Here is an 81,965-nt window from a genome sequence, read left to right as displayed (position 1 = left end):
CTGGATTCGCTCCCATTGGTCATCGCGCAGGGCATAGCGTCGGCTTGTCATTCCGCTGAGTCTTGCTTTAAGGACTACCCTTCAACCCTAACCTAATTGATGACACGCCCTAGAGAAATCCGGATCCCTTTAAGAATCTTTACAGAATCTTTGTGGTATTCACGGATGACCTTGCTATGATTTGCCGAGTTTGACAGCGGAATGTAAGTCTTTCGACTGTTGACAGAGGCTGTTTGGCCATTCAGGGGTGATGAGAGACGTTTCTCTAGCTGGCTAGGGGAGCGTCAGTGGTGTGAAGAGTGGTCTCAGAGGGGTGGTGTGAGACGTAATCAGCGACGACTGTACCGGGGGCTGCTGTTTTGGCTAGCCCTGGTTTTAAGCTATTGCCTAAGCCATGCAGTGCCACCATCGACTGTGGCGCAGGCTCAGAGCCAAATTTTTGTCAACCAGGCTTCAGCTCAGTTTGTGGGTCCCAATGGGCCAGCTACCACTGTCTCTAACCAGACAGAGGTCAGCGCCCTGATGCTGCCAGGCCCGCCACCAGGACCGGAGCTACCGCTGCTGCAAATTACTAAAACCGCCGACCGTGCCGCTGCTGAGCCCGGCGACGTGGCGATCTATCGATTGCTGGTTACCAACCTCTCGACGACCCAGCCGGCCACGCCCCTCACCATTACTGACCAGTTGCCCCTAGGCCTGCTCTACGTGCCCGACTCGGTGCAGGCGACCCCGCAGCAGCCGACCCAGGTGGTGACCACCGACAGCAGCTTAACCCTGACCTTTGCCTCCTTAGGCCCTGGGGAGTCGGTGTCTGTAGCCTATGGAGTCTTGCTGACCCCTGATGCCGTGCGCGGCGGCGGACGCAATATTGCCCAGGCCTCGGCCCCTGGCTTTACGCCGGTAACTGCCGCCTACCAGATGACTATTCGTCCCGGCATTCTCGCCGACTGTGGCACCATTCTGGGCCGGGTGTTTGTCGACAAAAACTTTGATGGTCAGCAGCAGCCCGGTGAGGCTGGGGTGCCTAACGCCGTCATCTTCATGGACGATGGCAACCGCATTTTGACCGACCCTGATGGGTTGTTCTCACTGGCCAATGTGCTGCCAGGCTACCGGGTTGGCACGCTGGATCTCTATAGCCTACCGGGCTACACCCTAGCCCCCAACCTCTACCGCATTGAAGAAAACAGCGCCTCCCGCTTTGTGCGGCTGTCGCCGGGTGGGTTGGGCCGAATGAACTTTGCCGTTACACCAACCTTTGGGGAGGAGCAGTCATGAAACCTCTGTCTTCTCGTTCGCTGGGGTTGGGCCTGTTAACCACCCTGGCTGGATCGTTCGGTATCTTGCTGCCCAGCTATGCCGCCCCTGGGGAACTGGGTACGGCAGCCGATCTGGAACTCTCCGGTAGCCCAGGCGCAGCGGTGCAATCCGTTGTTGAACCTACGCCCACCGAATCCGCCGCCATCGAAACGCTAGAGCTACCTCTGCCAGAGTCGCCATCGACAAACGTCGAGGCCGTCGTGGCGACGACAGCTGCCCAGCCCTGGGCAGACTCAACGGCGGCGATCGCCGCCGCCACCGTCCTGCCCTCAGGCGACCTCCCTACGCCTGACACCAATGCTCTACCCGGCGACGCTGGGGTGCCCCTAGCCAACCGCAGCGAAAACTCTGATCTATTTGAGTTTCAGTTTGGCGGCGACCAGCTGCCGCTCAACCCGCCCCCCACCCAGCCGCTGCGGCCCGTGGCACCCCAGCCCGAGGTAGCCGCTTACAGCATTACCGTCCAGCCCGAGCGCGACATTCAGATACCCGCCAACGGGCGATCGGCGCTGACCCTAGTAGGGACCGTTACCGCCGCCGAGGGCGAGCCTCTAGATGACGATGTGGTGGTGACCCTGACCAGCAGCGCTGGCGAATTTATTGGAGCCGATTACGACAGCGATCGCAGTGGGTTTCAGGTGCTGGCTCGGCAGGGGCTATTTGAAGCGCGGCTGCGATCGACCCTCGATGCCCAGTCTGTTATCGTGCGGGCTATGGTCGACTCTCGCACCCTGCGCGAGCTTGACCCCACCCTGCGAGAGAGCTATCCCGCCCTAGAGGCCACCACGCAGGTGAGCTTCGTCACCGATCTGCGCCCCACCATCATTTCTGGGGTCGTCGACTTCCGCATCGGCCGGGGCGGCACCAATCTGCTGGGTAGCTTTAGAGACTTTCTCAGCACCGACTCCCTCAACCAAGATGTTGAGGTGAGCTTTACCACCGGGCTGTTTGCTACGGGCGCCCTCGGTGACTGGTCGTTTACCGGGGCTTACAACAACACCCGTGGCCTTAACGATCGCTGCGATGGCAACAGCCTCTACCGCGATGTGCAGGCCTGCAACCAAACCTACCCCGTCTACGGCGACAGCTCCACCACCGACTTTCTCACCGAGTCAATCGACAGCCTGTACCTGCGCTTTCAGCGCGATTCGCTCGCGCCCCATGCTGACCCTGACTACTTCATGTGGGGCGACTACGGCACCCAGGAGTTTGCCGGAGAGTCGCAACAGTTCACCGCTACCGTGCGCGAGCTGCATGGCTTTAAAGGCAACTACACCTTTGGCAATGGCCTCCAGTTAACCGCCATGTACGGCGACAACGTACGGCCTTTCCAGCGCGACACCATCGCCCCCGATGGCACCAGTGGCTACTACTTCCTGTCGCGGCGGCTGGTGCTGCGGGGCAGTGAGAACGTGTTCATTGAGGCCGAGGAATTTAATCGCCCCGGCACGGTGCTAGAGCGCACCCCGCTCTATCGCGGCGTCGACTACGACATCGACTACGATCGCGGCACCCTGCTCTTTCGCCAGCCGGTGCGAGCTGTCGACCTCAACCCCCTGGGTACCACTCTGGTGCGACGCATTGTGGTCACCTACCAGATTGACGATGCCTCGGTGCGGGGCAGTCTCTATGCAGGGCGCTTGCAGTACCGCCCTGAGGGCGACAACGGCGGCGTGGTGGGAGCCACCCTGCTGACCGAAAACCAGGGAGCCCAAGACTTTACCCTCTACGGATTTGACTTCCAATGGCCCCTGGGCGATCTGGCCCAGGTCACGGGCGAATATGCCCGCTCCTCCTTTAATACTGGGGCCACCAATAACCAGGGCAATGCCTATCGCGTTGAGCTGAGCGCCACCCCCTTTGAGGGCATTGCCGGCCAGGCCTACTACCGCTCTACCGACAGCGGGTTTAACAACACTGCTACCAGCAGCTTTAGCCCCGGCCAGACCCGCTGGGGGGCTCAGGTGCAGGCCCAGGTGGGAGTACAAACCCAGCTCCGGGCTCTGGTCGATCAGGAGCGTAACGTGGGCAACGCCGTAGCCGTGCAAACCACGGCTATAGGGCTGTTTCAGCCCGGCTTTAATCCGGTGAGGGGTGGGGTCGTCGACAACACCCTCACCGAAATTCGCGCCGGTGTTGTGCAGCAGATCGGCAGCGCCACCCTGGGAGTGGACTTTGTCAATCGCTCCCGCGACGATCGCCTGACCAACTTTTCTACTGACGCCAACCAGCTGGTGTCGCGGCTCAACCTACCGCTGACCGCCACACTGAGTGCCCTGGCCCAGAGTGAGATCAACCTGAGTGCCGGTGACCCCCTCTACCCGACCCGCAATACCGTTGGTCTGGAGTGGGCCGTGCAGCCCGGCGTCAGCCTGCGGCTGGCCCAGCAGTTTTTGTCAGGGGTGCAGGGGCCAAGTTCGATCACCAGCCTCGACACCATTGTTGACTACCAGCTCGACGACAACACTACCTTGACCAACCGCTACTCGCTGTTGGGGGGCTACAACGGCATTACCGGTCAGGGGGCGGTCGGATTGAACCACCGGCTGACGCTGGCCCCTGGCCTGCGAGCCACCTTTGGCTTTGAACGCATCTTTGGGGATGCCTTTAACCTGACTGGGCTCGGCCAGCAATTTGCTCAACCCTATGCGGTGGGCCAGGGGGCCTCGAGCCTCGGACTCCAAGCCTCCGCCGTTTACTCAGTGGGGCTGGAGTATACCGACAACCCCGACTGGCAGGCCAGTGGCCGCGTTGAGTATCGTGACTCGCCGGGTTCGAGCAACTTGGTACTGGGGGCTGCCGCCGCCGGGCGCATTACCGATGCGCTCACCGGTTTGGCCCGCTTTGAGATGGGCAACTTTGCTAACCAGACGATCACCGATCAACTGGGGGATTCCAGTACGCTGCGGCTAGGACTGGCCTACCGTAACCCGGTGAGCGACCAATTTAACGGCCTGCTGAGCTACGAGTTTCGCAACAATCCCAGCAGCACCCCCAACAGCATCTTGCAGGGGGTCAGCTCAGAGGCCCAAGACCACACCCTGTCGCTGGAGGGCATCTACGCCCCCAACTACCGGTGGGAGTTTTACGGCAAGTACGGCCTGCGCTACAGCACCGCCAACCTCGCCCAAGACATTGGCTTCTCGAACAGCATTCACTTAGCCCAGGCGCGGGCCACCTATCGCTTTGCCTACCGCTGGGATGTGGGGGCTGAGGTGCGCTGGTTAGGGCAACCGGTGGTCGGCTACAACGAAACCGGCTTCGCTCTGGAGGCGGGCTACTATTTGACCCCCGATGTGCGGCTGGGGCTGGGCTACAGCTTTGGTGGGGCCAGCGACGGTTCCTTTGTGGGCGGCGGTGGCTATCGGTCGGCCAGCGGCCCCTACTTTGGCATTACCGCCAAGGTGAACCAGCTGTTTAACCGCTTTGGGGCGCAGCCGGTATCGCCGCCCCAGCAACAAGAATCTTATGTGGATGAGGCGGCCCTGATCGACAGGCCCGAGGCCGACGCAACGGGCACTGCCCCAGGAGGTGAGGAATGAATCAGCGGTGGTGGATCGGATATGGTGCGATGGCCCTGGGCCTGCCAGTCGTGGGACTTGCGATCGCCCCGGCCTTGGGGCAGTCAGCCTTGGCGACCTACAGCCTACGGGTAACTAGTGCTGACGATGGACCGGTGCAGCCCGACCAAGGGCTAACCCTGCGGGAAGCAATCGAGCTAGCCAACGGCACCCTTACCCCTGAGCAGCTGAGTGAGGCAGAGCAAGCTCTGGTGCAGCCTCTACCGGCGGGGCAAGGATCGCGGATTGGCTTTGACCTACCGGCGGGGCAGGCCACGATCGCGCTAGTCGATCTATTGCCCGAGATTGTGGCTCCAGAACTGGTGATCGACGGCACCACCCAGGCGGGCTACGATGCTGAGGCCACCTATGACCCCAAGTTTCCGGCTGCGCCAGCGGTGAGCCTGACAGTTGCAGAGGGCAGCGAGGTGGCTCGCGGCCTCACCATCGCCGCCGATGGGGTGACGGTGCGAGGGCTGAGTTTGTATGGATTTCGCACCAGCGATCGCGCCACCCAGACCACGCCACCCTCCGATATTTTTATCAGCGCCCAGGCCCCCCCGGTAGACTCTAGCCCCCTCAGCCCGGCTCTGGAGTTGTTTCGTCTCGATCAGCCTGACAGGGCTCCGCGCGGAGTCGTCATCGAGCAAAACTGGCTGGGGTTGCCCCCCAGTGGCGAGTTTCCGGCAGTGCCTTCGGCCTTTGGGGTGACGGTGTTTAACGCCGTGGAGACCACGGTTCGCAACAACCGCATTCAAAACCACGACGGCAGCGCCATCATTACGGGCTTTCGGGCCGATGGCTTGCAAGTGAGCGAGAACGCCATCATCGGCAACGGTCTGGCCGGCATGCCCGACGCCATTCGCCTGGAGGGCACCATCGCCGCCAGCGCCATCACCGATAACCTGATCTGCGCCAACGACGGCAGCGGCATCTATCTATTTAAGACTGAGGGGGCCACCCAGATCTCGGGCAACGCCATTCAATACAACGGGCGGCGGTTTGAGCGAGCGGCGGTGTATCTGATGGGCAGCGACCACCAACTCAGCGATAACTTTATTGGCTATCAGCCAGGACCTGGGGTGGCAGTAACGGCCTACCCCCTCAGCCACCGCAACCAAATTCGCGGCAATCGCTACGCTGAGCTAGATGGCCTGGCCATTGACCTCAATACCCAGGGCAACACAGAGGTACAAGACTTTCAAAAGGGGGATGGGCCAAACCCGCCGCGCAACTCGCACCAGCGCCGCCGCGAGACCGGCAACGCCGCCATCAACGCCCCTCAGTTTGACGCCTATAGCTTTGCCAGTGGCGTAGCAGAAGTTACCCTCACCGGCACCGCCGACCCCGGTAGTGAAATTGACCTCTATCGAGTGGTGGAGCCAGGTTTTCCCTACAGTCCGTTGACTGAGCCCCTCGGAACTGTGACCGCCAGCTCTGAGGGCACCTTTAGCGCCAGCCTGTCGCTGCCGCCGGGGACGCGGGTGAGCGCGATCGCCACCGACCCCGAGTGGGGCACTTCTGAACCCGCCGCTGTGGCGGCCGTGCTCGCCGCCGATGGCACCCAGCCTGACTTACCTGCCACCCCAGTGGAGCCGCCGAGCTGCAATCCACCCACGCCACCGCCGGCGCCCGTTGAGCCGCCGCCGCCGCTAGAACCCCTGCGGCTTGAGATTCCGCGCAACGTTCACTTTGCCCTCGATCGCTCCAACATCAGCACCGAGAGTGCCGGGGTGCTCGACCAGATTGCCGCCGCCCTGCTGGAATATTCCTTCCTCACGGTAGAACTGCACGGCCACACCGACCCCCGCGCCAGCGCTGCCTACAACCTGGCCCTAAGCGAGCGGCGCGCCCTGTCCGCCCGCGACTACCTGATTCGCAAGGGTGTACCAATGGAGCGCATGCGGATTGTGCCCTTTGGTGAGACCCAGCGCCGCAGCGAGGGCAGCGGCCGCGTAGAATATGCCCGCGATCGCCGGGTTGAGTTTATCTTCACCGACGTGCGCGGTCTCGATATTATCTTCCTGAACCAAGAGGCCGACCTCCAGCTTGAGTAGAAACCGAGCCATGGATGACCCGCAATTGCCGTATTCGTCTTTAACCATGTTTTTCATGCCACAGTTTGCTATATCCCAGATGCAATCGAGGATCGCTGTGACGCTTTTGCCCTGGATTGTGCGCTCAGTTGGCTTGATGGCCTGGGTCGTGCTGGCCCTAGCGACTGTGTTTGGCGGGGCCGCCCCGGCCTTTGCTCAGCTTGCTCCCCCAGTCGGGGTTGATCAGCTGATCTTCACTGAACAGCCTGCTGTTAGGAGTCGCTTCCAAGGGACGCCCTACACCAGACCGTGTGATCCCAACTCCTTTAATAATTGCAACGCACAGGGGGCCGTTACTGACCTCACCTTTGGGGCTGAGAATAACGTTGTGCTGAACGCTGTAATTGCTGCTGGCACTCGATTTGAGCCTGCCACAGCTCTGCTCCCGCCAGTAGGGTTAGCCCAGCGGATCGTGTTTCGTCGCAATATTAGGGCTGGCCTACCCAACCGTCAGCTGCTCTTCTTTGAGCAAACGACCGCTACCCCCACTACGCTAACCCTAGCCCCTGGACGGGTTGGAGGCATTGAAGAGGCCATGCTGAGCAATATCATCAACCGAGGTATTGACAACGTTTTTAACAATGTGTCGGAGGTGGCAGCTGGGGGTAACGGACAGGAGACCGCCAACAACATCGAGAGAATCGACTACATCATCACGGCTCCCGGCATTTCGGTTCCCGTTGCCGATCAGGGAAATGTAGGGTTTTTGATTCTGGAGCGGGGCGGCAATGATGCCTTTAAAATTGCGGCGATCACAGCTCTAGATGGTAATGGGGATCCAGCCGCCTATGGCCCTTTAATTGATATTGGTACCGGCGCTTGGGGTGCCAGTAACGACGTTCAGGTAGCCTCGGCGGTGATGCGGTGGGATAATCTAGCCGATCCTACGCTACCGTTGTTTAGGCCGTCTCACCTAGTAGGGACTCAGGCGGTGGAGGGTATCTTTTTCCCCATCAATTCTTTGGTAACAGCCCCTGACAATGCCAACCCTATTTTTGGGTATTCGCTGTTTGCCGTTGATGTGAATGGGTTAGGCGCACAGCTGGTCAATTTCAACGACACGACCATTTTTCCTACTAACACTCCGGGAGGAAATATCGGTGGTCTCGACCTGATTGCCGGTGGCTTTGGTCTAATTCGGCGAACTGGAGGCTTCTCGCTAGTGAAGCGGGTTACCGACCTGCTAGGGCCGGCTACTCTGCCCGACTTTAGCCAAGTTTTGGGCACCGGCAGCGATATTGACCTACTGCGCAACAACAACCTGGGCCAAGGGCAAATTACCATTGCCGACCCGCCCGTGCAGACCGGCAACGGCATTGAGTACACTATTTACTTGGCTAACACCGATACTGTTAGCGTCGCCGACGTAGTGGTGTGCGACCAGATTCCGGCAGGAACGACCTTTAACCCCGATGGCTACGGGTCGGGGTTAGGCATTGAGGCGATCGCCTCTTCTAGCCCGGCGGGGCCAGCGGTTACCTACACCAGCGCCGACGACGGCGACCCTGGGACCTTCTTTCCGCCGGGAGCAGCCCTGCCTGCGGTCTGCGGTGCCAACCAAAACAACGGCGCTGTGGTAGTAACTGTGGGGCCGGTAAACGCCAACCAGGTGGGGCTAATTCGCTTTCAAACCACCGTGAACTAATCGCTCACCCACCCTATGCAGAACGGCTAACCGTATTGGTCAGCCGTTTTAGTATGAGGGCCAGGTCGTGGGCAAATACAGGACGCGTCGCCGGGGTTAGGGGTGGAATATGGACAAAGAGGGCTTGGGTCGGCCAGTGGTGCTGGGCGATCGCCCCCAGCAGCCGGTAATAAAGATGGTTGCAGACGTAGGTGCCCGCGTCGTCGCTAATGCCGCTGAGCTGGGTGTTGGCCAGCAGCTCCGCCAACGGCAGAGAACTTTCTAGCGCTATATCCTTTTCTTTGCCGTAGCGCTCTAAATGCAGGTAGCCACGGCCCTCGGCCATGCCGCAGCATACCACCACCGGAGATTGCAGTTCGACCAGCTTAGCCATGACTCGAATGGGGGCCAGCTCAAAACTGACGGGGATGTGACGCAGGACAGTGGTGCCCGAGGGAATTTGCTGCTGCTGTTGCAGGTGAGCGATCAGATCGTCGGCGGAGTTAGAAGGCTGGTGGGCGCGCCAGGGGGCGAAGGTGGTGAGGAGCATAGTGAGGCAGATGGGGGAGGTGAGGGAGAGGTAAGGAGATGTCAACGTTATCCAAAATCCAAGCTTAAAAATTCAAAATTCTCTCGGGTCCGCCAGGTAGGATAGAGTCTGAACAAACCCCAACGCCCCAGAACCACGAACAGAGCAGGAGAGCGCATGGCTAACATTGCCGTAATCGACTATGACATGGGCAATCTGCACTCGGCCTGCAAAGGACTGGCGCTGGCCGGAGCCACGCCGACCATTACCGATGTAGTAGCCGATCTGGAGGCTGCCGATGCCCTGGTGCTGCCCGGCGATGGAGCCTTTGACCCGGCTATGCGGCACCTGCGCGAGAAGGGACTGATCGAGCCAATTAAGCGAGAAATTGCGGCGGGTAAACCCTTTTTGGGCATTTGTCTGGGACTCCAGCTGTTGTTCGACGGCAGCGATGAAGGGATAGAGCCAGGGCTGGGGCTGATTGCGGGCCGCATTCGCAAGTTCAAAAAAGAGCCGACGATCGCGATTCCGCACATGGGGTGGAATCAGCTGACCCTGACCCAGCCCCAGTGCCCTCTGTGGCAGGGGGTGAGCGATGGCGATTGGGTGTACTTTGTGCACTCTTACTATGCTGAGCCTAGCGACCCGGCGGTGAATGCGGCGACAACAACCCACGGCAGCCAGACCGTGACGGCGGCGATCGCCCAGGACAACATCATGGCCATGCAGTACCACCCCGAGAAGTCGGCTCCCGCTGGCCTGGTCATGCTGGCCAACTTTGTTGCCCTGGTGAAAGCTCAAACCCCCGTGGCTGTGGCCTAACCCATGCTGCGCATCTATGGCAATCGCGCCCTCAGAACCCTACCTGGTCTAGACACTCGCCCCACTTCGGCGCGGGTGCGCGAGGCGCTGTTTAACATCTGGCAGGGTCGCATTGCCGACTGTCGCTGGCTCGACCTATGCACCGGCAGCGGCGCGATCGGGGCCGAGGCGCTGTGTCGCGGTGCGGCAGACGTAGTGGGTATCGAGAAGTCGCCCGACGCCTACGCCATTACCCGCGAAAACTGGCAAAAAGTAGCCCAGCCCGATCAAACCATCAGTCTGTTTCGCGGCGATGTGGTGAAGCAGCTGTCGCGGCTGCACGGACAACCCTTCGACTGCATTTACTTCGACCCGCCCTATGACAGCGAGCTTTACCTACCTGTTCTCGAACGGGTCGTGAGTCTTAGTTTGCTTCAGCCCACGGGCGAACTTGCTGTGGAGCATCGCCCCGACGCCTGGACTCCGATCGCCATCCCTGGGCTAGATCTAGTGCGCCAAAAGCACTACGGCACCAGTCATTTAGCCTTCTATACGCCAGCCTCGTCCGTTCCTCAGTCCTAAATCAGTCGTGATTTGGTGCTGCTGAGGGTGCTCTGGGGTTAAAAGACGTTGCCTTGTTACCAGGCGTAAAGCTTGATACGCTTTATGCGTCGCATTAAGTCAGGAAACCCTGACTAGTGATCGCTCCGATATCAGCTCTCCACGCTTTGTTCTATGGCCAAACACAATTCAGGCAATCCGGACTTTCCCCACTGGGAAGAGGCCGACCCATCGCTGCGGCTGCGGCAGCACAATCGCCTTTTTGCGCTGCTGGCGATCGCGGCGGGGCTGGTCTTCCTTCAGGGCTACATGATTGCCCCGCTGATTCCCCGTTTGGCCGAAATCTTTAATGTCTCTGCCCAAGAAATTGGGTTTATTGTGCCTGCCTACATGCTGGCCTATGCTCTGGCAGCGCTGTTCTTCGGCATTCTCTCCGATCGCTTTGGTCGCTGGCCGCTGATTCGCATTTCTCTGATCATTTTTATTATCTGCACCGCCCTCACCGCCACCGCCCAAACGGCAGGCCAGATGAGCTTTTGGCGGTTGCTTACCGGCCTTGGAGCGAGCGGGGTTATTCCTCTCACCTTTGCCTTAATTGGCGATCTGTTTCCCTACAACCAGCGGGGTGCCAAGCTAGGTTTGGTATTTGCGGCTATGGAGGGCGGCATGGCCGCCGGGTCTGCGGGGGGCGCCATTTTAGAACCCTTTGTGGGCTGGCGGGCCTTGTTTTTGGGCACGGCTACGGCGGCGGCCCTGGTGCTCTGGCGGCTGCGGCGCTACGGAGCGCTGTTTGATGAGCCTAAAATCGCCAAGCTGCCCTCCGTCGCTGCTGTCTTTGCCGGGTACCGAGCCGTATTAGCCAATTTTCGTGGCTCTCGCACCTACGCCTACGTACTGTTGAACGGGGTCTACCACTCGGGCGTTTACACCTGGCTGGGCTACTACATGACCCAGCGCTACGACATGGATGCCCTGAGCATTGGCCTGACCATTTTGGGCTACGGCATTCCGGGCCTGATTTTTAGCCCGCTGATTGGCAAGGCAGTCGATCGCTGGGGCCGCCGCTGGCTAATTCCCCCAGGGTTGGCGATGGCAGCCTTGGCTGGGCTGACGATGATTCCTTACATTCCCCCGCTAGGAACGACCGCCGCGATTCTAGTGCTCTCGTTGGGCTACGACCTGACCCAGCCACTGTTTGTGGGCATTGTCACCGACCTCGGCGACGGCAAAAGCCTGGGGCAGACCATGGGGCTCAAGGTGTTTGCGCTGTTTACGGGCTTCGGCTTGGGCAGCCTGCTGTTTGGCGAAGCCCTGCGCTGGGGGTTTACGACTGCACTGGCGCTGTTTGCGGGGTTGCAGCTGGTAGCGGCGATCGCTGCCATTCCCCTATTCTGGCCAGAAAAGCCTCAGCCAATATCTCAGCCAGCCTCAGACTGATGCTGTTCTAAACGGCGATCGCAGCTGCCTGCAGCGGTTCCCGGTGAGGCTAAAGCAATCTCAAAATCAACACTGGAAGCCTTTACTGATCAAGGGTTTCCAAAAGTCCAGCGTACAGTCTCTTGCCAATACGTCCAGTCTTTAGCAACTCAGCCAAACTGGCCTGGGCCACGGTTGAAGAAATGACTTGCTCTCGGTAAGCCTTGAGGATCTGCCCTGCCAAACCAGAAAATGTCAGACCAAGGGCTTTAGCAACCTGCCTGCCCTGCTCTTCCTCGATTAGCAGGGGTAATTGCTGCTTCCAAGCTAGTTGAATCGCTTGCCTTTCCCCGACATCCAGCAGATCGTATCCAGGGAATGTTTCCGTAGTGGTGACTTCAACGACCGAGATAAAATCGCCAAAATTGTAATGGCTCCGGTAAGCTTCCCAGTTCGAGAACATCCCCTGATACAGTTCCTGGGCAACAGCTCCTGGAATCAGAACTTGGCCATAGAGTTGCTGCATCCAACCATAACCATCCGATAGCTTTTCTAGGCTGATCATCGGCCCAGCATCACTAACGATGATATCCGACGCCATTAGGCACTTAGCTCGGTATCAAGATTGTCGTCACTGTCTACTAACGCTGAGAACCCGTAGTGGGGCAGTATCTCGTCGAAAGACCGACGCGTCATGTTCAAAATTTGGCAGGCCTGGTGGGCCGATACTTTGCCCGTCGAATACAGCACAGCCATCAAGGCTTCTTTGACATACCTTTGGTCTACATTTACCGAGTCCGGCAGTTCAAGTTGCATCTGCATAGAGAGATCCCTACCTAAGCCGTTCAACCATTATGACTGATCACCCTGCTCGACCAGGTATTAGACCCGTCCACCAGACGATGGAACGATACTTTTCGTTTTTGAAGGGCAGTCTACCTCGGCCATGTCTACCTAGCCAGCGGCAACTAACGCCTGAATCGGCTCCCCGGTCAGGCTAAAGGGGCGCACTTCGGTAATTTTGACCTGAACCAGTTCGCCTTTCAGGGCCGCAAAATCGCGCAAAGAAGGCCAGTCGGTTGCCGCGAGTGCGGCCCATCGGTGAGGCCATCAGAGCCAGTGTTTTGGGTAAGGGCGGCCCGGAATCCAACGGCTAAAGGCCACTGTGCAAAGCACTAGCAAAACCGCCCCTGTCAACACGGGAGTAAAGACAAAATCCCAAGAGGCATCGCTCATCACGCCCACTAAGGCAATAGCTCCTGCGGGGGGATGCAGGGTGTGAGTAAACTGCATCAGCTGAATCGAGGTGGCCACGGCCAGCGCCATCACCCAGGGCGCAGTGCCAAAAAGACTGACGCAGGCAACGCAAACTATCCCCCCAATCACGCATCCTCCAATCACGTTGCGGGGTTGGGCTAAAGGGCTTTCGGGCACGGCAAACACCAGCACCGCCGTAGCCCCAAAGGGGGCGACAATCAAGGGATAGCCGGTGTATGCCGTGAGGTAGGCCAGGACGGCAATACCCACAAAGCTGCACAGGTAGGAGGTGAAAATTTGCTCGTGGGTAAATCGCGGCTGATGGGGTGAAGGGCGAAATATCCTGAGGGTTCGAGGCGCAGGTCGATAGTTAAGCTGTCTCATAGTGGTGTCCGCTGTTGGCCCTTGGCCGCCTGACTGCCCGACGCAGTCGATAAGCAAAAATACTTTCAAAGTATTTTGTCACACTTTGCTGACATAGCTGCATAAATGTAGCTAAAGGCACAGAAGTTAAGGGCTTTTGGTTAGCTTGAGCTGGGCGATCGCATCCTCTACCCTTGCAATCCCAATTCGGCAAAATTGGGCTGAGGCAGCGATCGCACGACAACCCAGCGCAGCAGCCCCGCTCTGCGCTCAACAAATTATGGTGTCCTTAATTGCTCTCAGCCCAACGCTTAGCAGTGGTTAGCCTGCGATCGCGGGCACCCGCAGCGGTTCTCCGGTCAGGCTAAAGGGGCGCACTTCGGTAATTTTGACCTGAACTAGCTCGCCCTTCAGCACCGCAAAATCGCCAGCAAAGAAGGCCAGCCGGTTGCCTCGGGTGCGGCCCATCACCTGGGTGGGGTTCTTCGGGTTGGCGGCTTCGACTAGCACTTCTTCGATGCGGCCCGCGTAGCGCTGCGATCGCTCCGCCGCCTTCGTATTCACCAAATGATTGAGCCGCTGGAGGCGATCGGCCTTCACCTCTTCAGACAGCTGATTTTCCCATAGGGCGGCGGGGGTGCCGGGGCGGGGCGAATAGGCGGCTGTGTTGAGCTGGTCAAAGCCAATGTCGTTGACCAAATCCATCGTGCGCTGAAACTGTTCCTCGGTTTCGCCGGGGAAGCCGACGATCGCATCGGCACTGAGGGCGGCGTCGGGCAGGTAGCGCCGCACGGTGTCGATAATGCGGCGATATTTTTCGTGGGTGTAGCCCCGCGCCATGGCTTTCAGCACGTCGTTGTCGCCCGACTGAAAGGGAATGTGGAAGTGCTCGCACACCTTGGGCAGTTCGGCGCAGGCGCGAATCAGCCGCTCGGTAAAGTAGCGGGGGTGGCTGGTGGCAAAGCGAATGCGCTCAATGCCGGGCACATCGTGGACAAAATACAGCAGGTCGGTGAGGGTGTGTTGGTGCCGCCCCTCTAGAGTAGAGCCGGGCAGGTCGCGGCCATAGGCGTCGATGTTTTGGCCCAGCAGGGTGACTTCTTTGAAGCCCTGGCGGCCCAGTTCTTCCATCTCGGCGCGGATGGCCTCTGGGGTACGCGACTGCTCGACGCCGCGTACGCCGGGCACGACGCAGTAGGTGCAGCGCTCGTTGCAGCCATAGATCACGTTCACCCAGGCGGTAATGGTGCTGTCGCGTCGGGGCTTGGTAATGTCTTCCATAATGTCCACCTCTTCGGTGGCGACGACCTGGTTGCCGTCGAACACTTGCTCTAGCAGGTCTTGCAGGCGGTTGGCATGCTGTGGCCCCATCACCAGATCGAGTTCGGGCACCCGGCGCAGCAGGGCTTCGCCTTCTTGCTGAGCCACGCACCCGGCCACAATTAGCGTCAGGTCGGGGTTTTCGTGCTTGCGCCTGGCCTGGCGACCCAGGTAGGAGTAGACTTTTTGCTCGGCGTTGTCGCGAATGGTGCAGGTGTTGTAAAGCACCACGTCGGCTTCGTAGGGGTCGTCGGTCCAGGTGAGGCCCATGGTGTCGAGAATGCCCGCCATGCGCTCGGAGTCGGCCTTGTTCATCTGGCAGCCGAAGGTGGTGATGTGATATTGACGAGCAGAACCGGCCATAGGTCTAGGCTTTGGGTATAGCAACAACGCAGCTTCCCATTTTAGCGCTATGGCTCTGCATCTTTCGCCAGTAGGGGTGATTTGAAGAAATGAAGGCGCTTATGGTGCTTGAGCTGGATCGCCGTCAGGAGGATGCTAGCCCTTTAATTCATAGTCAGCAGGCTTTGCGGTGGAGCTTTTGTTGTGAAAGTCATCACTGCTCAGCGATAACTTTGGCGTTGAGGAGGGTGAATGGGCGATCGCCCCAATGCGACCTGCTGAACTTGCCTAGTTTCCAAAGAAAATTGAACTAACTAATACAGCTTATTTTTAATAATAAGCATTAACCACTTACCACTCGTATGGTGTTCAAACTGATGATGAGCACTGTTCACCCTATATTATTAAGCTGAACAGTTATCTGACGTTAGGGCATACCTTGCCAATAAGCATTGATAGCAGCCATTATAATTATGATGTTACTCTTCTAATCAAAGTGATCAACTTTTTAGACGCATTTTCTCAAGTGATACAAAGCGATCCACTTCTTGCTCTTTTCTTATCTGCTAGTATCGGAGGCATTCTTAGCCTCTTCATTAACGAGTGGTATCGGATTAACATTCAACCATATATTGATAATCTTTTGGGAAAAAGAAGAAAACAGAAAAGGGATAGACAGTCAGCTCAAGGAGTTAAAGTTTTTCTGGAGAACTTTGAAGTTGTTCATGCATACAAGATAGGAAAGAGAAATGCTTCACTAGACAATACCCTTCTCATTATGGATTTTATAGGAAATTGCGTTTTGGAGTGGTTTATTCTTCTTTTTCTAATGTTTTTGGTTACATTTTATCATAATTCTCTTGGGGTATACAAATGGTCAGTCTATATAGTATTAATGTTTATTCATTTCCATTCTTTATCCCGAGTTGTGGAATCTCGAAGAAAAATCGAGATCAGAAAATTTATTGATTTAAACTATGATGGTTACAAGAAAAAGTATGAAGATGATGGCTATATTTTCACTGATAACGGAATTAAAAGACTAAAGTGAAGCTATAAAAGAAACGATTTGTAGCCGCCACGATGAAACTTGCTGAGCTTGCCTAGCTTCCAAAAAAAATGGGATTAACTCAAAGCAATTGTATATGAGTAGCGATTCAACTAAAAGTTAGTGCACACAAGCTATTAGTAGACCGTGCCTCCAAGCATTTTTAGGAGGAGGTCTTTGGTATTTCAGCTACTAACTCATTCCAGATCCATTCGAAAGGATCCACGATAAAATTTCCGTGACATGTCATTCCATAATAAAGTCCTATGCCAAAAGCTTTAAAGCTAGAAGTCTCTAGAGTCGTTAGTCCACGGATAATGTCGCTATCCCGAGGCACTTGAGAGTCATTCATTACACAAATAGGATCCTCTGGAGGTATGTAACGCCATAAGCCAATACCCTTAGAACGAGCAAAATTTAAGGCACCATCATCAAATCCTTTAGGAGTGATGATGGTGCCTTTGGTACGATTTGCTCCAATTTGAGTAAGTTTAGAATGAAATTCTTCTACGTCATCAACAGGTACTTTGTGATTATAATTTTTGCACTCCCAAACCCATACAAAATAAGGATCGACAGCATCAATCATAAAAACTTCTACTGAAACATCAAAAATGATATTTTTCTCGCGATCACGTGAGTAATAGGACGGCTTATGGCTAACCTTGGCTTGGGATGGAACCAAGCCAAAACGACCACTATCTATCATTTGAGTGACCTCTTTTAGTACTTTATGCTCATAGACAAGGCCTTTGTTCATGCAATTTTTTTTTAAGAAAACGCGGTCTTCAGAACAATTTAGTTGAGAAAGATCCTAATCTCTTAAGTGATACAATCCAATATCTATTATTTCTTTAATGGCAAGGTTGACTATTTAGAGGAGTTCTGCCATCAAGGTGCTATTCTTTCTGCTCATCCTCCAAAATACATCCAAGATAGATTTTGATAAACTCTTCTGCCGCTTGAAAGTTAAGCCTCTTCAAAGCTTCTACAATTTCTACAACCGTTTCCGCTGTGGGATCGCGTTTGTCGTGGTACCAGCGGGAGACACTGCCTCGCTCTACGCCCATAGCTCCGGCAAGCTGGTTTTGGCTGATGCCGTAGGTGTCTAAAACCTGTCTCAATGCTTGGCTTGCTCTACCCATGCTCCAACTGTGTCAGAGACTCATAGGTTCGTAAACGTTGCTTAATGGATCACAAGCCTGAATTTGGTGCTATCTTGTGATCCATTAAGCAACAAGAAGGTTTCTTATGCCGCAAGCGTTTATTCCCTTAACTTTGTCCAATCCCGCTTTGCAAGTCACCATCGAACCCGCTGCCGAGCCGGGGCGCGAGGTCATCCGTATATTAGTTGTCGGCAGCACCTACGGCGTAGAGCGCATCATCCACGAACTCTATCGCCTCGGCTTTGCCGAAGTGCGCGAGTGGAGCAAGCCCCAGCCCACCGGACGCATCAACGAAATCATGCGCGTACTCACCCGCTACGTATTAGCGGAGTAGAGCGAGTGAGCTGTGGTCAGTGTTGCTCACGCCAACGCCCCTAGCTCATTTGCTCAAAGTAGCTGTCGAGAAACCCAAGGGCGTGGTTGCGCAGGTCGTAATACTCCCGCGACTCGCGCAGGGCCGTGCGATCGCGCGGGTGGTCAAAGGGCACCTTCAAAATTTCGCCGATGTTGGCATTGGGGCCATTGGTCATCATCACAATGCGATCGGCCATATAGATGGCTTCATCCACATCGTGGGTAATCATCATCACTGCCTGGGGGTTGCGCTCCCAAATGTCGAGCACCTGACGCTGAAGGTGGCCTCGGGTGAGGGCATCAAGGGCTCCAAAGGGTTCATCCATCAGCAGCATCTTGGGCCGAATCGCTAGGGCGCGGGCAATGCCGACCCGCTGCTTCATGCCGCCCGACAGCTCGTCAGGGTATTTCAAGGCTGCGTCGGTGAGGTTGACCATGGCTAGGTGCTCTTCCACCAGGTCAGTGCGATCATGGGGAGAAAGATGGTCGCACACCTCATTCACCGCCAGCCGCACATTTTCGCGCACCGTCAGCCAGGGCAGCAGCGAATAGTTTTGGAACACCATCATGCGATCGGCTCCCGGTTTTTTAATCGGTGAACCCTCCAAAAACACTCCGCCAGAGGTGGCCTGCTCTAACCCGCTGACAATTTTGAGCAGCGTCGATTTGCCGCAGCCCGAGTGGCCAATAATGGCGATAAACTCGTTGGCACCAACGGTGAGGTTGATGTTGTCAAGCACAACTGTAGGGTCACCCCCAGCGCTAGGGTAAGCCTTCACCAGATCTTGAACGACCAAAAAATCCGTTTCAAACTCAGCCTGCCGTTGCTCAGAGGGCTGAGGGTAATGACTTGATTTGACCATGGTTTTCTCCTGAATAGTGCGTCTAGAGCAAGGAAGACTGTTGGCGGGGAAATGGGCTTGGCTTAGGGTTAAAAGCTAGAAAGTTCGCTGGCCTAAAGGTGTTGACTTGCCAGTCTTTTAACCTGCTAACCCTCACCCCATATAGATTCGTTGAGGACGGTTAGCGCGAATCTCAAACCCGTTCAAATAGCCCACCGGGTCGCTGGGGTCATAGGCAACACCATCAATAAATAGCTCCCCAGGCTCTACTTTGTAATCATCCGCTGGGCATTCAATACCCATTTCTCCGGCAATTTCTCGATATAGATCGGTGCGCCAGGCCTGGTGGGCTTTGGCCTCCGCATCGGCTGGAACCTCGGCGATCTGTCCCCAACGAGCCGCTTGGGTCATCAGCCAGATCGACTGAGACGACCACAGAAAGGTGGAATGGTCTCCAGGGGGATGGGGCAGGTCCTCGGGCATTTCAAAAAAGATAGTGCTATCTGGCATTTGAACAGTGCGACTTTTGCCGTCGAAACCGCCGTAGTTGTAGTTGCCCACCAGGGCAGGCTCCGTAAATTTGGGCTTTGCCCCAGTAAACGCTCGATCCGAGATAATCTCTGCAACTTCGGTGCGATTGGCCGGGTCGTCGCAGTAGCGGCAGGCCTCGATCATCGCCTTAACGAGGGAGCGGTAGGTCTTGGGGTTTTCGTTGATAAAGTCTTCCATCACCGCCAGCACCCGGTCGGGGTGGCCTCGCCACACCTCTTTGCCATGGGCAAAGGTGAAGCCAACATCCTCGTTGCCGGAGATGGCACGGGTATTCCACGGCTCGGCCACCATGTACGCCTGCATTGCCCCAATCCTGATGTTGGAAACCATCTGCGGCGGGGGACTAATAATAATGCGAAACGCTTCTATTGGGTCGACCCCCGCTGCCGCCGAGAGGTAGCGAATGAAGTATTCGTAGATGGCTGAACTGAGCACCGTGGCCCAGACTTTTTGAGATGTGGGTATGCCATCGAAATAGCCCCGAAAATCGCGACCAAAGGCCTCCAGATCGCCCTCATATTCTCGCCAAGGGCGCAGACCAGACTCCCACATGGCGCGGTTCATGGTCATGGCGTTGCCGTGGCGGTGAATGGTCAGGGCCGCACACATGGGAGCCTGAGGAGCACCCTCAGCCCCAACGCGGGCGTTGGTCACAGCTCCAGAAACCACCGGGGACGCGTCGAGCCGCCCAAAGATGACGCCATCGCGAGAGGTGCCCCAACTGGCCTCGCGGTTGAGGGTGACCGTCAGCCCATATTTGTGGAAAAAACCTTTGGCCTGGGCGATCGCAAAGGGAGCGCAATCGTTGACGGGCACATAGCCCACTTTGATCTGAGACCGCTCCAAACTGGCCGGGTCAACAACCTGCTCGACGTTGGCGGCCTGAGCCGCTGCCCCGCCGGAAGGTGGACTGCCCGATCGCAGCGCCTGACTACAGGCCGAAGCGGCTAGCCCTGCCGTAAAACCAACCGCCCCCTGGAGGAGCGATCGCCGATTGATCCTCGTCATGGCTTTAATCCTTTTGTCTGTGAGGTGTTAGGACGTAATTGGACTGACCAGCAGCGTTTAGCAGCCTACTTAAAACCTGCCGTTTAAAGAATATTGCTCAGCAGTGAACTGGGAGGCTTTGCCAGTCAGATGGACGGTTACATAGCCTTGGCGGGGCGATGGGTTGCCCATCGCTCAATCAGGGTGATGGCGTAGTCTAAAACCAGACCGGTAAGGCCAATGACAATTACCGCCAAAAACACCGAGCTGAGGCTGAGCCGGTTCCATTCATCCCAGATAAAGAAGCCGATGCCAATACCGCCCGTGAGCATTTCGACGGCCACAATTACCAGCCAGGCAATCCCCAAACTCAGCCGTAGGCCGGTAAAAATATAGGGCAAACTTGCTGGCCAAATAATCTTGGTCATTTGCCGCCAGCGAGGCATTTCTAGCACCTGAGCCACGTCTAAATAATCTTTAGGAACGCTAGCTACGCCCAGGGCGGTATTGATCACCGTTGGCCATAATGAAGTGATGAAAATTACGAAAATAGCCGACGGGTTAGCTAAGTTAAAAATCGATAGAGCAATGGGCAACCAGGCCACAGGGGACACCGGGCGAAACAGCTGCACCAGCGGGTTGATCGCCATCATGGCGCGGGGCGAGAGGCCAATCCAAAAGCCGACGGGAATAGCAACTAAAGTTCCCAACAAAAACCCCACCAACACCCGCCGCAGACTAGCCAACAGCAGCCAGCCAATGCCCAAGTTGCCCGGCCCGCGTCGGAAAAAGGGGTTAAAAATATAGTCGAGGTTGGCGACGAATGCCTCCCACGGCGTAGGCATCAAGGTGGTGAAGAATTTGGCAACTACCCACCACACCAGCAGTACGACGAGAAACGCGATCGCCGGTAAAACAATCCGTTCCAACGGAAAGCGAAATGGCGGCTTGACAGGTTGAGACTGCCTCGAACGGGCAGCCGCACGGGTGCGCAACTTAGGCTGCATGAGACCCTCCTAGAGGCTTAATCATGGACAGCGAACAAGCCGTGTTAACACGACTTAGGACACTGAAACAGCCAAGCATTACTAAAATGCTGACGATTCAATTTCCCTCAATGCCGACGAGGTTAGCTGACGGGCTAGGACTGAGAGATGTCCTCTTCCGATTACCCTCAATTGGGTATTAAGAACTCGGAAATACGCCCCTTTACTGGTTCCCCCGCTCTGGCAGCACAGGCAATTAAAGGCATAAACCTATAAAGCACAGGGCTAGCAGACTAGGCTGACTTGTTCGATTCATTGAGTTTAAGCGTAAAAAACTGAGTCTGTCAACCAGAAACTTGGCATAATTCGACGTATCTATCTCAGGTAAAGACCTAGTTTCTTTCAATAGCTTGATTTCTCCTTATTTAGAAGTGCATGAAAATTAGCTCATAACTTATTTTGTTAACAATAGTGATTCACCAGCGCTAGGTATTTGCTATGAGTAATTACCTATTGCTTAAAGAGGCATAGACTTCAAGGGGTTTGACATGAGTAATTACCTACTAATTGGAAGGGCAAAGACTTCAGTAAACGTAGTAGTCTACCGATAACAGAAACCCGAAGCCACGATTTTGAGCAAGATTGGGCTATTCTAGCTACCGTGCAAACCGGTAAATAGTCGCTCAGGTCTTTGCCCTATGGCTCAGTCAAGCCTGCCTCCCAAAGCCATTGTGCTGCTTTCGGGTGGCCTCGATTCGGCTACGGCCGCTGCCCAGGCGATCGCCGATGGCTACGACCTAATTGCCCTTTCCTTTAACTATGGCCAGCGGCACCAGCGGGAGCTAGAGGCGGCAAAGGCGTTGGCAAAGCATTTTGCGATCGCCGACCACCACTTCATCGATGTCAATTTGGCCCAGTGGGGCGCGTCTTCCCTCACCGACCTGGCCCAGCCGCTGCCTCAAGCCGGCCCGGAAGCGGGCATTCCTTCCACCTACGTGCCGGGGCGCAATACGGTGTTTATTGCTCTCGCCCTTGCCCTGGCTGAAGCCAAGAGGGCCGCAGCGGTGTACCTCGGCATCAATGCAGTAGATTATTCCGGCTACCCCGACTGTCGGCCCGAGTATTTAGCGGCGTTTCAGCAATTGGCCCAGCTTTCGTCTAAGGCGGGGCTAGAGGGCCATGCCCCCCAACTGATTGCGCCTTTGGTGATGGATTCTAAGGCGGATATTGTGCGCCGGGCAGTGCAGTTAGGGGTGCCGATCGCGCAAACCTGGTCGTGCTACCAGGGCGGAGCTGAGCCCTGTGGGCGGTGCGATTCCTGCCGAATTCGCGATCGCGCCCTAGTAGAAGCAGGCTATCCCCAGCTCGCCACTTCTGCTGGCTAGGGACAGGTCCAGCCGCGCAGCCCAGCCAAGGGCGATCGCTGGGCGCGCCTTTGGCCTTCTCTTACCGCTAACCTTCTGACTTGGTTCCCTGGCGGGGACTCTAGGGGAATGTGGCACAGTGTAATAAGCTGCATGACAGTTGCTGCCTCAAAACTAGAGGCAACGCTCTGTTTAAACCCTTTGCACTTTCACCTATGCCCTGGCCTCGAATCATTAGTGGAATAGTTGCGATCGTGGTCGCCCTGGTCATGATTTTGCTAGGGGGTTGGTACTTCACCCTGGGCTTTGGGGTGTTGATTTTCTTGGGGCAGCTCGAAATTTTTGCTTTGGTAAAAGCTAAAGGCATCTTGCCAGCGGCCAAAACCACCCTAGTGGTGAGCCAGCTGCTGTTGATTACCGCCCATCTGTCGCCGCCCTTGGCCGACGCCCTGCTACCGCTAAGCGGCACGTTTATCTGCTTTTATCTGCTGTTTCAGCCCCAGGTGGCCACCATTGCCGATGTGGCCGCGTCTATCTTGGGCCTGTTCTACGGCGGCTATCTACCCAGCTTTTGGGTGCGCCTGCGCGACTTGGGCGACACCGGTACCACTTTGCCCCTGGGCGGGTTTTGGCCCGCCACCTGGCCCCCTGCCCTAGATACCCTACCCTACGGACTGGTCGTCACCCTGCTAGCTTTTGCCTGCATTTGGGCTTCGGATATTGGAGCCTATATCGCTGGAAAAATGATTGGTCGCACCCCGCTGTCTAACATCAGCCCGAAGAAGACGGTCGAAGGGGCGATCTTTGGCATGCTGGGCAGCATGGTGGTGGCATTAATCGGCACCCACTGGCTGCAATGGCCCCTCTGGCTTGCCACCGGAGCGGCTCTAGGCCTGATGGTGGGCACCTCCAGCCTGCTGGGCGACCTCACCGAATCGCTGATGAAAAGAGATGCCGGGGTCAAAGACTCTGGAGTCCTCATCCCCGGCCACGGCGGCATTTTAGACCGCACCGATAGCTATGTGTTCACAGGTGCGCTGGTGTACTTTTTCGTCACCCTGCTGCTGCCCCTGCTGTCGGCGAGTTAGCGGCCCCGCTGCTCCCAAAAGTTCAGCTCTTGGCGAATGCGATCGCGCTCTTCTACACTGGCAAATCGCAGCTGGTGGCGCAGCTCTCCGATCACTTGGCGGCGCTGGCTAGACGATTGCTTATCCATGACTTCCTTTCAAAAACTGTAGCTATAACTACAGTTTAAAGAATAGAATTCCAGATTCTATCTCCCATCACAAATCTTTGAATGGTCAGCCAGAGCCAATATTTGCTCACTAGCTGCCCACCACCACCGGCTCAGCAGGGGTTGAGTCGGGCAGCTGCGTCGTAATCAGCGCCGCCGCCAGCACAAACAAGCTCGATACCCACAGGCACCCCACTAGCCCAAACCACTGATAAACCAGCCCCGAGGCAATCGTCCCTAACAACCGCCCACCCGAGTTGGCCATGTAATAGAAGCCCACATTGAGGCTAACATCGCGATCTTCGGTGTAGGCCAGCACCAGATACGAGTGCACCGCCGAGTTAAACGCAAACACCACGCCAAAAACCACGAGTCCGCCGGTCACGGCAACGTCACCCCGCACCCCAGCCATCAGCGCCAGCGCAATCAGTGCTGGAATGGCCGTCAAAATGGATGTCCAAAACAGAATGGTCTTGGCCTTGGGCACCACCTTGCCGGTGCTGTCTTTGCGCAATAGCTGCGGTGCCAAAAACTGCACCATGCCGTAGCCAATTACCCAGAGAGCCATGTAGCTGCCCACCTGCATAAACCGCCAGCCCAGCACCTCATACAAAAACACCGGCAGCGCCACCACAAACCACACGTCCCGCGAGCCAAACAAAAAGAACCGCGCCGCCGACAGCACATTGATCTCTCTGCTCTTAGAAAACAGCTGCTTGAAGGGCACCTTTTTGCCGATTTTGCCCATACCCGCAGGCAGCAGCGCAAACGACAGCAAAATCACCCCCAGCGCCGCCGCCTGCATCAGCAGCGCCGAGCGAAAGCCTACCCATTCCAGCAGCGCCGCCCCGACGAAAAATCCCACCCCTTTAAGCGCGTTCTTTGACCCTGTTAGCACCGCCACCCACTTAAACAGGCGCGATGCCGCTTCCTTTGGCACCACCAGGCGAATGGCGCTCTTAGAACTCATCTTGGTGAGGTCTTTGGCAATGCCTGAGAATGCTTGGGCCGCCATCACATAGCCCACCTGCACAGGTACTCCCCAGTTGGGGTTCAAGCAGCTCAGCATTACTAGGGCAAAAATTTGCAGGGCGATGCCGCCATAAAGGGTTTGCCGAATGCCTACCTGAGAACCAATCCAGCCGCCGAAGAAGTTGGTCACCACGCCAAACATTTCGTAAAAGAGAAACAGCATGGCGATCGCAAAGGGACTGTAGCCCAGCTGGTGAAAGTGCAGTAGCACCATCATGCGCAGGGCACCGTCGGTGACGGTAAAACCCCAGTAGGCAGCGGTGATGATGGCGTAGTTGCGCAGGCTCTCAGGTTTGAAGGCGGAGGTGGTCATGGGGAGTGGAGGGGTGGGGAGTGGGAGAGTGGAGGAGCTGTAGGGTGGGCACTGCCCACCATCAAGATGCTGTCCAAAATTCACCCTAGGGCGAGAGGCTCAGAGACTTTGGGCCACCTTGCGGGCCAGTTCGGCCATGCGGCAGGAGTAGCCCCACTCGTTGTCGTACCAGGCGAGAATCTTCACCTGGGTGTCATCCACAACCATAGTGGAGAGGGCATCGATGATCGAGGAGCGAGGATCATCTTTGTAGTCAACTGAGACTAAAGGCCGGGTTTCGTAGCCCAATATCCCGTGCAGAGGGCCATCGGCGGCGGCTTTGAGGAGAGAATTGACTTCCTCAGCGGTGGTGGGGCGATCGACCTCAAACACGCAGTCGGTTAGGGAGGCATTCAGCAGCGGTACCCGTACTGCCAACCCGTTGAGCTTGCCCTTGAGTTCTGGATAGATGAGGGCGATCGCCGTTGCCGACCCCGTCGTTGTCGGAATTAGCGACATACCCGTGGCGCGGGCGCGGCGCAGATCGTTGTGGGGGGCATCCACAATGGTCTGCGTATTGGTGTGGTTGTGAATGGTGGTGATCACCCCATGGCGAATGCCCAGCCCTTCGTGGATGACTTTGACCACGGGGGCCAGGCAGTTGGTGGTGCAGGAGGCAGCGGTGAGCAGGTGGTGCTCTGCTGGGTTGTAGAGGTGATCGTTAATGCCATAGACCACGTTGAGCGCGCCCTCTTTGACCGGGGCGGCAACGATGACTTTTTTCACGCCGTTGGCGTAGTAGGGGGCGATCGCCTCCGCCGTGCGAAACTTGCCGGAGCACTCCAGTACCAGGTCTACACCGTAGTCAGCCCAGGGCACCTCGCCGGGAGAAGCACCACTGCTGAAGCTGAGGGGAATGCCGTCGATAGTGATTTTTTCAGAGCCAACGGCTTCGACCTCCGGTGCCCAGCGGCCATGTACTGAGTCGAATTTGAGCAGATGCGCTGCCGCCTCAGGGCCACCTTTGACATCGTTGATGTGCACAAACTCCAGCTCAGGAAAGGCCCAGCCCGCCCGCAACACCAGCCGCCCAATGCGACCAAATCCATTTACAGCGACCTTCACCATCTCTCAACCCTCTCTAACGCACGGCGGCATAGACGCAAGCAACTAGCTGTGGTCTTTGACCCAGCTTCATTTCAAAAAATATTGATGCTTTATTATTTCAAGAAAAGTTGATGTGTCAAGTTGTGCAGCGCACATCTCCAAAGGCCGGTGCCAGGTTCCTATGGCAAAGGCAGGGTACTGATTTCTGCGATCGGAACCTAATGCCTAGGATGGCTCATTGGGGTGGTGCGCCGTAGCCACCGCCGCCCGGTGTGGCGATCCGAATGCAGTCTCCCGCATTCAGGGCCACGGTGGCCTGCCCAGGTAAAACCCCAACTCGGCCATCGGCGCGAATTACCTGGTTTTCTCCCACCTCCCCTGGCTGCCCTCCGGCCAAACCAAAGGGTGGCACTAGCCGATGGTTTGAGAGAATGGCGACCGTCATCGGTTCGCGAAATTCCACTGTGCGCACAATGCCGTTGCCGCCAGCGTATTCTCCCGCTCCGCCGCTGCCCTGGCGGATGCAGAATTCTCTCAGCAGCACCGGAAAGCGCCATTCCAGCACCTCGGGGTCGGTCAGCCGCGAGTTGGTCATGTGGGTGTGCACCGCATCAGTGCCGGGGAAGTCTGGGCCAGCACCGGAGCCGCCGCAGATGGTTTCGTAGTATTGGTGGCGATCGCTGCCGAAAGTAAAGTTGTTCATGGTGCCCTGGGAGGCGGCGATCGCACCCAGCGCCCCATACAGCGCATCGGTCACCGCCTGAGACACTTCCACATTGCCCGCCACCACCGCCGCCGGGTACTGCGGGTTCAGCATTGACCCCTCGGGAATGACAATTTCTAGTGGTTTGAGACAGCCCGCATTGAGAGGGATGTCGTCATCCACCAGTGTTCTAAACACGTAGAGCACCGCCGCTTTGCACACCGCTGCCGGAGCGTTGAAGTTGCTGGGCCGTTGGGGAGATGTTCCAGAAAAATCAATTTTGGCGCGGCGTTCCTCACGGTTTATCGTGACCTGCACCGCAATCTGGCTGCCGTCATCCATGGGGTAGGTGAACTGTCCGTCGTGGATGCGATCGATCACCCGCCGCACGCATTCTTCAGCGTTGTCCTGCACATGCTGCATGTAGGTCTGCACTAGGGCTAAATCATAGTGATCCACCAGTTTTTGCAGCTCTTGCGTCCCCTTTTCGTTGGCCGCGATCTGGGCCTGCAAGTCAGCAATATTCTGTGTCGAGTTCCGCACGGGATAAGTGGCAGTCGTCAAAATTTTCAAAAGTTCAGCTTCCAAAAACCGCCCCTGATCCACCAGCTGCACGTTGTCAAGCAGCACTCCCTCTTCCTCAATTGAGGTGCTGTTCGACGGCATAGAGCCAGGGGTGATGCCGCCAATGTCGGCGTGGTGACCGCGAGAAGCGACGTAGAAAGCAGGAGAGGGATGTGAGTTTTGTTCGCGTAGCATCTCCGGAGGAGAAATTTTGAATTTTGAATTTTGAGTTTCGGTTTTCTCTCTTTCTTCTTCCGTTTTTCTTGCTTCCAAAAAAACCGGCGTTATCACCGTGATATCGGGCAGGTGGGTGCCGCCGTTGTAGGGGTTGTTTTGTAGGTAGACATCACCCGGTTTGAGGTCAGCGCCCTTGGCCTCGATCAAACTCCGCACGCTTTCGCCCATCGACCCCAGGTGCACAGGAATGTGGGGCGCATTGGCCACGAGCTGCCCCTGCTGGTCAAACAGCGCGCAGGAAAAATCTAGCCGCTCTTTAATGTTGACCGAGTAGCTGGTATTTTGCAGCGTGATCCCCATCTCTTCGGCTACGGCGCGGAAGAGGTTGTTGAAGATTTCAAGCAGCACGGGGTCAGGCGGGGATGGGGCGGAGCTGGTGTCCGTGGTAGAGAAACTTTGAATTTTGAATTGTGAATTTTGAGTTCCTGACTCCTGACTTTTAGCTTCCTTGTTCAATATCAAATGCCCCTTTGCTGTCAGCGTTGCCTTCCATCCGGGTTCTACAACATTGGTTCCAGTCGATTCGATGATGAGGGCGGGGCCGGCGATCGCATCCCCCGGACACAGATCGTCGCGGTGGTAGATAGGAGTGTCATACCAGGTGTTGGCAGTGTAGACAGAAATGCTGGTTTTAGGCGTAAGCGGCGTGGTGCGAGGCTTGTGAATGTCGGGTTCGTCAGGGCTATGGGTTTGGGCAATGACTTCGACGGCAGCAGTATCGACGATGAGAGTTTTATTTTCCTGGGCGAAACCGTAGCGCTGACGGTGCAGGGTGGTGAACTGCGATCGCATTGCCTCCACCCCAGCAAAATCTACCGCCAGTACAGAATCCGTCCCTTCGTACTTCAGCAACAGTCGAGGCAAAACCTGGGGCAATTTCGAGTTTTGTTCGCGTAGCGTCTCCAGAGGAGAAACTTTAAATTTTGAATCCTCTTGTCCCCCTCTAGGGGAGAGGGGCTCAAACCCCTGCTGCCGCAGTTCCTCCAATCCCTTGCCAGCTAAAGACTCCACCACCTGCTGAATCTGGGGTAGTGTCTTCTCATCCAGCGGCAGCTCGACGGATTGCTCATTCAGCGACCTGACATCGGCCAGGCCCATTCCGTAGGCCGACAGCACCCCCGCATAGGGATGCAGAAACACCTCGGTCATGCCCAGGGCATCGGCGATCAGGCAGGCGTGCTGGCCCCCGGCCCCACCAAAGCTGCACAGCACGTAGTCTGAGACATCGTATCCCCGCTGTACGGAAATCTTTTTAATAGCGTTGGCCATTTTTTCGACTGCAATGGCGAGGAATCCAGCGGCGACCTGTTCAGGGCTGCGAGCAACCCCAGTGGCAGCGTGGATTTCCTCCACCAGGGCCGCAAACTGCTCGCGCACCACCGCCGTATCCAGGGGCAGATCTCCCTTCGGCCCAAACACATGGGGGAAAAACTCGGGCTGGAGTTTGCCCACCATCACGTTGCAGTCAGTCACCGTCAGCGGCCCGCCGTGGCGATAGCCGGCCGGCCCCGGATAGGCCCCCGCCGACTCTGGCCCCACCCGGTAGCGGCTGCCGTCAAAGCTCACGATTGAGCCACCCCCTGCCGCCACGGTGTGAATTGCCATCATCGGTGCCCGCAGCCGCACCCCGGCCACCTCGGTCTCAAAAGTGCGCTCGTACTCGCCTCGATAGTGCGACACATCTGTTGAGGTACCGCCCATGTCAAAGCCGATGATGCGAGCGTACCCGGCTTGTCGGCTGGTCTGCACCGCCCCTACCACGCCCCCGGCGGGGCCAGAGAGAATGCTGTCTTTGCCCTGAAACAGCGCCGCATCCGTTAGGCCACCGTTGGATTGCATGAACATGAGGCGCGGAGGGGGTGGGGAGGATGGGGAAGGTAGGGAAAATAAGGAAGTGTTGGATTGATTGTTCTCCCCCATCTCCCCCATCTTCCCCTCTCTTAACTGCTCCGCCACCCGATCTACATACCGTCGCAGAATGGGCGACAGGTAGGCATCCACCACGGTTGTATCGCCTCGGCTGACAAGCTTGATTAACGGACTTACCTGATGAGAGAGGGAGATTTGGGTAAAGCCGACTTGGCGGGCAAGTTCCCCCAAGCGCAGCTCGTGGGCGGGATAACGATAGCTGTGCATGAGCACGATCGCACAGGCCCGAATTCCAGCATTGTAGGTTCGCTGAAGCTCCTGGATCAGCCGTGCTTCTTCCTCTGCACACAAAGGAACCAGCACCTCGCCTTGGGCGCTAAGGCGTTCGTTGACCTCGATCACCTGCTCATAGAGCATTTCGGGCAGTTCAATGTGGCGGGCAAAGATGTTGGGGCGGTTTTGATAGCCGATGCGCAGAGCATCCTTAAAGCCCTGGGTGGTGATGAGGAGGGTGCGATCGCCCTTGCGCTCCAGTAGCGCATTGGTCGCCACCGTCGTGCCCATCTTTACCGACTCGATCATCTCAGCAGGAATCATTTCCCCTGCCCTTAGCTCCAACAGATCGCGCATACCCTGGATGGGGGCGTCGGCGTAGCGATCGGGGTTTTCGGACAGCAGCTTATGGACGATAATTTGCCCATCGGGGCGGCGGGCCACAATGTCGGTAAAGGTGCCGCCGCGATCGATCCAAAATTGCCAGCGGTTGGGCAGGGACGGTAGGGTCATGGCGCAAAGGAGTGAGAAACTTGGGATGGGCCTCAGCCCCCATTGTGAACTACCGCTAAACTCGGCGAGCGGGCAGTTGTCGTTGGCAGACTCCCGATGTCAGACTCGTAGCAATGGGGATAGGCCATCTGCGTTTAGTTCTCGCGTAATTTTTATCTGAGCTCAATCCTATGGATACTCAATCTAAGATCTATGTAGCGGGTTCCCGTGGCCTGGTGGGCAGCGCCTTGGTGAGAACCCTTAAGGCTCAGGGCTATGAAAATTTAGTGCTACGCTCTAGCCAAGAGCTCGACCTGCGCAGCCAGGCAGCGGTAGATGAGTTCTTTGCCCAAGAAAAGCCCGACTATGTTTTTCTAGCGGCGGCCAAAGTGGGCGGCATTCACGCCAACAACACCTACCGAGCTGAGTTTCTCTACGACAATTTGATGATTGAGGCCAACATCATCCACAGCGCCTACCAGCACGGGGCGCAAAAACTGCTGTTCTTGGGATCATCCTGCATTTACCCCAAGCTCTGCCCTCAGCCAATGAAAGAAGACTACCTGCTGACGGGTTTTCTAGAGCCGACCAATGAGCCCTATGCGATCGCCAAAATTGCTGGCCTCAAGCTCTGCGAAAACTACTGCCGCCAGTATGGGGTGAGCTTTATCTCGGCCATGCCCACCAATCTCTACGGCCTCAACGACAACTTTGATCTGGCCAACTCCCACGTGCTGCCCGCGCTGATGCGCAAGTTCCACGAGGCCAAGGTCAACGGCGACCCGACCGTCACCGTGTGGGGCACCGGCACCCCCCTACGCGAGTTTTTGTATGTTGATGACCTGGCCGACGCCTTGGTGTTTTTGATGAACAACTACAACGACGTAGATTTCGTCAACGTTGGCACCGGGCAAGAGGTTTCGATCAAAGAACTGGCTCTCACCATGAAAGCCGTGGTCGGCTATGAAGGCGAGCTAGCATTTGATACCACAAAGCCTGACGGCACCCCGCGCAAACTGCTCGACGTCTCGCGCCTCAACGCAGCGGGCTGGCAGGCCAAAACTGACCTCAAAACCGGTATTGAGCAGACTTACGCCTGGTTTTTGCAGAGCTATGACTCGCTGCGGGGCCGAACTGCCGCCTAGGGTATGTAGTGTCTCTTTAGGCAGGCTCGCATTTGCCGCTGCGAATCAACCCCACCCGGCGGGTAATGGCTTCCTGCTGGGTGGCGTAGGGCCCCCACATGGGGCGATGCTCCTGAAGTCGCTCCCGGCTGATGCTCTCGGCAGACAGCACGTTGCAGGTGCCGTCTGCGGCCTGAATCACGTACCACCCCTCATTTCTTTCTGGCATTCACTCACTCCTAAGCATGTCATGACGCTAACCTATTAAACTCGGTTTTGCTCCAAGTGGGGGGAGAGGTTAATAACAGAAGCGTCCGTTGCCGTTTGCTTGGGTATGCCCCTCGCCTTTGCGCATGGCTCCAATCAGGGTAGAAACCACTACACAGCGGTGAGTCTGTTGGTTTCCTGACATGGCCACCGTAACGGTGCCAAGTTGGCCTTTCACATTGCCGTGCATATCAAACTTGGCATAGTGAATCGCACCTGTTTTGACCAGAGTGTTATCAATGTTGGCTAACCCCACGCCCTCCTCTAGTGGTTGCCAGACAACGACCTGGGCTGGCAGAGTTGACTCGGGATGGCTGGCCCACTCAATACGCCCGTTGTGCTCGCGAATGCTGAAGCGTCGATCGTGGCGGTGCTGCATGGCATCGGCCTGGGTAGCTCTTAGCGCGTGATAGACCATATCTCGGGTGGCGTTGATTTTGCGCTGCTGCACAAATCCAAACCATGAGGGGGCTGCGATCGCCGCCATCAGCCCCACAATCACCACCACAATCAATCCTTCAATCAGCGTAAACCCAGCAGAGTTAGCCTGTCTACAGAGCGGTCTGTGCGCCCGCCGCAAGAGTTGAGTCATATCGTAGATGCAGAAAGCATGATGCGCTCAAGATGCCCACGGCCTAAGGACCACAGCAACCGTCTAGCCTCACATCGGTCATTGTGCTGAGCTATGTCTAAGAAAGCTGACACATAGCCTAAGCGGCGCAAAGTCGGTAAGCTGACTAAGGTGTTGCAATGGCTCAGGTGAACCGGTCTCAGACCTTTGCCCAGTCAGCCAAATTGCAGATTCGTATGATATGCGTAGGTACCCAGCGACAGCCTGTAGAATTTTGCGCTTGGCACCCACGCCACCGTTTCAACTGCCCCAAAGGAGATCTCGCCCGTGGATGTTAGAGCCGCCGTTGCCCTTGGCCCTGGTCAACCCCTGACTATTGAAACCGTTCAGCTAGAGGGGCCTCGCGAGGGTGAAGTGCTAGTCGAAATCAAAGCCACTGGCATTTGCCACACCGATGCCTACACCCTCTCTGGCAAAGATCCTGAAGGGTTGTTTCCGGCTGTTCTAGGTCATGAGGGAGCTGGGGTGGTGGCCGAAGTCGGCCCTGGCGTCACCAGCCTCAAGCCCGGCGATCACGTGATTCCGCTCTATGTACCTGAGTGCCGTCAGTGCGAATACTGCCTCAGCTTTAAGACCAACCTCTGCCAGGCCATCCGCCTCACCCAGGGGCGGGGTCTCATGCCTGATGGCAGCAGCAGATTTTCCCTGGGTGGCGAGCCGCTGTTTCACTACATGGGCACCTCCACGTTCTCGAACTACACGGTGGTACCCGAGATCGCCCTGGCCAAAATTCGCTCCGATGCCCCGTTTGAGAAAGTCTGCTACATCGGCTGCGGTGTCACCACCGGTCTGGGCGCGGTGATCAACACCGCCAAGGTAGAGCCAGGGGCCAACGTGGTGGTGTTTGGTCTAGGCGGCATTGGCCTCAACGTCATTCAGGGCTGCCGTATGGTGGGGGCCAACAAAATCATCGGCGTTGACATCAACCCCAACCGTCAAGAATTGGCCACTAAGTTCGGCATGACCCACTTCGTCAACCCTAAGGAGGTTGAAGGCGACCTGGTGGCCCACCTGGTGGAACTCACGGGCGGTGGGGCCGACTATAGCTTTGAGTGCGTGGGCAATGTGAATTTGATGCGCCAGGCGTTAGAGTGCTGCCACAAGGGCTGGGGCGTCAGCGTCATTGTCGGTGTCGCCGCCGCGGGTGAAGAAATTAGTACCCGCCCCTTTCAGCTGGTGACCGGGCGGGAGTGGAAGGGCACTGCCTTTGGTGGAGCCAGGGGGCGCACTGATGTACCCAAAATTGTCGATTGGTATATGGACGGCAAGATCAACATCGACGACTTGATTACCCACGTCATACCGCTAGATGAGATCAATACCGCCTTCGACCTCATGCACCGGGGCGAGAGCATTCGCAGCGTGGTGACGTTTTAGGCCGTCTCGGAAGATCTTTTCCGTAGAAAAAGGGTCTCATACCATTGCGTATTCGGTGGTGGGCAGTGCCCACCCTACGAGTTCCTAGGTTAAACACCTCCTCGCTTGATGCGGGACAGACGCGTGGGTCGGCCTCACTCATCCACCCCCTACCCATCTACCCCCTACTTATCTCCCATGTCTTCTCTAACTCCCCATAATCAGCATTTCTGCTTTGGCGGCACGGTCGGCTACTACAGCCATCCATCGGCTGTGTGCAACTGCGAGATGCGATTCGCGGTGTTTGTGCCGCCCCAGGCGCAGACTGGTCCGGTGCCAGTGCTGTTTTACCTGTCGGGTTTAACCTGCACCGAAGACAATTTCACCTCTAAAGCTGGGGCGCAGCGCTACGCCGCTGAGCACGGGCTGATGCTGGTGGCCCCCGACACTAGCCCTCGCGGCGAAGGGATACCCGATGAGCCGGAGGCTTGGGACTTTGGTATTGGAGCTGGGTTCTACGTGGATGCCACGGCAGCGCCCTGGAGAAAAAACTACTCTATGTACAGCTATGTGGTGCAGGAACTGCCGGAACTGGTTGCCCAAGAATTTTCGGTGCGGCTCGATCGCATGGGCATTTTTGGCCACTCCATGGGGGGCCACGGGGCGCTGGTATGCGGTTTGCGCAACCCCGACCTATTCAAATCGATCTCGGCCTTTGCGCCGATCGCCGCTCCTTCCCAATGTCCCTGGGGTCAGAAGGCATTCTCAGGCTATCTGGGCTCAGACACCGATAGCTGGAAGGCTTACGATGCGACGGAGTTGGTGAAAGTTCACCCTCAGCGCGGTCGCACCATTTTGCTCGACCAGGGCACCGCCGATAATTTTTTGGCGCAAAACCAGCTGCTGCCCGACGTTTTTGCAGACGCCTGCAAAGAGGCTGGACAACCCCTAGTTTTACGCATGCAGCCGGGCTACGATCACAGCTACTTTTTTATGGCGTCCTTTATGGCTGACCATCTGCGCCATCATGCCGATGTGCTAACAAAGGGCTAGTCTAGGAAAGATTGTCCAAGCCGACTCGCGTTATCAGGAGACCCCGCTATGGTGAGATATTGTGTTGCTGCTCTACTAATAGTGCTGGCATGGCTGACCCCAGGGGCAGCTTGGGCCAGCCCATCATCCTCGCTGCTCGCCCAGGCCACTGTGGTAGAAGTGCCTGAGATTGACGCCAGTGCACCCCTTGGCGACGCCGACATTGCTACCTTTGCCAAGGTTTACCAGCAGGTGCAAACCCTACGCCTCCAGGCCGAGCGAGAGATGGCCAAAGCCGTAGAAGATGAAGGGCTGACCATTGAGCGGTTTAATGCGATCGCAGAGACTCAGCTTACCGGTGCTGCCGACGGCCCCGAAGACATGGCTAAAATTGCTGAAAAAGCCAAAATTTCTAAAAAAGACGACAAAAAGTTTAAAGCGGCTGTAGACCGCATCATCGTCATTCGTCAAAGCACCGAAGGCGATATGGAAAAAGCGATCGAGGCCGACGGGCTTTCGATTGATACTTTCAACAGCATTCTGGAGCGCTCCGCCGACGATACTGCCCTACAGCGGCAGATTAGCGATGCGATCGTAAAGCAGACCCTAGCCGCCGCTGAATCAGCCAACTAGTTTTGGTCAGAGTATTAATCAACACCCTTAAGAGTAGTTATCTCAGGTTTTATGAGGTTATGTGAACCCGGCCCCGGGCTTTGGGGGAATGGGGGCACAATGGGCCACAGAAGCCGATCTGTGCTTACTCTTGAGGGTTTTTGTAATGGTGCCTTTCTTCAAAACCGCCCCTGCGGAAACCGATACGGAGACCAAAATTCTAAAAGCGGCCCTAAAGCTGTTTGCTAAGCATGGCTACGGAGGCACAACCACCCGCGAACTGGCGCAGACCGCTGGGGTAGCCGAGGGCACTCTATTTCGTCATTTTGAGAATAAGAAGGCCATTCTTGTGGCTGTGGCCAGCCAGGGCTGGGTCGAAATTTTGACCGACTTGCTAACCGAGCTGAGCGAAATGGCTAGCTACAAGGCGATCGGTCAGGTAATGCAGCGGCGCATGCTCAACCTGCAAAAGAACTCAGCCCTGATGCGGGTGTGCTTCATGGAGGCGCAGTTCCACCCCGAGCTGCGGGAGCAAATTCAAACCGAAGTGATCGGCAAAATGATCGACGTCGCCGAAGCATTCTTTCAAACCGCGATGGATCGCGGCGTCTACCGACCGATGAACGCCCGCATGGTGGCCCGAGTATTTCTGGGCATGTTTACGGTAGCAGGCTTTAGCCAAGACACCCTCGGCGACGAAGCCGCCTCGCCCCAGGCGATGAAGGATCTGGCGGAATGTCTGACGGATATTTTCTTAAACGGCGTGCTGGCCTAGAAAGAGATGGGGAAGATGAGGGAGGTAAGGAAGATGAGGAGGTTTTTGGCTCTTCCCCATCTCCTCTATCTTTCTCTACCGTCTTCCCTGGCCAAACAGGATTGCCTTGGCCTCATCGCTCATGGTCGATTCGGCGCGCATTGACTCGGCGATCGCATAGGCCCGCTCCACCGCTGGCCGGGCTTTGATCGCCTCAAACCAGCGCTTCAGGTTGGGGAAATCCTCCAGGTTTTGCTGCTGGGTTTCGTAGGGCACAATCCAGGGGTAGCAGGCCATATCGGCGATGGAGTAATCGCCAGCGATGAAGTCTTTGCCCTCAAGCTGCCGATCTAGAACGCCGTAGAGACGCTCGGTTTCTTTGACGTAGCGGTTGATGGCGTAGGGAATTTTCTCAGGGGCGTAGCTGCCGAAGTGGTGATTTTGGCCCAGCATTGGCCCCAGCCCGCCCATTTGCCAAAAGAGCCACTGCATGACGTTGGCGCGATCGCGCAACCCCGACGGCAAAAACTGCCCGGTTTTTTCAGCTAGATACTGCAAAATTGCTCCCGACTCAAACAGGCTCAGGGGTGCGCCGCCGTCGGCTGGCTCATGGTCGACGATGGCGGGGATGCGGTTGTTGGGCGCGATCGCTAGAAAGTCGGGGTTAAACTGATCGCCCTGGCCGATGTTGATGGGCTTGATAGTGTAGTCCACATCAGCTTCTTCGAGAAAAATGGTGACCTTGTGGCCGTTGGGGGTCGTCCAGTAATAGAGGTCGATCATAGCGAGCATCCTTGGGGGCAAAGCACGGGAGCAGACCCAAATAGCCTAAACCAAGTCCTCCGCCATTGTGAAAAATTCAGTACAATTGAACTATGTAATAGCAACAGGCGCGGTGCCTAAAGCAGCAACTTAGAGCAAAGGCGCTGATGTTGGTTCAAAACCCTAACCTACAAGGCGTTGTAAGCCATGAGGCGTGCGGGACTCAACATTTCTTTCGATTTTGTTCCCATCTGAATCGCGATCTGGCCTTAGAATCAAGCGATATTTCGGACTCGCGCCCGAGCAGACCGGCCCTAAGGGCCAACCCACCGCCCCAGAGGATGACTGTTATGGCCATTATTGCCCTCAAAGCCTGGTATCTCGAAGCCTACGAGCCGGTGCGAGATTTAGAGCAGCGGCCCCATGACCTGCGACTGAGCAAAAACAGCCTGCTGAAGTCGGCACTGCGGGCCGATTTTTTAGACGACAGCGCCGATGTGAAACAGTCGGCCTGGTTTCAGCGCTATCTCGATGGCGAAACCGTGGAGTTTTACATTGAGGGCAGCGGCGGCTATGGAATCGCCAACATCGACCTGATCAGCCACGAGATCTACTTCACCAAGCTAGATGTCATGGCCCGCCTGGAGCCGATTGTCTACTTCTGCTATCAGCAGGAGTACAGCGAGTCAGCCGAGGCTCTGCACGAGGCCCTCACTGATGCGATCGCAAGCTTCAACAAAAAGTCTCGCATTGCCCTCACCCTAGAGGTATCCCAGCGGCTCAGCGACGGCCCGGCCCGGCTCAACAGCGCGCTCACCCGCAAAATTCGCAAGTCGCTGCTGTTTGTGGCCGATGGCACCCCGATCGCAGCTGTGGAGGGCAACACCACGCTGCTGGTGCCTAGCCCCCACGTGTGCGTGGAGATGGGCTATGCGCTTCAGGCCAAGCCCGCCGAGCAGATTTTGCTGGCCCAAATGGAGCGAGCCGATATTGTGGGGCAGTATCCCTTTGACCTGCCCGCCCAAAACCGGCTGACCTTTAAGACTAAGCCCGATATTGCCAAGCAGCTGCCCAAGGCCCTAGAGCAGCACTTATCTCGCTTTAATCTTTGGGCTTAGCGGCACCGCTAAGATAACACCTGTAAACGCGTGGGGGCGTAGCGATTGCCCAGGTACCAACGTCCGAGATTGTGCGGCGAATCACGGTATCGGTTGAGAGCTATGCCCTAACGTAGGAAAAAACTTAGCTCCCACGCCCTCTCTGCAGGAAGCCCCCATGCTAGATGCTCCCGATCTGCTCAGACTGCTGCACCCGTTTCTGGCCGTCACGGTAGTGATGCCGCTGATTGGCGTAGCCGTTTATTTTGCGGTGCAGACTCGCCAGCGGCGTTTAGCCGTGGCTGACAAAACCAAAATCACCATTTCCCCAGTGGTGGGCAAAGAGCATGTGCGGGTTGGGCAATGGCTGTCTGGGGCAGTGGTGAGTCTAGTGCTCTTGGGTTTAGCCCATCCGATTTTCAAGACCCTTCTACGGGAAAATGTCTGGACCGAAGACCCCTTTCGAGGGGTGTTTGTGGTGGCTATATACGCGTTCACTCTAGGGGCTTTGGTGCTGCTGTATCGCTCCAGCAGCCGTGTTTGGCGGGGTACCTTTGCAACCCTGACCGGCATGGGGCTCTGGCTATTAGGTATGCAGCCGGGGGTGTTTCGGCGCGCCTATGAATGGCAGGTGTCTCACTTTTATCTGGGCATGGCGGCGGCCATGCTGATGATCTTTGCCCTCGCCACCCTGCCCGAAATTTACAAGTCTAAGCGCTGGCGGCTGACCCACGCCGCCCTCAACACCGTAGCGGTGCTGCTGTTCATTAGCCAAGGCATTACCGGTGTGCGCGATCTGCTCGAAATTCCCCTGCAGTGGCAAGAGCCCTTTATCTACCAATGCGACTTCGAGAACAAGAGCTGTTCATAGCGCCGCAGGGCTGAGCCGCTACAATCTAGGCACTGCTGGGGTAGGTGTCGAGCTGTAGAGCCCATGATGACTAAAGCATTTGCCAAGAGTCTGCCCCGATGGGGGTGGCTGGGTCTAGGGCTGGGGCTACTAACCCTGCTCTTTTTTGATGCGATCGTCAATCTCCAGGCCGAGCGGCTGTGGTTTGAGGAGGTCAACTACCTAGAGGTGTTTTGGCTACGGCTCAGGTCGCAGCTGATCCTCGGCATTATTCCGATTTTGTGCACCCTGGGGTTTACCTGGGGCAATCTGACCCTGGCCGATCGCACCCAGCCGCTAGAGAAACCGAGCGATCGCCCCAATCAAGCTAACAGCTTAGGTCTGAGCGGGCTGTTGCTGGTTGGTATAACTCTGAGCTTTTTGATCGGCCTACAGCTACTTTACCAGGGGCAAATTGCCGGTGATTTTTGGCGGCAGACCACTACCCTTTACGACTCCACCACACCCCTGGCCCTGTGGCCAAAGCTCCAGCTCTTTAAGGTGGTTGGCCAAATTTTTATCACCCAGCCCTGGCTGCTGATTGCCCTGGGCATTAGCACTGTGGCCTTTTTGCTTTATCCCCGACAGCTGGGGCGACTGGCGGCCATGCTCATGAGCCTCGGCTATGGGCTGATTTTGGCCAAGCAGTGGCCTGCGGTGCTGCTAGCCCTCGACCCGGTGCCCTACGGTCAGACAGAGCCGATCTTTAACCGCGATATTGCCTTCTATATTTTTCGGCTACCGGTGCTGCGCCTGCTCGAATTTTGGGTGGTTGGCGGACTCTTCTTCACTCTGGTCAGCGTGTGTCTGGTTTATTTGCTTAGGGATAATACCCTCAGCCAAGGGCGCTTCTATGGCTTTTCCAGTACCCAGCGGCAGCACCTTTACAGCCTAGCCGGGCTGCTGTTTTTGGCCACCAGCATTAGTCACTGGCTAGGGCGCTACGACGTGCTTTACTCCGGCGAAGGCGTAGTGTATGGCGCTGATTACACCCACGTTAACGTGGTGCTGCCCGCCAACTGGCTGCTGTCGATCTTTACCCTGGGGTTGGGGCTGGTCTTTCTCAGTCGAGGGCTGCTGTGGGCACCGACCTATATCAACCCGATACGCAAATCTCCTCTCGCTGGCGTTGCCAAAGCTCCTCTGGGTTGGGGGGCAGGGCTGGGGCGCGCCAGCCTGCTGGTCAAAGGTATCTGCGGCTACCTGGTATTGACCCTGCTGGGCCTGGTGCTGGTGCCGACCATGGTGCAGCGGCTGGTGGTGCAACCCAACGAACTCCAGCGCGAGCGTCCCTACATTGCCAACTCCATTGCGCTCACCCGCGCCGCCTTTGATTTAGAGGCTATTGAGTCGGAACCCTTTGACCCCAGCGGTGACCTCAACGCTGAAGACTTGGAGCAAAACGATCTCACCCTCGAAAACATTCGGCTATGGGACCCAAGGCCATTGCTAGACAGCAATCGTCAGCTCCAGCAAATTCGCCTGTACTACGAGTTTAAGGATGCCGATTTCGATCGCTACAGCATCTTGAACCAGCAGCGCCGCTCTGAGCGCCGCCAGGTGATGATCTCAGCGCGGGAACTTAACTATGAGCGAGTGCCCGAGATTGCCAAAACTTGGGTCAACGAGCACCTGGTCTATACCCACGGTTACGGCTTTACCATGAGCCCGGTGAATACCGCTGGCCTTGACGGACTGCCCACCTACTTTGTCAGCGGCATTAACAATCTGCCCAGCAGTGAGGAGGTGCGCCAGAGCATCCCCATTGGGGAGCCGCGCCTGTACTTTGGCGAGCTGACCGACACCTACATCATGACCAATACCCAGGTGCCGGAACTTGACTACCCCAGCGGCAACGAGAATATCTACACTACCTACCTGGGCCGAGGCGGCATTAACCTGGAGAGCGGCTGGCGGCGGCTGTTGTTTGCCCGCTACCTGCTCGACTGGCGGATGCTGTTTACCGAAGACTTTACCGCCGATACGCGGCTGCTGTTTCGCCGCAATATTGCTGATCGCGTGCGTGCGATCGCGCCTTTTCTGCGCTTTGACACCGACCCTTACTTAGTAGCTGCTGACATCGGTAACGCCTCGCGGCAGTGGGGCACTGGTGCCGTCCACGGCAGTCGTCCGCCGAGCCGGGTCAACTTTGAAGAATTTCGCGCTCGCGACCCCAACCTCACCATCGAAAATTACGACTCTCAAGAAACCGAAAGCTACCTTTACTGGGTAATCGACGCCTACACCGTCAGTGGTCGCTACCCCTACTCTGACCCCGACGACAACGATTTTAACTACATTCGCAATTCGGTCAAGGTGGTGATCGACGCTTACAACGGGGCCATTAGTTTCTTTGTCGCTGACCCCAACGACCCCATCATTCAAACCTGGAGTCGGCTGCTGCCCGACATGTTCGAGTCATTGGAAACTATGCCCGAGAGCCTGCGCGCGCACATCCGCTACCCGCAGGATCTATTTTCGGTGCAGGCCGACTCGCTGATGACCTACCACATGACCGATCCTCAGGTGTTTTACAACCGGGAAGACCAGTGGCGCGCCCCCAGCGAAATCTACGCCAGCGAGTCGCAACAGGTCGACCCCTACTACCTGATTATGAAGCTGCCTCAGGAGGACACCGAAGAGTTTGTGCTGCTGCGGCTGTTTACTCCGGCCCAGCGCAACAACCTGATTGCCTGGCTGGCGGCAAGGTCGGACGGCGATCGCTACGGGCTGCGGCTGCTCTACCAATTTCCCAAGCAAGAGCTGGTCTTTGGCCCCGAGCAGATCGAGGCCCGCATCAACCAGGACCCCGAGATTTCCCAGCGCATCTCTCTCTGGGATACCCAGGGATCCCAAGCTCAGCAGGGCAATTTGCTGGTGATTCCTATTGAACAGTCGCTGATCTACGTAGAGCCCTTGTACCTGGTGGCTGAGCAGAATCAGCTGCCCACCCTGACCCGGGTGATTTTGGTTTACAAAAACCGCATTGCCATGGCTCCCACCCTGCAAGCGGTGCTGTCGGCGGTGTTTTTAGAGGAGCCGGAGCCAGCCGCCCCTATTTTGCGCGAGCTGGGGGCAGAGCCACCGGAAGCCGACCAGCCGCTGCAACCGCCGCCGGGCATTGACATCCCCACTGGGACTCCCGCCGAAGAAGGCCTGCTGGAAGGAGGGTAATATAGCCGCCAAGCCTGAATTTGTGGGTTGGGTGGCGCGATCGCAAAACCCAATAGCAGTGAGTCTAGATGGGTTCCACTCCGCTACGCCAACCGACCCAAAAAACCTAGTTTTTAAGTTGACGCAGCACTAGGGACGATCCAAAAACTGCGCCAGCAGCTCTTTGGCCGGTTCCACCATCGCCCAGGTGCCATCGGCCTGGCGGCGCAGGGTGGCAAAGGCCACGGTGTTGCCGCTGCCGATGGGCTCGCCCTGAGACAGATCGCCCAATTTCACCTGGCGCAGCCCGCAGAGGCGAAATAGGTAGGCCGGCACATCTGGGCTCGACAAAATAACGCACTGGTCAGCGTTGCCCTCTGCGGGCTGCACCTGACCATCAAAGGGCATGAACACTCGATTGCCCTGGATATCAACCGTGATGTCACCCAAGCCGCTCTGCACCGAGTAGCCTGCTAGGCGATCGCCGGGCTGCAGCGCCCACTTTTGGTGCAGGGTGATGTTGCGCGGGCTGGGGTCTGGGCCAGAGCGAGAGCAGGCTCCGGAGAGCAGGACGAGGGCCAGAGTCATCCCCTGCCAAGGCCTCCACCCCGAGTGATGGCCACTGTTTCTCCTCGTCCTTAGCTCTGTCTGAGCGCCCATTTACCGCCAGCCATAAATACATCTGAACTTTAGTTCATTTATACTGAATATGCCAGGATTTTTTGGGGATAGACGGAGGCATAGCCCAATCGCGTCTAGAGCAGGCCAAAGCGCTACGATATTAGGGCCATTTGGAGGCCCACCGTGTTCTTTAGCGTTGTTACCCCCACCTACAATCGCCAGCCCATTCTCGAAAAGTGCCTGCGTGCCCTTGAAAACCAGGTCTTTGACCCCGCCCTGATTACTGGCTACGAACTGGTAGTAGTCGATGATGGCTCTACCGATGGCACGATTGAGTGGCTGCAAGCCAATGCCGCCGCATTTCCCCACGTGCGGCTGGTGGAGCGCCACCACCAGGGGGCGGCGGCGGCCCGCAACTACGGGGTGCAGGTGGCCCAGGGGGATACCATTGTCTTTGTGGACAGCGATGTGATTATGCCGTCGGGCAGTCTCCAGGCCCACGCCCAGGCCCTGGCCGACTCCTGCCAGCGTTTGGGAGACGATCGCGTATTCACCGCTGGTCGCTTGGTGAACACCAGCAACTTTGAACAGCCCACCGCCGAACCCGCCAAGGTAACTGATTTCTCCAACGCGTTTTTTGATACGGCTAACCTGGCGATCGCCCGCCACTGGTTGCTGACCGCTGGCCTGTTCGACACCGAATTTAGCCAGTACGGGTGGGAAGATTTAGAGCTGGGGGTGCGGCTCAAAAATCTGGGCGTCACTATGGTCAAAGTGCCCGAAGCCGTGGGCTACCACTACCACCCCCCCTTCTCCCTCGATCAAATTCCCAAGATGATCGACCAAGAAATTCAGCGGGGCCGCATGGGGGCAATCTTCTATAAAAAGCATCCCACCCGCGAAGTGCGCATGATGATTCAGATGACGCCCCTCCACCAGGTGCTCTGGGGCGTGCTCACCGCAGGCGGACGGCTCAACGAAAAAACCATGGCCCCCCTGCTGCGCTGGCTGATTGCCCAAGGCAAGCCCCAGGTGGCTCTAGAACTGGCCCGGGTGTTTCTCAATTGGTATACGGTGCAGGGGGTGTATGCCGCCTATAGCGAACTTCAACAGGAGGGGTAGAGGGGAACCGGGATCAAGGCTTAAGATCTAACGGGTAGGCTAAACCCTAGACCCTAAACCTTGTACCCTCTACATCAACCACATTTCAGTAGCACTGGCGATCGCCATGGCCAGCATTCCAACCGCCAGGTATTGAAGTAGGGGCGGCCGAGTTTGTCGCTGTCGCTCAGTAGAGCGCAGAGCCCCATAGATGTGGGGCGCTCCGATCAGGAAAAAGAACAGTTGGAGGATGTCGACCTTCCGCCGCTCCAGCGTGAAATGGGATTGGGGGTTCATCGGAAATTCTCCTTTGAGAATGGCACTAAACGTTGGTCCGTCGTGACCAGCCAACAATGTAACACGATATTAAAAAATGTTGTGTTGTGTCGCAATGTGATATGTCAGGCTTTCACCCTATGGATAGATCTCTTGCTAAAAGAACGAAAAAAATGGAAAAAATGCCTGGTAGGCTTGAATTCTAAAGTTTTGGGCTATTATGACCCAAAATTCACCTAATATCTCATCAGTTTGCCGGTGGCTTTGAGCAGGCTCAAACACAGGGCGTCACTATGCGCAGGGTTGTCGTTTGCCGGAGCGTGCCAACGGAGCAGTCAGTCTGTAGGAATTTGGATCCAAACTGCCTGCCGCTGGGGCAGTGTTTCCTCACCACAGATCGCTTAGGGGTTCATGGGTCGGGGGCAGGGATGAACCGGGGGGGCAGCTCCAGAGTTCGAGCAGCAGCTTGGCCAGGGCTTGGCCTACCCAGTCGTTGCCCTCGGGGCTGAGGTGAATGTGATCGAAGTGGAGTCGTTCGTAGGTCGTCTGCTGAAACAGAGGCAGGCCGTCGAGATAGGGAATGCCCTCGCTCTGGGCAAAGGCGGTGAGGCGCTGGCGGGCCACCAGCTCATAGTCGCGGGGGCCGTCGGGGTCGAGTTCGCGGCGCAGGGGAGTCATGGCGATCGCCAGCCGTCCCCCTGCCGTCTGCACCACCTGGTTGAGCTGGCGCAGGGCCTCTAGGTTAACCCCCACGCGATCGCCAGCTTGGTCATGCAGCGCTTGCAGAGCCGGGCTGGGGGTATAGCCGAGCCGACGCTGGGCCACCTCCCACAGGGCCAGGGGCGGACGGCGAGTGGGGTAGGCAGGATTGCGACCCAGCTCGTAGCTGTTGGGGGCGATCGCAAACAGATCGTCAGTATTTAGCACAACCAGCACTAGCTGGGCCTCAAAAGTGCCAAACCGCAGCAGGTAGCCTAGCTCGTTGCGCGGCCCCCAGGAGTTGGCTGAGGCGTTGAGCACCTCCACCGTCTCTACCCCCGGTGGTTGTCGTTCAACGAGAGCTTGTTGCACCTTGACCGATAGCAACTCGCTCTGATCGGTCCACCAGCCGCCGTTGACAATCGAGTCGCCCACCATCAGCACCCGCAGGGCATTGGTCGGGCGCTGGGGAGCCACCGCTGGCCCCCGCATCGAATATTGGTTAATCTCAATGCGGTTGCCCCGCCGCCGCAGGCTTTGGTTAGGGGCGGGGCGGTAGCCGGTGCGGGTGTCGGCTACGTAGAGGGGCGGATTGCCCAGGCCATAGCGCACCCGCAGCAGCAGCTCGGCGATCGCGATCGCCACCACCCCAATTCCTAACGCCCAGAGCACTATTTCTACCAAGGTCGCCCCTATCGCAGCACCACATTTTAGTCACATTCCCCAGAGTTTGGTGGGGAGGGAGCGACATCGCCGAACTGGGGTGGGGATGGGGTTTAGGGGACAGGGTCTAGGGTGCCTTATGCCTTGTACCCTAGACCCTGCACCCTCACTGACTTAATGGCGCAGACCAAACCACGCCAAACCATCAACCATCAATGCTGCTCCTGCAATTCCCTGGAGCGCTGGATCAGGGGGGCCACCGGTTCAGCCTGGAGCTGGTGAGTAATGCGTTCTCGGGCCAGGGCGCGATATTCCCAGAAGTGCTCTCCGGCGGCGCACAGGCCCAGATACATGTTCAGCAGCTGGGGTTTGCGCCGCAAAATCGTCCAGAGCTGGCGCCAAAATTGACCCCGCAGCTCGGGTCGGCGCAGGCCCTGGTGCCAAACCACTTGGGCTACCAGCCGCAGCCCTCGTCCGAGAGGAAACTGCATGGTCTGCCCCCGCCCCTGCACAGTGCGAATCTTGAGGCATTGCTCCATGCAGCGTCTGAGGTAGTTGCTAGGCTCATAGAGAGTCCAGAACCCTTCGACGTATTCGCGGGCGATGTCGGTTACGGGGCGGGTGGGCACAAAGTTCATCAGCGTGTTTTGATCGCCGGTGGAGTTGTCAGTGCTATCCATCAGGCGTTCCTCTTTTTTCAGCCGCTCCCAGAGGGCGGTGTTGGGCAGCGCTTGCAGCAGCCCTAGCATGGGCTGAGGAATGCTGGTCTCTTCGATGAAAGCTTGGATGCGATCGCCCGCTCCGGCCCGCTCGCCATCGAACCCGAGAATAAACCCGGCGTAGATCAGCAGCCCAGCGTCATTGATTTTGGTGCAGGCTTCCACCAGCGGGTTGCGAGTATTTTGCACCTTGCGCGTGGTCGCTAGACTGTCCTGGTCGGGGGTTTCAATGCCTAAGAATACGGCGTAGAATCCTGCCTCGCTCATCAACTGGAGCATCTCGTCATCCTCAGCCAAGTTGACCGAGGCCTCGGTCATAAACGTAAACGGGTAGTTGTGCTCCTGCATCCAGGGGATCAGCTCCCGCAGAAATAGCTTGACGTTGCGCTGGTTGCCAATAAAGTTGTCGTCGACAATAAACAGCGAGCCGCGCCAGCCCAGGTCGTAGAGCGTTTGCAGTTCGGCCAGGGCCTGGTGGGGCGCTTTAGTGCGCGGTTTGCGGCCGTAGAGCGAAATAATGTCGCAAAACTCGCAGTTAAACGGGCACCCCCGGGAAAACTGCATCGCCATCATGAAATACTGATCCCGCTCGAGCAGGTCGTAGCGGGGCATGGGGCTGTGGGTGACGTCGGGCTTGTCAATCGAGCGAAAAACGCCTTCGGTTTCGCCGCGCTCCAGCGCCTCTAGAAACAGGGGCACAGTCATTTCCCCTTCGTCGAGCACGAGAAAATCGGCTCCAAAGGCCAGGGCATCCTGGGGCACCGAGGTGGGGTAAGGGCCGCCCACCGCCACGGGTTTCCCTAGGCGCTTGGCCGTTTGAATCAGCCCCTGAAAGTCGGGCTTTTGCACCAGCATGGCGGAGAGAATGACGATGTCACACCAGGCCCAGTCGGCCTCAGTTTCAGCAGTGACGTTGCGGTCGTAAAAGCGAATTTCCCAATCGGTAGGCAACAGCGCCGCCACGGTGATAATCCCTAGGGGGGGCAAGACGGCTTTGAGCCCAGCGATCGCCATAAAGCGATCGTAGGACCAAAACGATTGGGGAAACTTAGGGTAGAGAAGGAGTGCTTTCATAAATCCCGTCGGTAATTTAAGTTGACTCTGAATCCGTGGGAATATCTTTCCGGCCAGGATGGTGGCTAAAGCAACAAAACTAGCCATTGCCCACCGCAATGACTGGCTCAGATCCAAAGTATTCAAAGAATGCTCAGGAGTTCACCCCTCTAGGGACAGAACTAACTAGTTGTTGAGGCAAAATCAACGCCTGTAGCTGGACGATTAATTCAGACCCATGGGGATACAATGGGCTAACCAAAAATTAAAGTCATGGCTAAGTTGAGGTCTGAATCTGTAAGCGCACTAGACCTTACAGATCCTCGTAATTTGCACCTCGCGCCGCTTGCCCAAAGTACATAGTCCAGGAACTTTGAAAACTCTAGTTCGCTCCAAAGTTGGATCTGGGGAAAAATTTTTGTACCTGTATTAAGCAATAACCAAAGGAGACGCAAAACGAAAAGCCCATTACGACAATTTAGCTGGGCTGCTTTAAAGACTGGGACAATAGCATTTGAGAATCCTAAACAAGGCTGAGTAGTTTGCTTGATAAATAAAATAGTCAACAGTCGGCTGGATTCTGGGGTCAGTATAGGTCCACCTTTCGTCAATTGAAAGCGAAAAGTAAACTATTAGTTACATTTCTCATTTTTGGACAACCTTTAGCCATCGCTGAGCGATCGCCCGACAGCGGTGCTGAATGCGCCGAGATGCGCCTGCTTAGGGGGCAGTTCTGCGACCTATTCCACCAGCTCGCGGAACCAGTTGTCGCTCCAGAGTTCGTCGAAGGCGGGCTCAGTGCGGGCTTCTTCGCGGTAGTCGGGGTCGAGGCGCACTGCCTGCTGCAGCGCTTCCATGGCGTTGTCGAACTGGCGCTGGAGGGCGTAGCAAAGGGCCTTATGATAGTGGGCTTTGGGGTAGTCGGGGTCGAGGGCGATCGCCCGATCAAAGCTCTTGATCGCATCCTCATCGCGACCCAGCTTTACCAGCGCCAGCCCTCGGTTGTCCCAACCCTTGGGGGCATCGGGGTTAAAGCGGGTGGCTTTGTCGAAGCTAGCCAAGGCATCGTCGTAACGCTCTAGCTCAATCAGGGAAAGGCCCCGGTTGAGCCAGGCGATCGCATCGTTGGCCTGGTATTCCACTGCCTTGTCAAAGGAGTTGAACGCCTCCTCGTGCTGCTGCAAAATGCCGTAGGATACTCCCCGATTGACCCAGGCCTCGTGGTATTCGGGGTGAATCTCGAGGGCTTTGTCAAAGGCGGCGATCGCGTCTTCGCGGCGCTTGAGGCGGCTCAGCACCATGCCCTGGTTGAGCCAGGCCTTGGCGTCGTCGGGGGTGATTTCGGTGAGCTGGTCAAACACCCCCAGGGCGTCTTCGTGGCGGCGCAACTCTCGCAAAATCAGCCCCTTTTGTAGCAGCGCCCCGGTGTGCTTGGGCTCTAGCTCTAGGGCATGGTCGAGGGAATCGATCGCCCCCTCCAGCTGCTCTAGCGCCTGCTGGGCCGTGGCCCGGTTGAGCCATACCTGGGTATTGACCGGCTGAATGTCGAGGGCTTTGTCGTACTCGGCCACCGCCAAGGCGTAGTCGCTGTCTGCCAGGTAGCGATCGCCTCGACCAATATATTCATCGGCGGTGAGAAACAGCTGGGGCCGGTTGATCTCCAGCCGACCGATCTTATCGGTGATAGTCTCGAACTGCTGCCGCGCCTCGCTCATGAATGAGTCGGCTAGGTACTGGGGCGACACCTCGCCCAGGCGGCGCATAATGTCGTCTTTCTGGTGCTGGGCCTCGGCCTGGATGGCCTCTAGCCGCACCCGGTAGCTCTGCTGCAAATCGCCTAAACGACCCAGGGTGACCTCGCGCCCGGCCTCAATGTCGGCCTCCAGTCGGGCAAAGCGCTCCGCCATTTCGGCCATTATCCCGTCGAGCTGGGTGCGGGCCGCCGCCTCGCGCTCGGCGGTATTGCTGCCGAGGGTGGCTAAATCTTCGCTGAGGCGGGCATCGAAGGTATCGATTTTGTCGAGGACGCGATCGCGGCGGGTAAAGATGGTACCGCGCACCTGATTGAGCTGCTCGGTAAAGGCCGTTTCCATGGCCCGCAGACCGTCGAGCACCTGGAGCTGCTGCTCCCCCGCCGCTTCTTGCAGCACCCGCACCTGTTGGCGAAAGGTGTTGGCGGTGCCTTCCACATCGGCCAGCAGGGTCGATCGCTGAATTTCGGCCTCGGTAGCCATCTGGCTGAGCTGACCCTGCAATGTCTGGGCCGTGCGCTGAAAGTCGTCGAGGGTGTTTTGCTGGCGGGCATCCACCTCGGCGCGGGTGGCCGTAAAGCGTTCTAGGGCCTCGTCCGCCGCCCGGCGCAGGTCGCCTAGCAGCATGTCCTGCTGCTTCTCAATATCAATTTTTAGACCGCCAAACTGGGCCAAAAACTCGTCAGCCTGACGACGCAAGTCGGCCAAGATGCGGCTGCGCTGGCCATCGACCTCACCTCGCAGGTTGGCGAACCGTGAGGTAAATTCATCGATGGAGCGCTGAATGGTTTGCAGCGCCAGGTCGCGCTCGCCTAGGGCACTGACTTGCAAATCACTCAGCTGACGGCTGATCTCTTCGGTCTGGGTTTGCAGGCGGGTGAGGCTGCCCTGGCGCAGCGCCTCTAGGGCCTCGGCAATGGTGGCGGTCTGGCGCTCGACCTGGGCGCTGGCCTGGGCCGTGAGCTGCTGGCGCAGATCGGCTAGGGCCACCATGACGCGATCGCGCTCTTCCTGCATCGCCAGGGTCATCGTGCCCATCTGGTCGGTAAAGCTGGTTTCGGTGTTGCCGATCTTTTGCAGCACCGCATCCTGATGCACTTCTACATCGCTGCGTAATCGGTTCACATCGCGCAAAAAGCCGGTCTGGTTTTCTTCTAGCGTGCGAAACACCACGTCACGCTGAAGCTGGGTGTCTTTGCGCAGGGTGGTGATCTCGTCATCGGCGGTCGCCCGCAGCCCGGTGAGGTGGCCGACAAAGTTGGCCTCGGTCGACTCTAGCTTCACCTGCAAATCGCTCAGGGTCGACTGCCAGTCGTTGATCGTGCGGGCTTTAAACTCCGCTAGGTCATCCACCAGCCGGTTGAGCACCTGTTTTTTAGTCACCGCCTCTTCTTGGAAGCGATCGGTGCGGCTGTCTAACTCAGAAGCTCGCTCCTTGGCCTGGGCCAAAATGTAGTCGAGATCGCGGGTGGCGGTTTGAATCTTGGTCTCTAAATCGGTGATGTCGTTGATCTGGTTGCGCACCACGACCGACACTTCTTGAATCACCGATCGCCGCATCAGCCACAGCATGACTACGCCAACGCTGAGCAGCAGCAGCAGGGTGCCCAGCATGACAAAGAATAGAGTAGTGGCGCGACGAAAGGCCAGATCGGCCTCGGTGCTCAACCGCTCAAGCTCGGCGGTGGTCGCCGTCTGGGCCAGCAGCACCGGTTCTGAGGCTTGGGCAACGAGTTGAGACTCGGCCTGTTGAGAATCTTGCGCGATCGCAGGCCGCACCACCCCGCCGCCGCTCAACATCAGCGCCAGCAGCAATAGGGGTCGGGGAACATCGGCCAGGGAACGCATGGGCTGCCTCATCAGGACTTTCCTAATGGAATAGGACTAGGATACCTGATACTTCAAAGGGTTAGGGCAGGGGCCAGCAACATTTGGCTGGGGGTTTGCCGGCCTTTAGTGGCCCCTCTAACGGCCATAGTTGTAGCCGTTGGGCAAAATTGTCGTACCGTCGCAGTGGCTCTCGACCAGATCGGCCCCCGTCGCTCGAAACAGGTTGCACCGGCTGAGGTTAGCTCCCTTGAGGTCGGCCCCTTCTAACTTGGCAACGCTGAGGCTCGCCCCCTCTAGGTTGGCGGCGCTGAGGTTGGCCCTTCGCAAATCGGCCCCGCTGAGGTTGGCCCCTTCGAGGTTGGCTTTGTGCAAATTGGCCCCGCGCAAGTCGGCGCGGCTCAGGTCAGCCCTGGTCAGCAGGGCGGCTTGCAGATCGGCCCCGTAGAGGTTGACATCGCCCAAGTGAGCTTTGACGAGGCTTGCGCCCCCCAACTTTGCCCCGCTGAGGTTGCTATAGGGAATATAGCTCTCGTCTAGGCAACTGCCCTGCAAATCGATCTGGCGCAAATCTACCTCGAACAATTCAGCCCCGGTCAAATCGATCGCTGCAAAGCATCGCTGACCGTTTTGGTATGCCGCTAGCAGGGCATATTTTGTAAGTCGTTCCATCGCTGTTGCTGAAATCAGGCGGCAAGCCTGAGTATTTGTGCTCAACTAAACGCCATCCGCCAATGTAAATGTTTACGTTTCGCAACATGAGCGCGTTAAGCTTCTCTTCAGGTTTTTAGCACCCCAATTGAGCGGGCCAGTCTTGTCCTTAAATCTTTTCTCCCAAGCTGTCGTTGTTTGGCAGATCAGGACTCAGACTAGTAGTACAAACAGGCGGCAGCTGACACAGCTTTTTCCAGAAGCATGCTATGGATCACTTCGATGGTTTGCATGCTGACCAAGCACTTGACCCCTAGTCACGCAACTGGTGCTCGCAGGCAAGATGTTCGACCGGAAGAGTCAGCGGGGGAACGCTCCCCATGCTTTTCCTGTAGGCTACACTGATCACACCCGCCCGGCGCGGCCCGCGATGGCCCTTTGGGTCGGCCTTGCCCCATCGCGCTCTTTCCCCCGGCCATGCCCGACGCCCTGGTTTCTATCGCTCAGCACTACCACAGCCGTACTAAGTACGACCCCGATACTCTCAAATCGAAGGCGCGGCCCCTCGACTATAGCCGCCAGCCTACCCCCTTCAAAACCTACCGGGTGGGGACCGAGATTGACCTCAAGCCCTACATCGACGAGAGCAACCCGCCAGAGCCAGACAGTGAGCGGGTCGACTGGATGCGGCTGTCGCGGTTGCTGATCAATGCCTACGGGCTAACGGCTAAGTTTCCGACCGATGCGGGGCAGACCTTTTATCTGCGATCGGCTCCCTCGGCGGGGGGGCTGTATCCGGCGGAGATCTATATTATTTCGCGCGGTACTCGGCTGTTGCCAGCGGGGCTCTACAACTACCAGGCCCGCAGCCACAGCCTTTGGCGCTACTGGGATGACCACGGCTGGCAGAATCTACAGCGGGCCTGCTTTTGGCACCCGGCCCTAGAGTCCACCCATTTGGCCCTGGTGGTGACGGGGGTGTTTTATCGCTCTGCCTGGCGCTACCAAGACCGGGCCTACCGCCGCATTTGCCTCGATGTGGGCCACCTGCTGGGCAATCTGGAGCTGGCCAGCGCCCTGGTTGACTATCGCCCCCACCTGATCGCCAGTTTTGCCGACCAGGCTGTAGCTGAGCTGCTCTATATCGACGCTACCCAGGAGGGGGCGTTGGCGGTACTGCCCCTGGCTGATCTGCTGATGGTGGAGCAAAACCTGCCCTGTGCCCAGGTAGCCTTTGCCACGTCGCCCCAGACCCAGTTCCCACCGGTGCCCGACGGGGAACTGCTGAGTTACTTTCACCAGGCGACGGCCATCGCTTCTACGGCCGATGCACCCCCGTGGGCGATGCGCCCCGCGGGCGACACCCCCCAGCCCGTTGACACCCTCGAAGATAAGTACAACCTGCCCTTTGGGTTGCGGGTGCCCACAACCACCGCCCCGATCGCCTGGGGCCCCCATTTAGAAGACTTGGAGATCACGCTATTTAAGCGGCGATCGACCCGGCGCTATAACGGTGACTCGATTTCCCTAGAGGCGCTGAGGCTATTGCTCGACTTTACCTATCAGCCTCGCCACTACAGCAGTCAGGGGTTTGACCCCGACCCCGACTATGGCGATCGCAGCCTGGTGCACACCTTTGTCGTTGCCTGTGGGGTCGAGGGGCTCGATGACGGCTGCTACTACTACGCTCCCCGGAGCGAAGAGCTGCGCCAGGTACGCTTTAAAAACTTTCGCCGCGAGTTGCACTACCTCTGTCTGGGGCAAGAGCTGGGCCGCGATGCTGCTGCCGTGGTGTTTCACACCGCCGACTTGGCAGGGGCGGTGGCGGCCTACGGCGATCGCGTCTACCGCTACCTCCATCTAGATGCGGGGCACCTAGGCCAGCGGCTCAATCTGGCCGCCATTCGGCTGGGGCTGGGGGTGAGCGGCATCGGCGGCTTTTTCGACGACCAGGTCAACGAGGTGCTGGGCATTCCACCCGACGAAGCGGTGATTTATATTACGACTCTGGGACAGCCAGGATAGCCTGGGTAGTCTAACAGTAGGCTTTCATCCCTTAGATTGCTTGTTCCTCTGCTCAGTTGTGGCGTTGTGCTATGGCCCAGCTTCGGTCTCAAACCCCAATTACAGAAAGCCCTTTGCACCAAGAAGCGCCGCGTGACCAAGTGAGCCTGCTGCTGCTCGTTACGGACAGAGCTGAGCGTACCTGGTTTAACCCGCCTGGGGCGATCGCTCCGCTTGCCTTTACCCTGATCGAGGCCACTACACTGGCTCAAGCCCTAGACCTGTGGCGCACCGGCAGGGCAAGTTGGGCCGTCCTAGATCTGGCCTGGGCCGAAGGCAGCGGACTAGCATTTTTGAGCGCCCTGGGCAAATGCCAGCCGCGCCCGCTGCCCGTGGTCGTGCTGGTCGGGCCGGGGCAGGAGCGCGCTGCCCTAGAGGCGATGAAGCTGGGGGCCGCTGACTATCTCTTTACAGCAGACTTCACTCCTGAGGCTCTCTGGGCCAGGCTGGGTTTGAAAAACCAGGTTGAGCTAAAGGTGCAACAACCGATCGCCGATACCCCGAATAAAGCTTGCCAGCACTACCAAAATCTGGTCGAAAACTCCCCCGATATGATTGGGCGGTTTGATCGCAGTTTGCGTCATCTCTACGTCAGCCCAGCGCTACCCAAAATTTTGGGCATTGATGGGGCTGCCTTTTTGGGCAAAAGCTATCGCGACCTCGGTCTCGACGACGCCATGGTTAACGACTGGGAGGCCGCCGCCGCTGTGGTGCTGGCTACCGGAAAGAAACAGTCAATTGAATTCACCACCCCAACGGCTACCGGCGTGCGGCATTTTGAGATGGCGATCGCCCCCGAGTGGTCTGAGCTGGGGCAGATCGAGTCGCTGCTGTGCATTTCGCGCGATATCAGCGATCGCGTGGTGGCCCAGCAAACTCAGCAGCAGCTGCTCACCGCCGCCCAAGCGGCCCAGCGCGATGCCACGGCGGCGCGAGACGGGCTAGCCCGCGTGTTTGACCGCATCAACGACGGCATTATCGCCTTTGACCGCGATTCGCGCTGCGTGTACCTCAACCCCAGCGGCGAGCAAATCCTGAGGCGATCGGCGCTGCAGATCCTCGGCAACCATGTCTGGGACGAGTTTCCTGAGGCGGTGGACACCCCCATTTATGAGGTTTACCACCGCGCTATTGAGCAACAACAGCCCGAGTTCTTGGAATACTACTTTCCGCCCTTAGACAGCTGGTTTGAGATGCGGCTCTATCCCGATAGCAATGGCACCACGATTTACTTTACGGATATTAGCGATCGCAAAACCGCCGCCGCCAGCCGCCAAAAAACCGAGCAGCTGCGCCACGAGCTATCGCTGCTAGAGACCACCCTCGACTCTATTCTGGCGGGCTATTGGGATATAGACTTTGCCGCCAATACCGCTTACATGAGCCCTGGACTCAAGGCCATGTTTGGCTACGCTGACCACGAGTTGACCACCACCCCAGATACTTGGCAAACCCTAATCTTTCCAGAAGATTTGCCCCTTGCCATAGAAAGCCTGACCCACCACATTCAAAGCCACGCCGAGGTGCCCTTCTACAACGAAGTGCGCTACCGCCATAAAGATGGCTCTACGGTGTGGATCATCTGCGCTGGCCAGGTGATTGACTGGGATGCGGCAGGCCAGCCTCGGCGCATGGTAGGTTGCCATGTCGATATCACCCGACTCAAGCACACTGAAGCGCAGCTGAGAAAAAATGAAGCCCACCTGCAAGCCGCCCAGCGCATCGGCAACCTGGGCAGTTGGGAGTTTGAGTTGGCGACTCGGCACATCAACTGGTCTGACCAGGTCTATCGCATTTTTGGTCTCACCGTAGGCGAAAAAACACCCAGCTTTGAGGGGCTTCAAGGCTACTTTCACCCCGATGACCAGGCACAGCATCGGCAGATTATAGAGACCACGCTTGCCACCCATCAGCCCTACGACAGCGAGCTACGCATCGTGCGGGCTGACGGCAGTCCTGGACACATTCATGTCAAGGGCGAAGCGGTGATCAACGAGCTAGGCCAGCTCACCCACCTGACCGGTACCGTGCAGGACATCAGCGAACGTAAGCAGCACAACGCTGAGATGCAAAACCTGTCGCTGCGCCTCTCCCTGGCCCTCGAATCAGCCCGTATTGGCATTTGGGAAAGGGTCTTAAGCACCGATGAGGTGATTTGGGATCAGTGCCTGGTTGACCTGTACGGCTTTGCTCGGTTGGGGCGTCAGGCCACCTATCAAGACTGGCGGACCCAAGTCTACGCCGACGACATTGCGTGGGTTGAAGCCGCCACCCAGGCTCTCATTGACAACAACAGCCCCTACGACGTGGCCTTTCGAGTCTGGCGAGGCGATGGCAGTCTAGGCTGGATCCACTCTAGCGCTCTGGTACAGCGAGATGCCCATGGCCAGCCCGTGAGCATTGTCGGCATCAACTACGACATTACCGACCAAAGACAGGCCACCGTTGAGCTTGAGGACCTCTCAGCCCGGTTAACTCTAGCCTTAGAGTCGGGGAGCTTTGGCTGTTGGGACTGGAATGTCGTCACCAATGCCATCAACTGGGATCAGCGCCTGATCGAGCTATATGACTTTGATGAGGAACGGCCTACCACTTACCAAGACTGGCGCAATCGGGTTCACAGCGACGATGTGCAGTTGGCAGAAGCGGCCCTCCAGGCCGCCCTCGAAATCGGTACCCCCTATGACGGTGAGTTTCGCATCTGTCGCCGTGACGGCGAATTGCGTTGGATTAAAGCCAGCGCATTGGTCTATCGCACCCCCGAGGGGCAGCCCCTGAGCATGGTAGGCATCAACTACGACATTACTGAGAAGAAGCGGGCAGAGACCCAACTGCAAGAGTTGTCCCTACGGCTGTCTTTGGCCCTGGAGTCGAGCCAATTGGGCAGCTGGGAGCTGGATCTGATGACTGAACAGGTCAATTGGGATCAGCGCATGTATGCGATGTACAGCCTTACCCCTAGAGAGCCAGGGCTGACTCTTCAAGATTGGCGTTACCGCATTTATAGCGAAGATAGGAGTTGGATGGATGTCGAATTTGCCCGTATTCTTGAGGGCAATTCCCCGCCCACCTTGGAGTTTCGCATTGACCGAGGCAACGGCGAACTCCGCTGGATCAGAGCCACTGCCGTAGCCCAATACGACTCCAACGGCAGACCCGTGCGCATGATTGGGACCAACGCCGACATTACCGAGGCCAAGCAGGCTGAGCAGCATCTGCTGCGCACTACCGTCCAGCTCGAAGCCTCGAACCATGAGCTAGAGGCCTTTGCCTACTCGGTTTCCCACGATTTGCGCGCCCCGCTGCGGGCGATCGATGGGTTTAGCCGCGCCCTGGTCGAAGACTACGGCGAGCAGTTTGGGGAAGAGGGGCAAGATTATTTCAACCGCATTCGGCACAATGTCGGCCGCATGGGGCAGCTGATTGACGAGCTGCTGCGGCTGTCGCGGGTGTCGCGCCAGGCCATGACCTACGTGCCCGTTGACCTCAGCGCCCTGGTGCAGGAGCAAATCGATGAGCTGCAAAGGGTCGATGGCGCTCGCACGGCCATTGTTACCATCGCCCCCGCGCTCACCGTGACCGCCGACCCAACGCTGATGCGGGTGGCGATCGCCAACCTGGTGCAAAACGCCTGGAAATTTACGGCCCACCAGCCTAACGCCTGCATTGAGTTTGGGTTCGAAAGGCAGCGGGGTGAGCCGGTCTATTACCTGCGTGACAACGGCGCTGGGTTTGACATGGCCTACGCTGACAAGCTGTTTGGTGTGTTTCAGCGTCTGCACAACACCGACGAGTTTCCCGGCACCGGCATTGGTCTGGCGACGGTGCAGCGCTCGCTGCACCGCCAGGGGGGGCGGGTTTGGGCCGTAGCCGCCGTCGATCAGGGGGCCACTTTCTACTTCACCCTGCCTCAGGCCCCAGGGGTCGAGGTGCAGCCATGACGGCGCTGCGCCCCATTTTGCTGGTCGAAGACAACCCCGACGATGAGCGTCTGACTCTGCGCGCCCTGCGCCGGAGCAACCTGACCAACACTATCGTGGTCGCCCGCAACGGCGAAGAGGCCCTGCGGCAGGTGTTTAGCTCAACCCCACTACCCTGCGTGGTGCTGCTCGACCTCAAACTGCCCAAGGTCGATGGCCTAGAGGTGCTGCAACAGATTCGGGCCAGCGATCGCACCCGACTGCTGCCGGTCGTCATCCTCACCTCGTCTAGCGAAGACCGAGATATCATTGAAAGCTACAGCCTGGGTGCAAATAGCTATGTTCGCAAGCCTGTAAACATTGACGAGTTTACCGAAGCTGTGCGCCGGCTCGGCCTCTATTGGGCATTGATAAGTGAGCTGCCTCCCACCCTGCCATGACTGTTGCCGAACCCCTACGGGCGCTAATTGTAGAAGATTCTGACGACGATCTGCTGCTGCTGCTGCGCGAGCTGCGGCGGGCGGGGTTTGTCCCTACCTGGGTGCAGGTGCAAACGGCAGACGACTTTCGCGCGGCCCTCGCTGACGACTGGGATGTGGTGCTATCTGACTATCAGCTGCCCCAGTTCAACGCCCCCGCCGCCCTGGAGCTGCTTCAGCAAAACTCCTGTGACCTGCCGTTTATTGTCATCTCGGGCACCGTGGGGGAGGCCACTGCCGTCACCATGATGCGGGCCGGAGCTCACGACTACGTGATGAAAGATAATCTTTCTCGCCTGGCCGAGGCGGTGCGGCGCGAGGTGCGCGAGGCCCGCAGCCGCCGCGATCGCCGGGCAGCCATGACCGAGCTTGACCGCACCCGAGAGCTGCTGCACCTAGCCATCGAAGGCTCTGGCATCGGCATTTGGGATTGGCAGGTGCAAACCGGGGAAATCTGGGCCAGCGATCGCTGTGCTGCCCTCATGGGCTACAGTTCCGGCGACCTCGGCCCCGCCCGCCTTGACACCTGGCAGCGGTTTGTCCACCCCGACGACTGGAGCCGCAAAAAAAACGCCTTGCAGCGCCACTTTGAGGGTGATACCCCTACCTACGACTGCGAGTTTCGGCTGCGCCACCGCCAAGGCCACTGGGTGTGGGTGCTCGACCGGGGCAAAGTTGTCGAGTGGGATGACGCCCAGCGCCCCCTGCGCATGAGCGGCACCTATACCGACATTACCGAGCGGCGGCTGGCCGAGGCCGAGCACCGCCGCGTGGCCGATCAAATGCTGTTCAACAGCCTCCACGATGCCCTCACCCAGCTGCCCAACCGCAACTTTTTGATGCAGCGACTCGACTTAGCCATTCAGCGCTGTAAGCGCGGTAGCCAGCGCCAGTTTGCGGTCTTGTTTCTCGATTTAGACCACTTTAAGGTGATTAACGACAGCCTTGGCCACCTGATCGGGGATGAGGTGCTGGTGCTGGTGGCCCAGAAGCTGCGATCGCTGATCCGCACCAGCGACCTGGCCGCTCGCCTTGGGGGAGACGAGTTTGTGCTGCTGCTCGAAGACATTGACACCCTACATGAGCCTGTGCGCATTGCCGAACGGCTGTTGCAAGAGCTGCAAGTGCCCTTGCCGGTGGGTGGGCACAACGTATTTCTCAACGCCAGCATCGGTATTGTCATGGGGTTGGGCGACTACCACGTCCCCTCTGACCCCCTACGCGACGCCGACATTGCTATGTACCGAGCCAAGGCCCAGGGGCGCAGCCGCTATATGGTGTTCAACGAGTCGATGCACCTGCAAGCCCTACAGCGTCTCCAGCTTGAGCAGGAGCTGCGCGACGCCATCGATCGAGATCAGCTGGTGCTCTACTACCAACCCATTTTTCACCTCAAAACCAAGGAGATCTCAGGGTTTGAGGCGCTCGTGCGGTGGCAGCACCCCGATCGCGGCTTTGTTGCCCCCGACAGTTTTATCCCCATCGCTGAAGAGACCGGGCTGATCGTCCCCCTCGATCGTTGGGTTTTGGGCCAGGCCACCCAGCAGCTGGCGCTCTGGCACCAGCACTACCCCCACCACGCCAATCTAACGGTGAGCATCAACTTTTCGGTCAAAGACCTGCTGCGGACGGATCTACTCAGCGACCTCACCCGCATTTTGGAGCAGACCGGGCTCCAGGGCCACCACCTCAACCTCGAAATCACCGAAAGTACCCTGATCGAAGATATTCAGTCCATGGTGACGGTTTTGCAGCAGCTTAAACACCACGGCTTTACCGTCACCATTGACGACTTTGGCACCGGCTATTCATCCCTCAGCTACCTGCACCAGCTGCCCGTCGATGGCCTCAAGATCGATCGATCTTTTGTTATGGCCATGGAGGCCAACCGTCGCAACTCCGACATCGTGGAGACTATCATTACCCTGAGCAATCGTCTGGGGCTAGCCGCGATCGCCGAAGGGATCGAAACCCAGGCGCAGCTCCACCACCTGCAACACCTGGGCTGCGAACTGGGCCAGGGCTACTGGTTTGCCAGGCCCCTGCCCGCCGCCGAGGCGGAAACCCTGCTGCTGCCAACCCCCGCTAGCACTGTCCCCCCCCACTAGCTCTATTCTGGAAAGAAAAAGTCGGTGGGCTCTTCGTCCTCTTCGGCAGCGATATAGCTGCGGTAGTACTCCTCTAGCTCCGCCGCCCCAATCGAGCGTTCGGAGGGGTTCTCAAAAAATGTTTTTACCTTTAGGTAGCGCCTCAGCCCCTCAGCCCCGGCATCGTGCTGGGTCGCTGCTTTAAAGTCGTCGGGGAAGGTGTCGCTGATCTGTAGCCACGCCTCCTCTAAAACATCCTCGACGTCTTCGTTGGGGGCGCTCTCAATTAATGCCTCTAGCCCATCGAGAATGTCAATCAGCTTGAGAATCTCTGGAATTTTCTCCGAATCAGACATTGAGCCGTGCATGGATAGCGCTAAACAACCGCGAATGCTTAGGAAAATCTTAGTGGAGTATGGGCCCAATTGATCGACCCCAGGCGGGAGATCTACCTGCCAGCAGGTAGATCTCCCGCCTGGGGCACTGCCGTTGCCAGGGGATTGCCCCTTAAGGCATGGTCATGCCGCCTTGGGGTTCTAGGGCGGCGCGCCACTCACGCAGGCGCAGCTGGGCTTGGGCATAGGCTTCGGTTTGGGCAGGCACGGCCTCGGCCAGGGCGATCGCCCGACGGGGGTTGGTCACGGCTTCGGTTTCGGCCAGGCGCAAGATATCCCAGCTCCAGCGGGTGAGGGCCTGGGTCGCTTCGGCCCGTTGAAGACTATTCTCGGGCACCTGCTGGGCCAGGCGCACTGCATCCACCAGGGCACCCACCGTACCTAGCTGGGCCGCCTGGTAGGCCTGCTGCAACAGCTGCTGTCCCTGAAGTTGACCTCGCCAAGTTTGAATGTTGGCCTGGGCATCGCTGTGCAGAGCGCGGCCTGAGCCAATGCGCGAGGCCACGGCCACAGCTTCAGCTAATCGGCCCTGGGCGGCGAGCTGGCGGGCCTGGGCCAGCAGAGGACCGTCTTCGGCCCGTTGGAGATTGGTGCGCCACTGGTTGATCTCTGACTGAGCTTCGTCGTAGAGGGCGCGGCCAGAGCCGATCTGGCGGGCGGTGGCGATCGCCCCGGCCAGATCTCCCACCTGGGCCTGCTGCTGGGCCTGGCTGAGAATGGGGCGGTCTTCGGCGGTTTCGATCTGGCCCCGCCAGCGGCCAATTTGAGCCTCGGTGTCATCCCAGGCGGGGTTAGCGCGGGACACTTTTTGGGCCTCAATGATAGCGGCCTGAAGGTCGACGACGGTGCCGGGCAGCGCCACCTGTCGGGCCCACTCTAGCTGCGATCGCCCCTGCACTTCCTCCTGCCAGCGGCGCATGAGGCCTTGGGCCTTGCCGTAGAGGGGGCGATCGGCCCCAATGCTCTGGAGTCGCACAATCGCTCCCTCTAGCCCGCTAATGCCGCCCTGCCACGACAGCTGGGTAGCGTCGATGAAAGTGCGCATATCGGCAATCTCGGCCCCCATGTTCAGCGCCGCCGGAATCGCCTCTAGCATTTGCCCTGCCACCTCGGCATCGCGCCGCTCTAGGGCCGATTCAGCCATATCCAGCAGGTCGCGCCCAAACTGGCGAATTACCGTCTGCGCTTCAGCGTAGACCGGGCTCTTGCTATCGATGCCCTGGGCGATCTCTAGGGCCTCCTCCATGGCTTTGAGCGTGCGCTGCCGGGCCAACTCTTTGGCTTTGCCGAGCTTGTTGAGGTCTTCGCGGGCGGCAGTAATTTTGGTGGTCAGCTCGTCGTACTTAGTGGTTTTCCAGTAGGTGTTGTCCACATCCAGCAGCTGAATGGCCTTGGCAAAGGCATCCTGAAAGGCCAGCGCCTTGAGGTCAGCCTCGGCGGCCTGGTAAAGGGTTTCAGCGTCTTTCCAGATTTGGTTCCAGTCGCTGACCTGCTGGCTGACGAGCTGGGCAGCAGCGGTGTGGTTAGGAATGCGTTGGGCGATCGCGATCGCCTCAGTCAAATCGCCCGCCTGAAACGTGGTCTCGGCCAGCGCCAGAATCTCTTCAGACCAATCTTCAATGCGCAGGTCGATTTCGCCGCGCAGGGGGTGATCGGAAGGCAAAGACTCCAGTAGGGCGATCGCCTCTAAATAGCCCTCCACCGTAGCCTGCTCCGCGTAGGCTTCGGCACACTGCAATCGGGTGGTCGCTGCCGCCGTCGGCCAAAATATCGCCCGGCAGTTGGGCAGGTTAGGAATCCGAAACAGGCTGATGGCCGACATTGCCCCCACCCCAGACACCAGCACCAAGACACCCACCGACCAGACGGGCCAGGTTTTTGCTAGCCGCTGCACCAGGGTGCGACGCGGCGATCGCGGGGGGGGGACAGCAGCACCGTCATCGGCCCGCTGCCGCAGTTCGGCTAGAGGATCGTAGCGGGGCGGCCCTGGGTCACGAACAGGCAGCCCCGGAGGCAGCGGCACAGGCCGAGCAGACCCATTGGCCCGCCCTGGATAAATCGGTCGCTCAGAGGTGTCTTGGTCTGAAGCCATACCCGCTCCCCGAGATTGGCGTCGCTGCGGCTATTGTATCGGGTGGTTCAACCCGCCCAGCCGAAGGCACCGTGAAAGTCAGCCCTAGTATAGCCATGTCCTGCCCAAACGCAATGCCCTAGCCACCCACCTGGTCTTTGTACTCCTCGGCGGTAAGGGCGTCGTCGAGATCGTCGAGGTCGCTAGCCCTGATTTTAACCAACCAGCCGTCGCCGTAGGGGTCATCGCCAATCTGCTCAGGCGCTTCAATCAGCACTTCGTTGCGCTCTAGCACCTCACCAGAAACCGGCGATTTCAGCTCTTCTACCGCCTTGACCGACTCCACCGTGCCAAATTTTTCGCCCTTTTCGAGGCTGTCGCCAATCTCGGGCAATTCTAAGAAAACAATATCCCCCAGTTGGTCAATGGCAAAGGCGGTAATGCCCACGGTGACAATGCCTTCGTCGTCATCGGCGCGGGCATATTCGTGGCTGTCGAGATATTTCAGGGTTTCGGGATATTCAAATGCCATGGCGTAAACCTCACATTGCCCCAGGGAAAGTAGTTGGTCGCGCAGCTATCGTACAGAGTGGATAGAATCCAGTGCCAGTGTGCCATGAGACGGCGGTTTTGGCGCAGGGAAAGGATAGGGAAAGAGTTTTGAGTGCTTAGTTTTGTTCGCGAAGCGTCTCCCAAGGAGAAATTTTGAGTTTTTGTTGTACCCACAGCATTCAAAACTCAAAATTCAACATTCAAAACTTTATTTCGCCCGATAAAACGGCCGCTTCACCACCGTCGCCCCTTGGGGTTCACCGCGCACTTCGACCTCAAGGGCCTGCCCTACCTTGGCCAGGGGAGCGGCGACGTAGGCCAGGGCAATGGGGACATTTAGCGTGGGGGCCAGGGTGCCGCTGGTGACGGTGCCGACGCGATCGCCCTGATATAGCACCGGGTAGTCGTGGCGGGCGATGTGGCGACCATCCATAGCTAGGCCCACCAGGCGGCGGCTGACGCCCTCGGCCCGCTGTTGCTCAAGCACCGATCGCCCCATAAAATCCCCTTTCTCGTCTAGATGCACCAACCAGCCTAGACCCCCCTCTAGGGGGCTGGTGGTGTCGTCGATGTCTTGGCCGTAGAGGGCCATGGCGGCCTCCAATCGCAGGGTATCGCGCGCGCCAAGGCCGCAGGGGGCAGCACCGGCCTCAGTCAGCGTCTGCCACAGGGCCAGAGCGGTGTCGGGGTCGGTCATGATTTCAAAGCCGTCTTCGCCGGTATAGCCGGTGCGGGCGACCCAGGCGAGTTGCCCCAGCAGGGCTGTGTCTCGGTGGGCAAATCGGCCTAGAGCGCTCAAATCGAGAGTGGTGTGGAGCTGGAGCAGGGCGGCGGCGGCAGGCCCCTGGAGAGAGATTAGGGCGCGATCGCGCGATTCATCCACCAGCTCTATCCCCGTACCCGCGAGATGCTCCAGCAGCCAGGTTTTATCCTTGTCAGTGGTGGCAGCATTGACAATCAGCGCCACAGTCTCCCAACCCGTCCCTGAAGCGGGCGGCGACTTCAGGTAGACAATCAGATCGTCGACAATGCCGCCCTCGGAGTTGAGCAGCACGGTGTACTGGGCTTGGCCCTGGGTGAGCCGGTCTAGGTTAGAGGGCACCAGGGTTTGCAGGGCAGCCATCACCCCCGGCCCCCGCAGCTCAAATTTGCCCATGTGGGAGATGTCAAACAGCCCAGCGCGCTGTCGCACTGCCTGGTGCTCTTGCTTAATGCCGCCAAACTGCACGGGCATCGACCAGCCAGCAAACTCAGTCATGCGTGCCTTTTGATCGACGCAGGCAGAATAGAGAGGCGTTTGCAATAGTGTCATGGGGGGAATTCTAGGGCCATTCAGAGTGTACAGAGAAAACCTTTGTCTGAATTAAGGCTTTATACCCTTGCCGCCCTAGTTTCTTTTGGTAAAGGTTAAAGGTCTGTGGTTACACGATGTTGCCCTACCGTTGTGCGCAGTGGTGCCATGACATGAGCGGTAGGCCCAACTACCTATCGCAGGTGTAACGCCTGTTCCCTTAGTTGTGTTTCCCATGATTGCTCTTATGCCCCACGGATCCTGTTTCCTGTGGGATCCCCAGCTGACATCCCTGCATGTGGCCGGCGACCTAGCCGTCGCCGTCGCCTATCTTTCGATTCCGCTGCTGCTGCTGCTCAACCGACAGCATATCGACCTCCAGATTCGGCCGGTGCTGCTGCTCTTTGCGGCCTTTATTTTTAGCTGTGGCATTGGCCACGGCCTGCGCGTGTGGAATATCTGGCACACCAACTACTGGCTTGAAGGCGCTTGGACTTGGGTCACCGCCGTGGTCAGCCTCTACACCGCCTGGGACCTCAGGGGCTTGGTGCCGCAGCTACTCAACACTCACAAAGATCTAGTCACCATTCGGGCGCTGGTGGAGCAGGATTCCCTCACCGGCATTGCCAACCGTCGGGGGCTAGAGGCCGCCCTGACGGCCTTGGTATACCAACCTGGGGCAACGGAGCACACCCTTATGCTGCTCGACCTAGACGGGTTTAAAGACATTAACGACACCTATGGCCACAGCGCGGGCGACCAGCTGCTTCAGGCCGTTGGTCAGGTGCTTAGCCGCCAAATTCGCACCACCGACTTGGCGGCCCGCATCGGCGGTGACGAGTTTGCCCTGCTGATGGTGGGCTGTCTGCCCGAAGAGGCCCTGGACAAGGCCGAGGTCATTCGCCAAGAGATTTTGCAGATCACTATGCCCCAGCTCCAACCGCTCAGCCGTTGCCCACTGGTTTCGGTCAGCATTGGCCTCAGTGGTTTTACCTCCGACCAGGGCGTTGCCGAAAGCTACCAACAGGCCGACGCAGCCCTCTACGCCGCTAAGTACAACGGCAAAAACCAGATTAAATTGGCTTCCCCTGTAGCTATTTAGCTCTGCTCTAATTTTTAATAAACCCACCTAGGTCGGGCCGGTAGCGAGCCACAAACCCACCCTGGGCGTCATACACCGCCACCTGACGGTCAACCTGATGGCTGGTAGTAATAATTTGCTCGATCAGCTGCTGGGAGTTGGGGTTGAGCTGGTTGGTAAAGGCAAAGGTGCCGTCCGCGGCCGGGGGGGTAATGGCCTGGCGCAGAGGCTCGGCGTGCTGGCTAGAGAGCACCACGCGAATTTGGCTGGCGTCTTCGCGCACCGTGCAGGGGGTGGCCGAAGATTCGCAGAGCTGGGCTAGGTTAGTGGTTAGCGTTTGCAGAGCCACGGCGGTGCGAAGGCGATTTTGGGCATTGGCCAGGGCCGGCTGATAGGTCTCTAGCAGCACCCCGCTCTCCTCCGCCAAAATGGTGTCGCCAGGAATTTGCTGGGCGCTGGCCACCGCCTGACGCCATTGGGTCACCGCCAGAGTCCACTGGCCTTTGGCCTCAGCAGCGGCGGCACTGCGGGCGGCCTGCACCGCCTGGTGGTAGTTTTGGGCACCGGCCTCCTCTAGGGTAGAGCGGTTGCTGGCGCGGTTAAGCTGGGCTTGGTAGTCTCTGAGCTGAGCCCGGGCTTCGTCATAGACCATCGTGCCTTGAGGAATCAGCGACAGCCCGTTAATAGCGGCTTGCCACTCCTTGGCGGCCAGTTGCCAGCCCGCTAGGGAATTGGCGGTTTCCATGCGCTGACGAGCCAGATCGCCGGTTTGAATGGCGGTGTTAAAGTTGGCTTCGGCCTCCTCTTCGGCGACGATGCGGCGACCAATGGCGCTGTAGTTAGCCCGATATTCGCGCAGTTTTTGCTGGCTGTAGTCAAAGGCCGGGCTGTCGGCAGAAACGGTGCTGAGCTGGTCGATCGCCTGCTGCCAGAGCATATGTACCTTCACCCAACGCTCCACTGGATGAGGTGGGGATTGACTCAGGTTAGCCGCCTCGTTGGCCAGCGCCTGGGCGCGAACAATGGCGTTAAGGAAGACAATGTTGCCCTCGTAGCGCGCCAGGTCGCCCTGGGCTACGTCATAGTGAGCCGACCAGGTGGGAATGGGGGTCAGCATATCGATCGCCGTTTGGAGGTCGGCCTGGGCTGTGGCCAGGTCGTCGCCGGTTGGGTCGCCGACTAAAAGAGTGGCCTGGGCCAAATTGTAGTGCTCGGTGGCTTGCTCGAGGCGATCGCAGCTGCCGACCACGCAGGGGCGCGACAGGGCGTAGCCGCAGGCCCCGCTGCCCACCAAAATTAGCCCCGCTAGGCCATAGCTCCAGTAGTCCCGCAGCGATCGCAGCCCGTGGCGAGCCCAGCCCTGGCTGCGCTGCCCCCACCCTGGCCCTGCGGGCGGCTGCACCGCCGTATCAGGTAACGCCAGGGCCGCATCGCTAAACCCAAGCCCAGGGGAATTGGTTCTGGTGTTGGCCTTGGCAGCACTGAGGTCGGGATCAATAGCCGCAGCGTCAGCTAGATCGTCGGGTAGGCTGTTAGGGAGGTCAAAGGCGGCATCGACGCCAGTGTCAACGTCAGTATCGATCTCAGGGGGCGCAGCGATTACTGGAAAAATCACCTGCACTGCATCCTGGGGGTGCCAGGTAAAGGTGTGCATAGCGTAGGGCTGGGCAACCGACTTGAGCTTGAGGTAAACCCGCACCGCTAGAGCATCGACCGTTGCCCAGTCGGCCTCCGGCAGCCCCACTGTCGGCACCAGCTCTCGAAACGCCGACTCCAGCTCTTTCAGTAAGTCTCTGGGCGTACCCACCTCAGGGGCTCTGTGCTCCGCCAGCAGCAGCAACCGCCCCGCTCGCTCGGAGCAGTCGAGGGTCAGCCCAGGGTAGAGGCAGGTCTCTTTAAGGTAGGCGGCAAAGGCTCGCTGCAGCGGTTCAAAGCCGATGTGGGTAGAGGGTGATAGTGAGGTCATAGCGTACCGATGGATATTGCCCCAAGCCGTAATGCTCCAAAGCGTGAACGACCAAATCGAACAACCCAGGTGGAGAATTCTGGGCCGTTTAAAGTGCCCCAGGCCTAGGCTCAACCCTGAGTCATACCGGTGCGGCGGCTCCCAGCATCTGGTTTATGGTTGAGCCCAGGGACTAGCCCGAGTAGGGCAGGGACTTCCTTAGTGAGTATGCTAGTGCAAGGTTGATATTCTGCGACAAGATATCTGGGGTGATAGATTGCGGTGCTGATTCTAATTGTGGAAGACGAAGCCGAAATTGCTCGCCTGATTCGGCTTTACCTCGAAAAAGAGGGCTTTACCTGTGAGGTCTGCGACGACGGTGAAACCGCCCTGCGCTACCAGCAGACCCTCCAGCCCGATCTGATGATTCTCGACGTCATGCTGCCCAAGCTCGACGGCTTAGAGGTGTGCGCCAGGGTGCGCCAAGGGCCGGGGGCCAAAGATCCCTACATTCTCATGCTCACCGCCCGGGGCGAAGAAATCGATCGCATCATTGGTCTATCTACCGGGGCCGACGACTATCTGGTCAAGCCCTTTAGCCCCAGAGAACTGGTGGCCCGAGTGCGCGCCCTGCTGCGCCGCAGCCTGCGCCACAGCCAAGAGGCCCCTGCTCAGACCTACCGCACTGCCCACTTCAGTCTCGATCTTGACCAGCGCACTGCCCACCGTCAGGTTGACTCTGGCGACTTAGAACTGCTCGATCTCACCCCGCTGGAGTTTGACCTGCTGGCCACCTTCATGAGTTATCCCGGCCGGGTCTGGAGCCGCCACCACCTAATTGAAAAACTCTGGGGCGAAGATTTCTTTGGTGACGAACGGGTTGTTGATACCCACATTGCCCGCCTGCGCAAAAAGGTTGAACCCGACTCGTCGCAGCCTACTTTTGTCAAAACCGTGACCGGCGTGGGGTATCGGTTTGAGGATGAGGCAGGGTAGGACTGTAGGCCAGAGGGGTTGAGGTACAGGGTTTAAGGTTCAAGGCGACGCCGTAAACCCTGTACCTTGTACCTTGAACCCTACTCCACTCCCCATGTCCCTTTGGCAGCTAGACCAAATCCGCATTGTCCTGGTCGAGCCAGCGGGGCCTCTTAACGTGGGCGCAGCGGCGCGGGTAATGAAGAATATGGGTTTGCGCCATCTGGTGCTGGTCAATCCTCAATGTGACCCGGCTGAGGAGGAGGCCCAGCGCATGGCGGTGCACGGCGGCGATGTGCTGGAGGCGGCGACTACGGTGTCGAGCCTGCCCGAGGCGATCGCGGGGTGTGAGCGGGCGATCGCCACCACTGGTCGTCTGCACCGCCAAGACCAGCCCTTAGAGCTACCGGAGACCGCCCTACCCTGGCTGCTGCCCCCTACACCAGCAGAGAGTTTTGCCGCCGCCCTAATCTTTGGCCCCGAAGATCGGGGGCTGAGCAACGACGAGCTGATCTATGCCCAGCGCTGGGTGCGCATTCCGGCTAGCGATCGCTATCCGTCGCTGAACCTAGCCCAGGCGGTGGCGGTCTGTGCCTATTTGCTCCATCGAGCGGCGATCGCTGAGGCGCTAGGAGACTCGTTTCCGACGGTGGGGGTGGCCGCGACGGCGGGACATTTAGCACCTTTAGAGCAGATGGAGGGCTTTTATCAAGATTTGGAAATCGTTTTGCTGAAAATCGGTTATCTTTACCCCCATACCGCCGCAAGCCGCATGGCTAAACTGCGGCGATTGCTGCATCGAGCCGGTCCCGATCGCCAAGAATTGGCTATGCTTAGGGGCGTTTTGCGGCAGATCAACTGGGCGGCCGGTCAGGCTTCCAAAAACGACTAACCCTCGATCGCAGCGGCAAACGGGTGAACGGGCACACAGGGCGAAAGGTACAGGGCGAAAGACCATGGCACAGTACGACGATCCTCGCAATCCATTTTCGGCAGGCCGTCCTGAGGCGGGTTCGCCCTGGGGAGAGTCGAACCCAGGGCCTAGCTCAAGCCGCGATGGGCTTCAGCTGCCGGGCGAGGCCGAACCTGGCGGTTGGGGCCGTGACGGGCAGCCGCGCACGTCGCCTGTGGCTCGCCGTCGCAACCAGTGGCGACAGCACCAGCAGCTCGCCCCCGACTTTGGCCCGGCCTCTGTAGAGCCCGAGATCGAGCCGGTCATTCGCCCCGCCGCCCGCAATGCCTCGCTGCCGGCCTTCCGTCGGGGGCCAGCCCAACCGCCGCCTAGCAGACCCAGACCCACTGCCCCCAAGGGGCAGGTCTTTGAACCGCGCCCGGCTCCCCTAAATCAGGCGGCTCCGCCGATCGCACCTCGCCCCGGAGCCCCGCCGCTGCAAATGCATCCCCACAGCATTCACCCCAGCACCTTGAACCCCAACGGCGCTGTCGCTCCGTCTAGGGGGGCAACTGCGGCCAGGGCACTGCCCCCCAACGTCACCCCTCTACGCCCCCAGTCTCGGCGTACGGCGATCGCCCCTACCTCTTCCCCATCCCAGCGGTCTGGCCTATCGACCCCCGGTGCGCTGGAAGAGTCCTCAAACTCCAGCGGCACGAGCAATAATCCGCCGTCGCCTCGGCGATCGCGGGCGGCCAAGGCCCGACGACGGCTGGCTAACCCACCCCTGCCGCTGCTCTACCTGATTCGACTGATTATTTTGGGGGTGGGGGTAGCGGCGATCGCAGGCACTCTGCTCTCGGTGCTCAGCCCCAGCAACGTGGCTGCCCCCGGTGAAACCCCACCGGCCCAGGCCAACCCTGGCCGCACCGCCGGTTCGCTAGTGCAGGGCACCGCCGCCACCGTGACCGACCTGCGCCTGACCGGCGAAATTTCTCACCTCAAGGGCGAGCTTGAGCAGTTAGCCACCCTTACTCCCGGCCTCACCCCGGTCAGCTTTGCTGTTGACCTCGACTCTGGCCAGTATATTGATCTGGGCGGAGCCGAACCCGTCGCCTCGGCCAGCACCATTAAAGTGCCAATTTTGGTGGCCTTTTTGCAGCAGGTTGATGCGGGCAACCTGGCCCTCAATCAATCTATGGCCCTGCAAGAAGAGTACATGGCGAATGGCTCAGGCACCCTGCGCGGCGAAGCGGTGGGCACCGAATACACCGCCTTAGAGATCGCCACCCGCATGATTGTGGCCAGCGACAACACCGCCACCAACATGATGATTGCCTCCCTGGGAGGCATTGAGGCGCTCAACCAAACCTTTGCCGCCTGGGGGCTAGAGCACACCCTGCTGCGCAACCCCCTACCCGATCTAGACGGCACCAACACCACCAGCGCCAAAGACCTGACTCTGCTGATGGCTCTAATTGACCAGGGTGGCCTGCTGACGCCGCGATCGCGCGATCGCCTGTTCAGCATCATGCAGCGCACCGAAAATGGAAGCTTGATTCCCTCGGGCATTCGCGATGGCTCGCTGCTGGCCAACAAGACCGGCGATATCTCGGCCATGCTGGGCGATGTCGCCCTAGTCGATGTGCCCAACGGCAAGCGCTATGCCCTGGCGGTACTGGTGCAGCGCCCCGCCAACGATGGCCGTGCCAGCGAACTCATTCGCCGCATGACCGAAACCATCCACACTGAAATGGCCCAGCCCGTGGCCCCCGTTGGCGGCGGCAGCACCAACCCCGCCCCGCTCAGCCCCCCCGGAGAATTTGAGACTGAACCTCTACCAGATGAGTTTGAGACTCAAATCCCCCAAGAATATGAAGACCCCTATGCTCCAGCTCCGGTAGATTTAGCCCCACCCAATCGGGCACCGTCGCGGGATGAGATTCCGCCAGGCTAGCTTAAACCGTTTTGCCCACCTGTCATAGGCAAATCAAGGCTGTTGGGTTTGATGGCGACAGCCCAGGATCGCTTAGCCAGGGGAAGGTAGACCGACCTCCTCGATTAGGCTGCAAACTTTGACGGCGGATGGATTGTCTAAGGGGCGGGCCACCCAGCTGGTACGGTAGGCGTCTAGCCTGGTTTTCAAGGTTGCGGCCTGCTGAATTTCCTGCTCTAATGTGGCAATTTTTTGGTCAAGTAACGCTTTTACTAAGTTGCAGACTGGCTCTCCCTGGTTGCGAACATCTATCACCTGCTGAATTTCAGCCAGGGAGAACTGTAGTGACTGTGCCTGCTTAATAAACTGCAAGCGGCTGACCGTCGTTTCGTCGTAATAGCGATAGCCATTCTCTGCCTTACTCACCGGCTCAAGTAGATGTAGCGATTCGTAATAGCGAATAGTCGCTACAGTTACGTTGGCTTGTTTAGCCAGCTCGCCTATCTTGAGTAAATTCTTCATTGCCTAGGTAACCCGTCCGCTAGCGAGGCGGTGCATAACAGTTGTGCTTGACTAGGGTAAATGAGTGACCGCGATCGCTAGAGCTAGCTTAAGCCAAATTTTGAGGATTGACTCTCAAGCCGACCTCAGAGTTTAAGCTATTCACAGCTTCATTAAGAGGCTTTTCATTTTCAATTCCTATCAATGAGACACACCGTCATGAAGCCGTTTACTCAACTCAAAAAGCTTTCTTTGGTAGCCGTTTCTGCCCTGGTCCTGACTGCCGCTGTAGGCGGTGTTGCCGCCGCAGCGCCCTGTCTGGTACCTAACTTCGACTGCCCATTTTTCAACTGCGACTAAGCTAGCAATGGCCTAAGCGCTAAATCTAGATAGCCCAGGTTGCCTGAGACTGTAGAGGTCTCAGGCTGTCAGCAGTTAGTAAGCCCGCGCGATCGCAAAACCTGCCTCAATACAAAAAACGCTCGTGGCGAATCACGTCTTCGCCTTCGAGCTGATCGTAGCTACCGCCGTTCACTTGGTAAACCGCCAGGGCCTGATCGCTAATGTGGTACTGCTGGTTGCCGTCGATGGCGATGTAGGTGCCCTGGCTGTTGCGCACGTCGGTGGTGGTGAGGGTTTTGTTGTTGGTTTTGTTGGTGCCGATGTAGCTCAACCCCTGGGGGGTTTGGCACAGGTGAATGTTAAAAGATTTGGTCTCAAAAAACGCCTCCGGTCGGTTGTCGCCACAGGAACCAGTGGTGATTTCTTCTGATGTAGGAGACGGTGCGGCGGCCTGGGCACTGGTGTCGATAAAGTCGCCCCGTACCCAGCCCTCGGCCTCAGATTGAGCAAACTTGACGTAGTACCAGCTCAGACCTCCTTCGCCCTCGGCTAGGCGCAGCAGCGTCACTGCGTCACCGCCAAGGCCATAGCCCCGCGAGTCAGATTGGGTGGTGGGCTGCGATCGCAGATTGACCTGCGATCCCTCCCCCTGGGTCACTAGCTGAGCCGTGCGAATGGGGTCAATGGGCGTCGAACGATAGCCGCCATCCTCCACCGGCTCCATTGAGGCTTCGGCCCCAGCCGTGGGCGTGCTCTCGGCTGGGGTCGAGGCCACGTCGGACACCTCAGCACCTCGATTACAGCCGCCGAGTAGAGCTAGCAGCAGCAGTCCCAGCCCCAGTTTGGCGTTTCTTGAACCCAAGCCCATACGCGACCTCCCGACCAAATGTCGCCGCTAATGGTAGCGCAATCAGGGGAAGTGGGGAAAAGGGGAAGAGTTTTGAATTTCGAGTTTTGAATTTTGAATTCAAAACTCAAAACTGCCTCCTAAGCGTCCCACTTCACCTTAAAGAGGCGAAACAGCTCATAGTCTTTGGTAGAAACGACCCGTGCGCCCTCGGCTTTAACCAGGGCGGGCCAGCGATCGAGGGCTTCTAAATGCACCTCGGCCCCCAGGTAGGTTTCGAGAATGGCCCAGGGCTCGGCTAGCTCGGCTTCGGGGTTGATGGCGTCGAACAAAAACCAGCCGCCGGGCTTGATGACTTTTTTCACCTGTTGCAGCACCGTGGCCCAGTAGTCGGCGGGGTAGTAGCAGCTAACGCCCGTAGCGATCGCCATGTCAAAGGTGTGAGGCTCATACTCCAGCCGGTGGGCCGGACCTTGGGTGACGCCCTTAAACAGCTTCGAGTTGAGCTGGGGGCCACGAGCGGTCAGCGCAGCGCAGGCCACGGGGCTAATGTCGTGGCCCTGAAACAGGGCATCCCACTCGCGCCAGGGGTAGATTAAAAAGCTGATGCCGCAGCCGATGTCAAGACAGCGATCGCGCTTGCGGGGCTTCACCGACTCCCAAAAGGGCGTTGAGATGCGCGGCGTCAGCGTACCGGCAATCCAGTCTTGAAACACCGCCATTTCTTCGACCTCGGGGGGCAAGTCAAAAGCTTTACCGGCGAACTCCTGGTCGTAGCGCTGGGAAACAGCCTGTACCTGAGCCCCCCAGGGAGAGGGGTCGGCGGCGGGCAGGCGGCTCATCCTTTCAACGCCCGGCTAAAGTTTTGGCGGTACGACTTGTTGAGAGCCAAAAACAGCGGCCATAGCAGAGTGAACTTTACCTTGCCATCGGTAAAGTTGGTGCGGTTGAACCCCGTCCAAAACTTAAAGGCCCCACCGCCATAAATACCGGCCAACAAAAGCACGATCAATGTACCCATAGTCACTGCTCCTTCCTACCCGGTTCACCTATGCTTCTACAATACCAACGTTGCCCCCGGTTGCCCGCCATTGCCTTACTTTTCCAAACGTTTGCTCCCCGAGGTGCGGCGGCAGAGAACGGTCGTGGCAGAGCAAAGCAGATCTCATCCGTGACAGAGCATAAATCGTTTGCATTTACTCTAGTCTATCTTTGAGTGGCTCAATGCCAGAGTAATGTTATAGATATCCCTGTCGATGGTTGTGGTCAGTGTTTGGTTGAGAGCCCTAGCTAGTCTAGGGCAACCCCATCAGGAATGTTTACGCAGCAAGGAGACTCTATGCGCGCAGTGCTAATGGCCGGTGGTTCAGGAACCCGTTTACGGCCTCTAACCTGTGACTTGCCCAAGCCCATGGTGCCGATTCTCAACCGCCCCATTGCCGAACACATCGTCAACCTGCTCAAGCGCAACGGCATTGATGAGGTAATTGCCACCCTGTTTTACCTGCCCGATGTGATGCGCAACTACTTTAGCGACGGCCGCGATTTTGGCGTGCAGATGACCTACGCCGTCGAAGAAGACCAACCCCTGGGCACGGCGGGCTGCGTCAAGAATATTGCCGACCTGCTCACCGACACGTTTTTGGTGATTAGCGGCGACAGCGTCACCGACTTTGACCTCAAAGCGGCGATCGCATTTCACCGGCAAACGGGCGCTAAGGCCACCCTGGTGCTGACTCGGGTGCCTAACCCCGTCGACTTTGGTGTGGTGATTACCGACGAAGCGGGCCGCATCAAGCGGTTCTTAGAAAAGCCCTCCACCAGCGAAATTTTTTCTGACACGGTGAATACCGGCACCTACATTCTTGAACCCGAGGTGCTCGACTACCTGCCCGACAACGAAGAGTCTGACTTCTCCACGGATCTGTTTCCCCTGTTGCTGGAGAAGGGGGAACCCATTTATGGCTACGTGGCCGACGGCTACTGGTGCGATGTCGGCCACCTGGAGGCCTACCGCGAAGCCCAGTACGACGCCTTGCACCGCAAAGTGATGGTCAATTATGCATACCCTGAGACATCTCCTGGCGTGTGGATCGGTGACAATACCCAGATAGATTCAACGGTTCAGATTCAGCCGCCGGTGATGATTGGCAACAACTGCCGCATCGGTGCCCGCACGGTGCTCGAACCGGGCACTGTGATCGGTGATAACGTCACCATTGGTTGCGATGCCGACCTCAAGCGACCGATCGTCTGGAATGGCGCGATCGTGGGTGATGAAGTGCACCTGCGGGCCTGCACCATTGCCCGAGGGGCGCGGGTTGACCGCCGCTCCCACGTGCTGGAGGGGGCGGTGATTGGCCCTCTATCGACGGTGGGCGAAGAGGCGCAAATCAGCCCCGGCGTGCGAGTCTGGCCGAGCAAGCAAATCGAGTCAGGTGCAACGTTGAACATTAACCTTATCTGGGGCAACACGGCGCAGCGCAATCTATTTGGCCAGCGGGGGGTGGCCGGGCTGGCCAATATCGACATTACCCCCGAGTTTGCGGTCAAGCTGGGGGCAGCCTACGGGTCAACCCTCAAGCCCGGCTCCCACGTCACGGTCTCGCGCGACCAGCGCAGCATTTCGCGCATGGTGTCGCGATCGCTGATCGCAGGCCTGATGTCCGTCGGCATCAACATCCAAAACCTGGAGGCGACGGCGATTCCGGTGGCCCGCAGCATGTTGGCGGCGATGGGCGTTGCTGGGGGCATTCACGTGCGGCTGCACCCCGATCGCCCCGACTATGTGCTAATCGAATTCTTTGACGAGAAAGGCATCGATATCTCTAAGGGCAAAGAGAAGAAAATTGAGGGTGCCTACTTTAAAGAAGATCTGCGGCGAGCGCCCGTTCACGAAATCGGCACCGTCACCAACCCCACCGATGTAGTCTCCACCTACACCATCGCCTTTGAGAAGCACCTCAACATCGAGGCCGTCACCAATAGCCAGGCCAAAGTGGTGATCGACTACCTCTACGCCGTGTCCGGAGCGGTGCTGCCACAGATTCTCGGCAAGTTTGACTGCGACGCAGTGGTACTCAACGCCAGCCTGCGCCAGGTGGCCCTCTCTAACGACGAGCGCGAGGTAATGCTCAGCCAGCTCGGTCAAGTGGTGCAGGCGCTGCGGGCCACCTTTGGCGCCCAGGTGTCGGCCAACGGTGAACAGCTGATTCTCGTCGATGAGGTGGGCACCCGCATCCGCGGCGAAGTGCTGACCTCGCTGATGGCCCACATGATGCTGACCACCCACCCGCGCGGCACCATTGTGGTGCCGGTGCACACGTCGGGGGCGATCGAGCACATTGCCCGCCGCCACGACGGTCGAGTGATTCGCACCAAGGCCAACCCCACCGCTTTAATGGAAGCCTGCCAGAGCAACCCCAATGTGGTGCTGGGCGGCAGCGGCGAAATGGGCTTTATCTTCCCCGAGCTGCACCCCGGCTTCGACGCCATGTTCTGCATTGCTAAGCTGATTGAGATTTTGAGCCTGCAGCAGCGATCGCTCGGCCAGATCTGGTCAGACCTGCCTCGCATGGCCTACCGTATGCAAACCCTGCGCTGCCCTTGGACCGTCAAAGGTGCCCTGATGCGCTATTTGGTAGAAAATAATCCGCCCGAGCGTTTAGAGCTGATCGACGGCGTTAAAATCTTAGGTGACAACCCCGATGACTGGGTGCTGGTGCTGCCCGACGCGGGCGAGCCCCTAGTACATATCTATGGCAACAGCCAGAGCCGCGAGTGGCTCGACTGCACCCTAGCCAAATACCAGCAGCACGTCCAAACCTTTATTGAGAAAGAACAGGGGATCAAGGAGCCCATGCCGCTATGAACAATTGCCTGCTAATGGCCGAGATCGTGCAGGCGCCCCAGCTGCGCTACACCTCCGACAACCAAACTCCCGTAGCCGAGTTCGTGGTTCAGTTTCCAGGGCTAAAAGAGGGCGACCCCTCCTCACAGATGAAGGTGGTTGGCTGGGGCAACCTAGCCCAAGACATTCAGGCCCAGTACCAGGCGGGCCAGCGAGTGCTGCTGGAAGGCCGTCTGGCGATGAACGTGGTCGATAGCCCCCAGGGCTACAAAGAAAAGCAGGTCGAAATGACTGTGCAGCGCATCTACGCGGTGGGCGATCTCAACACCATGCCCATGGCTCCCCCAGCCGCCGTAGCGGTTCCTGCAGCCACGCCTAGTCCGGCGGCCTCCCGCCCGGCAGCCGCTCGCCCAGCGGCCCCGGCAACTCCAGTAACCCCGCCGCCCTCTACCCCTGCCCCCAGCTACGACGATATTCCTTTCTGAACTGCATAAAAGGAAAAGTGTAAAGTTGGTGAACGAAGGAAAAAGGCTAAAGCACTGATATACCTTCAATTGAGGCTTGAGAAAGACGTTTGCAGAGTGTAAAGCTGTAGACGTCTTTTTTCGGTAAGAATCTTGTGCAATACTTTTTTGTAAAGTTAGACGCCCAAAACTGCCACGAGAGAAGGTTTGACGAAGAAGTTCATCACAATTAGATTTTTGTCATGATTTAGGGTTGTTCCCTATGCGCGTTGAGACTATTACTCATCCATCCGGTGACCAACTCCAGTTTTGTTAGATGGAGATGAATTGCTAATTCCTAACCCAATGAATATGTCCTCTTGCTTGGCTAGAGGCGATAGTAGTCTTGAATCGCAGAATGTTTATATAGCGCAGGAAATTGGGGAACAGACTCGTGTTGCTCTCGAAAAATATCACCTCAGTTTGTTGAGGGCTATGAGGTTCAACCAATGAGCCAGCAAAGCGCCTTATTCTGAATAGAGTTTTTGCCAGAGGGCTGCAAACCATGTCTATTGCTACGGCTGAGAACGGCTGGGTCAATACTGCTGATGGTCAGACCCCAGAGGTCATTACCAGGGCGCGACAAATCCTTGAGAGCACTATCTACGGCGCCCTTTCTACCAGCTCCGCCGATGGCATGCCCTGGGTCTCTCCACTCTTTTTTACCTACGATTCTGACTGGAATTTGTACTGGTCTTCTGCAATGGTGGCCCAGCACTCCCAAAACCTCTATGCCAACCAGGGCCGGGCAGCGATCGCTATCTACAGTACAGATCGAGAAGAGGGCCAGGGCCAGGGGCTCTATCTCTCTGGCACTGCGGCTGAAGTAGAAACAGAGGATGTGGAGCAAGTCATTTCCCTGCTGCTAAAACGAGCGGCCAAGGGCCAACAGCGATCGCCTGCTGACTATCTTGCTCCTTCTCCTCGACGGCTCTATCGGTTTCAGCCCCAGGCTGTTTGGATCACTGGAGAGCGACTAGCTCTGAGTGAGACCATCTTAATTGACACAAAGATTCAGCTCGACCTGGCCAGCTTATTGGCTGTGACTTAGTCTTCACGCCGAATTATCCACCCACAGCGATTCTCAAGCGGATGCGTTCTAGAAATGCTCCAGCAATCTGATTGAAACGGTCACATTCCTCCGCAAACGTATCTCTTAATCTCCCATTCCCCTGGGTTCATGGGTTTTAGACAACCTTTCAGAGTTTGTTGCAGGAATCTATTATTGCCTGATCCTATTAAGTGGGCTGGCTATAGTGGGAAAGCTCGAATGACGGCTCACGGCTCTAGCAAGACTCTATGGCATATCCAAAACCCAATTCCCAGCCTCTGCAAATCCGCTCTATCTATCGACAGCAGCTCCACAGCAGTTTAGTTCTGACGGCGGTGTTTGCTTCTTTGCTGGCTGGGTGTGGCGGACCGTCTACCCAAACATCGAGCAGTAGCAGCACTACCACCGACCAAAACGCCGACGAGGAGATTCCGGCGGTGTTCTACGAAACCACGGAGCAATGCGAAGCCGACATTACCCAACAGCAGCAAGAATATCAAGTCTTACTTAAGGCCCACCAGCAGAATCAACTGGCCCAACCCCCCACTCCCCCAGTAATGCAGGTCGAAGACTGCGAACCACAGATGCAGGCGGCCCTGCAGGAACACGATCGCACCGCTCCGGTATATTCCAGCCTGGCAGACTGCCAGGCCGAGGGTGTGCAGTGCGAAACTACGCCCGCAAACGCTGAAGCCAATGGGTACCGGCCGGCCTATGGCGGCACCTATCTTTACCCCTACAGTTCCCCGAGCTTTGTCTATCTCAATTTTGGCGGCAGCAACCGCAGCGTCTATCAACCCCATACCGTCTTCCGCAGCAGTCAGCCAGGGCAGGTGGTCACCCCCTTCGGACGCACCGTTCCCCAAACCCGTCCAGGGCCGGTGTCGGTGCCGCGCCACACCAGCGTAGCCGCACCCCAACGACCCACGGGTACCGCAGCTAGGGGCACCATTACCGGCCGCAGCAGCCAGGGATTTGGCTCAACCTTCAAAAGTACGGGTAGGGGTGGAAAGTAGTCGCTTATGAGACCCTTCAAGGTAGTCCGACGTCGCAATTGGCAGGAGCACATCCAAGCCAACGCATACCAAACTGAGGTATTGAGCGATCCAAAGCAGCAGTATTGGGTAGAGGCCCTGCCCCAGCCCTTTGCCTTGCAGTTTGATACGCAGGAAGAAACTGCGATCGCAGCCGCCACCGAGCAACTGTGGCAGATGTGCGTAGAGTTTCTAGACTGGTTCTTTACCGACCACCAACCGGGGGATGTCGATCGGCGTTTAGCCACCTTGCAAATTCGCCCCGATTACTGGCCAGCAATTAAGGCCAGCTGGGATCGCACCGATCCGGTAGAGGACCTCTCCCTCTGCACCCGATTTGATCTGGTGGTCACCGAAGCGGGCCAGATCAAGCTGATCGAAATCAACGGTGAGACGCCGCTGCTAGGGGCAGAAACCATTTATCAGTGGAACTGGTTGGTTGACTACAAGCGCAACCAACAGACCAGTTCGTTTCCCCTGCCCAACGACGCCAGTCAGTTCAACGAATTTTGGGATATGGTGGCTGGTCAATGGCGGCGCATTGCTGAGGCCTATAACCTGCGCCAAACGGGTATCTCCTTCCTAGTCGATGAGAACCTAGAGGAAGATCTAGAAATGGCCATGCAGCTGATCCAGATCCTCCATGACGAAGTGGATAGCGACATCTACACCCAAATTGTCTACCTACGGGGCCTTCAAGATGAACAGGGCCAGGAGGTGCAGCGGGGGCTGGGGCTAGATGAGGAAGGCTACTTCGTCGACCACGTTAACGATCGCATTCCAGTGCTGTGGAAAATCTACGACTGGTCTGACATTCAGAACGACATGGCCAACACCCAAGCAACCCCTGCCCTGGCCCATCGCCTAGAGTCCGGAGACGTAAAGGTGCTCGAACCCCTTTGGAAGCAAGTGCTCTCTAATAAGGGGGCCATGGCCTTCATGTGGGACCAGTTCAAAGCCTCTGACTATCGCCCCTATTTGTTAGCAACCTACTTCGACAGCGACGTGTCGCCCGAGGCCACGAAGCTGATGTTGGAAATGCACGTTAAGAAGCCCATGCTGGGGCTAGAGGGGGTAGGCACCTCGATTGAAACAGGAGTCGGTGAACTGGAAAAACGGGATGCCCTGGGCTACGGTTCAGAAGGGTTTGTCATTCAGGACTATATCGAACTTCCCCAGGCCTTTGGCTACCACTACATGGTCGGTAGCTGGGTCATCAACGGCGAGGCAGCGGGCATCATCCTGCGGGGAGACACCTCGCGCATTACAGGACGCCACTGCCTGATCATTCCCCACATTGTCTCCGACGACGGGCTCTATATTGCCGGTATTTAGATCGAGGTTTAGACCGAGGCCAGGCTGTAGTCTTTTTACGGGTGAGGGCAATGATGGTGGTATGCAGGCCTAAATTGGGGCAAAACCATTGGGTTTTAGATCAGGTTCTTCCCCTCGATCACTCCATTCCAGAACAGTATTTTGCCCATGCCCCCGACGGGGTTTGGCAAAACTTTTGCAGCTTGCTCAGTCGAGATGTCTACTCGGAAGGAGACTCCCAAGCGTTGTACGACTATGTGATGTCGCGCCAGGCAGACATGTCAGCAGACTTTCTGGCCATGCTGAGGCTCTGGTTGACCGACGAACTAAAGCACTACGAAGCCCTACGACGCACCTATCACAGCCTATCAGGGGTAAGTTTTGCTGACATGGATTGTTGCTTTTCAGAACGGGTTCATGACTTTGAACCGCTGCAAATCACCCTGCAAGACGAATTTACGCTGCTGGTGACGTTGATGTTTGATGAGATTGGCTCCGTCTATTCCTACCGACGAGATTTAGCCGAATATTACCAACATTTCGGGCCCAATATTCAGAAGATCGGCCACCATCTGGTTAAAGACGAGGGCATGCATTTCAACAATGCCGCCGAACTGCTGTTAGCCCATCATCAGCATCGGTTAGGGGAGGTTAAAGCCTTTCTGGAGCAAATTTCCCAGCTGGAAGGTAGTTTAAAGACCTACTACAAAACTTTTTTTCTAGATCACGCTCAGGAGCAGTATCGATTTCCCAAGCACTTTAACCAGGTTATTATTCGCGTTATTTTGGCCCGCCTAGGGTTGGGCCAGCAACCCACGTCAAAAGAACTGAAAGAACTCTGGCAGTGGACACCAGAGGGGTATAGCTTGGTGCCAATTTTTGACGCCGCAACCCAGCGCCATGCCGCTGTTGTTAGCTAATTGTTTCACCTTGTGGGCCAGCTATTTGGGTTGCAGCGGCCTCCGCTTTGCATCTGAGGATAGCGATGCTGGGTTTTATGCTCATCACCGGGTGGGCCGTAACGCAAGATGTCCTTATGAATTCTTTCAAACCACTAACACCTGCCGTGCGGCTGTTTCCATAAGCGTCATTTAAGAACCCGGATGAGTTGCCGAACCCATTGAATAAGTTAGATGTTCCTAGCATTAGAGCGTTGGTTGAGAAGTTTCTTATGTTGAGTCGAATATCTCTTGCCCTATGTGTATCGCTGATAGTCATGCCAACCTGTGCTGTGCAAGCGATCGCCCAACCAGCCAAGGAAGAGAGCATCATCTTCAGAACGAAGGAAACCGTTGCCTCTCAACGTTTCTCTGTCGACTATCCAGACCACTGGAGCGTTACTCAAAATTACAATGACTATGTCATTATCTATAATCAGCGCCCCGCTGGTTCGGGCACTGGTCTGTTAGACGGTGATGGGTAAAATGGTTGCAGTGCAACTACTCCAGAGCCATGGATTGTCCTCACTGCCAGAGCCTCCAGGTTGTAAAGAATGGGCGGGAATTG

At 57.7% G+C, this 81,965-nt stretch carries 68 protein-coding genes, 1 pseudogene and 1 riboswitch; of the genes and pseudogenes, 36 read left to right on the top strand and 33 right to left on the bottom strand.

Annotation, left to right across the window (positions count from 1 at the left end):
• Positions 1-318 precede the first annotated feature (318 nt).
• The 4 genes from H6F57_RS25895 (at position 319) to H6F57_RS25880 (ending at position 8,621) form a co-directional block, all read left to right on the top strand.
• Positions 319-1,278, top strand: a complete 960-nt coding sequence (locus H6F57_RS25895; protein WP_313933699.1) for a hypothetical protein — start codon at positions 319-321, stop codon at positions 1,276-1,278.
• The gene (locus H6F57_RS25890) at positions 1,275-4,862 is read left to right on the top strand and encodes a TonB-dependent receptor (RefSeq protein ID WP_190632026.1); all 3,588 of its coding nucleotides are present in this window, start codon (positions 1,275-1,277) and stop codon (positions 4,860-4,862) included. The genes H6F57_RS25895 and H6F57_RS25890 overlap by 4 nt, the downstream gene beginning before the upstream one ends.
• Positions 4,859-6,937 carry an OmpA family protein gene (locus H6F57_RS25885; RefSeq protein WP_190632024.1) on the top strand — a complete coding sequence of 693 codons (2,079 nt, stop codon included), beginning with the start codon at positions 4,859-4,861 and terminating at the stop codon, positions 6,935-6,937. The genes H6F57_RS25890 and H6F57_RS25885 overlap by 4 nt, the downstream gene beginning before the upstream one ends.
• A 97-nt stretch (positions 6,938-7,034) precedes the next feature.
• Positions 7,035-8,621, top strand: a complete 1,587-nt coding sequence (locus tag H6F57_RS25880; protein ID WP_190632023.1) for a hypothetical protein — start codon at positions 7,035-7,037, stop codon at positions 8,619-8,621.
• A gap of 13 nt (positions 8,622-8,634) precedes the next feature.
• Here the strand turns inward: H6F57_RS25880 and H6F57_RS25875 are convergent, their stop codons facing one another.
• Complete coding sequence (locus tag H6F57_RS25875; protein ID WP_190632021.1) at positions 8,635-9,150, bottom strand: peptidase C15; 516 nt, start codon at positions 9,148-9,150, stop codon at positions 8,635-8,637.
• A gap of 156 nt (positions 9,151-9,306) precedes the next feature.
• Here H6F57_RS25875 and hisH point away from each other — a divergent pair, with 156 nt between their 5' ends.
• The 3 genes from hisH (at position 9,307) to H6F57_RS25860 (ending at position 11,928) form a co-directional block, all read left to right on the top strand.
• Complete coding sequence (gene hisH, locus H6F57_RS25870; RefSeq protein ID WP_190632019.1) at positions 9,307-9,951, top strand: imidazole glycerol phosphate synthase subunit HisH; 645 nt, start codon at positions 9,307-9,309, stop codon at positions 9,949-9,951.
• Between the two features lie 3 nt (positions 9,952-9,954).
• Complete coding sequence (rsmD, locus tag H6F57_RS25865; RefSeq protein ID WP_190632017.1) at positions 9,955-10,512, top strand: 16S rRNA (guanine(966)-N(2))-methyltransferase RsmD; 558 nt, start codon at positions 9,955-9,957, stop codon at positions 10,510-10,512.
• Positions 10,513-10,665: 153 nt separating this feature from the next.
• Entirely contained in the window at positions 10,666-11,928 is a 1,263-nt protein-coding gene (locus H6F57_RS25860) for an MFS transporter (protein ID WP_190632015.1), read from the top strand.
• 82 nt (positions 11,929-12,010) lie between these two features.
• Here the strand turns inward: H6F57_RS25860 and H6F57_RS25855 are convergent, their stop codons facing one another.
• From H6F57_RS25855 to miaB, 5 genes and pseudogenes are all read right to left on the bottom strand, one after another.
• A complete protein-coding gene (locus tag H6F57_RS25855) occupies positions 12,011-12,508 on the bottom strand; it encodes a hypothetical protein (protein ID WP_190632013.1) in 498 nt (165 codons plus the stop codon).
• Positions 12,508-12,729, bottom strand: a complete 222-nt coding sequence (locus H6F57_RS25850; protein WP_190632011.1) for a UPF0175 family protein — start codon at positions 12,727-12,729, stop codon at positions 12,508-12,510. Before H6F57_RS25850 ends, H6F57_RS25855 begins: the two co-directional genes overlap by 1 nt.
• 132 nt (positions 12,730-12,861) lie before the next feature.
• Positions 12,862-13,006 (bottom strand): annotated as a pseudogene (locus H6F57_RS25845) (TRAM domain-containing protein); the annotation flags it as partial.
• Positions 13,007-13,017: 11 nt separating this feature from the next.
• Entirely contained in the window at positions 13,018-13,548 is a 531-nt protein-coding gene (locus H6F57_RS25840) for an HPP family protein (protein WP_190632010.1), read from the bottom strand.
• Between the two features lie 300 nt (positions 13,549-13,848).
• The gene (gene miaB, locus H6F57_RS25835; protein WP_190632008.1) at positions 13,849-15,210 is read right to left on the bottom strand and encodes a tRNA (N6-isopentenyl adenosine(37)-C2)-methylthiotransferase MiaB; all 1,362 of its coding nucleotides are present in this window, start codon (positions 15,208-15,210) and stop codon (positions 13,849-13,851) included.
• Positions 15,211-15,628: 418 nt separating this feature from the next.
• Between miaB and H6F57_RS25830 the strand changes: the two genes are divergently transcribed.
• Complete coding sequence (locus H6F57_RS25830; protein WP_190632006.1) at positions 15,629-16,240, top strand: hypothetical protein; 612 nt, start codon at positions 15,629-15,631, stop codon at positions 16,238-16,240.
• Positions 16,241-16,400: 160 nt separating this feature from the next.
• Here H6F57_RS25830 and H6F57_RS25825 read toward each other — a convergent pair whose 3' ends face one another.
• Both H6F57_RS25825 and H6F57_RS25820 read right to left on the bottom strand, forming a co-directional pair.
• A complete protein-coding gene (locus H6F57_RS25825) occupies positions 16,401-16,997 on the bottom strand; it encodes a restriction endonuclease (RefSeq protein WP_190632004.1) in 597 nt (198 codons plus the stop codon).
• Between the two features lie 139 nt (positions 16,998-17,136).
• Positions 17,137-17,361 carry a helix-turn-helix transcriptional regulator gene (locus tag H6F57_RS25820; protein ID WP_313933755.1) on the bottom strand — a complete coding sequence of 75 codons (225 nt, stop codon included), beginning with the start codon at positions 17,359-17,361 and terminating at the stop codon, positions 17,137-17,139.
• Between the two features lie 127 nt (positions 17,362-17,488).
• On the opposite strand from H6F57_RS25820, the gene H6F57_RS25815 reads away from it, so the two are divergent.
• Entirely contained in the window at positions 17,489-17,737 is a 249-nt protein-coding gene (locus tag H6F57_RS25815; protein WP_190632000.1) for a hypothetical protein, read from the top strand.
• Between the two features lie 40 nt (positions 17,738-17,777).
• Here H6F57_RS25815 and H6F57_RS25810 read toward each other — a convergent pair whose 3' ends face one another.
• The 3 genes from H6F57_RS25810 to ntrB all read right to left on the bottom strand — a co-directional run bounded on the left by H6F57_RS25810 (position 17,778) and on the right by ntrB (position 21,145).
• Positions 17,778-18,620, bottom strand: a complete 843-nt coding sequence (locus tag H6F57_RS25810) for an ABC transporter ATP-binding protein (RefSeq protein ID WP_190631997.1) — start codon at positions 18,618-18,620, stop codon at positions 17,778-17,780.
• Positions 18,621-18,752: 132 nt separating this feature from the next.
• Positions 18,753-20,159: a CmpA/NrtA family ABC transporter substrate-binding protein gene (locus H6F57_RS25805; protein ID WP_190631995.1), complete on the bottom strand. Its 1,407-nt coding sequence runs from the start codon at positions 20,157-20,159 to the stop codon at positions 18,753-18,755.
• Between the two features lie 137 nt (positions 20,160-20,296).
• The gene (ntrB, locus tag H6F57_RS25800) at positions 20,297-21,145 is read right to left on the bottom strand and encodes a nitrate ABC transporter permease (protein ID WP_190631994.1); all 849 of its coding nucleotides are present in this window, start codon (positions 21,143-21,145) and stop codon (positions 20,297-20,299) included.
• Positions 21,146-21,241: 96 nt separating this feature from the next.
• Positions 21,242-21,389: riboswitch (cyclic di-AMP (ydaO/yuaA leader) on the bottom strand.
• A 433-nt stretch (positions 21,390-21,822) separates the two neighbouring features.
• Here ntrB and queC point away from each other — a divergent pair.
• Together queC and H6F57_RS25790 are read left to right on the top strand one after the other, a co-directional pair.
• Entirely contained in the window at positions 21,823-22,509 is a 687-nt protein-coding gene (gene queC, locus H6F57_RS25795) for a 7-cyano-7-deazaguanine synthase QueC (protein WP_190631992.1), read from the top strand.
• Positions 22,510-22,703: 194 nt separating this feature from the next.
• On the top strand, positions 22,704-23,576 hold the full coding sequence (locus H6F57_RS25790) for a phosphatidate cytidylyltransferase (RefSeq protein ID WP_190631990.1): 873 nt from the start codon (positions 22,704-22,706) through the stop codon (positions 23,574-23,576).
• Here the strand turns inward: H6F57_RS25790 and H6F57_RS28160 are convergent.
• The 4 genes from H6F57_RS28160 to H6F57_RS25775 all read right to left on the bottom strand — a co-directional run bounded on the left by H6F57_RS28160 (position 23,573) and on the right by H6F57_RS25775 (position 30,312).
• Entirely contained in the window at positions 23,573-23,704 is a 132-nt protein-coding gene (locus H6F57_RS28160; RefSeq protein ID WP_255524884.1) for a hypothetical protein, read from the bottom strand. The two genes, H6F57_RS25790 and H6F57_RS28160, sit on opposite strands and share 4 nt — an antisense overlap.
• Before the next feature lie 109 nt (positions 23,705-23,813).
• Positions 23,814-25,067 (bottom strand): organoarsenical effux MFS transporter ArsJ, encoded by a 1,254-nt coding sequence (gene arsJ, locus H6F57_RS25785; RefSeq protein ID WP_190631988.1) that lies wholly within the window; start codon positions 25,065-25,067, stop codon positions 23,814-23,816.
• 99 nt (positions 25,068-25,166) lie between these two features.
• Positions 25,167-26,174, bottom strand: a complete 1,008-nt coding sequence (locus tag H6F57_RS25780) for an ArsJ-associated glyceraldehyde-3-phosphate dehydrogenase (RefSeq protein ID WP_190631987.1) — start codon at positions 26,172-26,174, stop codon at positions 25,167-25,169.
• 214 nt (positions 26,175-26,388) lie between these two features.
• Positions 26,389-30,312, bottom strand: coding sequence for a hydantoinase B/oxoprolinase family protein (locus H6F57_RS25775; RefSeq protein ID WP_190631985.1), 3,924 nt, complete (start codon positions 30,310-30,312; stop codon positions 26,389-26,391).
• A 170-nt stretch (positions 30,313-30,482) separates the two neighbouring features.
• On the opposite strand from H6F57_RS25775, the gene H6F57_RS25770 reads away from it, so the two are divergent.
• Complete coding sequence (locus H6F57_RS25770) at positions 30,483-31,436, top strand: GDP-L-fucose synthase (RefSeq protein ID WP_190631983.1); 954 nt, start codon at positions 30,483-30,485, stop codon at positions 31,434-31,436.
• Between the two features lie 16 nt (positions 31,437-31,452).
• Here the strand turns inward: H6F57_RS25770 and H6F57_RS25765 are convergent, their stop codons facing one another.
• On the bottom strand, positions 31,453-31,644 hold the full coding sequence (locus H6F57_RS25765) for a hypothetical protein (RefSeq protein ID WP_190631982.1): 192 nt from the start codon (positions 31,642-31,644) through the stop codon (positions 31,453-31,455).
• Between the two features lie 69 nt (positions 31,645-31,713).
• Positions 31,714-32,274, bottom strand: coding sequence for a type II secretion system protein (locus H6F57_RS25760; protein ID WP_190631980.1), 561 nt, complete (start codon positions 32,272-32,274; stop codon positions 31,714-31,716).
• 306 nt (positions 32,275-32,580) lie between these two features.
• Between H6F57_RS25760 and H6F57_RS25755 the strand changes: the two genes are divergently transcribed.
• The 4 genes from H6F57_RS25755 to H6F57_RS25740 all read left to right on the top strand — a co-directional run bounded on the left by H6F57_RS25755 (position 32,581) and on the right by H6F57_RS25740 (position 36,088).
• A complete protein-coding gene (locus H6F57_RS25755) occupies positions 32,581-33,690 on the top strand; it encodes an S-(hydroxymethyl)glutathione dehydrogenase/class III alcohol dehydrogenase (protein ID WP_190631978.1) in 1,110 nt (369 codons plus the stop codon).
• Positions 33,691-33,867: 177 nt separating this feature from the next.
• Positions 33,868-34,722 carry an S-formylglutathione hydrolase gene (gene fghA, locus H6F57_RS25750; RefSeq protein ID WP_190631976.1) on the top strand — a complete coding sequence of 285 codons (855 nt, stop codon included), beginning with the start codon at positions 33,868-33,870 and terminating at the stop codon, positions 34,720-34,722.
• A gap of 48 nt (positions 34,723-34,770) precedes the next feature.
• On the top strand, positions 34,771-35,334 hold the full coding sequence (locus tag H6F57_RS25745; protein WP_190631974.1) for a DUF4168 domain-containing protein: 564 nt from the start codon (positions 34,771-34,773) through the stop codon (positions 35,332-35,334).
• Between the two features lie 145 nt (positions 35,335-35,479).
• Positions 35,480-36,088: a TetR/AcrR family transcriptional regulator gene (locus H6F57_RS25740; protein WP_190631972.1), complete on the top strand. Its 609-nt coding sequence runs from the start codon at positions 35,480-35,482 to the stop codon at positions 36,086-36,088.
• A 75-nt stretch (positions 36,089-36,163) separates the two neighbouring features.
• On the opposite strand, the gene H6F57_RS25735 is transcribed toward H6F57_RS25740, so the two are convergent.
• Positions 36,164-36,850, bottom strand: coding sequence for a glutathione S-transferase N-terminal domain-containing protein (locus H6F57_RS25735; protein ID WP_190631970.1), 687 nt, complete (start codon positions 36,848-36,850; stop codon positions 36,164-36,166).
• A gap of 329 nt (positions 36,851-37,179) precedes the next feature.
• Between H6F57_RS25735 and H6F57_RS25730 the strand changes: the two genes are divergently transcribed.
• From H6F57_RS25730 to H6F57_RS25720, 3 genes are all read left to right on the top strand, one after another.
• The gene (locus H6F57_RS25730) at positions 37,180-37,947 is read left to right on the top strand and encodes a hypothetical protein (protein WP_190631968.1); all 768 of its coding nucleotides are present in this window, start codon (positions 37,180-37,182) and stop codon (positions 37,945-37,947) included.
• 157 nt (positions 37,948-38,104) lie between these two features.
• Positions 38,105-38,797 (top strand): DUF4079 domain-containing protein, encoded by a 693-nt coding sequence (locus tag H6F57_RS25725; RefSeq protein ID WP_190631967.1) that lies wholly within the window; start codon positions 38,105-38,107, stop codon positions 38,795-38,797.
• 66 nt (positions 38,798-38,863) lie between these two features.
• Positions 38,864-41,989: a UPF0182 family protein gene (locus H6F57_RS25720; protein WP_199290034.1), complete on the top strand. Its 3,126-nt coding sequence runs from the start codon at positions 38,864-38,866 to the stop codon at positions 41,987-41,989.
• Positions 41,990-42,118: 129 nt separating this feature from the next.
• On the opposite strand, the gene H6F57_RS25715 is transcribed toward H6F57_RS25720, so the two are convergent.
• Positions 42,119-42,556 carry a hypothetical protein gene (locus H6F57_RS25715; protein ID WP_190631963.1) on the bottom strand — a complete coding sequence of 146 codons (438 nt, stop codon included), beginning with the start codon at positions 42,554-42,556 and terminating at the stop codon, positions 42,119-42,121.
• Between the two features lie 216 nt (positions 42,557-42,772).
• On the opposite strand from H6F57_RS25715, the gene H6F57_RS25710 reads away from it, so the two are divergent.
• A complete protein-coding gene (locus H6F57_RS25710; protein ID WP_190631962.1) occupies positions 42,773-43,711 on the top strand; it encodes a glycosyltransferase in 939 nt (312 codons plus the stop codon).
• Positions 43,712-43,780: 69 nt separating this feature from the next.
• On the opposite strand, the gene H6F57_RS25705 is transcribed toward H6F57_RS25710, so the two are convergent.
• From H6F57_RS25705 to H6F57_RS25685, 5 genes are all read right to left on the bottom strand, one after another.
• Positions 43,781-43,987 (bottom strand): hypothetical protein, encoded by a 207-nt coding sequence (locus H6F57_RS25705; RefSeq protein ID WP_190631960.1) that lies wholly within the window; start codon positions 43,985-43,987, stop codon positions 43,781-43,783.
• A 366-nt stretch (positions 43,988-44,353) separates the two neighbouring features.
• Positions 44,354-45,349: a GDSL-type esterase/lipase family protein gene (locus H6F57_RS25700; protein WP_190631958.1), complete on the bottom strand. Its 996-nt coding sequence runs from the start codon at positions 45,347-45,349 to the stop codon at positions 44,354-44,356.
• Positions 45,350-45,540: 191 nt separating this feature from the next.
• The gene (locus H6F57_RS25695) at positions 45,541-47,121 is read right to left on the bottom strand and encodes a B12-binding domain-containing radical SAM protein (RefSeq protein WP_190631956.1); all 1,581 of its coding nucleotides are present in this window, start codon (positions 47,119-47,121) and stop codon (positions 45,541-45,543) included.
• 719 nt (positions 47,122-47,840) lie between these two features.
• Complete coding sequence (locus tag H6F57_RS25690) at positions 47,841-50,711, bottom strand: tetratricopeptide repeat protein (RefSeq protein ID WP_190631954.1); 2,871 nt, start codon at positions 50,709-50,711, stop codon at positions 47,841-47,843.
• 105 nt (positions 50,712-50,816) lie between these two features.
• Positions 50,817-51,350: a pentapeptide repeat-containing protein gene (locus H6F57_RS25685; protein ID WP_190631953.1), complete on the bottom strand. Its 534-nt coding sequence runs from the start codon at positions 51,348-51,350 to the stop codon at positions 50,817-50,819.
• A 456-nt stretch (positions 51,351-51,806) separates the two neighbouring features.
• Between H6F57_RS25685 and H6F57_RS25680 the strand changes: the two genes are divergently transcribed.
• The 4 genes from H6F57_RS25680 (at position 51,807) to H6F57_RS25665 (ending at position 59,900) form a co-directional block, all read left to right on the top strand.
• Complete coding sequence (locus tag H6F57_RS25680) at positions 51,807-53,354, top strand: SagB/ThcOx family dehydrogenase (RefSeq protein ID WP_190631951.1); 1,548 nt, start codon at positions 51,807-51,809, stop codon at positions 53,352-53,354.
• A gap of 71 nt (positions 53,355-53,425) precedes the next feature.
• A complete protein-coding gene (locus tag H6F57_RS25675) occupies positions 53,426-57,334 on the top strand; it encodes a PAS domain-containing protein (RefSeq protein ID WP_190631949.1) in 3,909 nt (1,302 codons plus the stop codon).
• Positions 57,331-57,753 carry a response regulator gene (locus H6F57_RS25670; RefSeq protein ID WP_190631947.1) on the top strand — a complete coding sequence of 141 codons (423 nt, stop codon included), beginning with the start codon at positions 57,331-57,333 and terminating at the stop codon, positions 57,751-57,753. Before H6F57_RS25675 ends, H6F57_RS25670 begins: the two co-directional genes overlap by 4 nt.
• A complete protein-coding gene (locus H6F57_RS25665) occupies positions 57,750-59,900 on the top strand; it encodes an EAL domain-containing protein (RefSeq protein WP_190631945.1) in 2,151 nt (716 codons plus the stop codon). Before H6F57_RS25670 ends, H6F57_RS25665 begins: the two co-directional genes overlap by 4 nt.
• Positions 59,901-59,902: 2 nt before the next feature.
• On the opposite strand, the gene H6F57_RS25660 is transcribed toward H6F57_RS25665, so the two are convergent.
• The 4 genes from H6F57_RS25660 to gcvT form a co-directional block, all read right to left on the bottom strand.
• A complete protein-coding gene (locus H6F57_RS25660; protein WP_073609342.1) occupies positions 59,903-60,235 on the bottom strand; it encodes a hypothetical protein in 333 nt (110 codons plus the stop codon).
• Between the two features lie 151 nt (positions 60,236-60,386).
• Positions 60,387-62,366, bottom strand: coding sequence for a chromosome segregation ATPase (locus tag H6F57_RS25655; protein ID WP_190631943.1), 1,980 nt, complete (start codon positions 62,364-62,366; stop codon positions 60,387-60,389).
• A gap of 118 nt (positions 62,367-62,484) precedes the next feature.
• Positions 62,485-62,877 carry a glycine cleavage system protein GcvH gene (gcvH, locus tag H6F57_RS25650; RefSeq protein ID WP_190631941.1) on the bottom strand — a complete coding sequence of 131 codons (393 nt, stop codon included), beginning with the start codon at positions 62,875-62,877 and terminating at the stop codon, positions 62,485-62,487.
• A 228-nt stretch (positions 62,878-63,105) separates the two neighbouring features.
• On the bottom strand, positions 63,106-64,209 hold the full coding sequence (gene gcvT / locus H6F57_RS25645) for a glycine cleavage system aminomethyltransferase GcvT (RefSeq protein WP_190631940.1): 1,104 nt from the start codon (positions 64,207-64,209) through the stop codon (positions 63,106-63,108).
• Positions 64,210-64,423: 214 nt separating this feature from the next.
• Between gcvT and H6F57_RS25640 the strand changes: the two genes are divergently transcribed.
• Complete coding sequence (locus H6F57_RS25640) at positions 64,424-65,290, top strand: GGDEF domain-containing protein (protein ID WP_190631938.1); 867 nt, start codon at positions 64,424-64,426, stop codon at positions 65,288-65,290.
• 7 nt (positions 65,291-65,297) lie between these two features.
• Here the strand turns inward: H6F57_RS25640 and H6F57_RS25635 are convergent, their stop codons facing one another.
• Positions 65,298-67,235: a hypothetical protein gene (locus tag H6F57_RS25635; RefSeq protein ID WP_190631936.1), complete on the bottom strand. Its 1,938-nt coding sequence runs from the start codon at positions 67,233-67,235 to the stop codon at positions 65,298-65,300.
• 261 nt (positions 67,236-67,496) lie between these two features.
• Between H6F57_RS25635 and H6F57_RS25630 the strand changes: the two genes are divergently transcribed.
• From H6F57_RS25630 to H6F57_RS25620, 3 genes are all read left to right on the top strand, one after another.
• Positions 67,497-68,210 (top strand): response regulator, encoded by a 714-nt coding sequence (locus H6F57_RS25630; protein ID WP_190631934.1) that lies wholly within the window; start codon positions 67,497-67,499, stop codon positions 68,208-68,210.
• Between the two features lie 94 nt (positions 68,211-68,304).
• Positions 68,305-69,081, top strand: a complete 777-nt coding sequence (locus H6F57_RS25625; protein ID WP_190631932.1) for an RNA methyltransferase — start codon at positions 68,305-68,307, stop codon at positions 69,079-69,081.
• Positions 69,082-69,145: 64 nt separating this feature from the next.
• Complete coding sequence (locus H6F57_RS25620) at positions 69,146-71,038, top strand: serine hydrolase (RefSeq protein ID WP_190631930.1); 1,893 nt, start codon at positions 69,146-69,148, stop codon at positions 71,036-71,038.
• A 72-nt stretch (positions 71,039-71,110) separates the two neighbouring features.
• Here H6F57_RS25620 and H6F57_RS25615 read toward each other — a convergent pair whose 3' ends face one another.
• Positions 71,111-71,539 (bottom strand): heavy metal-responsive transcriptional regulator, encoded by a 429-nt coding sequence (locus H6F57_RS25615; protein ID WP_190631929.1) that lies wholly within the window; start codon positions 71,537-71,539, stop codon positions 71,111-71,113.
• A 183-nt stretch (positions 71,540-71,722) separates the two neighbouring features.
• Between H6F57_RS25615 and H6F57_RS25610 the strand changes: the two genes are divergently transcribed.
• The gene (locus tag H6F57_RS25610; RefSeq protein ID WP_190795049.1) at positions 71,723-71,878 is read left to right on the top strand and encodes a porin; all 156 of its coding nucleotides are present in this window, start codon (positions 71,723-71,725) and stop codon (positions 71,876-71,878) included.
• Between the two features lie 106 nt (positions 71,879-71,984).
• Here H6F57_RS25610 and H6F57_RS25605 read toward each other — a convergent pair whose 3' ends face one another.
• The 3 genes from H6F57_RS25605 to H6F57_RS25595 all read right to left on the bottom strand — a co-directional run bounded on the left by H6F57_RS25605 (position 71,985) and on the right by H6F57_RS25595 (position 73,728).
• The gene (locus H6F57_RS25605; RefSeq protein WP_190631927.1) at positions 71,985-72,728 is read right to left on the bottom strand and encodes an SH3 domain-containing protein; all 744 of its coding nucleotides are present in this window, start codon (positions 72,726-72,728) and stop codon (positions 71,985-71,987) included.
• Between the two features lie 119 nt (positions 72,729-72,847).
• On the bottom strand, positions 72,848-73,549 hold the full coding sequence (locus H6F57_RS25600; protein WP_190631925.1) for a class I SAM-dependent methyltransferase: 702 nt from the start codon (positions 73,547-73,549) through the stop codon (positions 72,848-72,850).
• Positions 73,546-73,728 (bottom strand): hypothetical protein, encoded by a 183-nt coding sequence (locus tag H6F57_RS25595; protein ID WP_190631923.1) that lies wholly within the window; start codon positions 73,726-73,728, stop codon positions 73,546-73,548. Before H6F57_RS25595 ends, H6F57_RS25600 begins: the two co-directional genes overlap by 4 nt.
• 318 nt (positions 73,729-74,046) lie before the next feature.
• Between H6F57_RS25595 and H6F57_RS25590 the strand changes: the two genes are divergently transcribed.
• The 7 genes from H6F57_RS25590 (at position 74,047) to H6F57_RS25560 (ending at position 81,882) form a co-directional block, all read left to right on the top strand.
• Positions 74,047-76,578, top strand: a complete 2,532-nt coding sequence (locus H6F57_RS25590) for a mannose-1-phosphate guanyltransferase (RefSeq protein ID WP_190631921.1) — start codon at positions 74,047-74,049, stop codon at positions 76,576-76,578.
• Positions 76,575-77,042 carry a single-stranded DNA-binding protein gene (locus H6F57_RS25585; protein WP_190631919.1) on the top strand — a complete coding sequence of 156 codons (468 nt, stop codon included), beginning with the start codon at positions 76,575-76,577 and terminating at the stop codon, positions 77,040-77,042. The genes H6F57_RS25590 and H6F57_RS25585 overlap by 4 nt, the downstream gene beginning before the upstream one ends.
• Before the next feature lie 523 nt (positions 77,043-77,565).
• Positions 77,566-78,111, top strand: coding sequence for a pyridoxamine 5'-phosphate oxidase family protein (locus H6F57_RS25580; RefSeq protein ID WP_190631918.1), 546 nt, complete (start codon positions 77,566-77,568; stop codon positions 78,109-78,111).
• A gap of 248 nt (positions 78,112-78,359) precedes the next feature.
• On the top strand, positions 78,360-79,127 hold the full coding sequence (locus H6F57_RS25575; protein ID WP_199290032.1) for a DUF1190 domain-containing protein: 768 nt from the start codon (positions 78,360-78,362) through the stop codon (positions 79,125-79,127).
• A 6-nt stretch (positions 79,128-79,133) separates the two neighbouring features.
• Entirely contained in the window at positions 79,134-80,480 is a 1,347-nt protein-coding gene (locus tag H6F57_RS25570) for a glutathionylspermidine synthase family protein (protein WP_190631915.1), read from the top strand.
• Between the two features lie 74 nt (positions 80,481-80,554).
• Positions 80,555-81,379: a hypothetical protein gene (locus H6F57_RS25565; RefSeq protein ID WP_199290031.1), complete on the top strand. Its 825-nt coding sequence runs from the start codon at positions 80,555-80,557 to the stop codon at positions 81,377-81,379.
• A 296-nt stretch (positions 81,380-81,675) separates the two neighbouring features.
• Positions 81,676-81,882 (top strand): hypothetical protein, encoded by a 207-nt coding sequence (locus H6F57_RS25560; RefSeq protein WP_190631911.1) that lies wholly within the window; start codon positions 81,676-81,678, stop codon positions 81,880-81,882.
• The last annotated feature ends 83 nt before the right edge of the window (positions 81,883-81,965 follow it).

The organism is Leptolyngbya sp. FACHB-60, assembly GCF_014695775.1.
Taxonomy (GTDB): Bacteria; Cyanobacteriota; Cyanobacteriia; order Phormidesmidales; family Phormidesmidaceae; genus Nodosilinea.
The sequence above is the reverse complement of the archived record's forward strand: the minus strand, read 5'-3'. Positions and strand labels throughout refer to the sequence as shown.

What these genes read in the sequence shown, in the direction of transcription:
- H6F57_RS25675 (WP_190631949.1), top strand. Translation starts at nt 53,426, where the DNA reads ATGGCCCAGCTTCGGTCTCAAACCCCAATTACAGAAAGCCCTTTGCAC.
- H6F57_RS25815 (WP_190632000.1), top strand. Translation starts at nt 17,489, where the DNA reads ATGCCGCAAGCGTTTATTCCCTTAACTTTGTCCAATCCCGCTTTGCAA.
- H6F57_RS25670 (WP_190631947.1), top strand. Translation starts at nt 57,331, where the DNA reads ATGACGGCGCTGCGCCCCATTTTGCTGGTCGAAGACAACCCCGACGAT.
- H6F57_RS25595 (WP_190631923.1), bottom strand. Translation starts at nt 73,728, where the DNA reads ATGGGTACATTGATCGTGCTTTTGTTGGCCGGTATTTATGGCGGTGGG.
- H6F57_RS25575 (WP_199290032.1), top strand. Translation starts at nt 78,360, where the DNA reads ATGGCATATCCAAAACCCAATTCCCAGCCTCTGCAAATCCGCTCTATC.
- H6F57_RS25775 (WP_190631985.1), bottom strand. Translation starts at nt 30,312, where the DNA reads ATGACCCTACCGTCCCTGCCCAACCGCTGGCAATTTTGGATCGATCGC.
- H6F57_RS25855 (WP_190632013.1), bottom strand. Translation starts at nt 12,508, where the DNA reads ATGGCGTCGGATATCATCGTTAGTGATGCTGGGCCGATGATCAGCCTA.
- H6F57_RS25585 (WP_190631919.1), top strand. Translation starts at nt 76,575, where the DNA reads ATGAACAATTGCCTGCTAATGGCCGAGATCGTGCAGGCGCCCCAGCTG.
- H6F57_RS25690 (WP_190631954.1), bottom strand. Translation starts at nt 50,711, where the DNA reads ATGAGGCAGCCCATGCGTTCCCTGGCCGATGTTCCCCGACCCCTATTG.
- queC (WP_190631992.1), top strand. Translation starts at nt 21,823, where the DNA reads ATGGCTCAGTCAAGCCTGCCTCCCAAAGCCATTGTGCTGCTTTCGGGT.
- H6F57_RS25660 (WP_073609342.1), bottom strand. Translation starts at nt 60,235, where the DNA reads ATGTCTGATTCGGAGAAAATTCCAGAGATTCTCAAGCTGATTGACATT.
- H6F57_RS25705 (WP_190631960.1), bottom strand. Translation starts at nt 43,987, where the DNA reads ATGAACCCCCAATCCCATTTCACGCTGGAGCGGCGGAAGGTCGACATC.
- H6F57_RS25790 (WP_190631990.1), top strand. Translation starts at nt 22,704, where the DNA reads ATGCCCTGGCCTCGAATCATTAGTGGAATAGTTGCGATCGTGGTCGCC.
- H6F57_RS25600 (WP_190631925.1), bottom strand. Translation starts at nt 73,549, where the DNA reads ATGAGCCGCCTGCCCGCCGCCGACCCCTCTCCCTGGGGGGCTCAGGTA.
- H6F57_RS25635 (WP_190631936.1), bottom strand. Translation starts at nt 67,235, where the DNA reads ATGACCTCACTATCACCCTCTACCCACATCGGCTTTGAACCGCTGCAG.
- H6F57_RS25890 (WP_190632026.1), top strand. Translation starts at nt 1,275, where the DNA reads ATGAAACCTCTGTCTTCTCGTTCGCTGGGGTTGGGCCTGTTAACCACC.
- H6F57_RS25725 (WP_190631967.1), top strand. Translation starts at nt 38,105, where the DNA reads ATGCTAGATGCTCCCGATCTGCTCAGACTGCTGCACCCGTTTCTGGCC.
- H6F57_RS25615 (WP_190631929.1), bottom strand. Translation starts at nt 71,539, where the DNA reads ATGAAGAATTTACTCAAGATAGGCGAGCTGGCTAAACAAGCCAACGTA.
- H6F57_RS25780 (WP_190631987.1), bottom strand. Translation starts at nt 26,174, where the DNA reads ATGGTGAAGGTCGCTGTAAATGGATTTGGTCGCATTGGGCGGCTGGTG.
- H6F57_RS25730 (WP_190631968.1), top strand. Translation starts at nt 37,180, where the DNA reads ATGGCCATTATTGCCCTCAAAGCCTGGTATCTCGAAGCCTACGAGCCG.
- arsJ (WP_190631988.1), bottom strand. Translation starts at nt 25,067, where the DNA reads ATGACCACCTCCGCCTTCAAACCTGAGAGCCTGCGCAACTACGCCATC.
- H6F57_RS28160 (WP_255524884.1), bottom strand. Translation starts at nt 23,704, where the DNA reads ATGGATAAGCAATCGTCTAGCCAGCGCCGCCAAGTGATCGGAGAGCTG.
- H6F57_RS25760 (WP_190631980.1), bottom strand. Translation starts at nt 32,274, where the DNA reads ATGACTCAACTCTTGCGGCGGGCGCACAGACCGCTCTGTAGACAGGCT.
- H6F57_RS25605 (WP_190631927.1), bottom strand. Translation starts at nt 72,728, where the DNA reads ATGGGCTTGGGTTCAAGAAACGCCAAACTGGGGCTGGGACTGCTGCTG.
- hisH (WP_190632019.1), top strand. Translation starts at nt 9,307, where the DNA reads ATGGCTAACATTGCCGTAATCGACTATGACATGGGCAATCTGCACTCG.
- H6F57_RS25625 (WP_190631932.1), top strand. Translation starts at nt 68,305, where the DNA reads ATGTCCCTTTGGCAGCTAGACCAAATCCGCATTGTCCTGGTCGAGCCA.
- H6F57_RS25740 (WP_190631972.1), top strand. Translation starts at nt 35,480, where the DNA reads ATGGTGCCTTTCTTCAAAACCGCCCCTGCGGAAACCGATACGGAGACC.
- H6F57_RS25640 (WP_190631938.1), top strand. Translation starts at nt 64,424, where the DNA reads ATGATTGCTCTTATGCCCCACGGATCCTGTTTCCTGTGGGATCCCCAG.
- H6F57_RS25570 (WP_190631915.1), top strand. Translation starts at nt 79,134, where the DNA reads ATGAGACCCTTCAAGGTAGTCCGACGTCGCAATTGGCAGGAGCACATC.
- H6F57_RS25810 (WP_190631997.1), bottom strand. Translation starts at nt 18,620, where the DNA reads ATGGTCAAATCAAGTCATTACCCTCAGCCCTCTGAGCAACGGCAGGCT.
- H6F57_RS25655 (WP_190631943.1), bottom strand. Translation starts at nt 62,366, where the DNA reads ATGGCTTCAGACCAAGACACCTCTGAGCGACCGATTTATCCAGGGCGG.
- H6F57_RS25695 (WP_190631956.1), bottom strand. Translation starts at nt 47,121, where the DNA reads ATGAAAGCACTCCTTCTCTACCCTAAGTTTCCCCAATCGTTTTGGTCC.
- H6F57_RS25560 (WP_190631911.1), top strand. Translation starts at nt 81,676, where the DNA reads ATGCCAACCTGTGCTGTGCAAGCGATCGCCCAACCAGCCAAGGAAGAG.
- H6F57_RS25860 (WP_190632015.1), top strand. Translation starts at nt 10,666, where the DNA reads ATGGCCAAACACAATTCAGGCAATCCGGACTTTCCCCACTGGGAAGAG.
- H6F57_RS25840 (WP_190632010.1), bottom strand. Translation starts at nt 13,548, where the DNA reads ATGAGACAGCTTAACTATCGACCTGCGCCTCGAACCCTCAGGATATTT.
- H6F57_RS25680 (WP_190631951.1), top strand. Translation starts at nt 51,807, where the DNA reads ATGCCCGACGCCCTGGTTTCTATCGCTCAGCACTACCACAGCCGTACT.
- H6F57_RS25885 (WP_190632024.1), top strand. Translation starts at nt 4,859, where the DNA reads ATGAATCAGCGGTGGTGGATCGGATATGGTGCGATGGCCCTGGGCCTG.
- H6F57_RS25875 (WP_190632021.1), bottom strand. Translation starts at nt 9,150, where the DNA reads ATGCTCCTCACCACCTTCGCCCCCTGGCGCGCCCACCAGCCTTCTAAC.
- H6F57_RS25685 (WP_190631953.1), bottom strand. Translation starts at nt 51,350, where the DNA reads ATGGAACGACTTACAAAATATGCCCTGCTAGCGGCATACCAAAACGGT.
- H6F57_RS25805 (WP_190631995.1), bottom strand. Translation starts at nt 20,159, where the DNA reads ATGACGAGGATCAATCGGCGATCGCTCCTCCAGGGGGCGGTTGGTTTT.
- H6F57_RS25590 (WP_190631921.1), top strand. Translation starts at nt 74,047, where the DNA reads ATGCGCGCAGTGCTAATGGCCGGTGGTTCAGGAACCCGTTTACGGCCT.
- H6F57_RS25720 (WP_199290034.1), top strand. Translation starts at nt 38,864, where the DNA reads ATGACTAAAGCATTTGCCAAGAGTCTGCCCCGATGGGGGTGGCTGGGT.
- H6F57_RS25715 (WP_190631963.1), bottom strand. Translation starts at nt 42,556, where the DNA reads ATGACTCTGGCCCTCGTCCTGCTCTCCGGAGCCTGCTCTCGCTCTGGC.
- H6F57_RS25765 (WP_190631982.1), bottom strand. Translation starts at nt 31,644, where the DNA reads ATGCCAGAAAGAAATGAGGGGTGGTACGTGATTCAGGCCGCAGACGGC.
- fghA (WP_190631976.1), top strand. Translation starts at nt 33,868, where the DNA reads ATGTCTTCTCTAACTCCCCATAATCAGCATTTCTGCTTTGGCGGCACG.
- H6F57_RS25850 (WP_190632011.1), bottom strand. Translation starts at nt 12,729, where the DNA reads ATGCAGATGCAACTTGAACTGCCGGACTCGGTAAATGTAGACCAAAGG.
- H6F57_RS25745 (WP_190631974.1), top strand. Translation starts at nt 34,771, where the DNA reads ATGGTGAGATATTGTGTTGCTGCTCTACTAATAGTGCTGGCATGGCTG.
- H6F57_RS25620 (WP_190631930.1), top strand. Translation starts at nt 69,146, where the DNA reads ATGGCACAGTACGACGATCCTCGCAATCCATTTTCGGCAGGCCGTCCT.
- ntrB (WP_190631994.1), bottom strand. Translation starts at nt 21,145, where the DNA reads ATGCAGCCTAAGTTGCGCACCCGTGCGGCTGCCCGTTCGAGGCAGTCT.
- gcvT (WP_190631940.1), bottom strand. Translation starts at nt 64,209, where the DNA reads ATGACACTATTGCAAACGCCTCTCTATTCTGCCTGCGTCGATCAAAAG.
- gcvH (WP_190631941.1), bottom strand. Translation starts at nt 62,877, where the DNA reads ATGGCATTTGAATATCCCGAAACCCTGAAATATCTCGACAGCCACGAA.
- H6F57_RS25735 (WP_190631970.1), bottom strand. Translation starts at nt 36,850, where the DNA reads ATGATCGACCTCTATTACTGGACGACCCCCAACGGCCACAAGGTCACC.
- H6F57_RS25610 (WP_190795049.1), top strand. Translation starts at nt 71,723, where the DNA reads ATGAGACACACCGTCATGAAGCCGTTTACTCAACTCAAAAAGCTTTCT.
- H6F57_RS25665 (WP_190631945.1), top strand. Translation starts at nt 57,750, where the DNA reads ATGACTGTTGCCGAACCCCTACGGGCGCTAATTGTAGAAGATTCTGAC.
- H6F57_RS25770 (WP_190631983.1), top strand. Translation starts at nt 30,483, where the DNA reads ATGGATACTCAATCTAAGATCTATGTAGCGGGTTCCCGTGGCCTGGTG.
- H6F57_RS25580 (WP_190631918.1), top strand. Translation starts at nt 77,566, where the DNA reads ATGTCTATTGCTACGGCTGAGAACGGCTGGGTCAATACTGCTGATGGT.
- miaB (WP_190632008.1), bottom strand. Translation starts at nt 15,210, where the DNA reads ATGGCCGGTTCTGCTCGTCAATATCACATCACCACCTTCGGCTGCCAG.
- rsmD (WP_190632017.1), top strand. Translation starts at nt 9,955, where the DNA reads ATGCTGCGCATCTATGGCAATCGCGCCCTCAGAACCCTACCTGGTCTA.
- H6F57_RS25825 (WP_190632004.1), bottom strand. Translation starts at nt 16,997, where the DNA reads ATGAACAAAGGCCTTGTCTATGAGCATAAAGTACTAAAAGAGGTCACT.